General features: G+C 40.6%; 90 protein-coding genes and 3 tRNA genes (1 of these 93 running past the window's edge). 46 read left to right on the forward strand and 47 right to left on the reverse strand.

What is annotated here, in order from left to right; all coding sequences use genetic code 11:
* Positions 1 to 82 precede the first annotated feature (82 nt).
* Together ACWICE_RS12905 and ACWICE_RS12910 are read left to right on the forward strand one after the other, a co-directional pair.
* Positions 83 to 1,723, forward strand: a complete 1,641-nt coding sequence (locus ACWICE_RS12905; protein ID WP_454298515.1) for an SUMF1/EgtB/PvdO family nonheme iron enzyme — start codon at positions 83 to 85, stop codon at positions 1,721 to 1,723.
* A gap of 580 nt (positions 1,724 to 2,303) precedes the next feature.
* Positions 2,304 to 3,947, forward strand: coding sequence for an SUMF1/EgtB/PvdO family nonheme iron enzyme (locus ACWICE_RS12910; RefSeq protein ID WP_454298516.1), 1,644 nt, complete (start codon positions 2,304 to 2,306; stop codon positions 3,945 to 3,947).
* Between the two features lie 1,103 nt (positions 3,948 to 5,050).
* Here ACWICE_RS12910 and ACWICE_RS12915 read toward each other — a convergent pair.
* The 5 genes from ACWICE_RS12915 to ACWICE_RS12935 form a co-directional block, all read right to left on the reverse strand.
* Complete coding sequence (locus ACWICE_RS12915; protein WP_313261208.1) at positions 5,051 to 5,188, reverse strand: hypothetical protein; 138 nt, start codon at positions 5,186 to 5,188, stop codon at positions 5,051 to 5,053.
* 51 nt (positions 5,189 to 5,239) lie between these two features.
* Positions 5,240 to 6,559: an NAD(P)/FAD-dependent oxidoreductase gene (locus ACWICE_RS12920; protein WP_254528046.1), complete on the reverse strand. Its 1,320-nt coding sequence runs from the start codon at positions 6,557 to 6,559 to the stop codon at positions 5,240 to 5,242.
* 187 nt (positions 6,560 to 6,746) lie between these two features.
* Positions 6,747 to 7,076, reverse strand: a complete 330-nt coding sequence (locus ACWICE_RS12925) for a 2Fe-2S iron-sulfur cluster-binding protein (RefSeq protein WP_185214151.1) — start codon at positions 7,074 to 7,076, stop codon at positions 6,747 to 6,749.
* Between the two features lie 2 nt (positions 7,077 to 7,078).
* Complete coding sequence (locus ACWICE_RS12930) at positions 7,079 to 8,083, reverse strand: NAD(P)/FAD-dependent oxidoreductase (protein WP_454291244.1); 1,005 nt, start codon at positions 8,081 to 8,083, stop codon at positions 7,079 to 7,081.
* 6 nt (positions 8,084 to 8,089) lie between these two features.
* Positions 8,090 to 8,527: a MarR family winged helix-turn-helix transcriptional regulator gene (locus ACWICE_RS12935; protein ID WP_254528041.1), complete on the reverse strand. Its 438-nt coding sequence runs from the start codon at positions 8,525 to 8,527 to the stop codon at positions 8,090 to 8,092.
* Between the two features lie 398 nt (positions 8,528 to 8,925).
* On the opposite strand from ACWICE_RS12935, the gene ACWICE_RS12940 reads away from it, so the two are divergent.
* Positions 8,926 to 9,936, forward strand: coding sequence for a zinc-binding alcohol dehydrogenase family protein (locus ACWICE_RS12940; protein WP_454298517.1), 1,011 nt, complete (start codon positions 8,926 to 8,928; stop codon positions 9,934 to 9,936).
* A gap of 10 nt (positions 9,937 to 9,946) precedes the next feature.
* On the opposite strand, the gene ACWICE_RS12945 is transcribed toward ACWICE_RS12940, so the two are convergent.
* Positions 9,947 to 10,828, reverse strand: coding sequence for an AraC family transcriptional regulator (locus tag ACWICE_RS12945; RefSeq protein ID WP_454298518.1), 882 nt, complete (start codon positions 10,826 to 10,828; stop codon positions 9,947 to 9,949).
* 698 nt (positions 10,829 to 11,526) lie between these two features.
* Between ACWICE_RS12945 and ACWICE_RS12950 the strand changes: the two genes are divergently transcribed.
* Positions 11,527 to 11,862, forward strand: coding sequence for a hypothetical protein (locus ACWICE_RS12950; RefSeq protein WP_454298519.1), 336 nt, complete (start codon positions 11,527 to 11,529; stop codon positions 11,860 to 11,862).
* A gap of 134 nt (positions 11,863 to 11,996) precedes the next feature.
* Here ACWICE_RS12950 and ACWICE_RS12955 read toward each other — a convergent pair whose 3' ends face one another.
* Positions 11,997 to 12,989: an acyl-ACP desaturase gene (locus tag ACWICE_RS12955; protein ID WP_185214157.1), complete on the reverse strand. Its 993-nt coding sequence runs from the start codon at positions 12,987 to 12,989 to the stop codon at positions 11,997 to 11,999.
* Positions 12,990 to 13,143: 154 nt separating this feature from the next.
* Between ACWICE_RS12955 and ACWICE_RS12960 the strand changes: the two genes are divergently transcribed.
* Entirely contained in the window at positions 13,144 to 14,367 is a 1,224-nt protein-coding gene (locus tag ACWICE_RS12960; RefSeq protein ID WP_454298520.1) for an aminotransferase class V-fold PLP-dependent enzyme, read from the forward strand.
* A 6-nt stretch (positions 14,368 to 14,373) separates the two neighbouring features.
* Entirely contained in the window at positions 14,374 to 14,799 is a 426-nt protein-coding gene (locus ACWICE_RS12965) for a SufE family protein (RefSeq protein ID WP_185214159.1), read from the forward strand.
* Positions 14,800 to 14,834: 35 nt separating this feature from the next.
* On the opposite strand, the gene ACWICE_RS12970 is transcribed toward ACWICE_RS12965, so the two are convergent.
* Positions 14,835 to 15,575 (reverse strand): peptidase associated/transthyretin-like domain-containing protein, encoded by a 741-nt coding sequence (locus ACWICE_RS12970; protein WP_185217578.1) that lies wholly within the window; start codon positions 15,573 to 15,575, stop codon positions 14,835 to 14,837.
* Positions 15,576 to 15,655: 80 nt separating this feature from the next.
* Entirely contained in the window at positions 15,656 to 16,480 is an 825-nt protein-coding gene (murI, locus tag ACWICE_RS12975; protein WP_454298521.1) for a glutamate racemase, read from the reverse strand.
* A gap of 303 nt (positions 16,481 to 16,783) precedes the next feature.
* Here murI and ACWICE_RS12980 point away from each other — a divergent pair, with 303 nt between their 5' ends.
* Together ACWICE_RS12980 and ACWICE_RS12985 are read left to right on the forward strand one after the other, a co-directional pair.
* Positions 16,784 to 17,638, forward strand: coding sequence for a hypothetical protein (locus ACWICE_RS12980; protein WP_454298522.1), 855 nt, complete (start codon positions 16,784 to 16,786; stop codon positions 17,636 to 17,638).
* Positions 17,639 to 17,931: 293 nt separating this feature from the next.
* A complete protein-coding gene (locus ACWICE_RS12985; protein ID WP_454298523.1) occupies positions 17,932 to 18,789 on the forward strand; it encodes a hypothetical protein in 858 nt (285 codons plus the stop codon).
* Positions 18,790 to 18,848: 59 nt separating this feature from the next.
* Here ACWICE_RS12985 and ACWICE_RS12990 read toward each other — a convergent pair whose 3' ends face one another.
* A complete protein-coding gene (locus tag ACWICE_RS12990; RefSeq protein ID WP_454298524.1) occupies positions 18,849 to 20,270 on the reverse strand; it encodes a glycoside hydrolase family 125 protein in 1,422 nt (473 codons plus the stop codon).
* Between the two features lie 193 nt (positions 20,271 to 20,463).
* Between ACWICE_RS12990 and ACWICE_RS12995 the strand changes: the two genes are divergently transcribed.
* Positions 20,464 to 22,104, forward strand: coding sequence for a gliding motility protein RemB (locus ACWICE_RS12995; protein WP_454298525.1), 1,641 nt, complete (start codon positions 20,464 to 20,466; stop codon positions 22,102 to 22,104).
* A 33-nt stretch (positions 22,105 to 22,137) separates the two neighbouring features.
* Positions 22,138 to 22,560 carry a type II 3-dehydroquinate dehydratase gene (gene aroQ / locus ACWICE_RS13000; protein WP_254528025.1) on the forward strand — a complete coding sequence of 141 codons (423 nt, stop codon included), beginning with the start codon at positions 22,138 to 22,140 and terminating at the stop codon, positions 22,558 to 22,560.
* A gap of 70 nt (positions 22,561 to 22,630) precedes the next feature.
* Here aroQ and ACWICE_RS13005 read toward each other — a convergent pair whose 3' ends face one another.
* Together ACWICE_RS13005 and lgt are read right to left on the reverse strand one after the other, a co-directional pair.
* Positions 22,631 to 23,836 (reverse strand): multidrug effflux MFS transporter, encoded by a 1,206-nt coding sequence (locus ACWICE_RS13005; protein ID WP_185217572.1) that lies wholly within the window; start codon positions 23,834 to 23,836, stop codon positions 22,631 to 22,633.
* Between the two features lie 47 nt (positions 23,837 to 23,883).
* Positions 23,884 to 24,711 (reverse strand): prolipoprotein diacylglyceryl transferase, encoded by an 828-nt coding sequence (gene lgt, locus ACWICE_RS13010; protein ID WP_185214168.1) that lies wholly within the window; start codon positions 24,709 to 24,711, stop codon positions 23,884 to 23,886.
* A gap of 93 nt (positions 24,712 to 24,804) precedes the next feature.
* On the opposite strand from lgt, the gene ACWICE_RS13015 reads away from it, so the two are divergent.
* The 3 genes from ACWICE_RS13015 to ACWICE_RS13025 all read left to right on the forward strand — a co-directional run bounded on the left by ACWICE_RS13015 (position 24,805) and on the right by ACWICE_RS13025 (position 28,092).
* Entirely contained in the window at positions 24,805 to 25,920 is a 1,116-nt protein-coding gene (locus ACWICE_RS13015; protein WP_185214169.1) for a M42 family metallopeptidase, read from the forward strand.
* 24 nt (positions 25,921 to 25,944) lie between these two features.
* Positions 25,945 to 26,262 (forward strand): DUF3467 domain-containing protein, encoded by a 318-nt coding sequence (locus tag ACWICE_RS13020; RefSeq protein WP_185214170.1) that lies wholly within the window; start codon positions 25,945 to 25,947, stop codon positions 26,260 to 26,262.
* A gap of 318 nt (positions 26,263 to 26,580) precedes the next feature.
* Positions 26,581 to 28,092, forward strand: a complete 1,512-nt coding sequence (locus ACWICE_RS13025; protein ID WP_185214171.1) for a carbon-nitrogen hydrolase family protein — start codon at positions 26,581 to 26,583, stop codon at positions 28,090 to 28,092.
* A 69-nt stretch (positions 28,093 to 28,161) separates the two neighbouring features.
* Here ACWICE_RS13025 and ACWICE_RS13030 read toward each other — a convergent pair whose 3' ends face one another.
* Positions 28,162 to 28,893: a 3-keto-disaccharide hydrolase gene (locus ACWICE_RS13030; RefSeq protein ID WP_254528019.1), complete on the reverse strand. Its 732-nt coding sequence runs from the start codon at positions 28,891 to 28,893 to the stop codon at positions 28,162 to 28,164.
* A 77-nt stretch (positions 28,894 to 28,970) separates the two neighbouring features.
* On the opposite strand from ACWICE_RS13030, the gene folB reads away from it, so the two are divergent.
* From folB to ACWICE_RS13060, 6 genes are all read left to right on the forward strand, one after another.
* Positions 28,971 to 29,339 (forward strand): dihydroneopterin aldolase, encoded by a 369-nt coding sequence (folB, locus tag ACWICE_RS13035; protein WP_454298526.1) that lies wholly within the window; start codon positions 28,971 to 28,973, stop codon positions 29,337 to 29,339.
* A 171-nt stretch (positions 29,340 to 29,510) separates the two neighbouring features.
* Entirely contained in the window at positions 29,511 to 29,954 is a 444-nt protein-coding gene (locus tag ACWICE_RS13040; RefSeq protein ID WP_185214174.1) for an Hsp20/alpha crystallin family protein, read from the forward strand.
* A 143-nt stretch (positions 29,955 to 30,097) separates the two neighbouring features.
* A complete protein-coding gene (locus ACWICE_RS13045) occupies positions 30,098 to 30,727 on the forward strand; it encodes a TetR/AcrR family transcriptional regulator (protein ID WP_185214175.1) in 630 nt (209 codons plus the stop codon).
* A 33-nt stretch (positions 30,728 to 30,760) separates the two neighbouring features.
* Positions 30,761 to 32,122, forward strand: a complete 1,362-nt coding sequence (locus ACWICE_RS13050) for a TolC family protein (RefSeq protein ID WP_454298527.1) — start codon at positions 30,761 to 30,763, stop codon at positions 32,120 to 32,122.
* Positions 32,123 to 32,127: 5 nt separating this feature from the next.
* Complete coding sequence (locus ACWICE_RS13055; protein ID WP_454298528.1) at positions 32,128 to 33,183, forward strand: efflux RND transporter periplasmic adaptor subunit; 1,056 nt, start codon at positions 32,128 to 32,130, stop codon at positions 33,181 to 33,183.
* 18 nt (positions 33,184 to 33,201) lie between these two features.
* Positions 33,202 to 36,273 carry an efflux RND transporter permease subunit gene (locus ACWICE_RS13060; RefSeq protein ID WP_313261229.1) on the forward strand — a complete coding sequence of 1,024 codons (3,072 nt, stop codon included), beginning with the start codon at positions 33,202 to 33,204 and terminating at the stop codon, positions 36,271 to 36,273.
* A 59-nt stretch (positions 36,274 to 36,332) separates the two neighbouring features.
* On the opposite strand, the gene ACWICE_RS13065 is transcribed toward ACWICE_RS13060, so the two are convergent.
* Complete coding sequence (locus ACWICE_RS13065; protein WP_454298529.1) at positions 36,333 to 36,971, reverse strand: HdeD family acid-resistance protein; 639 nt, start codon at positions 36,969 to 36,971, stop codon at positions 36,333 to 36,335.
* 197 nt (positions 36,972 to 37,168) lie between these two features.
* Between ACWICE_RS13065 and ACWICE_RS13070 the strand changes: the two genes are divergently transcribed.
* Entirely contained in the window at positions 37,169 to 37,669 is a 501-nt protein-coding gene (locus tag ACWICE_RS13070) for a PepSY-like domain-containing protein (RefSeq protein ID WP_185214180.1), read from the forward strand.
* 67 nt (positions 37,670 to 37,736) lie between these two features.
* Here ACWICE_RS13070 and ACWICE_RS13075 read toward each other — a convergent pair whose 3' ends face one another.
* Positions 37,737 to 40,352, reverse strand: a complete 2,616-nt coding sequence (locus ACWICE_RS13075) for a valine--tRNA ligase (RefSeq protein WP_454298530.1) — start codon at positions 40,350 to 40,352, stop codon at positions 37,737 to 37,739.
* 166 nt (positions 40,353 to 40,518) lie between these two features.
* On the opposite strand from ACWICE_RS13075, the gene ACWICE_RS13080 reads away from it, so the two are divergent.
* Positions 40,519 to 42,399: an LTA synthase family protein gene (locus ACWICE_RS13080; RefSeq protein WP_454298531.1), complete on the forward strand. Its 1,881-nt coding sequence runs from the start codon at positions 40,519 to 40,521 to the stop codon at positions 42,397 to 42,399.
* Position 42,400: 1 nt separating this feature from the next.
* Complete coding sequence (locus tag ACWICE_RS13085; RefSeq protein ID WP_454298532.1) at positions 42,401 to 44,326, forward strand: LTA synthase family protein; 1,926 nt, start codon at positions 42,401 to 42,403, stop codon at positions 44,324 to 44,326.
* Here ACWICE_RS13085 and ACWICE_RS13090 read toward each other — a convergent pair.
* The 4 genes from ACWICE_RS13090 to ACWICE_RS13105 all read right to left on the reverse strand — a co-directional run bounded on the left by ACWICE_RS13090 (position 44,323) and on the right by ACWICE_RS13105 (position 50,929).
* Complete coding sequence (locus ACWICE_RS13090) at positions 44,323 to 45,342, reverse strand: hypothetical protein (RefSeq protein ID WP_454298533.1); 1,020 nt, start codon at positions 45,340 to 45,342, stop codon at positions 44,323 to 44,325. The genes ACWICE_RS13085 and ACWICE_RS13090 overlap by 4 nt on opposite strands.
* 97 nt (positions 45,343 to 45,439) lie before the next feature.
* Positions 45,440 to 46,687 carry a 2-oxoglutarate dehydrogenase complex dihydrolipoyllysine-residue succinyltransferase gene (gene odhB / locus ACWICE_RS13095; protein ID WP_454298534.1) on the reverse strand — a complete coding sequence of 416 codons (1,248 nt, stop codon included), beginning with the start codon at positions 46,685 to 46,687 and terminating at the stop codon, positions 45,440 to 45,442.
* A gap of 65 nt (positions 46,688 to 46,752) precedes the next feature.
* Positions 46,753 to 49,494 (reverse strand): 2-oxoglutarate dehydrogenase E1 component, encoded by a 2,742-nt coding sequence (locus ACWICE_RS13100; RefSeq protein WP_185214185.1) that lies wholly within the window; start codon positions 49,492 to 49,494, stop codon positions 46,753 to 46,755.
* 199 nt (positions 49,495 to 49,693) lie between these two features.
* Entirely contained in the window at positions 49,694 to 50,929 is a 1,236-nt protein-coding gene (locus ACWICE_RS13105) for a deoxyribodipyrimidine photo-lyase (RefSeq protein WP_313261242.1), read from the reverse strand.
* A gap of 204 nt (positions 50,930 to 51,133) precedes the next feature.
* On the opposite strand from ACWICE_RS13105, the gene ACWICE_RS13110 reads away from it, so the two are divergent.
* From ACWICE_RS13110 to asnB, 3 genes are all read left to right on the forward strand, one after another.
* On the forward strand, positions 51,134 to 52,006 hold the full coding sequence (locus tag ACWICE_RS13110) for a Rossmann-fold NAD(P)-binding domain-containing protein (RefSeq protein WP_185214187.1): 873 nt from the start codon (positions 51,134 to 51,136) through the stop codon (positions 52,004 to 52,006).
* Positions 52,007 to 52,069: 63 nt separating this feature from the next.
* Positions 52,070 to 53,908, forward strand: a complete 1,839-nt coding sequence (locus ACWICE_RS13115) for a UbiD family decarboxylase (protein WP_454298535.1) — start codon at positions 52,070 to 52,072, stop codon at positions 53,906 to 53,908.
* A 444-nt stretch (positions 53,909 to 54,352) separates the two neighbouring features.
* Positions 54,353 to 56,047 carry an asparagine synthase B gene (gene asnB, locus ACWICE_RS13120; RefSeq protein WP_185214189.1) on the forward strand — a complete coding sequence of 565 codons (1,695 nt, stop codon included), beginning with the start codon at positions 54,353 to 54,355 and terminating at the stop codon, positions 56,045 to 56,047.
* A 47-nt stretch (positions 56,048 to 56,094) separates the two neighbouring features.
* Here the strand turns inward: asnB and ACWICE_RS13125 are convergent, their stop codons facing one another.
* Positions 56,095 to 56,763: a lysoplasmalogenase gene (locus tag ACWICE_RS13125; protein ID WP_185214190.1), complete on the reverse strand. Its 669-nt coding sequence runs from the start codon at positions 56,761 to 56,763 to the stop codon at positions 56,095 to 56,097.
* Between the two features lie 10 nt (positions 56,764 to 56,773).
* The gene (locus tag ACWICE_RS13130; protein WP_185214191.1) at positions 56,774 to 58,213 is read right to left on the reverse strand and encodes an amino acid permease; all 1,440 of its coding nucleotides are present in this window, start codon (positions 58,211 to 58,213) and stop codon (positions 56,774 to 56,776) included.
* Positions 58,214 to 58,774: 561 nt separating this feature from the next.
* On the opposite strand from ACWICE_RS13130, the gene ACWICE_RS13135 reads away from it, so the two are divergent.
* From ACWICE_RS13135 to ACWICE_RS13145, 3 genes are read left to right on the forward strand one after another with little or no spacing between them, the layout of a single operon-like run.
* Complete coding sequence (locus tag ACWICE_RS13135) at positions 58,775 to 59,995, forward strand: DNA cytosine methyltransferase (protein WP_454298536.1); 1,221 nt, start codon at positions 58,775 to 58,777, stop codon at positions 59,993 to 59,995.
* Positions 59,995 to 62,535 carry an ATP-binding protein gene (locus tag ACWICE_RS13140; protein WP_454298537.1) on the forward strand — a complete coding sequence of 847 codons (2,541 nt, stop codon included), beginning with the start codon at positions 59,995 to 59,997 and terminating at the stop codon, positions 62,533 to 62,535. Before ACWICE_RS13135 ends, ACWICE_RS13140 begins: the two co-directional genes overlap by 1 nt.
* Positions 62,532 to 63,446, forward strand: coding sequence for a hypothetical protein (locus tag ACWICE_RS13145; protein ID WP_454298538.1), 915 nt, complete (start codon positions 62,532 to 62,534; stop codon positions 63,444 to 63,446). Before ACWICE_RS13140 ends, ACWICE_RS13145 begins: the two co-directional genes overlap by 4 nt.
* Before the next feature lie 719 nt (positions 63,447 to 64,165).
* Here ACWICE_RS13145 and ACWICE_RS13150 read toward each other — a convergent pair.
* From ACWICE_RS13150 to ACWICE_RS13160, 3 genes are read right to left on the reverse strand one after another with little or no spacing between them, the layout of a single operon-like run.
* Entirely contained in the window at positions 64,166 to 64,312 is a 147-nt protein-coding gene (locus ACWICE_RS13150) for a hypothetical protein (RefSeq protein ID WP_454298539.1), read from the reverse strand.
* A complete protein-coding gene (gene feoB / locus ACWICE_RS13155) occupies positions 64,312 to 66,414 on the reverse strand; it encodes a ferrous iron transport protein B (protein ID WP_454298540.1) in 2,103 nt (700 codons plus the stop codon). The genes ACWICE_RS13150 and feoB overlap by 1 nt, the downstream gene beginning before the upstream one ends.
* A complete protein-coding gene (locus ACWICE_RS13160) occupies positions 66,414 to 66,653 on the reverse strand; it encodes a FeoA family protein (protein ID WP_185214194.1) in 240 nt (79 codons plus the stop codon). The genes feoB and ACWICE_RS13160 overlap by 1 nt, the downstream gene beginning before the upstream one ends.
* Positions 66,654 to 66,759: 106 nt before the next feature.
* Here ACWICE_RS13160 and ACWICE_RS13165 point away from each other — a divergent pair, with 106 nt between their 5' ends.
* Positions 66,760 to 67,233, forward strand: coding sequence for a MarR family winged helix-turn-helix transcriptional regulator (locus tag ACWICE_RS13165; RefSeq protein ID WP_454298541.1), 474 nt, complete (start codon positions 66,760 to 66,762; stop codon positions 67,231 to 67,233).
* Here ACWICE_RS13165 and ACWICE_RS13170 read toward each other — a convergent pair whose 3' ends face one another.
* Together ACWICE_RS13170 and ACWICE_RS13175 are read right to left on the reverse strand one after the other, a co-directional pair.
* Positions 67,234 to 68,070: a ZIP family metal transporter gene (locus tag ACWICE_RS13170; protein ID WP_185214196.1), complete on the reverse strand. Its 837-nt coding sequence runs from the start codon at positions 68,068 to 68,070 to the stop codon at positions 67,234 to 67,236.
* The gene (locus ACWICE_RS13175; protein ID WP_185217560.1) at positions 68,067 to 68,666 is read right to left on the reverse strand and encodes a phosphatase PAP2 family protein; all 600 of its coding nucleotides are present in this window, start codon (positions 68,664 to 68,666) and stop codon (positions 68,067 to 68,069) included. Before ACWICE_RS13175 ends, ACWICE_RS13170 begins: the two co-directional genes overlap by 4 nt.
* Before the next feature lie 191 nt (positions 68,667 to 68,857).
* On the opposite strand from ACWICE_RS13175, the gene glmM reads away from it, so the two are divergent.
* From glmM to rpmA, 7 genes are all read left to right on the forward strand, one after another.
* On the forward strand, positions 68,858 to 70,240 hold the full coding sequence (gene glmM, locus ACWICE_RS13180; RefSeq protein WP_454298542.1) for a phosphoglucosamine mutase: 1,383 nt from the start codon (positions 68,858 to 68,860) through the stop codon (positions 70,238 to 70,240).
* A 74-nt stretch (positions 70,241 to 70,314) separates the two neighbouring features.
* Positions 70,315 to 70,884, forward strand: coding sequence for a hypothetical protein (locus ACWICE_RS13185; protein WP_313261251.1), 570 nt, complete (start codon positions 70,315 to 70,317; stop codon positions 70,882 to 70,884).
* Between the two features lie 137 nt (positions 70,885 to 71,021).
* Positions 71,022 to 71,912, forward strand: coding sequence for a hypothetical protein (locus tag ACWICE_RS13190; RefSeq protein WP_454298543.1), 891 nt, complete (start codon positions 71,022 to 71,024; stop codon positions 71,910 to 71,912).
* A gap of 84 nt (positions 71,913 to 71,996) precedes the next feature.
* Positions 71,997 to 72,500, forward strand: coding sequence for an RNA polymerase sigma factor (locus ACWICE_RS13195; protein ID WP_185214200.1), 504 nt, complete (start codon positions 71,997 to 71,999; stop codon positions 72,498 to 72,500).
* On the forward strand, positions 72,490 to 73,137 hold the full coding sequence (locus tag ACWICE_RS13200; RefSeq protein WP_185214201.1) for a hypothetical protein: 648 nt from the start codon (positions 72,490 to 72,492) through the stop codon (positions 73,135 to 73,137). Before ACWICE_RS13195 ends, ACWICE_RS13200 begins: the two co-directional genes overlap by 11 nt.
* A gap of 116 nt (positions 73,138 to 73,253) precedes the next feature.
* Positions 73,254 to 73,565: a 50S ribosomal protein L21 gene (gene rplU / locus ACWICE_RS13205; RefSeq protein ID WP_099367640.1), complete on the forward strand. Its 312-nt coding sequence runs from the start codon at positions 73,254 to 73,256 to the stop codon at positions 73,563 to 73,565.
* Between the two features lie 43 nt (positions 73,566 to 73,608).
* Positions 73,609 to 73,875 (forward strand): 50S ribosomal protein L27, encoded by a 267-nt coding sequence (rpmA, locus tag ACWICE_RS13210; protein ID WP_094256038.1) that lies wholly within the window; start codon positions 73,609 to 73,611, stop codon positions 73,873 to 73,875.
* Positions 73,876 to 74,134: 259 nt separating this feature from the next.
* Here the strand turns inward: rpmA and ACWICE_RS13215 are convergent.
* The 4 genes from ACWICE_RS13215 to ACWICE_RS13230 all read right to left on the reverse strand — a co-directional run bounded on the left by ACWICE_RS13215 (position 74,135) and on the right by ACWICE_RS13230 (position 79,984).
* Positions 74,135 to 74,208: transfer RNA gene (locus ACWICE_RS13215), tRNA-Ala, on the reverse strand.
* Positions 74,209 to 74,244: 36 nt separating this feature from the next.
* Positions 74,245 to 76,146, reverse strand: a complete 1,902-nt coding sequence (locus tag ACWICE_RS13220; protein ID WP_454298544.1) for a DUF3857 domain-containing protein — start codon at positions 76,144 to 76,146, stop codon at positions 74,245 to 74,247.
* Positions 76,143 to 78,113: a DUF3857 and transglutaminase domain-containing protein gene (locus ACWICE_RS13225; protein ID WP_454298545.1), complete on the reverse strand. Its 1,971-nt coding sequence runs from the start codon at positions 78,111 to 78,113 to the stop codon at positions 76,143 to 76,145. The genes ACWICE_RS13220 and ACWICE_RS13225 overlap by 4 nt, the downstream gene beginning before the upstream one ends.
* 98 nt (positions 78,114 to 78,211) lie before the next feature.
* The gene (locus ACWICE_RS13230) at positions 78,212 to 79,984 is read right to left on the reverse strand and encodes an ABC transporter ATP-binding protein (protein WP_185217555.1); all 1,773 of its coding nucleotides are present in this window, start codon (positions 79,982 to 79,984) and stop codon (positions 78,212 to 78,214) included.
* 147 nt (positions 79,985 to 80,131) lie between these two features.
* Here ACWICE_RS13230 and ACWICE_RS13235 point away from each other — a divergent pair, with 147 nt between their 5' ends.
* Genes ACWICE_RS13235 through yajC form a run of 4 tightly spaced genes read left to right on the forward strand, consistent with a single transcriptional unit; the run spans position 80,132 to position 82,995 of the window.
* Positions 80,132 to 81,202 carry a Glu/Leu/Phe/Val family dehydrogenase gene (locus ACWICE_RS13235; protein ID WP_185214205.1) on the forward strand — a complete coding sequence of 357 codons (1,071 nt, stop codon included), beginning with the start codon at positions 80,132 to 80,134 and terminating at the stop codon, positions 81,200 to 81,202.
* Between the two features lie 48 nt (positions 81,203 to 81,250).
* On the forward strand, positions 81,251 to 82,201 hold the full coding sequence (gene nusB / locus ACWICE_RS13240) for a transcription antitermination factor NusB (protein ID WP_185214206.1): 951 nt from the start codon (positions 81,251 to 81,253) through the stop codon (positions 82,199 to 82,201).
* Positions 82,202 to 82,212: 11 nt separating this feature from the next.
* Positions 82,213 to 82,656: a DUF1573 domain-containing protein gene (locus ACWICE_RS13245; RefSeq protein ID WP_454291923.1), complete on the forward strand. Its 444-nt coding sequence runs from the start codon at positions 82,213 to 82,215 to the stop codon at positions 82,654 to 82,656.
* Positions 82,657 to 82,683: 27 nt separating this feature from the next.
* Complete coding sequence (gene yajC / locus ACWICE_RS13250; protein ID WP_185214208.1) at positions 82,684 to 82,995, forward strand: preprotein translocase subunit YajC; 312 nt, start codon at positions 82,684 to 82,686, stop codon at positions 82,993 to 82,995.
* A gap of 373 nt (positions 82,996 to 83,368) precedes the next feature.
* On the opposite strand, the gene ACWICE_RS13255 is transcribed toward yajC, so the two are convergent.
* From ACWICE_RS13255 to rlmF, 12 genes are all read right to left on the reverse strand, one after another.
* Complete coding sequence (locus ACWICE_RS13255; RefSeq protein WP_185217553.1) at positions 83,369 to 84,403, reverse strand: PKD domain-containing protein; 1,035 nt, start codon at positions 84,401 to 84,403, stop codon at positions 83,369 to 83,371.
* A 20-nt stretch (positions 84,404 to 84,423) separates the two neighbouring features.
* Entirely contained in the window at positions 84,424 to 85,800 is a 1,377-nt protein-coding gene (locus tag ACWICE_RS13260; RefSeq protein ID WP_454298546.1) for a hypothetical protein, read from the reverse strand.
* 11 nt (positions 85,801 to 85,811) lie between these two features.
* Positions 85,812 to 87,530: a LamG-like jellyroll fold domain-containing protein gene (locus ACWICE_RS13265; RefSeq protein WP_254527981.1), complete on the reverse strand. Its 1,719-nt coding sequence runs from the start codon at positions 87,528 to 87,530 to the stop codon at positions 85,812 to 85,814.
* A gap of 10 nt (positions 87,531 to 87,540) precedes the next feature.
* Entirely contained in the window at positions 87,541 to 89,151 is a 1,611-nt protein-coding gene (locus ACWICE_RS13270; protein WP_454298547.1) for a DUF5008 domain-containing protein, read from the reverse strand.
* Positions 89,152 to 89,155: 4 nt separating this feature from the next.
* Positions 89,156 to 89,911, reverse strand: coding sequence for a hypothetical protein (locus tag ACWICE_RS13275; RefSeq protein ID WP_454298548.1), 756 nt, complete (start codon positions 89,909 to 89,911; stop codon positions 89,156 to 89,158).
* 1 nt (position 89,912) lies between these two features.
* On the reverse strand, positions 89,913 to 91,457 hold the full coding sequence (locus tag ACWICE_RS13280; protein ID WP_313261262.1) for a RagB/SusD family nutrient uptake outer membrane protein: 1,545 nt from the start codon (positions 91,455 to 91,457) through the stop codon (positions 89,913 to 89,915).
* A 5-nt stretch (positions 91,458 to 91,462) separates the two neighbouring features.
* Positions 91,463 to 94,624: a SusC/RagA family TonB-linked outer membrane protein gene (locus tag ACWICE_RS13285; RefSeq protein ID WP_185214215.1), complete on the reverse strand. Its 3,162-nt coding sequence runs from the start codon at positions 94,622 to 94,624 to the stop codon at positions 91,463 to 91,465.
* An 11-nt stretch (positions 94,625 to 94,635) separates the two neighbouring features.
* Positions 94,636 to 95,727: a DUF5007 domain-containing protein gene (locus ACWICE_RS13290; RefSeq protein ID WP_185217547.1), complete on the reverse strand. Its 1,092-nt coding sequence runs from the start codon at positions 95,725 to 95,727 to the stop codon at positions 94,636 to 94,638.
* A 24-nt stretch (positions 95,728 to 95,751) separates the two neighbouring features.
* Positions 95,752 to 96,852 (reverse strand): fasciclin domain-containing protein, encoded by a 1,101-nt coding sequence (locus ACWICE_RS13295; RefSeq protein WP_185214217.1) that lies wholly within the window; start codon positions 96,850 to 96,852, stop codon positions 95,752 to 95,754.
* Positions 96,853 to 96,863: 11 nt separating this feature from the next.
* Positions 96,864 to 98,369: a RagB/SusD family nutrient uptake outer membrane protein gene (locus ACWICE_RS13300; RefSeq protein WP_185217546.1), complete on the reverse strand. Its 1,506-nt coding sequence runs from the start codon at positions 98,367 to 98,369 to the stop codon at positions 96,864 to 96,866.
* A 6-nt stretch (positions 98,370 to 98,375) separates the two neighbouring features.
* Positions 98,376 to 101,339, reverse strand: coding sequence for a SusC/RagA family TonB-linked outer membrane protein (locus tag ACWICE_RS13305; protein ID WP_454298549.1), 2,964 nt, complete (start codon positions 101,337 to 101,339; stop codon positions 98,376 to 98,378).
* A gap of 465 nt (positions 101,340 to 101,804) precedes the next feature.
* Entirely contained in the window at positions 101,805 to 102,689 is an 885-nt protein-coding gene (rlmF, locus tag ACWICE_RS13310; RefSeq protein WP_454298550.1) for a 23S rRNA (adenine(1618)-N(6))-methyltransferase RlmF, read from the reverse strand.
* Positions 102,690 to 102,730: 41 nt separating this feature from the next.
* Here rlmF and ACWICE_RS13315 point away from each other — a divergent pair, with 41 nt between their 5' ends.
* Complete coding sequence (locus tag ACWICE_RS13315) at positions 102,731 to 104,329, forward strand: Na+/H+ antiporter (protein WP_454298551.1); 1,599 nt, start codon at positions 102,731 to 102,733, stop codon at positions 104,327 to 104,329.
* Positions 104,330 to 104,438: 109 nt separating this feature from the next.
* Entirely contained in the window at positions 104,439 to 105,056 is a 618-nt protein-coding gene (locus ACWICE_RS13320) for a hypothetical protein (RefSeq protein ID WP_454298552.1), read from the forward strand.
* A gap of 15 nt (positions 105,057 to 105,071) precedes the next feature.
* On the opposite strand, the gene ACWICE_RS13325 is transcribed toward ACWICE_RS13320, so the two are convergent.
* Both ACWICE_RS13325 and purL read right to left on the reverse strand, forming a co-directional pair.
* Positions 105,072 to 105,935 carry an aminoglycoside 6-adenylyltransferase gene (locus tag ACWICE_RS13325; protein ID WP_454298553.1) on the reverse strand — a complete coding sequence of 288 codons (864 nt, stop codon included), beginning with the start codon at positions 105,933 to 105,935 and terminating at the stop codon, positions 105,072 to 105,074.
* Between the two features lie 85 nt (positions 105,936 to 106,020).
* The gene (gene purL, locus ACWICE_RS13330; protein ID WP_454298554.1) at positions 106,021 to 109,695 is read right to left on the reverse strand and encodes a phosphoribosylformylglycinamidine synthase; all 3,675 of its coding nucleotides are present in this window, start codon (positions 109,693 to 109,695) and stop codon (positions 106,021 to 106,023) included.
* A gap of 170 nt (positions 109,696 to 109,865) precedes the next feature.
* Here purL and ACWICE_RS13335 point away from each other — a divergent pair, with 170 nt between their 5' ends.
* The 3 genes from ACWICE_RS13335 to ACWICE_RS13345 are packed head-to-tail and all read left to right on the forward strand — an operon-like array spanning position 109,866 to position 112,379.
* A complete protein-coding gene (locus ACWICE_RS13335) occupies positions 109,866 to 110,813 on the forward strand; it encodes a CdaR family protein (RefSeq protein ID WP_185217539.1) in 948 nt (315 codons plus the stop codon).
* A 1-nt stretch (position 110,814) separates the two neighbouring features.
* The gene (coaE, locus tag ACWICE_RS13340) at positions 110,815 to 111,411 is read left to right on the forward strand and encodes a dephospho-CoA kinase (RefSeq protein WP_454298555.1); all 597 of its coding nucleotides are present in this window, start codon (positions 110,815 to 110,817) and stop codon (positions 111,409 to 111,411) included.
* Positions 111,411 to 112,379, forward strand: coding sequence for an exonuclease (locus ACWICE_RS13345; RefSeq protein ID WP_454298556.1), 969 nt, complete (start codon positions 111,411 to 111,413; stop codon positions 112,377 to 112,379). Before coaE ends, ACWICE_RS13345 begins: the two co-directional genes overlap by 1 nt.
* Positions 112,380 to 113,114: 735 nt before the next feature.
* Here ACWICE_RS13345 and ACWICE_RS13350 read toward each other — a convergent pair.
* Both ACWICE_RS13350 and ACWICE_RS13355 read right to left on the reverse strand, forming a co-directional pair.
* Positions 113,115 to 113,187, reverse strand: a tRNA-Phe gene (locus tag ACWICE_RS13350).
* Positions 113,188 to 113,228: 41 nt separating this feature from the next.
* A tRNA-Phe gene (locus ACWICE_RS13355) sits at positions 113,229 to 113,304 on the reverse strand.
* 187 nt (positions 113,305 to 113,491) lie between these two features.
* On the opposite strand from ACWICE_RS13355, the gene mnmA reads away from it, so the two are divergent.
* Complete coding sequence (mnmA, locus tag ACWICE_RS13360; protein WP_454298557.1) at positions 113,492 to 114,592, forward strand: tRNA 2-thiouridine(34) synthase MnmA; 1,101 nt, start codon at positions 113,492 to 113,494, stop codon at positions 114,590 to 114,592.
* A 546-nt stretch (positions 114,593 to 115,138) separates the two neighbouring features.
* Here the strand turns inward: mnmA and ACWICE_RS13365 are convergent.
* On the reverse strand, positions 115,139 to 115,343 hold the 3' portion of the coding sequence (locus ACWICE_RS13365; protein ID WP_454298558.1) for a winged helix-turn-helix transcriptional regulator. Its footprint extends 128 nt past the window's final position; 205 of the gene's 333 nt are visible here — the last part of the coding sequence; the start codon falls outside the window, past its right edge; it ends in the stop codon at positions 115,139 to 115,141.

Consider the following 115,343-nt stretch of genomic DNA (forward strand, 5'->3'; position numbering starts at 1 on the left):
TTTATTAATAATTAATATATTAGCCTATCGATTCTTTTCGATTAACTTGAATTATCAATCCTTTGATAGCCAAACCAATATTATGTTTAAAAGAACCAAAATAATCTATCCATTACTTTGCATGCTCCTGCTGTTGTTTTCCTGTAGGCGCGACGATGGAATAGCGATTCCATCCGAGGACAAGGAACTTAAACTGGTCCTGGCAAAACCAAGCAGTATCACGGCGATGAACGCTGCTACCCCTGTCGAGGGACAGGAATTTGGGGTCTATGTCCTCCCGACCGGATCAAGGGACCTGAATAGTGCACTGGTGAACAACCGGAAGTATATATATGAATCAGGAGAGCTGCTTCCAGCTGATGGAGGTCATCCGATAACCTACCCCCAAGATGGTAGCGCTATAGATGTCTTCCTGTACAGTCCCTGTCAGCAGGTTTCTAATGGCGAACTTATGATGGACTTTACAAATCAGCTTGATCAGGCCAAACTGGACTTTGTCGAATTCGAAAGAATCAATTTCGACATGTACAATCCTATAGGTCCAATAAGTTTAAAGCATAAGAACAGTAAGCTGAAATTCACCCTAGTGCCCGGCCTAGGGTTGAGCGCTGAGGATTTAGGAAAGGTCGAAATAAGCCTTGTGGGATTCGCCGGTGCTTTGAAATACAATGTTTTCTATCGTACAACGGGTTTTCTTAACTCCTCCGACATTGGACTTGGGACACAGCGGGAAGCTATCATGAATTACCCGACGAATCATGGCCAAGAGCATTTTCAGTTCAAGGTCGGGGATAAGGTTTTGGAATATAACTTGCCTTTATCCGAATCTTTTGTTTCCGGTAAGCAATACGAATACCAGGTCACGATCAACCTAGGTTCGGTCGAGGTCAAAAGGGTCTCAGCGATGGATTGGCAGGTTGATGCGGGTGAAATCATAGCTCGGTCAAAAGGTTTGGAATTCGTCCATATCCCTGCCGGAACATTTACCATGGGTTCGGGAGCTACCGAACCTGGAACTGCAACAAGCACTTACCCTGCCCATCAGGTAACCCTGACCAGAGATTTCCTGATGAGCAAATATGAGATTACTGTTGCGCAATATCTTGAATTCCTCAAGGCTGTAAATGCCGGCATAAACAGTATGAACGCCTGGGATCCCAATAATCCAGGCGTTAAATGGATTGATAATGATGATTTTTTTATTGAGGACAATGGTGAATGGAAGGTTTTTCCAGGGAAAGAAAACATACCCGTCAATTGTGTGACTTGGGTTGGAGCTAGGGCATATGCCCAGTGGGCAGGTGGAGATCTCCCAACCGAAGCGCAATGGGAATATGCTGCGAGGGCAGGCAGCAAAGCTGATTATTTCTTTCTGGAAGATGATGAAACCTTAACTGGTCATGAAAGTGAACTTGCGGAATATGCATGGTATAGTGCAAATTCTGGTAATAAATTAATAGAGGTAGGCATGTTGAAACCAAATCCCTGGGGGCTGTACGATATTTATGGAAATGTATTTGAGTTTTGCTTAGACGAAACAAGGGTCTATGGTATAAACACTGTTGTAGATCCAGGTCAAATTGCTGTAACAAACGCTAGTATTAGAGGAGGTTCATTCCTAGATGAAGTCATACGTGTGAACAGTACATTCAGGAGTTTTTTTTACCAATCAATCTCTTCAAGGATCGCTGGCTTTCGAATCATAAAATATCCAAGTAATTAAGATGGCCTTGGGATTTTGGGAAGCAATGGGATTAGGGGGATTGGGGTTTTTGAACCAGGATGGATGGGATGAGAGGATAGACCAAGATCTGGATTTGAACCAGGATTCATGGGATGAGAGGATGGACCAAGATCATTTTGGTAATGTGGCGCTGGAAATTCCCCAGGACTGTAGGGGCTTATTGCATAAGCCCGCATCATGTTTTTGAATATATTGTAGGTTTTTATTGGCGTACAGGTCCATTATCGAAGATAATGGATGACAGGGTCTTAATATAATTGGCGTACCGCTTCTTCTCCCTAAGGTTTTGTCATTCTTAACCGAAGGTTAAGGAACTGTAAGCAATAAAACCCATGATATTTTTGGTCCCGATAGATTGCTTTTTACTGCCCTGTCAGACTGAACATCCTGCATCTAATCAGAGACATCCTTAATAATCCTAAATAACAATAAATATTCCCCATTCAATAACTAAATTTCTCAATAAACATTCTATTGTTTATTAATAATTAATATATTAGCCTATCGATTCTTTTCGATTAACTTGAATTATCAATCCTTTGATAGCCAAACCAATATTATGTTTAAAAGAACCAAAATAATCTATCCATTACTTTGCATGCTCCTGCTGTTGTTTTCCTGTAGGCGCGACGATGGAATAGCGATTCCATCCGAGGACAAGGAACTTAAACTGGTCCTGGCAAAACCGAACAGTATCACGGCGATGAACGCTGCTACCCCTGTCGAGGGACAGGAATTTGGGGTCTATGTCCTCCCGACCGGATCAAGGGACCTGAATAGTGCACTGGTGAACAACCGGAAGTACATATTTGAATCTGGAGAGCTGCTTCCGGCTGATGGAGGGACGCCGATAATCTACCCCCGCGATGGCAGTGCTATTGATTTCTTCCTGTACAGTCCCTATCAGCAGGTTTCAAATGGCGAACTTATGATGGACTTTAGCAATCAGCTCGATCAGGCAAAACTGGACCTTATCGATTTCAGAATGGTCAATGTCGACAAGAACAATCCTATTGGTCCAATAAGTTTGCAGCATAGGAACAGTAAGCTAAAATTCACGCTATTGCCTGGCCAAGGGATGAGCGCTGAGGATTTAGGAGATGTCGAAATAAGCCTTGTGGGATTCTCAAGTGGTTGGAGATACAAACTTTACTTAAATTCAATTTTATTGTTAAACAGCTCCGACATTAGACTTGGGACGCAGCGGGAAGCTATCATAAATGACCAGTATAATGATGGGCAACAGCAATTTCAGTTCAAGGTAGGGGAAAAGCTATTAAATTATGCCCTTCCAACAGGACTTATTTTTGAGTCCGGTAAGCAATATGAATACAGAGTCACGATCAACTTTGGTTCGGTCGAGGTTAAAAGGGTCTCAGCGATGGATTGGCAGGTCAATGCTGCTGAAATTGTGGCATATCAAGCCCCAGAAATAGAGTTCGTCCCTATCCCTGCCGGTACATTTACCATGGGTTCGGGAGCTACCGAACCTGGAACAGAAACAAGCACTTACCCTGCCCATCAGGTAACCCTGACCAGAGATTACCTGATGAGCAAATATGAGATTACTGTTGCACAATACCTTGAATACCTAAAGGCTGTAAATGCTAATATGGATAATATGTTCATATATAGTCCTAATAATCAAACTGTTATATGGATTAATAATAATGGTCTTTTCATTGAAAGCAATGGTGAATGGAAGGTTTTCCCAGGGAAAGAAAACCTACCCGTCAATAATGTGACTTGGGCCGGAGCTAGGGCATATGCCCAGTGGGCAGGTGGAGATCTACCTACCGAAGCGCAATGGGAATATGCTGCAAGGGCAGATTCCAAAGCTGATTATTTCTTTTTGGAAGATAATGAAACCTTAGCCGGTCATGAAACTGAACTTGCGGAATATGCCTGGTATGCTGGAAATTCTGGCTTACAAGTAAAAGAAGTAGGCTTGTTGAAACCAAATCCTTGGGGGCTGTACGATATCTATGGAAATGTAACAGAATATTGCCTAGACGAAATAAGAACCTATAGTATAAACGCTGCCGTTGATCCTGGTATAGTTGCAGTGTCAAATTCTGCTATTAGAGGAGGTTCATTTATTAATCCATACTATTTGGTGAACAGTACATTCAGGGATTTACTTTACTTGGATTTTTCTGCAGGTAACCTTGGCTTTCGAATAATAAAATATCCAAGTAATTAAGATGGATTTTTGAAGGTAAACCAGGATTCCCTTCGATGACGCTCAGGGTACGGGATGGGGTACGACAGGCTCACCCACCGGATGGACCAAGATTTGGGCTTAAGAGCGGCTTCTTGGACTATATTTGTCCGCAATTGCGTAGGGGCTTATTGCATAAGCCCGCATCCTGTTTTTGAATAAATAATAGTTGTATTGCTGTACTTTCATGCACCTTCGGTTACCGCTTTTTTGTCATGTTGAGGAACGAAACATCTCGGATTATTACAGACCAAATCGAGAAATTGGTTGAGGAATACGTTGATGTAATTTCCTGCACCTTCTTTCCTCCTTTGTTGGCGACCTGACGAAGGAAGGATTTCGGAGTTTTACAGACATAATTAATTACGGATTGCAATTGCACACAGGTCCTCAATCTTCGATTGAGAATGACAGGGTCATGAGGGGGAGAACCGTACAGATTCTTCACTGATCGTTCAGAATCGCAATTTCGTTAAAGATGGATTCAGAGTGAAGCGAAGAATCTATTGTTATTTTTTTATGGGAATGATGTCATACCGAATCGTAAGATGAGGGAACTATTTTTTTATTGTTATTATGCCAATAAAGGGAAATTACAGAAAAACATTTCACCCACGCTGTGGGTTGGCCATTTCAAACATCCAATTTCTACAAACATTTCACCCCTTCCAGGAGTTTTAAAATTCTTAAAGTATTCATCCATCCTTCCGAAGGAAGCCCTTTAGCCCCCCGGCTCATTTCCAGTGGCGGAAAGATGGAAAGAATGCCGATGCCTCGCGCGATGGGAATGGCCTTGGAATGCTTTCAAAAAATTCTCCATCAAAAAGGAGAATTTTGAAGGAAGATATTCCCGACATCAAGGCATTCTATCCATGTGCGAAGGACAGTGCGAAAAGTCACCTTAAATGAGCCGAAGCGTTTTGGTTACTTTTGCGCTTCAAAAGTAACGAAGAGAGCTGGTGTCCGTGAGCTCCTTTGTCGGTTTGGTTAATTTGGGCTTCAAAAGAAACGAAGAGAATTCGAGGAAACCATCAGTTTGGCACAAATTATTAAGGTTTGTATGTGGCGGGTGTATGCTATACGACCTACAGCAACGGAGACTTTCCAGCGACAAATTGATCAAAATCATGGCCTATCCTCTTATCCCTTTCCATCCTGGTTCTTCCCAGGTCTTGGCCCATCCTCTTATCTTTTCCATCCTGGTTCAAACGATACTCTTTCACAAAAAAAGGTTGACTTTTGGTCAACCTTTCTCTAAAATATTATAGTTTGTTTTATTGCTGAGCTACCTCTTCACCCTTTACGGTTGGTTCAGATTGAGGTCGGATATACTTATGGATAATCAGACGGATGCCTGAGTTTTTGGTCAGGAACTTAATAGACCAGTTGACGAATGTAACCAAGCGGTTCCTGAATCCAAAGATCGATACCAAGTGCACAAACATCCAGGTCATCCATGCGATAAAGCCTTTTAAGTGCAGGTTTCCCATGTCCACCACCGCTCTGTTTCTACCAACAGTGGCCATGGAACCTTTATCAAAGTACTTGAAGTTTTCTGTTTCTTGGTTGTTCAGTTTGTTTAGGATATGCTTTGCAACATATTTTCCTTGCTGTTGAGCAACTGGAGCAACACCAGGTAAACCTCTAGGGTTTTCTTCAGAGATCATGGCAGAAACGTCTCCAATGGCATATACCACATCTTCGCCATCCACGATACATTGTTCGTTGGTTTTGATTCGGTTACCACGTTGGATAATTTCTGGGTTGATACCTTCCGGCATTTGTCCCATCACGCCAGCTCCCCAGATAACCGTTTTGGTAGGGATCTGTTCTCCTGAAGAAAGGGTAACGGTGTTACCGTCATAATCCGTTACGACCGTGTTCAATATGGTTTTTACACCTAATTCATGCAAGTATCTCTCTGCATCGCGGGATGATTTTTCGGATAGAGCACCCAAGATCTTTCCAGTTCCTTCTACCAAGAAGACTTTCATCTCATAGGTCGATAGTTCTGGATAATCCTTTTTCAACATATGCTGTTGATATTCGGCAATGGCACCAGAAAGTTCAACTCCCGTCGGACCACCACCCACAACAACGAAATTTAGATATCGCTCTCTATCAGAGGCGTTCTTTCTCAAGACCGCTTCCTCAAGGTTCTGTAGGAGATAGCTACGGATATTTAATGCTTCGATGATGTTCTTCATCGGTAATGCATATTTCTCCACCTGTTTGTTGCCAAAGAAGTTGGAAGTAGCTCCCGTTGCGATCACAAGGTAATCATAATCATAGTCGGCAACCGATGTGTGGACCATTTTATTTTTGCTGTCAATGCTCAATACCTCCGCCAATCTGAAACGAAAGTTCTTTTGGTTCTTGAACATCTTACGCAATGGAAATGAAATAGAATCAGACGCTAAGGTACCGGTCGCTACCTGGTACATCAGGGGTTGAAAGGTGTGGTAGTTGTTACGGTCTATCAACAGAACTTCCACCTCTTTGTTTTTCAGCTGTCGAGCTAATTCCACACCTCCGAATCCAGCTCCAATTATGATAACTCGGGGAAAGTTTCTTTCAGAACGATTTAGTAACATAATACTTCCTTGTTATAAGAATTTTAAAATAAGGCACAAATATCTGACATTTTCCTGCATATTTTATCAATAATTTGCATTTTATTTAGATAAAACATGAAATTGATGTTTAAACTCGTGCTATTCTCTTTGTTTTCAATAAGTTAAATATAGCGAACTAAGTGTAGTAAGTACACTATATTGGAGCTTATTGTAAACTTCCCTTAATCTTTATGGTCAAACCATTATTCGAATCGGTCAACCTCAGCTGACAAGCTAACCTGCTCTTGTCATCCGAATCAGGCAAGGTGTCTAGCATATCTAGCTCTTGATCTTCCGCTTCTGGCAGATTTTCTGCCCCCTCAAGAACTTCTACATGACAGGTAGCACAGAGTGCCATACCGCCACAGGTTGCCAAGATATCGTATTCTGATGCTTTCAGGATTTCCATCAAGCTCAGGTTTACATCTGTAGGGACCATGACTTCCTGCCTGGTGCCATCTCGATCCTCTACATTAATAGTGATGATATTCTCCATAATTAGAACGCATTGATACCGTTTACTGTCGTGTATTTAAAACTTAGTTTTTGCTCCGGATAGACATACTTAAAGGCACTCTGAACCATTAATGCTGCTTCATGGTAACCACATAAGATCAGCTTTAATTTTCCCGGATAGGTGTTGATATCACCGACGGCATAAATCCGCTCCACATTGGTCGAATAATCAAATGTATCCACCTCAATGGCATTTTTATCAATGTTTAATCCCCAATCTGCAATCGGCCCTAACTTAGGGCTCAATCCATAAAGTGGGATGAAATGATCTGTTTGAACAACAATCTCTTCCTTGCTTTTGTTTGTCATAAGTATAGATTCTAAATGGCCATTGCCATTGAGGCTCTGTAAGTTATGGGATAGCAAAAGATTGATCTTACCGGTTTGTGCCAAATTGAAGACCTTCTCTGCTGAATCCGGTGCTCCTCTGAAATTGTCACTGCGGTGCACCAATGTCACCTCTTTTGCGACATCGCTCAGAAAGATGGTCCAGTCCAATGCAGAATCACCACCTCCAGCGATAACGATGCGTTGGTCCCTGAATTTTTCTGGATTTTTGACCATATAGTGCACATTCTTGCCCTCAAAATTGCTCAGGTTTTGCAGTTCTGGTTTTCGAGGTTCAAAACAACCTAGCCCACCTGCAATAACCACAACTTGGCAATGGATCTGTGTACCTTCCGAACCGACTACCATATAAGATCCGTCCTCTTGCTTCTGCAAGCCATCAACCCGCTCACCCAAGGTAAATGTGGGTTGGAATGGCTCATTCTGCTTCATCTGATTGTTGATCAATTCCTGTGCGGTAATACTGGGATAGCCCGGGATATCATAGATTGGTTTGTGTGGATAGATTTCCGATAGCTGGCCGCCAACCTGTGGCAATACATCGATCAAATGACAGCGCATTTTTAAAAGACCGGCTTCAAATACAGCGAATAGACCTACTGGTCCAGCTCCAATTATGCAAATATCTGTCGTAATCATATCTTTTTATTTTGTTTCTAGATTATTATAAATTGTGTTTAATATTCTCGTGAAATTTTCGAAATCTTCTTCTGTCAAATTCTCCCATGCCTTCATCCTAAAATCTTTTACCAGAGGAGTTAAGCTTTTCGCTTGCGCCTGTCCAGCCTCAGTCAATTGAATATGCAGGCTCCTACGATCATTAGGATGCACAATGCGATGTACATAACCTTTCTTCAACAATAGATCGACGATCCTGGTCATCGTTGGCTGGTCTTTCCCACATTTCTCTGACAGATCTTTATGGGTCAAGTCCTCCTGCTCATATAGCGTCTTTATTACCGACCATTGGTCTACAGTGAGGTCAATCCCATGTGCCGAAAAGGATGACTGGGCAAACTGCTTTACCCTTCTAGCCGTACGGTCTAGGATAAAGGAATATTGATTGAATTTTTCTTTTAGCATAACAACTATTAGTGCAACAAGTAAATTTACTCAATATTTAACATTTCAAAGAATTTGGACTGAAATATTACATGATTATTATGATTGATGAAATTCCAAAATTCGATTTTCATTGACTCCTCCAGATCAATAACCTTCGGACCTCAGTTTGACCTCATTCGAGACATATTCGGAAAATTCGGAATGTGTCTCGAATGAGGTCGGAACTTGGTAGTATACTTACATCAAATTTTAAATGAAATGGTTGAGCCAGAGTTTAATGAATATTTTATCGAACTCAATTTTTTGGTTTTTTCTGGAATGGCTTTTAAAGTTAATATCAATTTATTTAAAGATAATATCGATCAAAAATCCTTTTTCAAACATAATTAAATTTATGAAATCTAAATCCTAAATCTATGCAAATCTTAGCATGTAAAAAATCTGGTGAATTGGAGTATAAAGAAGAGGTCTGTAATCGGATCAAACCTGGACATTCCCTGTTAAAGGTCAAGGCAATCGGCATCTGTGGGACAGACTTGCATGCCTTTGAAGGAACGCAGCCTTATTTTACCTATCCTAGGGTGCTAGGTCATGAAATTGCAGCCGAAATCTTGGAAACAACGGACCCAAATTTCCAAAAGGGACAATCAGTGACGGTTTTGCCCTATATTAATTGTGGAGCATGTGTGGCTTGCCAAAAAGGTAAAGGGAATTGCTGTGTTTCTTTGCAGGTGTTCGGCGTACATATTGATGGTGGAATGAAAGAGTTGATCCAAGTTCCTGATAGTTCCTTGATTGCTGGAGAAGGCTTAAGAACTGAAGAATTAGCTCTGGTAGAACCCTTTTCTATTGCATTGCATGCTGTCAAAAGGGCAAAATTGGAGCCTAGAGAATTCGTGCTCATTGTTGGTTCGGGACCCATAGGGATTGCGACCGCAATTTTTGCTACAGAGAGAGGGGCTAAGGTCCTTTTGTTGGATGTACATGAGGATAGATTGGCTGCAGCTAAAAAAATGGTAGAAGAACTAGAAACCTACAATGTGAGGTCGGGTTCTGCAGTGGAGAAGTTGCAAGAGTTCAGTAAGGGAACTATGGCACATGTAGTATTCGATGCTAGTGGTAATTTGGAGGCCATTAATTCCAGTTTTCAGTACCTTGCCCATACGGGTAGGTATGTTTTGATAGGATTGCAAGCAGGGACTATTCAATTCAGTCATCCGGAATTTCATAAACGTGAAGCCACCTTAATGAGCAGTAGAAATGCTGATCGAAGTGATTTTGAAGAGGTCATTTCATTTTTGAAAAATAGAAAGATCAATCTAGCACATTTTATTACGCATAAAATTGGTTTTGAAGAACTTGGGCATAAATTTCAAGGCCTTTTGGATCCGAACTCAAAGGTTATAAAGGCACTTGTGGAGTTCTGATTACGGGAAATTAAGCTTCCAGCCTTCCCATTAACCGATCCTTATACTGTCGGGGCGTAACACCCTTGATCGATTTGAATATCTTGTTAAAGTTGGATAGGCTTGAAAAACCGCAATCATAGGCAATATTGCTGATCAGGCTGTCGGTTTTTAAAATCTCTTGACAAGCGATGCTGATTCGGGTTTCGTTGACGAATTGTATAAAGCTTTTTTGGGTCCTGGCTTTGAAAAAACGGCAAAAGGCCTGTTTGGTCATGCTCGCCATCTCCGCTGCCTCATCCAGTTTAATCTCCTTATTGTAGTTCTCTAGGACAAAACGGATAATATGATCTACCTGATTGCCCTTAAATTCCTGGGTTGAATAACGGTTTCTATAGGATGAGCTCGATATATATTGGAAATCCTCCGCCTTGATCAAGCGTTCCAACAGCTGCAGGAAATAGATGGTCCTCTGCAGATCTTCTGCTTCATTGATGGCAAAAAGTAGCTTGGTCAGTACTTTTTTTGTTTTACCCAGAAACATTACGCCCCGATCCATCTTATCAAAGAAATTCCGAAGGGAGTGGGTTTCTTGAAGAGGATCCAATAGCGATAAGCATTTGTCCACATCAATGAACAAGGTGATGGATATTGCCTTTTTATCATCTGGATGGCTGGATGGATTGGAGTACCATACATGTGGTAGATTGGACCCCAATAGCGTAAGTTCATCCTTTTCAAAATTGGAGATATTGTCTCCGACCACGCGTTGTCCAGAACCTTCTTGGATATAGTTAATTTGGATCTCTTTATGAAAATGGAAGTTCGTTGAAAACAATTGATCGCTAAAGTGCCGGAATTTGTACACTTCATTGTCAAGTTGACTTAATATGCGGTCAAATTTGGGTTTCATGTATTGATGTTATGTGATTCCAGGTAATGTAATGTGCCTTGAAATTACGGATTTGAGAAAGGGAATTCAAATAAACTCTGTAATAAATAAGATAGAAGGAAGGGTATTCGTTACTTTTTCGCGGAAAAGTAACCAAACCGACGGAGGAGCTCACGGATACCAATTCTCTTCGTTACTTTTGAGGCGCAAAAGTAACCAAAACGCTTCGGCTCATTTAAGATGGCTTTTCGCACCATCCACTTCACATGAAAAGAATGCCTTGATGTCGGGAATATCTTCCTCAATATCCTCCCTTTTGATGGGATGATCTTGAGGAAGCATTCCAAGGCCAATCCCATCGCACCGGGCAACGGCATTCTTTCCATTTTTCCGCCATTGGAAATGAGCCGGGGGGCTAAAGGGCTTCCTTTGGAAGGATGGATGCTTTTAGAATTTTACCCCCCCTGAGGGGGTGAAATCTTTGTAGAAGGGTGATTTGTTTTTGGGCCAACCCACAGCGTGGGTGAAATGTTTTTCAATAAATCTTTTGTGTCACCCTGAGGGCTTTCCCCGAAGGGTCTCGGACCTATCCATTCTTTATTTGAAATGGTTTCCTCAACTTACGATTTCGGAATGACAACCATCTCAAAAAAATAAAAACAATAGATTTTCGTTTCACTCTGAATCCCTCTTTAGCGCATTTTGTTTCTGAACGATCAGTGAGGCATCTGTACGGTTCTCCTCCCAAAACTGCCAGTAATGCTGCAACGAAGGTGCAGGACCTGTACGCCAATGTAATCCTCAAACAATTTTTCGATTTGGGCTGTAATTATCCGAGATGTTTCGTTCCTCAACATGACAAAAAAGGGATAACCAAAGGTGCAGGAAAGTACGCCGTTTTAATCATTGTTTGTATAGTTCCGAGATCCTTCCTTCGCCAGAATGACATCGTGGCGGAAACCAAATGTGCAGATTTGTACGCAAATAAAAACCTATTGTTTATTCAAAATATGAAGCGGGCGAATGCGATTCGCCCCGACGGAATTGAGGCCTAAAATAGGCTAGGAAGCCATATTCATACCATGATCTTGGTCCATCCTCCCATCCCTTTGATCCTGGTTCAAATAAATATCTCAAAACCCAAAAGAGACCGCAATCTGCGGTCTCTTTTGGGTTTTGAATCAAGGGATTAATAGATCCACTTGAAGTTATATTGTTTCTCTGGGACTTTCATGCGGTCGGCCAGGCGCAATAAGCGATCTGGTAGGCGCATGAGATAGTCGCGAGCTTTCTCACCTTGTTCATTCAATCCAGAAACTTGGTCGATTTTCCAATCATTGATCAATTCTTTTAGGATATCTACATAGTCAACGGCCGTATACACGCCTAATCGTTGAGCAGCATCCGAGAAATGGGCGAACGCTCCACCTTGAGGTTCTCCAGATTCTCTCAGGAAGTGCGCCGGCATGACGATCTTTTTCTTCATCATGTCTTCAAATGCAATCATGACCTCACTAGGGTCTACTGCCATGGCATGAGAGATAAAGGACATATATGCTTTTGCGTGTCTCGCTTCATCCGAAGCAATAACACCACACATTTTTGCCAGCAATTTATCACCGCTTTTCTTAGAAAGGGCAGCAACACGTCTATGGGAAACATTGGTCGCTAATTCCTGAAATGAAGTATAGATAAAGTTTCTATAAGGATCGGCACCTGTACCGATGTCGAAACCATCCTTTATCAGATATTGAACGGAGATCTCAAACTGTTTCATGTCAATCCTGCCCGACAGGTAAAGGTATTTGTTCAGCAAATCCCCGTGTCTGTTTTCTTCCGCAGTCCATGCACGAACCCATTTCATCCAGCCACCTTGTTCGTTTTTGTTTACATCGTCCACCATGGTCAACCAAGACTCATAAGTAGGTAGGGCTTCTTCGGTCACGGTGTCGCCAATCAGCACTGCTACTAAGTCGTAAGGTAATTCCTTCGCGCTTTCCTGTAAATCACGGACTTCCTCAAAAAAAGTGTCTCTTGCAGAATCAGGCAGAAAATCTGCTGGTTGCCACATATCCTCAACAGGTTTTAGGTACTCGGCCATTTCATTGAGCATGAAGGGTTCCAAGTAGGTCATTACCTCTTTTCTTGAGCCTTCTGGTATGTTTAAAGGTAGTTCTTGCATAATTATAACAAAGGTAGTCAATCTGCTCTTAATAATAATTTAATATTTTATTATTTCAAACCGCAATATGGATTATTACTTATAAATAACTTTATTGATGCCCGATATGTTTTATTATATCTTAACTTTGTGTGTTAATTAAAAAGAGTTAGAATTGAATACATTAGACATCAAAGCGATAAGAGAAGATTTCCCGATTTTGAAACGTGAGGTAAACGGGAAGCCTTTGGTCTATTTAGATAATGGTGCAACAACACAGAAGCCTAAAGCGGTGATTGATGCCATCCTAAACTATTATACCGATATGAACAGCAATGTTCATCGTGGGGTTCATTACCTAAGTCAGATTTCCACGGATGCCTTTGAGGTAACCCGTAGAAAGGTTCAGGAGTTCATTCATGCAAAGCATGACTATGAAATCATTATTACCAAAGGAACAACAGATAGCATTAATTTAGTGGCGACCTGTTTTGGACAGGAGTTTATTTCCGCAGGGGATGAGGTCCTAATTTCGGCCATGGAGCACCATTCTAATATTGTGCCTTGGCAGATGATCTGCGAAGCGAAGGGTGCTTCCTTGAAGGTAATCCCGATGACAGAAGCTGGTGAATTGGATATGGATGCTTATAAATCTTTATTAAGCCCCAAAACCAAGATTGTTTCTGTGAATTATGTCTCGAATGCATTGGGCACGATCAATCCAATCAAGGAAATCATTGATTTGGCGCATGCTCAAAATACACCGGTGCTGATTGATGCTGCGCAGGCTGTTCAACATATAAAAATTGATGTTCAGGAACTGGACGTTGATTTCTTGGTGTTCTCAGGACATAAGATGTACGGCCCAACAGGTGTTGGAGTATTGTACGGTAAGGAAGAATGGTTGAATAAGTTGCCTCCATATCAAGGGGGCGGTGATATGATCAAAGATGTGACCTTTGAGAAAACCACGTACAATGAACTTCCCTTTAAGTTTGAAGCCGGTACACCTAATATTGAAGCCGGAATTGCCTTAAATGCTGCCATTGATTATATCAACCATTTGGGATTGGATAATATCAAGAAGTATGAGGATGAATTGTTGGCCTACGCTACGGAAAGATTGAGTGAAGTAGAAGGAATCCGTTTTATCGGTACAGCAAAAGAGAAATCTTCCGTGATTTCCTTTGTTGTTGATGGTACCCACCCTTATGACATCGGCGTGCTGTTGGATAAATTGGGAATTGCGGTTCGTACGGGACATCACTGTGCTCAACCCGTGATGGAGCAGTTCCATATTCCGGGAACAGTAAGGGCAAGCTTAGCAGTTTATAACACAAAAGAAGAAATCGACGCATTGGTGGCAGGAGTGAAACGTGCCGTTGCCATGTTAGTATAAAAGATTATGACAATTAATGCAATACAGGATGAATTGATTGAGGATTTTTCCTTTTATCAAGATTGGATGGAGAAATATGAACTCATCATCCAATTAGGGAAGGAATTACCATTGATTGATGAATCGAATAGACAAGATCAATATATCATCAAAGGATGCCAATCTAAAGTTTGGTTGGTCCCTGAGTTGAAAGATGATGGAAAATTATATTTTACGGCTGATTCTGATGCGGTCATCACTAAAGGTTTGGTCAGTCTCATGGTAAAAGTACTATCTGGGCATAGTCCAAAGGAAATTGCGGATGCCGACCTTTATTTTATCGATCAGATAGGTTTAAAGGAGCATCTTTCGCCGACTCGGGCAAATGGATTGCTTTCCATGGTCAAACAGATGAAATTATATGGTTTGGCTCTACAGGCTAAAGCATCATAAAGATTAGAAGCTACCCTTGGGTAGCTTTTTCATTTTTAGTTTGATGGTTTATATTCTTCGAAGCGGTTTTTGATATAGGCACGGAGTTCGTAATCTGACATTTTAGAAAACTCTTCATAGCTTGGTCTATAGGTGTTTTGGAAGATAGTGGCCTGATCGCCTTTCAGACCGGTCATTTCTTCGATCAATTCCTTCGAGAATGTCATGTCGATATATTGTATGCTATACTCATCGGCTTCCAATTGTTCTTCTAAAGGGATTTTGACTTTGCTCTTAAATAGCATTCTCTTGACTGCTAGCAAATCTACGGTAAACAACCTTGCCGTACTTCCATTTGCCAAGAATCCTCTTGGATTGCCTGACATATCTGCTCTACCTAGGACAACCTGTCGATATTTTGGCGTTTTTGGGATGCCCAGGTCGATTTTGATTTGAGTGGAATCGTTTTTCTCTGTTTTTCCTTCAACCTTTACTTCTTCAATGGCAATATAACTCGGTTTTAAGGTAATGATGGATAAATCTTTTTGGGGTTGATCCAAATAAAGGTTTATCTTCAGTACCTGATAACCTTGCTGATAGAAAAACAGGCTATCCTGCTTCATAACCTTTATGGAGAACTTTCCTTGCAGATCGCTAAAAGTTTCTGCAATACTGCTTTTTACTTTGGCCTTGACCAATATTCTTCCGGTCTCCGAATCTCGAAGGATACCAGAAACGGTCTGAGCTTGGGAAAGTGTTCCAGAAATGATCAAGAGAAAAAGTAAAAGGATTCTCATCTAGGTATGTTTTATACCTAAAAATAAAAAGTAAAACGTTAGTTTTTAGATTATTAACTTAATTTAACTCAAACTGAATTTTATACCCTGATAAACTTTGAACTGATCTTTTTGCCAAAGAAAATTTCCGCCTTCTGATTGAAATCATTGGGGTCATCCGTGGTAAAGAACTGCAAGGATTGGAATTTTGAGCAAATCTCTTCTACTTCAGGATGTCTCTTTAAGTAATCAACCAAGCTTTCTGCGACCAATTTACCTTGCGAAATAATATTGATGCCTTTTGGTGTGTATTTTTCGATCAAGGGTAATAGCAATGGGTAGTGTGTACAGGCTAATAAGATGGTGTCCATCTCCGGTGACGTGGCAAGCAATTGTTGGATATCTTGTTGGACAAAGAAATTTGCGCCCTCACTTTCTAGCTCATTGTTTTCCACCAAAGGGACCCAAAAAGGACAGGCATGCTGGAATACCTCGATCTGCGGGTGGAATTTATTGATCTCAAGAACATATGACTTAGAATTTACCGTTCCTTGGGTCGCCAAAATACCAACCTTATTGCTTTTAGTAAATTGGTCGACAACCTCAGAAGTCGGTCGGATTACGCCCAATACTTTTTTGCCCTCGGGAAGGTCATGCTGTTGAATGGTCCTTAATGCCTTGGCAGATGCGGTATTGCAAGCCAGGATAACCAGGTTACAGCCCAGTTCGAATAATTTGAAAACACATTCTTTAGTATACTCATATACAGTCTCAAACGATCGAGTGCCATAGGGAACACGAGCATTGTCTCCTAAATAGATGTAATCGTAATCTGGAAGATGCTTATAGATCTCTTTGAAAACCGTAAGGCCACCATATCCAGAATCAAATATGCCAATAGGACCGGGACTGTTTTTTGCAGACATGAACAATGTGCTTTCTTAAAAATTGATACAAAGGTTGCAGATTCTGTTTTCAAATGCAAATGATTGCAAAAATTGTTTCGTATAAAGTTTTGTGTGGGTGCAGTGAATCTGAAAAAAAACACATCTCAGTTTTAGTTTTTTCGTTAATCCTACAGAACTTCCCTACTAATTTTAACTCAATATTAAATTTTCAGATTTATTTTAACCATCTGAAATAAAATTAGTCAATTTGTAGTAAGAAACTTGAGGAATTTTAAGATATTTGACGCCTTTAGTACACTTTAGCTATTCCATTCATTTGTAATGAAAAAAAACATATTAACCTTAATTGCTTTTATAGCATTGCTAGCTGCATGCTCAAAGATTGAGATTAAACCTGAACCAGAGCCAGAACCACCTGTAGAATACCCGAAAATTACCATTAATGCAAAAAAGACGGACCTTAGTCTTTTCGAAAAGGTAGATGCTTTTCTGGGATTGGAAGGCGAGAAAGAAGAGCTCCATGGTATTGGTTTTGGTTTGACGGGAATATTCGATTCTATCCATTGGGAAATCCCAAACATGTTTTTCGATTCCAGATCTTCATCCTCTTTGCTAGTTAAAGAAGGTTTTGCGTTTGCATCACCAGGAACCTACACCCTTTATTTATCAGCATTTATGAACAATGTTGTAGTAAGGAGAGATTCGGTAGAATTTCATGTGAAAAACACAAAAGACTTCTTAGGAATAAACTGGAAGGATGGCAAGGATGAAGAATTTAATAGTTCATTCAAAACTTACAGTTCAATCAATAATATTATTATTGATTTTTTAGTACTAAAAAGTTATAACACAGGGGATAAACCTTTTGCTAGACTAACACCATCTTTTATCAGAGTCCCGTTGAATAGATATTCAGAATTATCCTACAACGCATTAACAAATTGTATCAATACGACTTTTGGAGAAAGTCAATTTAATTATAGTGGGGATGTTAAAAAATCTAATCTCATAGAAAAATACAATGAGCTTTTTAAAAATCCCTTGACAGAAAATTATTATCCAGTGAAAATCTGGCAAACGACAAAGAATAACATTGTTTTATTGGCTTATCCAGTTGAGGATCCCCTAAATCCTGTAAAAACGTATTATCATGTAATGGCAGAACCCAGGATTTAATAGTTCTGCTGAATGGATTAAAAAAAGCCATCAAAACAAAGAAGTTTTGATGGCTTTTATTTTGTTAATCTTTTAAAAGCTCCGGTTAATCTTGATACGGTTAAATGCACATCTCAGTTTTAGTTTTTTCGTTAATCCTACAGAGGGTTCCTGCTAATGTTAACTCAATATTAAATTTTCAGATTTATTTAAACCAATCGAAATAAATTTGGTCATTTTGTTAGTGAGATACATTATTAATAATATCGGTATTTGACTGTATAAGTACTTTTTAACTATTCCATTTATTTGTTATGAAAAAAATCACATTGGCCTTAATTGCCGTAGTAGCTTTGTTAGCTGCATGTACAAAGAGTGAGATTACACCTGATCCGAAGCCAGAGCCTGAGCCAGAGCCAAAACCAGCGGTAGAATATCCGAAAATTACTATTAATGCAAATAAGTCGGATCTGAGTCTTTTCGAAAACGTGGATGCTTTTTTGGGATTAGAAGGAGAAAAAGCTGATCCTTTTGATATTGGTATTACATATATGGGAGTATTTGATTCTGTTCATTGGGAAATTCCAAAGATGTATTTTGAATCAAAAACTAAATCTTCAGTTACTGTAAAGGTTGGCTTTGCATTCTCCATACCAGGGACTTATACCCTTTATTTATCCGCCTTTAAGGACAACGCTGTTGTAAGAAGGGATTCGGTAGAATTTCATGTCAAAAACACAAAAGACTTCTTAGGAATAAACTGGAAGGATGGCAAGGATATAGAGTTTTACAGTTCAAACAATACTTTTAGTAAAGAGTATTTTAATCTAAAAAGTAACATTACTGGAGATAAACCATTTGCTAGGCTAGAATTTGGTTTGGGCAGAGGTACATTGGGAAATGAATATTCAGAAATATCATTCAATGCATTAACAAGATGTATCAATACGAATTTTGGTGAAAGTCAATTTAGTTACACCGGAGATGTTAAAAAAACTAATCTCTTTGGAAAATACAAAGAGCTTTTTAAAAATCCATTGGATGAAAAATATTATCCAATAAAAATCTGGCAGACGGCAAAAAATAACATCGTTTTATTGGCCCAACCAGCACAGGATCCAATTAATTCTTCAGAAACGTATTACCTTGTCATGGCCGAGCCTAGAAGTTAATAAACATGATAGAAATAAAAAAGCCCTCAAAACTTCATTGGTTTGAGGGCTTTATGTTGTTAAGCTTTTAATAGCTCTGGTTTTTCTTTATAAAGTTTCCACATCAATTCTCCGAATAAGGTATTGGTCCATGCGAACCAGTGACGGGTGAATTTTTTTGGATCATCCTTATGGAAAGATTCATGCATAAAGCCTGTTCCGCCATGTGTTTTCTTTAAGGTTTGTACACACTGTCTTATTTCCTCATCATTGGTAGAGGTATTTGCGCGCATAATGATTGACATCGGCCAAATCATATCGCGGCCGATATGTGGACCACCGATGCCTTCTGCAAATTTTCCCTTAAAGAAGAATGGGTTTTTATCCGAAAGGATAAAGTTTCTTGTTCTCTGGTAAACCTCGTCATTGACATCCACCGCACCTAGATATGGAAGGGCTAATAGGCTAGGTACATTGGCATCGTCCATCATCAGGTAACTTCCAAATCCATCCACCTCAAATGCATAAACTCGGCCATGTGTTGGATGGTCAATGATACCATATTGGTTGACAGCTGTTTCAACCTCATTGGCAAGTGCTTCCATTTCTGAAGCGAGTGCCGTATTGTTTTTAACTTTTCTAAGGATTTCTGCAGATTGACGAAGGCTGACAATGGCAAAAAGATTTGATGGGATCAAGAATCCGAAAATGCTACAGTCATCGGAAGGACGGAAACTGGAAACGATCAATCCCACTGGATTCACAGGGTATCCATATCCATCCACCTGTAGGGTGTCTGAACCTCTAGATGTTGTTCTTTCAAACTTATAAGGTCCTACACCATTTTTACGTTGTTGCTCTTTGAAGGTCCTCACGGTAGCTTCTTGCGATTTTACCCAAGTATCATCAAATGGCGTATTATCATTTGTTTCTTTCCAATAGCGGTAAGCCAGGCGGATAGGATAACAAAGGGAGTCAATTTCCCATTTACGCTCATGCATTCCCGGTTTCATGTCGGTGTGATCCGTAAACCATTCTCCTTTTTTGGTCGGATCATTGTAAAATGCATTGGCATAAGGATCAATATTGATACATTCAGATTGTTTGTTGATCAATCCAAGGATCATGTTTTTGAGGTCTTTGTCCTTGTTGACAAACTGAATGTACGGCCAAACCTGTGCACTACTGTCGCGAAGCCACATGGCATCGATGTCGCCCGTAATGACATAGGTTAATTTTCTATCGCCTTTGGATTCATCATATACCGTGGTATCCAAGGTATTTGGAAGGCAGTTGTTGAACATCCAACCAAGTTCTTTATCGGCTACATTTTTCTGGAATTCCTTGATCATGCCTTCCACCAACTTACTGCTGAAATGACGTTTGTCTACCGGCGTACGGACTACTGGGAAATCATTGATCCCCTCGGCAAAAGAGAACTTGCTAGCGAGCATTCCGGCGCCCAATAAGGCAGAATTTTGAAGAAAAGTTCTACGTTTCATATTTTTAATAGAATAGTTTTACAATTAATTAGGTAGCAATATACAAATTGTACTTGATTTTACCTTGGATAGACTAAACGTTTTAGCGTTTAATATGAGCAAAAATAAGTTTAGCTCAATTAATAAAAGTACCTTTGGGAGTTTTTAGGAATAAAATTTGATAGTATAGCCCAAACATCTCGACTAATAATTTATGAAACATACTTTATCTTATGCAATAGCCGGACTGCTCAGCCTAAGTGCCTTTGGCCAATTGCATGCGCAAGTCAAAAATCAGCCTTACTCTTACCAGCATTATCAAAAGTATGATGAGGAGTTGTATTCTCCGAATACGCGTTATCATACTTCTTCAAAACCCTATTTGTTTAAAGGGCGATTGTTAGAGAAGATGGATTCCATTCAATCATTGAATCCGGTGGATTCAGATAACTGGTTTATGCGCAAGATCTTCAATGAACACCTTGTTCAGGTTGAAAAAGAAGACCATTCCTTTTATTTGGATGTTTTACCAGACTTTGTCATCGGTACAGAAATGATTGATCCTGATAAAAGGACCACTTGGCTAAATACCCGTGGGGTTCAAGCGGGTGTTACTATAAAGGATAAATTTACTTTTTACGGTAACTTCTTCGAGAATCAAGGTGTATTCCCAAGATATATCGATGAGTATATCATGCAATCGAAGGTTGTTCCTGGACAGGCAATGGCCAAGAGACCTTTCAACAAGACCAAGGACTGGATGTATGCTACAGCGAACCTAACTTACGATTTCAGTGACTATTTCAAAGCGACCTTGGCCTATGATAAGAATTTTATAGGTGATGGGTATAGATCTGTTCTATTGTCAGATTTTTCAGCAAATATGGCGCATTTGAAACTGACCGGTAAGGTTGGTAATGTGCAATATACTTCCATTTGGGCATATATGACCGATCCAAATAATCCAAGGATTGATTCCCTGAATTCAGGTGGTCGTTTTGGTGATGGTATCAAATGGGGTGCATTCCAGTATTTAGATTGGAATGTGACCAATAGGTTGTCCTTAGGATTCTTCCAATCCGTTATTTGGGCCAACCGTAATCAAGCTGGACATAGAGGTTTTGACTTCAATTACCTAAATCCTGTACTGTTCCTAAGACCGGTGGAAAATAATAATATTTCTTCCCCAGATAAGATGTTCTTGGGATTGAATGCCAAGTATAAGATCCTTGATAACTTGACTGCTTACGGTCAGTTTCTCTTAGGTGAATTTACTGCGAAGGAATTCTTCTCTAATAACGGATATCAGCATAATAAATGGGGTATGCAATTGGGAGCAAAAGCCTTTAATATTTTTGGTGTAAGAAACTTAAATATTTTGGCAGAATATAATGCGGTTCGTCCATATACCTATCAGCACTTTGTTTCGATCTCTAACTATAGTAACCGTGGGGAACCTTTGGCGCATCCTAGAGGAGCGAACTTTAGGGAGTTGATCGGTATTGCAAACTATTCTTGGAATCGTTTTGATTTTTCTGTTCAAGGGATGTACAGTCGTTATGGGACCGATCCGATGGGACAATTGGGACAGTTTATCAACTATGGTGGAGATATCTTCCAATCGTACAATACTGCACCTAATACCTATGGAAACAAAATCGGCCAAGGTGTTCAAAACGATCTTTACTACGCGGATTTAAAAGCTGCCTATGTCTTGAACCCGAAATATAATTTGAGGTTTGAAGTGGGCTATACGCAGCGTTATAATAAGATCGAAAAAGCTCCGACCCAGAAATCTGGTGTAATTACAGTGGGATTACGTTCAAGTTTCCGTAATCTTTATGGAGATCTTTAGGATTATAGTATCTTTATCGAATAAACGCAAATAATGAAGAAGATATTAATCCTAAATGGGCCTAATTTGAATCTACTTGGTGTTCGAGAGAAGGGGATCTATGGAGACCAATCCTTTGAAACCTATTTTGAACAACTGAAAGATAAATATGCGGTTTTGGACCTGCATTATTTTCAGAGTAATTCTGAGGGAGCAATTATCGATAAACTCCATGAAGTTGGCTTTTCATTTGATGGGGTAATATTGAATGCCGGTGCTTATACCCATACTTCAGTAGCCATAGCAGATGCAATCGCTGCGATCAATACGCCTGTTGTGGAGGTTCATATCTCCAATGTTCACCAACGTGAGAAATTCAGACATCATTCTTACCTGTCCAAAAATTGCAAAGGTGTAATATTAGGCTTCGGATTGGATAGTTATCGATTGGGATTAGAAAGCTTTTTGAACGGATAAGTTCATGAACATAAAACAAATAGCGGGGAACCATAAGTTCCCCGCTATTTGTTTTATGTTATTTTTTTGATTAAGATTCTGTTGTTGGAACCCTTTTTTTGACGATAAGGTGTAGTATCAGGGACAAAATTCCTCCAGAGCACATCACCATTAGCATCGGCCATGCCGTTCCATTATGGAAGAAGCTGACCAAGGCTGAAGCAAAGGCTCCAATGGCCATCTGGATACAGCCCAATAGGGCAGATGCACTGCCGGCTAGGCTTTTGAAAGGTGTCAAAGCTACGGCTGAGGTATTCGGGAAAATAAAACCATGACCGAAAAGGAAGCAAAAAATTAGGATCAATAATACCGGAAAACTCAGGCTATTGGTCATTAATGCTATAATCATCAGTATTCCTATGAAGGCCTGCCAAGTATTCGCCATCCGGCTAATGTATTCGCTGCTGTGTTTTTTTAGGAAGTAACGGTTCAATTGGGTCGCAATGACCATCGCAGATGCTATAAAGGCAAAGGCTATGCCGTATTCTGCTTTTGTTAGCCCAAAGAATTGCTGCATCACAAAGGAGGAACCCGCTAAATAGGCATAAGTTCCGGCCGAAGCAATAGAGCCGATCAGACAATAGGAAATAAAGACCTTATTGGAAAGGACCTGCCAGAAGTTCCCCAAGATAGATTTTGGCGCTAAGGACAAACTTCGGTTTCCAGCAAAGCTTTCAGGCAACAAGAAAGCCGTAGCAACCAAAATAAATAAGGATAGCACAGCCAAGAATAAAAAGATATAATGCCAGTCAAAATGGGCCAGCATAAAGGCGCCGATGCTCGGGGCAAGGATAGGCGAGACCCCAATGACCAACATCAATAAACTGAAGACCTTGGCTGCCTCACGATTGCTGTAATAATCGGTTACCATAGCTCTTGCGCCAACCATGCCACCACAGCTTCCCAAAGCCTGTAGGAATCGAAGGATAATGAGATGATTGATGTCCTTGGTCAAGATACACAGAAGGGAAGCAAAGAAATATATAGCTAACCCGACCAATAGCGGCTTTTTGCGGCCATATTTGTCCAATAACGGTCCGTAGATCATCTGACCGAAGGCAATGCCGATAAAATAACTGGTAAGCGTCAGTTGAACTTTATCCACGGAAGTATTGAAGTCTTCAGCTATGACATCAAAAGCAGGTAAATAAAGATCAATGGAGAAAGGTCCGATTGCAGATAGTAAACCTAAAATTAGCAGCGTGACTTTTCTGTTGTTTTTTAGAGCAGATGACATTCAATAAGGATAAAAAAAGCCCTGTTCTAATGCAGGGCTATATGTTGTTAAGCTTTTTTAGTTTCTTTAGGTTTTCTGACCAACAGAAAGATTCCCAGTAAGATGAATGGAATACTTAAGATCTGTCCCATGTTCAATAGCATTCCAGCTTCGAAAGCTACTTGATCGATTTTTACATATTCAATTACGAAACGTGCTCCAAAAAGAAGGATCAAGAATATTCCAAATAATTTCCCTGGTTTTGGGTCTTTGTTTTTCTGGTACATTGCCCAAAGGATAAAAAAGATAATGACGTATGCAATGGCTTCATACATTTGTGCAGGGTGACGAGGGATCTGGTCAATGTGGGTAAATGCGACCGCCCATGGCAGGTCTGTAGGATTCCCGATCATTTCTGAATTGAAGAAGTTCCCTAGACGAATAAAAGCTCCTGCAATAGGCACTACAAGGACCAAACGGTCTGTAATCCACATGAAATTAGTTTTTGTATTTCTGGAAAACAACCATAAGGCTATCAATATACCAATGGCGCCACCATGGCTCGCCAATCCGGTAAAACCAGTTAATTCCCAACTTCCATTGATTTTCTGAAAGGGGATGAATATTTCCAGGAAATGTTCTTTGTAGTATGCCCAGTCGTAGAAGAAACAGTGACCAAGTCGAGCACCAACTAAGGTTCCAACAAAGATATAGATGGTTAATTTATCCAATAATTCTTGCGATTTTCCTTCTCTCTTAAAGATCTTGAGCATCAAGAAGTAAGATACTACAAAGGCTAACAACCAACATAGCGAATACCAGCGTACGCCAAATGATCCAATTTTAAAGATTTCTGGTTCAGGTCCCCAGGTAATAAAACTTAAAATATCTAACATATTGCAATAATGTGTCCGGTAAAGATAAGCTTTCGGATTTTATTTTTGCGAAAATTAAGGAAATACTTATTTTGCGAGAATTAATACTTCACTATGGCAAAAAAATCAGCAAAAGTAGAAGAAAGAGCATCGGTAGTGACGGATGCTTCCTTGTCTTTTTTTGAAAAATATATCAATAATCCTTCTCCAACAGGTTTTGAATGGGGAGGACAGCGAATGTGGTTGGACTATATCAAGCCCTATGTCGATGAGACCTATATTGATAACTACGGAACTGCGGTTGGGATCATAAATCCGAAAGCAGAATACAAGGTGGTAATTGAGGCTCATGCGGATGAGATCTCTTGGTTTGTGAACTATATCTCTAAAGACGGTTTGATCTATGTCATCCGTAATGGCGGTTCTGATCATCAGATCGCTCCGTCGAAACGTGTCAATATCCATACGGACAAGGGTATTGTGAAAGCGGTTTTTGGCTGGCCAGCCATCCATACCCGTTCTGGTGAAAAAGAAGAGAGCCCGAACCTGAAGAATATTTTCTTGGACTGTGGCTGTACTTCCAAAGAGGAGGTCGAAGAACTGGGCATCCACGTTGGATGTGTGATCACCTATGAGGATGAGTTCATGATCTTGAACAACCGCTATTATGTAGGTAGGGCACTGGATAACAGAGCTGGTGGGTTTATGATTGCCGAGGTTGCCAGATTGTTGAAGGAAAACAAGAAAAAACTTCCTTTTGGATTATATGTAGTCAATTCGGTTCAGGAAGAGATTGGTCTTCGTGGAGCGGAAATGATTGCGAACTATATCAAGCCGAATGTGGCGATCGTCACGGATGTTACCCATGATACCAATACACCGATGATCAATAAGATCACCCAAGGCGATCTGGCCTGTGGGAAAGGACCTGTGGTTTCTTATGCCCCTGCAGTTCAGATTAACTTGAACAGACAGTTGATCGAGGTGGCCCAAAAGAATAATATTCCAATTCAAAGACAGGCGTCATCACGATTTACGGGAACCGATACCGATGCATTTGCATATTCAAATGGAGGTGTTCCATCTGCGTTGATTTCCTTACCTTTGCGTTATATGCACACAACTGTTGAAATGGTTCACAGAGAAGATGTGGATAATGTGATCCGATTGATCTACGAAATGGTCCTCACCATCCAAAAAGATCAGGATTTCAGAACATTTAGTAAATAAAATAAATTAGAGAAGAGAACAGACATGGAAAACCCTAATCCAAATCCGGAAGGACAAGAATTAAGCATAGAACTAACCGAAGAGATTGCAGAAGGAGTGTATTCAAATCTTGCAATTATCACCCATTCTAATACAGAGTTTGTGGTGGATTTTGTTAGGATTATGCCTGGTGTGCCTAAGGCTAAAGTTAAGTCTAGGGTTATTTTGACACCTGAACATGCAAAACAATTAATGAAAGCTTTGCAGGAGAACATCAGCCGTTTTGAAGGGCAGAATGGAACAATCCAGCCAAAGGATATGCCATATCCCCTTAACTTCGGAACTCCAAAAGGCGAAGCTTAAATTTATTTCATAAAGCTTTAAAATAGCTGCCATTGGCAGCTATTTTTGTTTGATGTTTCCTGAGAAGGTATAAAATCATGAAATGATTCCGGCCTGTTAAAATCAGTTTCTTGAAAATATTGCTGAATGTTTTGTTTTTTAATGTATTTTACTGAAATAAAAACCTGTTTTTAATCCTACACGGTTTCGCGGAAATGGAGATTGCTCTTAAATAGCTAAGATGTTCATTACGAATGGATAGTGATTTTCAGTTAAAATTTGGAATGGGTTTTGTTTTATGGATAACTTTGCCGCTTCTGGCAATTCAATCATATTAAAATGGATATTAAAGTTAGAAACCTTAGTAAAAAAGATTATAAGGATTTAAAGAATTCTATGGAAGAAGCTTACCATGGTTTGGTAGGGGATCCATGGACCAAAGAGAATATTGTTGACCTTATCGATATTTTTCCTGAAGGACAGATCGCTGTTGAGGTGGATGGAAAAGTTGTGGCATGTGCATTATCCATTATCCTGAATTCACGCAAGACCAATATTTACGATAAATATTACAGCATCATTGATGATGGTAAGTTTGATAAACACGATACAGATGGGGATACCCTATACGGTATCGAGGTATTTGTGCATCCGGATTTCCGCTCCTTGCGATTAGGAAGAAGGTTGTATGATCAGCGAAAGGAGTTATGTGAGCAGAGGAACCTGCAAAGGATCATCGCCGGTGGACGTATTCCGAATTACCATAACTATTCGGACAGTATGACCCCAAGGACCTACATTGAAAAGGTGAAAAGAAAAGAGATCTATGATCCTACTCTGACCTTCCAGCTTTCCAATGATTTCCATGTTAAGAAGATCTTAAAGAATTACCTTCCTGAGGATGCGGAATCGATGGAGGTAGCGACCTTATTGGAGTGGAACAATATTTATTATGAACCGGACGCTCCTTCGAACTCGGCAACCAAGCAAACCATCCGTTTGGGCTTGGTGCAATGGCAGATGCGCCAGTTTAAGGATATTCAGGAATTTTATGATCAGATTGAATTCTTCGTGGATACGGTGAGTGACTACAATACCGACTTCATCATGTTCCCTGAGTTTTTCAATACACCATTGATGAGCCCTTATAATGAGCTTCCAGAGCGTCTGGCCATGGAGAAATTAGCGGAACATACCAAGGAGATCGTTGAACGCATCCAGCAGTTTGCCGTTTCTTATAACGTGAATATTATTTCCGGATCTATGCCAATCATGGAGCGTGGTAAGTTGTATAACATCAGTTACCTGTGTCATCGTAACGGTAGTTTGGACCATTATAAGAAAATACATATTACACCGAATGAAATGAAGTATTATGGTTTAGTGGGCGGTTCGGAAGTGAAGGTGTTTGATACCGATTGCGGTAAAGTGGGGCTTTTGATCTGTTATGATGTTGAATTCCCGGAATTGAGCAGGATCTTGGCGGATCAAGGAATGCAGATCTTGTTTGTGCCTTTTATGACTGATACACAGAATGGTTATATCCGTGTCCGTGCATGTGCACAAGCTAGGGCTATCGAAAATGAATGTTATGTAGCGATCGCAGGGTCGGTAGGTAACTTGCCTCGTGTAAACAACATGGATATTCAGTATTCACAATCTGCGGTATTCACTCCATCAGATTTTGCCTTTCCAAACAATGCAATCAAGGCAGAAGCCACGCCAAATACCGAAATGGTCCTGATCGCTGACGTTGATCTTTACGCTCTGCGTGATCTGCATGAGTATGGAACTGTCAAGATCTTGAAGGATAGAAGAAAAGACTTATATGAAGTGAAGCTTCTGAAATAGGCTACAACATTTAAATAGCAAAGGGGCAATTTTTTAATTGCCCCTTTGCTATTTAATATTCTTAATTTCTTATAGTTCCCTGATCCAAATATTTCGGAAAGAAACTAGATCACCATGATCTTGTAATGCAATCGGACCAGCGCCATGTGCCTGCATTTTTGGTAATCCAATGTATTCTGTCGTACCTTGGATTTCGGTGTTGTTCTGAACAACCACGCCATTATGTAGCACGGTAACCGTTCCTCTTTTGATCAAATGACCGTCCTTGTTGAATTTAGGAGCTGAATAGATCACATCATAGGTATGCCATCCACTTTCAGGTTTTCTCACTTCTGCAAGAGGAGGGCTTTGTTTGTATATACTTCCCGCTTGTCCGTTGGTGTACGTTTTGTTGTTGTCGTTATCCAATACCTGAAGTTCATATTTTCCTTGTAGGAATATGCCGGAGTTTCCACGTCCTTGACCTTCACCTTTGATGGTTTCAGGGCTTTTCCATTCGATATGTAATTGGAAATCTTCAAAGGTCTTTTTGGTATGGATACCACCAGTACCGGGCTTAACAGTTAGTACGCCATCTTTGATGGTCCATTGCGGAGCACTTTCATCTTTGTCGCTTACCCATTCCGATAGGTTCTTTCCATCGAACAAGACAATGGCATCCGAAGGGGCTGCATTAGCTTTGGTATTAACGACGCGAGGAACTGGTTCATAAAATTCAGTGTCTTCAGGTTTAAACTTTGTTTGTGCGCTTGCATAGGATACTCCAGCAAGCAATGCTATTAATAAAGAATGTTTTAACATCGGTTTAAGTATTTTGTTATGGTTAATATAAGAAAAAACATTATTTTTAATAAGCAAAATCAAAAACTTTATTCATAATGGCCCAGATTACCCAAAAAATTGCACTAGAAGATGTTCGTTTTTATTCACCGATTGGTTACTATGAAGAAGAGCAGGTTTTAGGGAATGAGTTTATGGTTAGTGTTTCAGTAAGTTTCCCCTTCAAAAATCCAGACGCTGAAGAAATTGAAAATACAGTAAATTACGAAGAGCTTTATGCTATCTTGGTAGAGGTGATGAGCCCTCGCAGAAAGTTACTGGAGTCTGCAGCAGAAGATATCCTAAACAGAATTGTTGAAGAATATTCGCATATCCAACAGATCGAGATATCCATTCGAAAGATTAATCCTCCATTTGGAGGTGATGTTGCTAATTCTTTAGTATCTCTTTATTACACAAAGGATTAACTGTCTAAAAATCATGTTGTATTTTTCTTAACCGGTCATTTTGGCTGTGTTTTTTGCTTGATACAGGACAAATTGTCTTGTAAATAAGTTTGTATGCCCTTGGTACGTTAGTTGATTATAGGATGTTATAAAACAGAAATTAAAGAACTAAAAAATAAGGAGGAATTAAACATGGCATTAATAAAATTACCAGGAAAATCTTACAACACAGATGCAGTGAATCCATTTGTAAACAATGTATTTGACAATTTATTCAATGATTCATTTTTAACAGACCGCTTGGTAACACGCGTACCTGCAGTCAACATTACGGAATCCGCAGAAGCTTTCCATATTGAAGTTGCTGCACCAGGTTTGCAGAAATCAGATTTCAAGATCAATGTGGATAAGAATGTAATCAATATCTCTGTTGAAAAACAAGAAGAAAAAGTAGAAGAGGGTAAAGTATATAGCAAAAAAGAATTTAGCTACACTTCGTTCTCCAGATCTTTCACACTACCTGAAGTAGTTGATTATTCTAATATCGATGCTGCCTATGAAAATGGAGTATTGAATATTAAGATCGGTAAAAAAGAAGAAGCAATAGTAGCAAAGAGACTAATTGAAGTGAAGTAAGTTTAATTGTGGTTAGTTGAATGAGGAGCTGTCCGTTTGGACAGCTCCTTTTTTATTGGATTGTCATACGAATGTCTTTTTAGAAAAATTAAACAAAACTACTTAACAGTGTTAAGTAGTTTTGTTTTTGAAAACAATATCAAGTGGAAAAGAAAATAAAACAAAAAGAAGACCTACGTACCGTGATTTTAGAAGCAGCAAAAAAGCTGTTTGTCCAAGAAGGGTATGAGGCGACTTCAATAAGAAAGATCGCAAAGGAAATTGGATTCAGTCCTACAACGATCTATCTATACTATAAGGATAAGAATGATATCGTTTATGCCTTACATCAAGTAGGGTTCGGGATGCTGAAGGATCAGTTCCTTCCATTGATGACCGTGGAAGATCCCTTCGAACGTTTGAAGGCAGTCGGAAGGATATACATTCATTTTGCTTTTACACACCCTGAATACTACCAGGTTATGTTTATGATGAAGGAGCCATTGTCTTTCTTGAATTCGCAGATAGAGGATAGTTCTTGGGTTGAGGGTGAATTGGTGATCGAATTATTAAAGAAGACCATTGTTGATTGTCAACAGGTGGGTTATTTCAAAGGTATGGATCCTGTATTTGTGACCATTCAAGCTTGGAGTTCTGTGCATGGATTGGTTTCATTACATATCACAAAGCATTTAGATTGTTTACATGAGTTGTTTGGAAAAACAGGTGATCTGGAAGACCATGTTTATTCTTCCTACCTCATCCTGGTTGGATTGATCCAAGCAACAAAATAGTTTTTTTTGAATATATAGTTAACACTGTTAATAATGAGCTTATACAAATCACTAACTAAGCTGATAATCCTTTTTACCGGAATAAGTGGAATCAGTTACGCGCAAGACCATCAATTAGAACAGTATGTACAACAGGGCCTGGATAGTAATTTGGTGTTGATCCAGAAAGACCTATCCATGAAAAAGGCAATGAATGGACTAGAGGTGGCAAGGAGCATGTACCTTCCTAACATCACTTTCGACTTGACCTATTCTCATGCAGATGGCGGCCGATCCATCGACCTTCCAATTGGCGATATGTTGAATCCAGTCTACACTACGTTGAATCAATTGACTCAAACCAGCAATTTCCCCCAGATTGAGAATGAACAGATAACCTTCCTTCCAAAGAACTATTACGATGCCAAGGTGAGGACATCCGTGCCAATCATCAATACTGATATCAAACACAATAAGGTCGTCCGTGAAAAAATGGTCGAGCTGAGCAAGACCGAAACAGAAACCTACAAAAGGGAATTAGTTAAGGATATTAAAATAGCCTATTTCAATTATTTAAGTGCGGTCCAAGCCAAAGAGATTTATTTGAACGCTTTGACTTTAGCCAAAGAGGGCAGGCGGGTGAACGAAAAATTACTGGAAGCAGGAAAAGGACTGCCAGCATACGTGATCAGGTCAGATGCCGAAATCGCGCAACAGGAATCAAAAATCGCAGAAGCAGAACAGCAGATCAAGAATGCCAAGTATTATTTCAATTCACTATTGAACCGAGATGCGAATGCAGAAATCTATTTTGATCCTGCACAAAGCAGGACCAATGATCTCCATGCAACCGAACTATCGGTAAATATCGATGGCCGTGAAGAATTGAAGTCGCTTGAAGGCAATATTTCCATCCAAGAGTCTTTGGTAGAGATGAGCAAGCAAGCCTTTGTTCCAAAGCTCAGTGCCTTTTTGGATTTAGGATCACAGGCTGAGGGTTTGCGCGTAAGCCGTCAATCGCAATATTTCATGGTGGGTGCTCAATTGAGTTTCCCCATATTTCAGGGAAACAGAAACCGACTGAAGATCCAGGAAAACCAGATTGCTGTCGCCGAAGCTCAAAACAAATTGGATCAAGCCAAACAGCAATTGGAACTTTCAGCTGAGGTAGCAAAAAATGAATTGATAGCTATGCAAAAGAACTACGAAAGTTCAAAAATCCAGATGGAAGCAGCTTCAACCTATCAGCGGTTGATATTAAGAGGCTTCAATGAAGGTGTCAACACCTATATCGAAACCATTGATGCCAGGTCACAGTACACCAATTCGCAAATGGCTAATAATATTGCAGCCTTCAAATTATTGTCTGCCATAGCAAAATTAGAACGAGAAAACGCATCATACCAACTAAAATAAGACCCATGAAATTAGCATATACAACCCTATTGTTTGCAGGAATATCAATCTCTATTTCTAGCTGTAAACAAGCCGAACGAAAATCTGAAATATCCGTACAGGATACCATTCCCGTTAAATTGATGCCTATCAATATTGGAGCAGGAGATTCTGGAATAGAGGCAACAGGCGTCTTTACCACAGATGATGAAACTGTATTAAGCTTTAAGAATGGCGGTGTAATTTCTAAGATCACGGTCAAAGAAGGCGATGCGGTCCGCAAGGGGCAGCTTTTAGCTTCTGTACTCAGTTCTGAGGTAGATGCAAAAGCTGGACAAGCTAAACTTGCTGTTGAAAAGGCCAGAAGGGATTTCGAGCGTGCAAGTAAGCTGTACCGAGACAGTGTGGCCACGCTGGAGCAAATGCAGAACGCAAAAACAGCGCTTGATGTTGCTCAGCAAGATCTGAAGTCTGTAAGTTTCAATCAACAATATTCCAATATATATTCTCCGGTTTCTGGATTTGTGCTCGCGAAAATGGCCAATGAAGGTCAAGTTGTCGGACCTGGAACACCGATCCTGCAAGTCAATGGTGCAAGCAATGCCGATTGGAAGCTCAAGGTTGGTGTTGGAGACCAGCAATGGAGCCAGATCAAGGTTGGTGACCCGGCCAAGATCAGCACAGATGCTATGCCTACCGATACTTTGGATGCAGTGGTTTCTAAGAAGTCGGAAGGATTGGATCCGCAGACCGGTACTTTTACCATTTTTTTGGAACTAAAGGAAAAACCTAGCTATAAACTGGCTACAGGGATTTTTGGAAAATCCATTATCATGAATTCTGGAATGAAAGCAGGCAACCAATGGCGCATCCCATTCTCCGCCTTGCTGGACGGAAATGGGCGTGAAGGCTATGTATTCATTACAGAAGATGGCAAAACGGCCAAAAAGCAAAAGATCAAGGTCGCCAAAATTGAAAATGATGATGTACTAGTTGCAGCTGGTCTCGAGCAAGCGCAATCCATCATTGTTTCCGGAAGCCCGTATTTGGTCGATGGATCAGCAATTGTTGTTAAAAAATAATACCTAACATCCGAAATCATGAGCTTAATTAAATACCCAATTAAGAACTACCAATTTACCATGATCATGGTATTGATGATTCTGGTGGTTGCTATTACATCCATGTTGACCATGCCAAGGGCAGAAGATCCTGATATGAAGGGGGTCACTTTCCCAGTTTTGGTGGTGCATCCTGGAACCAGCCCAAAGGATATGGAACAATTGGTGGTGAAACCATTGGAAGCCAGGTTCTATGCCTTGGACCATATCAAAACCATTAAAACCACCATCAATAACAGTGTAGCATTTTTCTTGGTGGAATTCGATTATGGAGAAGATTACGATGATAAATACCAAGAATTAGTACGTGAATTGAATGCTGCCAACTCGGAGCTACCCGATAATATTTACAGCATGGAGGTCCTCAAGATCGACCCAACCAATGTCAGTGTTATCCAAGCGGCTCTGATCTCTGAGAATGCTTCAGCAAGCAGCATGAAGAAATATAGTGACAAACTGAAGGAGGAGCTTGAAAAAGTGAAAGCTTTAAAATCAGTTGAAATTTCAGGTCTTCCTGACCAACAGGTCCGTATCGACCTGAACCAGGCCAAGCTTGCGGAATTAAATATCCCGATGAGCAGGATTATCCAAGCGGTACAAAGTGAAAATCAAAACATCCCTGCAGGAAGTATCAATGCCGGAAGCCAGTCTTTTAGCGTCAAGAGTTCAGGAAATTATCAGAGCATCAGCGATATACAGCATACCATCATTTCGAGTGCCCAAGGGCGAAATATTCTATTGAAGGATGTGGCGGATGTCTATCCTACATTTGGTATAAGTAACCATATGACCCGTTTGAATGGTTATAAATGCATCCTTATCAATGCTGCCCAGAAGGAAGGGATGAATATTTCCGATACGCAAGAAGAGTATAAAAAGATCTTGGAAGAATTTAAGGCAGGATTGCCAGACAATATAGACTTGGTGCTCAATTTTGATCAGGCAGAAAATGTAAACAATCGCCTAGGAGGGTTGGCCATTGATTTTGGAATAGCTATTTTCTTGGTACTCTTCACCTTATTGCCTTTGGGAACCCGGGCATCCCTGGTGGTTATGATCGCCATCCCCTTATCCCTTGGAATTGGTCTTATCGCAATGAATTCCTTTGGTTATTCATTGAATCAGTTAAGTATAGTTGGCTTTGTGGTGGCATTGGGCTTAGTGGTTGATGATAGTATCGTTGTTGTGGAAAATATCGAACGCTGGATGCGTGAAGGATACAGCAAGATGGAAGCCGCTATAAAAGGAACAGAACAGATAGCATTAGCGGTATTGGGCTGTACGGTCACCTTGGTGATTGCCTTTATGCCGCTGGTATTTATGCCTGAGATGGCGGGTGAATTCATCCGCAGTATGCCTATTGCGGTTATTTCTTCCGTGATAGGATCCATGTTTATTGCCATATTGGTTGTTCCTTTTCTTTCCAGTAAGATCCTGAAGCCGCATGAAGAAGAAGGTGGAAATGCCATCCTTCGAGGCATGCAGAAAATTATCCATAAATCATATGGCGTTTTCTTGGACAAAGCCTTGAAGCATCCTGGTCGCACCGCCATTATTGCCTTGGCTATTTTCTTGGGCTCATTGGCCCTGATACCTATCGTAGGTTTCAGTTTATTCCCAGCTTCGGAGAAACCGCAGTTCATGGTCCACATCAAGACCGCATTGCAATCGAATATACAGACAACAGATAGCATCACAAAAGCCATTGAGCATGATCTAAAACAGATTCCTGAAGTAAAGTATTATACCTCAAACATCGGAAAAGGAAACCCCAGGGTCTATTATAATATGCAGCAGGCTCGGGAAGACGTTTCTTATGCGGATATCTTTGTACAGCTTCACGGTGACGTGAATTCAAAGGAAAAGGTCGCCTTAATTGAAGAATTGAGAGCCAAATGGACGCCCTATCTTGGTGCAAAAGTAGAAGTGCGAGATTTCGAACAAGGCGTTCCGATCATTTCACCAGTAGAAGTCAGGGTATTTGGCGAGAACCTCGATACCCTTCAGGCCTTATCCTATAAAGTAGAGGAGCTGTTGAAAAATACAGAAGGTTCGGAGTATGTCAATAACCCTATAAAAAACAATAAAACGGACATTAAGGTCAACATCAATCGCGAGAAAGCCATGGCCCTTGGTGTGCCGACCTCATCTATTGACCAAACTATCCGAGTAGCCTTGTCAGGATATAGCGTAGGTACCTATTCAGACCCGAATTCGGATGATAATGACTATGATATCATGGTCAGTGTCCCGCGAGATGGCGAAGCAACCATAGAAACCTTAGAGGGTATCTTTATCGACAATGTTGCAGGGACTTCCATTCCATTGACCCAATTGGCTACACTCGAGTTTGAAGAGTCGCCTTCCAATATCTATCACCAGAATAAGATCAGGACCGTTGCGGTCAATTCCTTTGTGAAAAAGGGATATGGAAACGATGAGGTTATCAATTCGGTAATCGAGCAGATGGATAAATTCCCTTTCCCTACCGGTTATTTCTATGAGATGGGCGGCGAGGTGGAAAGCCGTGAGATGGCATTTGGAGGTTTTGGAACCATTATTCTGATTACCATTTTTATGTTTATCGCGGTGCTGATCTTGGAATTCAAGACCTTCAAGAGTACATTGATAGTATTGTCTGTAATTCCTTTAGGTGTTGTTGGAGCTGTGCTGGCCTTGCTCGCAACTGGAAATACTCTGTCCTTTGTGGCCACCATTGGTATTGTTGCCCTTGCTGGTATTGAAGTCAAGAATACCATCCTTTTGGTGGACTTCACCAACCAGTTGAGAAGGGAAGGGATGGCGTTGAATGAAGCCATTGAAAAAGCAGGCGAGATTCGGTTCCTGCCGATCATCCTAACAACATTAACTGCCATTGGTGGATTATTGCCGATCGCTTGGTCGTCCAATCCCCTGATTTCGCCATTGGCAACGGTGATGATCGGTGGATTGATCAGTTCGACCTTATTGTCAAGGATAGTAACTCCGGTAATCTATAAATTGATACCACCAAAGATAGAAGTAGAAGAACAAAAAGAACAACATTCATAAAAACCGAAAGGCTGGCCAATATCTAATATCGACCAGCCTTTACTTTTGCTAATTGTAATTTAGTTATTCGATTTATATCGATGGTATTCTTCTTTCAGTTCATCATATCTTCTTTTCCAATCCTCTGGAGTCCTTTCCGAAATGTTTTTCAGTTTTTTCAATTGAAAGGATAGGATACAGGAAGCCAGTCCGGCAGAGATTATAGCCATACCCGTCCAGATGACGATGGTCAGTCCTGCAAATACGGGATTCCACAACAGGATAAAGCTGAAAATCATACCTAGTACGGAAAAAAATAAGATCCATCCCCAATTCTTGATCCCATATTGTTTTAGATCCAAAGCAAATGAAAGGTATTGAACCGATTTAAACATCACAAAGAACCCAATTACAAAGGGTAATGTTGCCAATGATATGGCAGGATTGCTCAACAATAACAACCCGAATAAGGTGTTCAGAATCCCACCTGCTAAATACCAGCCCCAGCCTTCGATTTCATTCTTGTTGTTTAAGGCGAATATGATTTCCATCACCCCAGAAAATAAAAATGAAATACTAAAAACGAACGATAGGGCCAGATAAGAAGTCAAAGGGGTGGCTAGTACGTAAAAACCTAAAATAACAAGTAGGATACCCACGATCAACGGCAGATACCATTGTTTTACGGCTGTTCTAATGGTTTTAAGAAAGTTTTCCATGATTTATGAGTTATGTAGCATGATATCTAGATTATATGTTATAACCTAATACAACTCAAATTTCATTAAGTTTTCTATAATTATAAACATTAATGACGAATGTCATTTATTAGCTAAAGTTAACCTAAAAGAAGGTTAATGAATTTTCTTTACAAACAAATATTAGTTGTAGCTGTTTATGTTTAAAAGGAGTAAACATGAAAAAACTATTGATATTAGGATCGGCCTTATTAATGTTGGCCTGCAATAACCAGAATAAACAGAACAATAACAATGCGGACAGTGCGGTTTCGGATGGTTCCACCCAAGGTCCCATTCCGGCAAATAATCCAGCGGATGTTTTGCCGCATGCTGCAAAAAAGTTTATAGAAGACCATTTCCCGAATGCAACAATCCAACATGTTGAAAATAAACAAAGCCCAGTGACGGATGGGACTGTTTTCGATGTGGACCTTTCTGATAATACGGAAATTGATTTTGATAAAGATGGCGAATGGAGAGAAATCAGTACCAAAGGGGATGTAGTTGTACCGATGGCGGTATTACCTTCTTCGGTTCAGGAATATATCAATGCCAATTATGCCGGTCAGACCATTCAATCAATCGATAAGGATATCGATGTGATGGCTGTAGAACTGAAAAATGATACTGATCTAGTATTTGATCTCGATGGAAAATTCCTGAGAGTCGATAAATAGAAGTTTTAGTCTAATAATAAAGCCCCCGTACAAGTTGTGCGAGGGCTTCTTTTTTATTTTTCAGTTATTAACCTAAGCTCTGTAAGCTTTCTTCTAATATCTGGATCTTGGCTTCTGCATCCGCCTTTTTATTCTTCTCGTTTTCTACGATTTCAGGTTTTGCATTTTGCACAAATCTCTCATTTGATAACTTCTTGTCAACAGAGATCAAGAATCCTTTCAGGTATTCAATCTCTTTGCTGATTCTTTCCTTTTCCGCATCAACATCGATGTTGTTTTCCAGGGCAACATAACATTCGTCTTTTCCAGCAAGGAAACTTACCGCTCCACTTACTTTTTCTTTTACAAAGGATAAGTCTTCAATGTTCGCCAGCTTCTTGATGCTATCTTGGTATTGACTGTAATCAATATTCGTTGCATTGATAGCTAAAGGAAGAGCAATCTTTGGAGACAGACCTTTAGAATTTCTGATATTACGTACCTCAGAGATGATCTGTTGAACGATAGCAAATTCTTTGATGATGTTCTCGTCGAATGCCGCAACCTTAGGGAAATCAGCTACAATGATGCAGTCTTCGGTGCTGCGGGTTCCAAAAATCTCATCATGCCATAACTCTTCCGTAATGAAAGGCATAAATGGATGAGCTAACTTCAGTACCTTTTGGAATAGACCTTTAACAGTTTCGTAGGTTTCTTTTTCAATTGGCGCTTGGTATGCTGGTTTTACCAGTTCAAGGTACCATGAACAGAAATCATCCCAGATTAATTTATAGGTTGCCATTAAGGCATCTGAAAGCCTGTAATTGGCAAAATGTTCTTCAATTTCAACCAAGGCTTGGTTAAAACGGGATTCAAACCATTTTGCAGACATTTTTTGCGAAGCTGTAGCCTCTTGCTCTACTACTTCCCAACCTTTAACCAAACGGAATGCATTCCAGATCTTATTGGCGAAGTTTCTTCCCTGTTCACAGTATGAAACATCAAACATCAGGTCATTTCCAGCAGGAGAGGATAGAAGCATCCCTACGCGAACTCCATCTGTACCATATTGCTCCATCAATTCAATCGGATCAGGAGAGTTTCCTAATGATTTGGACATCTTGCGACCCAATTTATCCCTAACGATACCTGTCAGATATACATTGCGGAATGGAGGTTTCTGTGTATAGTCATGACCCATGATAATCATGCGGGCAACCCAGAAAAACAAGATTTCTGGTGCTGTCACTAGATCATTTGTAGGGTAATAATATTGGAAGTCTGGGTTCTCTGGATTCCTTACACCATCAAAAACCGACATTGGCCATAGACCCGATGAAAACCATGTATCCAATACATCATCTTCCTGACGGATACCTGTTGAGGATTTTCCGGTATTTTCAAATTCTGCAATGGCTTCGGCCTCAGTTTTCGCAATTACCCACTCATTCTTCTCGTTGTACCATGCTGGAATCCGTTGTCCCCACCATAATTGACGGGAAATACACCAATCCTTCACATTTTCCATCCAATGCTTATAGGAAGCAAAGAACTTTTCAGGAATCAGCTTAATGGTGCCATCTTCCACATATTCCAATGCTGGTTTCGCAAGTTTGTCCATCTTTAAGAACCATTGCATCGATAGCTTTGGCTCAATGGCAGCGTTAGTACGTTCCGAGAAACCTACTTGCGATTTATAGTCCTCGATCTTCTCGATCTGGCCTGCTTCTTCTAGTAATGTTGCTACCTTCTTACGGGCAATAAAACGATCCTCACCAACCAAGATCTGTGCTTTCTCATTTAAAGTACCGTTATCATTCAAGATATCGATAACCTCTAAATTATGCTTTTGACCCAATTCATAGTCATTCAGATCATGGGCAGGAGTTACCTTCAGACAACCTGTACCAAATTCCATCTCCACGTATTCATCTTGGATGATCGGGATTTCACGGTTGATCAATGGAACCAATACCGTTTTGCCTTGAAGATGTTTATAGCGTTCATCCAAAGGATTGATACAGATTGCTGTATCAGCCATGATAGTCTCCGGACGTGTCGTAGCAATGATCACATATTCATCCGAATCTTTGATCTTATAGCGTACGTAGTAGAACTTTTGATTGACTTCTTTGCGGATAACCTCTTCATCAGAAAGAGCGGTTTTACCTTCAGGATCCCAGTTTACCATGCGGATGCCGCGATAGATATAACCTTCTTTATAAAATTTGATGAATGTATCGATCACCGCTTCAGAAAGGTCAGGGTCCATGGTGAACTTGGTTCTTTCCCAGTCACATGAAGCTCCTAGTTTTTCCAATTGCTTCAAGATAATACCACCGTATTTTTCCTTCCATTCCCATGCGTATTTCAAGAATTCATCACGGCTAATGGAAGTTTTCTCGATGCCTTTTTCTTTTAACATAGCAACAACTTTCGCCTCGGTAGCAATGGATGCATGATCTGTTCCCGGAACCCAACATGCATTTTTGCCCTGCATACGTGCACGACGGATCAACACATCTTGAATGGTGTTGTTCAACATATGGCCCATATGTAAGACCCCAGTGACGTTTGGAGGTGGCATGACAATGGTATATGGTTCGCGCTCATCTGGTACCGAACGGAAAAATCCATTTGACATCCAGTAGGAATACCACTTCTCTTCAGCTTCTTTTGGATTGTACGTTTTTGCTATGCTCATTATATTCTTAATGTTCTAAAAGGTTACAAAAATACGCATTTAATGCCTTATTTCCCACTTGCTAACCGTAAATAAATCCGCTGTATTTACTAAATGAAAAATTAATGTTAATTAACTGTTACTATCTGTAATTAAATGTAAATTTGGCGATTGAATTTTTTATGACATGAAAAATGTTATTAAGGATTTAAGGGGTTTCTTCTTCTATTTTGGCTACTGGCTATTGATGAGCTTCTTAGATCGATTGATATTCCTAATTTCGTTTTACGATAAAGTCAATTTTTCCAACTTTAAGGATGTATTGAGGATTTACTACCACGGATTGCCACTTGACTTTTCCGTGGTCTCTTATATATGTGCCCTTCCTTTTCTGGGCTACCTCGTTCTGAACCATTATTCTAACGAGATCCTTAAGCGAAAACTGCTCAATGCCTATACTTTTCTGATACTTATCCTATTTCAGATTGTCACTTTTGCCAATGTCAATATTTATAGGGAATGGGGGGATAAAATTTCAAAACGCGCCATTGATGCCATCGCTGAAGATGCTGCTGGAGCAGCGGCCTCAGCTGAATCGACCCCAATCTTGATTCCTGTCCTGGGCATCGTATTGTTGACTGCTGGAGGATATTGGTTATTTCTAAGGCTATTTAGAGAAGTGAGGTTCCCTAAGAAATTAGCATGGTGGATATTGGGGATACAGTTCTTCATTGGTGGACTTTTTCTCTTCGGATTTATCCGTGGTGGATTTGGAAGGGCCCCTTTGAATCCTAGTAAAGCCTATTTTTCAGCCAATACCTTTTATAATCATGCAGCGGTCAATACCCATTACGCCCTGTTGCGCGAGTATTTTACGAGAAACCAGCGCATGCGCTCTCCATATAAATACTTTTCCGCCGACGAAGAGGCCAAAACAGTATTGAAACCTGCTTTCACAGAAATACCGGACTCCACCTTCAATATCCTGAATGCCAAAAAGCCTAATGTCGTGGTTATTGTCCTGGAAAGTTTCGTTGCTGATTTGATACATTCCATGGGCGGAGAGAAGGGAATAACACCACATTTTGAAGAGTTGATTGCACAAGGTCTGTTTTTTGACCAGATTTATGCAGCGTCTGATCGTTCTGATAAAGGCATTGTCGGTATTTTCAGCGGATTTCCTGCACAAGGTCCTGAAAGCATCATAAAATATATCGATAAACATGAAAATATGCCTGCAATAGGGCAGGAGTTCCATGATGCTGGGTATAAAACCTCATTCTATCATGGTGGGCAGAGTGAATTTTACAACTTTAAGTCTTATATGTTGTCCCATGGTATTGAAAAAGTAGTTGATATCATGAACTTCAACCCGCTGTTGCCGCGAACCTCTTGGGGAGTGTATGATCATGTCGTGTTTGAAAGAATGATCGAAGACTTGGATGAAGAAGATCAACCCTTCTTTTCCAGTATTTTTACCTTGGTCAATCATGAACCTTTTGAACTTTACGATGGCTATAAATTTGGTAAGGACAATAATGTAAACAAGTTCAAGAGTACGGCATTTTATACCGATCAGGCAGTCCATGAATTCTTGGAGCAGGCAAAAACCAAAGATTGGTATAAAAATACTTTGTTTGTGCTTGTGGCAGACCATGGTCACCGATTGCCTTCAGAGAAATGGGACATCACTATGCCCCAACGTTTTCATATTCCGCTTTTGTTCTTTGGTGAACCTATAAAAGCTGAATACAGAGGGAAAAAGATGAACATGATCGGAAATCAAACAGATCTTGCCAAATCCCTGTTAAATCAATTAAAACTACCTACTGATCGCTATCATTGGAGCCGTGATCTTTTCAACCATAGCTTCCCTCAGGTCGCCTTCTATAATTCTAAGGATGCATTTGGCATCATAACCGAAGAGGAAGTGGTTTCATATGATCGTGTAGGGAATCGAGTGAACTTTAATGCCAACGAGCAGTACCCCAAGGAAAAAGCAGATAGCCTTATGAATATGGCAAAAGCTTATTACCAAGAGGTATATGAAGATTTTATGAAATATTAATATGATTAAGTTAAAAGGATGGTTTGGACCTTATTTAGCAATGGCAATTCGCCTTGGATTGATGCTATTGCTCTATGGAATCCTTAGGCTCGGGTTCTATGGATTCAATATGGCCCAATTTCCGCAGGTAACTTTTTCTGAACTGATGCTCATGATGGCTGGTGGTGTGAAGTTTGATATCGTAGCTTTGCTGTACATCAATATCCTATATATCCTGCTTGTTTCCTTTCCAGTTCCTTTTAAATATAACCCTGTTTTTTCCAAAATAAGCAAATGGGTCTTTGTGGTTTCCAATAGTATAGGAATAGCCCTTAACCTTGTTGATTTCGCCTATTACCCATTTACCTTAAAGCGAACTACCGGAACCGTGTTTGGGCAGTTTGCCAATGAAGATAATCTTGGAAAGTTGTTCTTGGACTTTGGATTGGAATATTGGTACCTGCTTCTATTATTTATCCTGATCGTATGGGGCTTGATTAAGCTCTATGACCTGGTCCAAGTTGAAAAACCGGTGGCATTCAATTGGAAATTCTATTCCGTGCAGTTAGTGCTTTTATTGGCCGTGGCTTTTCTCTTTGTTGGGGGTGTACGTGGTGGCTGGGCCCATAGCACTCGACCGATCACATTGAGCAATGCCGGAGATTATGTGAAATCCCCGGAGGAAATGAACATCGTGCTCAATACGCCCTTTTCGATCTTGAAGACCTTAAAGGCTGTAAGCCTCAAAGAAGAACATTTCTTTTCAGACCAAGAACTAAATGTCATGTACCCGGTTGTCCATCAACCTAAGGACTCTGCACAGTTTAAGAAATTGAACGTTGTCGTTTTGATAATGGAGAGTTTTGGTAAAGAGCATATTGGATTCTTTAACAAAGATCTGGACAATGGAACTTACAAAGGATATACTCCCTTCCTAGACTCCTTGATCCAGCAATCCTATACTTTCACCAGATCGTATGCAAATGGCCGTAAATCCATCGATGCATTGCCTTCTGTGATTACAGGGATACCTTCGATTGGAGAACCCTTTGTACTTTCGATCTATTCAGGAAACAAAACAACAAGTTTAGCAAAGCTGCTTTCGGATGAAGGCTATGAAACTTCCTTTTTCCATGGAGCCCCGAATGGTAGCATGGGTTTTTCGGCCTATATGCAGTTAGCGGGAATCAAGCATTATTATGGTAAAAATGAATACAATAATGATGCTGATTTTGACGGTATCTGGGGAATCTGGGATGAGCCCTTTATGCAATACATGGCAAAAGAAATGGATCAAATGCAAGAACCTTTTTTCAGTAGCTTTTTTTCCTTGTCCTCACACCACCCTTTCAAGGTTCCAGAGAAATATGCCGGTAGGTTTCCGAAGGGAACCCTTCCTTTGCACGAGCCTTTAGGTTATGCTGACCATGCCCTAAAGGAATTTTTCGAAACGGCTTCAAAAAGTTCCTGGTACAATAATACCTTATTTGTGATCTGTGCCGACCATGCCAGTATGAGCCATTTTAAAGAGTACAATACCATGCCCAATTCCTTTGCCATCCCAATTGTGTTCTACTATCCTGGCGGGGATTTAAAAGGTGTTTCAGATAAGCTTGTTCAACAGATAGACATCATGCCTACGGTATTGAACTATTTGGAATATGATAAACCATATTTCTCTTTTGGATTTGATGCTTTAGCTCCCGACCGAAATAACTTCGTGGTTAGCAATATTGGGAATATCTACAACTTTTTTATGGGTGATTATTTCATGACCTATGGAGATAAGGAAGTGAAGTCTGTCTATAACCTCAAAACCGATAAGCTATTAGAGCATGACCTGAAAGGAAAGGGACCTCAGGTTCAGGACTCCCTGATGAGACATCTGCAATCTTTTATGCAACAATACAACAATCGGATGATCCACAATAAATTAGTGGCCGATTAATTTACAATGGTTTTTCCAAATTTATATCGAAGGCTGAACATCTGCTGATTGTCCACTTTTCCAGGGGAGAAATGGAATGATGCGGTAAACTTTCCTTCTATTTTGTCTGATTTGAAGGGCATCCAACCTAAGTCTAAACGATCATAGGTCCTACGGTGGTAAAACGAGTCGCCATTAGGTAGGTTCAATGGTTCACCTAGGTACAATGTATTAGCAAGAAAGAACCTTTTATAGCCCAGATGTATATTGGAGATAAATCCTTTTGCTTTTTGCATGTCATAGACCGATCTGACGCGATCGAATCCCATTGCTGCACCAGCATCAATGGTCAGTGAGTCAAAGACAGTCTTATGGCTTAGATCTACACCCAGCCTTAGCATTACTACCGCATTATCTTGTATATGTTCGTCGATGCTATCATTGCTAGTTAGCGCATTATGGTACATCATCCCATCATTGCGGATAAAGAAGTTTCCAATGCTATATTTTCCAGATATTCCAGCGACAAATTGTTCCCTATTCTGATAACCTTGTTTGCTCATCCAGTCAATGAAAACACATTGTTGGAAATTGCCGTTCTTGTAATTGAAGTACATCCCTTCAATATTTGGTCGGTCATACATCAAGGTGTCAGCCAAAACCATGCGAGGAATGTCTTTCAAACGTTCATACCTAGGCATAAACCCCAAAGCAAAATCAATTTTTTCCGTCTTGTAGTTATAGTATGCGATGGGGTTCCATCGACTTTTGTTTTCTGAATTGATTCCAAACTCCTGATTAAAATGCGCTCCGCCATAAAGCCTATGGTTCTTCTCTATCTCGAAGTATAGGTTAGGGGAGATGGTCGCTCCAAAGAAGGTTTTTGGGATGGTATATTGGGCTCCATACTCCCTGTTGTCTGCATATCCGAAAAAATCTATCCCAAGGCCTATCTTTTGTGCAAATGTGCTGAAGCTTATCAATAAAAGTAAAGCTGTTAGGACTGGTCTTGACATGGAAAATAGGTAATGCTGCATAAAATAATTTGGAGCTCAACTTATAAAGAATCTCTCAAAAATACAAAAGGTCGCTTAATTATTTTAAGCGACCTTTTGAGAATTATGTGTTTTGGAATTAAACTTCCAATAATAATCTAGCTGGATCTTCAAGTAATTGCTTAACGCGTACCAAGAAGCTCACTGATTCACGACCGTCGATAATACGGTGGTCATAAGAAAGAGCGATGTACATCATTGGACGGATAACCACTTGGCCATTTTCAGCGATTGGTCTTTGGATAATGTTGTGCATACCTAAGATTGCCGATTGAGGGGCATTGATAATAGGCGTAGACATCATTGAACCAAATACACCACCATTGGTAATGGTAAATGTACCACCAGTCATTTCGTCGATCGTCAATTTGTTGTCGCGAGCTTTTGTCGCCAATTCAGCAATTGCTTTTTCGATTTGGTATAGGGCCATAGACTCTGCATTTCTGATTACTGGAACTACTAATCCTTTTGGAGCAGAAACCGCAATTGAAATGTCAGCAAAGTCAGAATATACAAGTTCATTCTCTTCGATACGAGCATTAACTGCAGGCCATTCTTTCAAGGCAGTAGTCACTGCTTTGGTGAAGAATGACATAAAGCCTAGACCGATACCATGTTTCTCTTTGAAAGTATCTTTGTACTTAGCACGAAGATCCATGATAGGTTGCATGTTTACTTCATTGAATGTAGTTAACATGGCTGTATCATTTTTAACAGCAACCAAACGCTTAGCGATTGTTTTACGCAATGAGCTCATTTTCTCACGACGTTCTACACGCTCACCTGCACTCACTGGAGCAGATGGAGTTACCGCTGCAGCAGGAGCCGCTGGTTTAGATTCCGCTTTCGCTGGAGCTGCTTGAGCTTTCTCAGCATCCTCTTTGGTGATTCTTCCGTCTTTACCTGTTCCTTTGATCGTAGATGGGTCGATTCCTTTTTCTCTTAAGATTTTAGCGGCAGCAGGTGATGCTGTGCCAGCAGCATAAGTTTCAGGACTTTCGTCAGCTTCAGATTGAGCAGGTTTTGACTCCGCCTGTGCAGCTGGAGCTTCCTCTTTTTTCGCTGGAGCATCGCCAGATCCTGCAGGAGCGTCTCCGTCTTCAATGGTACATACTACCGCACCGATTTCCAGTGTATCACCTTCTTGTGCAATAATACGTAGGATACCAGCTTTTTCAGCAGGTAGTTCAAACGTTGCTTTATCAGATTCTAATTCGGCAATGTTCTCGTCCATTTCGACGTAATCACCATCTTGTTTTAGCCATTGGGCCAAGGTTACTTCGGTAATTGATTCACCAACCGAAGGGACTTTGATTTCTAAGCTCATATTTACTTCTTTTAAACCTCCATTAAATATACTATAATATTACAACGGACGGTTAAACATTTTGTTTATTCGAATGATTTATTAATTATTGCTTCTTGTTGTGCCACATGTTTTTTCATGTAACCTGTAGCAGGGCTTCCGCTCTCCGTACGTGCAATATAATCCGTGAAATCAAGATCAGTCTTGCGGAATATACGGCAGTAATATGGCCATGCACCCATGTTTTCGTTTTCTTCCTGAACCCAGATGAATTCAGTCGCTTTCTTGTACTTCGCACGGATCGCCTTGAATTGATCTACCGGTGCAGGATACAATTGCTCAACCCTAACAATGGCTACATCGGTACGTTTGTCTGCTTGTTGTTTCTCCAATAAATCGTAGTAGATTTTTCCTGAACAGAATAATACACGTTTTACGGTCGTTGCTTTTGCGTAGCTATCATCGATTACTTCTTGGAAGTTCTCTTTGGTAAAGTTATCCAGTTTAGAAACCACTTTTGGATGGCGCAATAAACTTTTTGGCGTAAAGACTACCAATGGTTTACGGAAATCTCTTACCAATTGACGGCGCAATAAGTGGAAGTAGTTCGCTGGAGTGGTACAGTTTGCAATGATCAGGTTGTCGTTCGCACATAATTCCAAGAAACGTTCGATACGTCCCGAAGAGTGCTCTGGACCTTGACCTTCCATACCGTGAGGTAACATCATGACCAAACCGTTCGATCTTTTCCATTTGGTTTCAGCACTTGACAAATATTGGTCAACGATAATCTGAGCACCATTGTAGAAGTCACCAAACTGTGCTTCCCAAACTGTCAATGCTTGAGGATTCGCCAATGCATATCCATATTCAAAACCTAGGACTGCATACTCAGAAAGTAAGGAGTTATAGATGTTGAAACGCTCACCACCATTAACATTTGCCAATGGAATGTATTTCTCCTCCGAGTCTTCCAAAGTCAAAACTGCATGTCTGTGAGAGAATGTACCTCGTTGAACATCCTGTCCTGAAATACGAACGCGTTTGCCATCATCCAATAGGGTAGCATAAGCCATCAATTCACCCATCGCCCAATCGTAGTTGTCATTTTTAACCATGGCAGCACGATCTTCGAACAATTTTGAGATCTTACGGAAGAACTTCTTGTCTTTTGGTAGGGTCGTGATTTCCGTAGCCAATTTCAAGAATTCCTTTGCAGGAACCTTCGTGTCTACCTCTTCATAGTTATCAGCCTTTTTAGCGGCATGTAAACCTTTCCACGCTCCACCGAACATTGGAACTTCTTCATCCAATTTATCCGTTTTCTTGGCGATGTCCAATTGCTCTTGAAGATAATCCTTAAATTCCTTCTCTGTGTTTTTCACATAGGTCTGGTCAATGGATTTCTCATCCACCAATTTCTTGGCATATACATCTTTTGGATTCGGATGTTTTTCAATAGCCTTGTACAATAATGGTTGAGTAAACTTAGGTTCATCAGCCTCGTTATGCCCGTAACGACGGTAACATAATAGGTCGATATAAACATCAGTTTTATATTTCTGACGGTATTCTACCGCTAAATTAATCGCATAAACTACTGCTTCAGCATCATCTCCATTGACATGGAAAACTGGTGAAGAAGAAATTTTGGCAACGTCCGTACAGTAAGTTCCTGAACGGGCATCTTTATAATTGGTCGTAAAACCAACTTGGTTGTTGATGACAATGTGAATGGTACCACCAGTGCGGTATCCTTCAAGTTTTGACATCTGAGTTACCTCATATACCACACCTTGACCTGCAATTGCCGCATCTCCATGAATCAAGATTGGCGCAATCTTCGATGAATCGCCATTGTATTTCATGTCGATTTTAGAGCGCGTGATACCTTCAACGATAGGATCTACAGTTTCTAGGTGCGAAGGGTTTGGAGCCAGAGATAGGTGGATAGATTTACCGTCTTCTGTAGTCACGTCCGATGAATACCCTAAGTGGTATTTTACGTCACCACCAAATTGTAATTCCGGATCCTCTTCGGCATACATTTTACCTTCGAATTCAGAGAAGATAGTTTTGTAAGGTTTACCCATGATGTTTGCCAATACGTTCAAACGACCACGGTGAGCCATACCGATCATAAATTCTTGGATTCCTAAACTAGCACCTTTTTCAATGATGGAATCCAATGCTGGAATTAAGCTTTCAGCACCCTCAAGGGAGAAACGTTTTTGTCCCAAGAATTTGGTCCCCAAGAAACTTTCGAAGATCACCGCACGGTTCAGTTTCCTGAAAATGCGCTTTTTCTGATCTACATCGTAGTGAGGTTGGTTTCTGTCCGCTTCCATATGGTCTTGCAACCATTTGATTTTCTCAGGATTACGGATGTATTTGAATTCAGCACCAATAGAACGACAGTAAGTGTCTTCAATCAGCTGACGGATATCTCTTAATTTGGCAGGGCCTAAACCAACTTCCACACCAGCATTGAAAACCGTGTCCATATCAGATTCTGATAGGCCAAATGTCTCTAACTCTTTGCCTGGGTAATATTTGCGACGCTCGCGAACAGGGTTGGTTTGGGTAAATAGGTGACCACGGTCTCTATAACCATGGATCATGTTTAGTACGTTGATTTCTTTTAGTGCGTGATCAGATACACCTTCAACTGATTCAACCGAACCACCTTCTGATGTTTGACCAAAGTCAAATCCTTCAAAAAACTTTTGCCAACCAAAATCTACTGAATTTGGGTCAGCTTTGTATGCTTGATATAAACCGTCGATGTAACTCGAATCAGCATTACTCAAAAATGTCAATTTGTCCATGTGGATTGGGGTGATAAAATTTTGCCAAATTTATAAATAATAAACATACTTTTCCGCATTTAATCGATATAAAATACAATGTTTTAGCATGTTTTTTCGTGTATTCTGTTTAAGAAATAAATAATAGTCAATTTTTGATAAACTTTGGGTTTATTATTGTTTTCTCCATAATATTTTAACGTTGAGAAAATGAATTTGTTTATTTCGAAACATATAATTTCTTGGCAAGATCTTGCCAGTCAGCACAGCTGTTTTCCTTAGGACTGGTCCCCACAGAAGCCATGTGCGACCAAAAGCCATAGGTGGTTGCTGGCGCATAATCTAATAGGTGCTCCTCAAAAAAGCTAGCACCGGCAAGCCAGTTGGAGTCTAGCTCTTGGGTAAAATATTTGGAAATCAACCTTCGCTCCGCATAGGTGATGTTTCCTGTGCTCAATAGAGTTTGGATGCTATCATCAACTGTTTCCTGACCAGTATTGGCCGTTTTCCAGTTCAGGACCAATTCCTCATTGATGCTTTCTATATTATTTTGCTCTGTTTCCATTCCATTTAGCTTAAAAAATACATTGGGATATTTTTTGAGCATAAAGCGGAAATAGTCTCTCCACAATAGCATGGTCATCAGGCGATCGTATCTTTTTTTATTTTGGACCAACGCTGAATCCTGCATCTCATGGTACACGTAAATCGGCGATAGGGCTCCAATAGCGATATATGGGGAGATCAATGAGAAATTGTTCAGCCCTTCGTAATTGGGGTCCAAAAGGTTTTTAAGTTTTTCTATACCAAAATCTTCGCCCCCTTCAAAGCTTTTCCCAGCGAGGGGTTCTATTTCCTCTTCGGTATAGCCTAACTCCTTTAAGCTAGGGATATTCGTTTCTTCCAAGTGTTGCGGGCTAGGAATATTCTGAGGCGCTGCAAGGGGAAGGCGAACCGAACTTTCTCGTTCGATCTTTTTTCTGAAAATATTGAATTTATCAGGAATATCCTTGATTGGAAAGGGTAGGTCCTCTTTGTGAAAAAGGGTATGGCCGATAAAATGCCTCAGGTTGATTTTGTTCTCCCAAAGCTCGGCTTCCACGATCTCGGAAATCTGGGTCTCCCTCGAGGCTACCTCCCGATGGTGGAATACTTCTCCAACCTCATATTTAGCACATAAAACAGGAAGGATTTCCTCAGGTTTTCCAACAAATGTCATCAAGTCACTGCCCATTTTTTGGAGTTTCGCCTTTAATTGCGCAACCGATTCCAAAAGAAATTGCGCCCTTTTGATGCCGGTATTGTTTTGTTGGAATTTGTTTTTGTGGAAATAACGAGGATCGAAACAGTAAACGGGAATGATTAAGTCTGATTTGTTTATAGCTTCAATTAATACTTCATTGTCATGCAGTCTTAAATCATTCCTAAACCAAACAAGAACTACTCTTTTACTCATATTATACCCCGAAATGCGTTACTTAACAAATATAGTCTATTCTAAGTGACTGGGGGCATCCCCAACCCGAATTTTTACATGTCAAAGACAATGTGATTAATTGTTAAAATTTATTTGATTTGTAAAATTTTTAGAAACTTTAAACTTTCGCAGTTTAATTCTGTTAGCATTAAATAAATATTATAACAAATAAGAGGAGGGAAGATGGAAGTGTTATTATCAGGTTTGAATTCTTATTTGGGAAAACGAGCCATGAGTAACCTGAGCAGGGAGGATTTTAATGTACATGGGATTGTTAGGGACTTGGATTTGTTTAAATCCAGAGTGTTTGAGACATTGACGGCAACTCTTGATAAGGTCGATTTATTGCGGAGAGGCAGAGAATTTGAAGCCTTTAAAATCGAGTCTGGAGTGGGCCTTTCCATTTATATTACCCATGTTCCTACATTAGGTGAACTCGTTAACCTTAATTTAGAACTTATAACATTGAAAAACTTCATTGAACTGACCAAGTTAAATGGAGGTAAACGAATCGTCTATATAGCAAGGCTAATGGATAAGCCTTTTATTAAGGATATTGAAGCGCTCTTGAAAGCTTCCAATATCACCTATACCATCGTGCTCAAAAACTTGGCTATAGGGAAGGGCAGTGTCCTGGATAAATATATGCATCTCCTGATCAATGGACGTTATCTGCCCTATGATAATGCCATTGCCAAAGTTAAGTTCAATCCTATCTCATCTCTGGACCTCTTACGCTGGGTCTATAATGTGGATTGGGACAAATGTTTCCTGAATGAAACCATTGAGATTGGAGGGCCAAGAACCATCACCGTTCAAGAAATTTATCGCTTGTACAAGAAAACTTTGTACCCTAATGCCGAAGTGAAAAGCATATTGGTCCCACATTTTATTATGAGTTTGGTTTTCAAAAAAGCCTACCATATCCATAAAGAGGACCTTATTGAATTCAAGCGCCTCATGGAGCGTGAATACCCTATTGACAATACATCTTGGAAAAACAAAATCTTATTCTCCTTTACCCCGCTAGATCAGGTCATCAAGCTCGACCAATAAATTCTTAAACCTTCTTATATTCCCGCTATTAGCTTACATTTGTAGCTAAGCGAGCTATTAAATATGGGATACAAAAGTTTACAAGAATGTGTTGCCGACCTAGAAAAACATGGTCATCTTATCCGAATCAAAGAAGAAGTCGATCCTTACCTGGAAATGGCCTCTATTCAGATGCGGGTTTATGATGCCCAGGGTCCGGCCTTATATTTTGAGAATGTCAAAGGATCAAAATTTCCGGCAGTATCAAACCTCTTTGGAACCCTTGAGCGATCGAAATTCATGTTCCGGGACACCTTGTATCACGTCAAGAAATTGGTTGACGTCAAAATGAACCCGATGTCCGTTTTGAAAAAACCATTTTCCTATGCGGGCTCTTCCATGGTGGCCTTGGGTGCTTTGCCTTGGAAAAAGAAATCTGCAGCTCCCATTTTGTATGGGCAAACCAAGATCTCCGAGCTTCCTCAGATCGTAAACTGGCCTATGGATGGTGGCCCTTTTGTGACCATGCCGCAGGTATATACAGAAGATATCAGCAAACCGGGCATCATGAATGCCAACCTTGGTATGTATCGGATACAGCTAGGGGGCAATGAATATGTCCAAGATCAAGAGATCGGTTTGCACTACCAGTTGCATCGTGGTATCGGTATACATCAGACCAAAGCAAATGCCTTAGGGAAACCGCTGAAGGTCAGTATTTTCGTCGGTGGTCCGCCTTCACATCCGCTTTCGGCTGTGATGCCTCTCCCAGAGGGACTCTCCGAAATGATCTTTGCTGGCGCCCTAGGGAACCGTCGCTTCCGTTATTTCTATGATGAGGAAGGCTTCTGTATCTCTGCAGATGCTGATTTTGTCATTACGGGTACCGTTTATCCAAATGACAACAAACCTGAAGGCCCATTCGGGGACCATATCGGTTATTATTCATTGGTACACCCTTTCCCATTGATGAAGGTACATAAGGTTTACCATAGAAAGGACCCCATCTGGTCCTTTACCGTCGTGGGTAGGCCTCCACAAGAAGATACCAGCTTTGGTGCATTGATCCATGAAATTACTGGTAATGCCATCCCTCAGCAGATCGGCGGTCTACATGCTGTACATGCCGTTGACCCAGCTGGAGTGCATCCCCTGTTGTTTGCCATAGGTAGCGAACGATATACGCCATATCAAAAGGTCGATAGACCTCAGGAAGTATTGACCATTGCAAACCAGATTTTAGGTACCAACCAACTCAGTCTTGCGAAATATCTATTTATTTCAGCCTTTGAGGATAACCCTCAATTGGATATCCATAGTATCAAGGATTTCTTTACCCATATCTTCGAAAGGATTGACCTTAGCAGAGATCTGCACTTCCAAACCAACACGACAATCGATACCCTGGATTATACAGGGGATGGATTGAATGCAGGATCAAAGGTCACTTTTGCAGCTGTAGGGGAAGTAAAAAGACAATTAATTATCGAATATCCTGTGGGATTAGATTTACCAAGACCTTTCAACCATGGAAAATTGGCCTTACCTGGGATCATCGTACTAGATGGTCAAGCCTTTACGAGCTATGAAGAGGAAGCCAAGCTGCTGGGAGAATGGTGCGCGGCAGCAAAGGATAGAAATTGGGAAGGCATACAGCTTATCGTATTAGCAGATGATGCAGCCTTCACCGCAGAAAATGAAAACAATTTTGTGTGGGTGACCTTTACAAAGTCCAATCCTGCCTTTGATATTTATGGTATCGATAGTTTCACGAGCCATAAACACTGGGGCTGCCATGGTCCTGTGATCATCGATGCGAGAAGTAAACCTCATCATGCTCCTGATCTGATCAAAGATCCGGCAGTGGAGAAGCGAGTTGATCAACTTGCCGCTAAAGGTGGATCCCTGCACGGTATATATTAAAACAAATTCCAAAAAATAATAGACGAGGTTGCCTTTTTTGGCAACCTCGTTTTGTATGCCATGCTCAGTCATTATTCTGGCCATCCCTAAAAATTTACAATCTTTTTTTTTCCTCCATTTAAACTTGGTCTCATTCGGGACACATTCCGAATTTTCCGAATGTGTCCCGAATGAGACTAAAGGAATTCTCGAAGCCGGTTGGTAGGGACGCTCGAATGAATTGTTAAAATAATTTGAGCCAATAATCCAGCATGGTTAAAATTTTTACCCTGATGTGTTTTTCAATAAAAACCAATAATAGGTATGAATAAATCAACAAAACTTTAAAATATTTATTAAATATTCAATAAAAATTAAAAAAGATTATGAAAATTGTTTTTTAATACTTTACTTTGTGTCATTAATTCATGAAAACAAGAAAATAATTAACAAAACAACAATCGTATGTGCGGAATTGTCGGAGCATTTGAATTGAAACAACCCCTAGAGTCCTTAAGGCCGCAGGTCTTGGAAATGTCGAAAAGAATTCGTCATAGAGGACCAGATTGGTCGGGGATCTATAGCTCAGCGAAAGCATTGTTAGCTCATGAGCGTTTGGCCATTGTTGACCCTAAATCCGGAAGTCAACCTTTATACAGTCCTGATGGACAGGTAGTCCTTGCTGTAAATGGTGAAATCTACAATCACAAGGAGTTGCGAAATTCTCTGCCAAATTATCAATTCTCGACTTTGTCCGATTCCGAGGTTGTTTTGGCTCTTTACTTGGAAAAAGGACCTGCTTTTGTTGAGGAACTTAACGGGATCTTTGGATTTGCCCTATATGATTCTCGCGAAGATTCATTCTTTATTGCTAGGGACCACATGGGTATTATCCCGCTATACTATGGGAAAGATCAGTACGGACAGTTGTTTGTCGCATCAGAACTAAAATCCTTGGAAGGTTTCTGTACGGAGATCGAACAGTTTCCTCCGGGGCATTATTTATATAGTAAAGAAGGTTTGGAGCCTAAGCGTTGGTATAAAAGGGATTGGGAGTCTTACGAGACTGTACAGGACAATGAAACGGATATCGCCAAATTGAGAAAAGGTTTGGAAGATGCGGTCCATCATCAATTGATGTCCGATGTTCCATATGGCGTATTGCTGTCTGGTGGATTAGATTCCTCGGTCATCGCTGCCATAACCAAAAAGTTTGCTTCCAGAAGGATTGAGAGCAATGATGAGGAAGAAGCTTGGTACCCACAGTTGCATTCATTTGCGGTAGGCCTTCAGGGTTCACCGGATCTAATTGCCGCTCAAAAGGCTGCAGATCATATTGGTACCATCCATCATGAGGTAAACTTTACCATACAGGAGGGTCTTGATGCAATCAGGGATGTGATCTACCATCTGGAGACCTATGATGTAACGACCATCCGTGCTTCAACACCTATGTATCTATTGGCTAGGGTAATCAAATCAATGGGAATAAAGATGGTGCTTTCAGGAGAAGGGTCGGATGAATTATTTGGTGGTTATCTGTATTTCCATAAAGCCCCTAATGCAAAAGAATTCCATGAGGAAACTGTGAGAAAGCTGAAAAAGCTCTATCTATATGATTGCTTGAGGGCGAATAAATCATTAGCTGCTTGGGGAGTCGAAGGAAGGGTGCCGTTTTTGGACAAGGAGTTTATGGATATTGCCATGAGCATCAACCCTGAAGATAAGATGATCAGGGATGGCAGAATGGAAAAGTGGGTGGTCAGGAAGGCCTTTGAAGATTATTTGCCGGAGTCGATTGCTTGGAGACAAAAGGAGCAATTCTCGGATGGGGTAGGATATTCTTGGATCGATACCTTAAAGGCGCAAGCGGAAGAAAAAGTTTCAGATACAGAATTCGAAGCAGCGGCGCATCGGTTTCCGATCAATACGCCAAAGAACAAGGAGGAGTATCTGTACAGAAGTATCTTTGAAACACATTTCCCTTCGGATGCTGCCGCGAAAACAGTTCCTTCAGTGAAGTCTGTTGCATGCAGTACGCCTGAAGCATTGGCTTGGGATGCTTCCTTCCAGAACCTAAACGATCCTTCGGGTAGGGCGGTTGCCAATGTGCATAATGAAAGTTATGGAAAAAAGGCACAAGAAGAATTACTGACATAGTTTAAATCATATCATATCAACTTGTATTAATGCCGGGCTGTAATTATTTACGGCCTGGTTTTTTTGTCTAATATGATTCCGAGGGTAATAAAATATTGGGCGAGGATATAGCTGGACATAATGTATAGACCAGAATTGGCCAGGTAGGCCACAAACTTATTAATTGCTAAAATAGAATCTGAAAAGATAAATAAAAGGGCGCCGACCAAAGAGATGATAAAACTTAAGGAATTGGTCTGATACCTCCTAGTATAGGCAAAAAAGGCCATAGCTGCAATGACGAGAATGTATAGGATCACTGGAACCTTTAATGGTCCTAAACTAGGCTGGAGAATGCCATAGAGATAATAGGAATAGCTGGCCAATATTCCGGCGATGAGAATATAGCTTTTATGTTTGCTCAGGGCCTTGGCATTCGTCTGTTTGCTAAAGGCTATGACATAGAGGATGTGTCCGATCAGGAAAGAGGCCAAACCAGCCACAAACATGTCATGCAACATCAAGAATATATCGCCCAGACAGCCAAAAAATAGACCTACCGCGGTCAACTTTTCAATGTTCTTTTTTAAGCCGGTTTCCTTATAGAGGATAAAGATTAGGGAGAGGCAGATCAGTGGTTTTGTAAAGAACCTCAGATTGGGAAGATTGGCATAAACGGCATATAAATGAAGCAGTGCAAGGAGCAAAAATGCGATATGTAATTTGTACTGCTTCATTTTATTGGATTTAGATATCCTTATTTTTTAGCTGTTTTTCTTTGTTCCGTTTTACCAAGATATAACTGATCCATAGGAGCAAGACCCAGATAGGGATAAGCTCCACAGAGATCTTTAATCCGGTAAACCACATCATCAACAATACGCCCAATAAGAACAATAAGCTGAAATAGTTGCTGATCGGGTACAGAATGGTTGGGAATTTAGTCTTGATCCCTTGTTTATCCTTCTGTTTCCTGAAAAACATGTGGGTCAGTGTAATCATGATCCAGTTGATGATCAAAGCGGATACCACTAGGGACATTAGAATTCCTAATGCCTCTTTTGGGATTACTTTATTGATCAAAACCGTAATGGCTACAATTCCAGCAGATACCAGGATCGCATTTACAGGTGAATGGTTTGAATTTAATTTCTTAAGGAACTTAGGTGCATTTCCCTGTTCCGCCAAGCCATAAAGCATTCTTGAATTACTATACACACAGCTGTTGTAAACAGATAGGGCAGCAGTAAGAACGATGATGTTCAGGGCATTTGCAATGATGCTCGTAAAGAAGAATGTCTTGCCGAACAGTTCAAATTGGAAGCCTTTTAAGGTTGCAAATACTTCAACGAAAGGACTTGTGTCGGCAGTAATGGTTCGCCAAGGCATTAGGGAAAATAGGATGAATAAGGCTCCCACATAGAATACCAAGATTCTCCATAAAACTTGATTGGTCGCTTTAGGGATATTTTTCTCTGGGTTTTCAGCTTCTGCAGCAGTGATCCCCACCAATTCCAGTCCTCCGAAGGAGAACATGATTATGACGAGCGCGGCGAGTAATCCCGAATATCCTATATCACCATTGCCGTTGAGCCAGCCATGGGGGAAGAATCCGCCATCATTATAGAGATTGGCTACGGTTGCTCTTTCGCCTCCATTCCCCGAAACTAAGAGATAGATCCCGAAGATGATCATCGCGATGATAGCCACGACCTTGATGATGGAAAACCAGAATTCGGTTTCTCCATATACCTTTACGGATGCGAGATTGATGACATTGATGACCAAAAAGAAGAATAGGGAAGAAGCCCAGAGCGGTATCTCAGGCCACCAGAACTGTACATATTTTCCGATTGCTGTCAATTCGGCCATACTGACCAAGATGTACAGTAGCCAATAGTTCCAGCCGGAAGCATAGCCTGCAAAGGGTCCCCAATATTTATTGGCAAAGGAGCTAAAGCTGCCCGAGATCGGTTCTTCAACGACCATTTCACCCAGTTGCCGCATGATGAAGAAGGCGACAAGCCCTGCGATGGCATATCCCAATATAACAGAAGGGCCGGCTAAAATTGCTGCCTGTCCAACCCCTAAAAATAAACCTGTACCGATGGCTCCACCTAAGGCAATTAACTGAATATGTCTATTGCTAAGGCCTCTTTTTAGTTCTTTTTCGTTGTTTTCTTGCACTCTGAAGAAGGTTAATTCCTGATTATGTTCCTAGTTAATATTCTCCATCGGCCTGAGGACCGATAAAAGGCACAAGATAAATTTTTCATTTTAATTTTTGTGCATCAAATAAAATAAAGAGTGTTTTATTAGCGTATACATGTAAAATAATTTTTTTTATGTTAAGTAGGAAATGGAAAGATGTGGGTTTTTGAGGGTAGGGGGAGAAGAGTATGGGAACAAATCCTTTTTTTCGGGTAGTATTTCGTGAATGCAATCTTACTGCAACTATTCGATATGCCTAACCCATCAATGGACTTGGATATGGCGAAGGTGTTGGATTGAAACGGTATTTCGAAGAAAGAACTATGTCAGATTTCCGTTACGACCTATATTTACAGGGTTTGGCATACATGGTTGGTAACCATAAAGACTCTAAATCAATAAATTGGACTAATTTAGACTTTGCAGCGTTGATATGTAAATTCAGGAATTCATTATGTGAAAAAATTCTATTTTTTTTACATTGCAAATATTATTATAAATCCTAAAAATGTTTACCTTAGTTAGTCATTTTTATAAATGCCAAAAAAACTGACATACATAGACCTATTCGCAGGGTGCGGGGGGTTATCTCTCGGCTTGCACAACGCAGGGTGGAAGGGGCTTTTTGCGATTGAAAAAAGTCCAGATGCCTTTAAGACGCTCAAGTATAACCTTATTGATGCAAAGCAACATTTTGATTGGCCTTCTTGGCTCCCATCGCAGAACTTAGAAATTGACCAGGTACTAAGAGCGTACAAAGAGGAACTTCTCAACCTTCGGGGGAAAGTAGATTTAGTAGCGGGGGGGCCACCTTGCCAGGGATTTTCTACAGCAGGTCAACGTAAGGAGGATGATGTGAGAAATGGACTAATCCGTTCTTATCTGACTTTTATCCTTTACACTCGACCCAAAGTGATCTTTTTTGAAAATGTAAAAGGCTTTACACTCGAATTTAAGAAGAAAAAAGCTACCAAAGCCCGTAGTAAAGCTTATTCCGAGTTTGTAGTAGGTATCTTGCGACGTATTGGGTATGATGTTGAAGGTTGTATGATTGACTTCTCCCAATATGGAGTGCCACAGAGGCGAAGCAGGTTTATATTGGTGGGAGTTCGGAAGGACGTTGCCGAGGTGAATGAAGTGAATGCGATAGATTTTTTCAAAAAAATTACGGTCAATAAAACCTCATTCTTAAAAAGAAAAAACCTTCCCCAAAACCCAAAGCTAAAAGATGCTATTTCTGACTTGCTGAAGGCAAATGGGTTAGTTCCTACACCAGATCGGGGAAAGAAATTCTCCAGTGGTCAGTATACAAAAGCGAAATCCGCTTACCAGGTTTATTTACGTGCAGGTAATAAAAATAATATTCCCGATAGCCACAGTTTTCCCAACCATAGACCTGATATCGTAGAAAAATTTGAAGCATTTCTGGAGCAGCCACAAGGAAAAAATTTGAGCACAGCCACAAAAAAAGCATTGAATATCAATAAACACGTTATCATCCCATTGGCTGCCAATAGTCCTACCCCAACCATTACGACCTTGCCAGATGATTATATCCACTATAGCGAACCGCGGATACTTACAGTAAGGGAATACGCGCGCATCCAGAGCTTCCCGGATTGGTACGAGTTTCAAGGAAAATATACTACTGGAGGGAAAAGACGTGTTATGGAAGTTCCGCGCTATACACAGATAGGAAACGCTATTCCACCGTTGTTTGGAGAGCAGGCTGGCATTGTACTAAACAATATGATTTAATGAGTAAGGAGCTTATTTCTTTTGATGTAAAAACAGGAATGAAGAATATCATCGGTAGAGACCTAATCACCGATGACTTTATTGCTATTTACGAGCTTGTTAAAAACTCTTATGATGCCCATGCTAAAAACGTTACTTTAATATTTAAAAAAGATGAAGTAATTATCGCAGATAATGGCAAGGGAATGTCGAAAAGCGATTTGAAGAATAAATGGTTCGCTGTAGCTTATTCGGCAAAGAAAGATGGCACAGAGGATTTGGAAGAAGATGAAGGGTCGAAAAGAAGTAGCCATTTAAACAATCTAAAATCGAGAAGATTTTATGCTGGCGCAAAAGGTGTTGGGCGATTTTCCTGCGACAGGTTAGGAAATCAACTTGAGCTTATCACCCGGAAAGATGGTGAGAAAATTGTGTACAAGGTTAATGTCAACTGGACACAATTTGAGGTTAATGATCGCCAAAGTTTTGGTGAAATAAAAATCCCTTTAGACACGCACACAGGTGAAATACTATTTCCTAAAAAGAAACCTCATGGGACGATTTTGAGAATCAGCAACCTGAATTCTCCTTGGACAGAAGCTAAATTAGTAGAACTTAAGAGGTCCTTAGAAAAGCTGATCAACCCCTTCTCTAAAGTCGATGACTTTAAAATTGAAATTGTCGCAGAGGAGTTTATGGAGCGTGATGAGGGGAAGTTAGACTCCCAAAAAATTAATGGTACCATCCATAATAGTATATTAAAAGTTCTTGACATAAAAACAACGCAAGTGAATGTTGAGATCAAAGAAGGTACGATTACTACCAAATTGATTGACAGGGGCAAATTAGTCTACCATATTGAAGAGCCAAATAAACATCAAAAACTTATTGATGATCTGGATATTAGCCTCTATTATCTGAATAGAAGTGCTAAAGTCCACTTTGGGAAAATTATGGACATAGAGCCTGTAAATTACGGGAATGTTTTCCTATTTAAAAATGGCTTTAGGGTTCAGCCATATGGTGATGCAGGAGATGACAGTTGGGGTTTAGATAAAAATAAACAACAAGGTTATGGTCGTTTCTTAGGGACAAGGGAACTTTTTGGAAAAGTAGAATTGATAACTGAGTCATTTAACGAATTTAAAGAAGTTTCAAGTAGGGATGGCGGCTTGGTAGAAACACTTGGAAAAAAAATATTATTTGAATTATTCGAGGAAAAAGCCTTAAAGCGACTGGAGCGATATGTGACAGGGGTACTGTGGGGAGAGGCTTTCCGAAGAAGAAACTATTTCCTAAGTGATTCTATAGCGGAAAAAGTGAGGAAAGAGCTTGATAAAGATAAAGACAAGGATACCTATGAAGATGTTACAACTAATATAGGAAGTAAGATAGATTTTGTAAACCTGGTAAAATCATTGTCGGACGATAAAGATATCAAGATCATTTCGTATGATAAACAACTGGTAGATTTTGTAAACGAACAACTTGATATTGTTCAGCCCAAATTTATACATGATTTGGAGAAAATTGCCGAAAAAACAAGTGATCCGGCCCTGTTAAGCCAAGTAAGGCTAACAGAAGATAATTTCAATAAAATACTTCAGGAGAAGGAGGAAGCAGAGAGACGTGAGGAAGAAGAACGGCGAAAAAGAGAAGCTGCAGAAGCAAAGGCAAAAGAGGAGGAAAAGAAAAGGTTAGAGGCAGAGCGCAAGCAACGGCAAGAAGAAGAAAAAAGACGTAAGGCGGAGCTGGAAGCGGAACGCAAAGAGAAAGAAAGGTACAAGGCAGAACTAGAAAAATTAAAAGCACAAGAACAAGCTAGGAAAGAGGAAGAAGCTAGGAAACAAGCAGAGAAAACGGCCGAAAACAGGAAACGACAATTAGATAGGATTCGTTCTGCAGAGTCAATAACATACAAAGATTTAAGAGATTCTAATCATATTATTGGTGTATATTCTGACGATATATCAAAAAAAATTAAGCTTTTTAAAACGAAACTGGACAGGAATCCATTGATACAAAAAGAAGATGCTCTTTCTTTCTTACAAGGTGTAAGTCTTGCAAATGAGAAAATAAATACGATAACCAAGTTTACAACGAAATCAAATTTCTTGCAGGCACAGTTATCAACAGAAGAAGATGTCGTAAAATATATAAAGAATTATATCGACAAGATATACTCCGTATTACACAAAGAACTAAAATTTGAGTATATAGATAACGGGGTAGAGTTTGTACGCGAATTCCAACCGATTGAATTGTCCGTCGTAATGGATAACATATTGAGTAACTCTAAGAAAAAGGGCTCATCTAAGGTCATCTTCGAGTTTTCTGAAAAAAGTAATAGTATTTTTCTATCAATAAAAGATATTGGCAAATGCCTGGACCGCGAAATAGATGAAGCGCTGATTTTTGAAGAAGGAGTAACATCTACAAAAGGTGCTGGTCTTGGGTTAAGCCACGTTAAAAGAGTTCTTGAAAATGATTTTAATGCCTCAATTGTATATAATCCTCTATACAAAAAGGGATTTGAATTAATTATTGAATTTAAGAGATGAAGTTAAACTATTACATACTTTGGGTTGAAGATGATAACTCGTGGTTTGAGACTACGTCTGAACTATTTGAAGACACGATTACAAGTTACGGGTTCCACCCCGTTGTAGAAAGGAAAAAGTCACTTGATGAAGTCATTAAAGAGTTGGTGGGGAACGGGCTTAAGAAATATGATATATTCTTGATTGATTTTAAACTTAGGAACTCCAAGGATGGAGATTCTATCATTGATTTTCTTCGTGATAAGAACATTTATACCGATATAATATTTTATTCAAGTGATAAACAGAGCATAGTTGATTCTATCAAAGAACATCTTTTTGAAGGAGTGTACCATTCAGATAGGAAAGATATCGAAGATAAATTTGAAAAAGTTTTCCTAACTACAATTAAGAAAATTGAAGAAATCAATTCTATGCGTGGATTAATTGTTGGTGAAACATCAGAATTAGATGCGATGATTGAAGAGAGCCTTTCAAAATGTTTTGAATTAGGGATAGAGAAGGCCTATGATGTTAATGATTTTGTTTCCAAGCAAATCTTTGAAAAAGCAGAATCTAAAAACACGTTTTTAATGGCAGAATATGAGAAAGGGGGTATTACTGCTATTTTTGCGCATATTGATTCTATAAGGAAATGGGAGCTGTTAAGGCATATACTAAAAAAGAATAAAGCGTTACACGAGGGAATTTCAGGCTTTTTAAGTGTAAACTCCCCATACCAAAAAGAGGTAATCGAAATCAGGAATAAATTCGCCCACGCTAGGGTAATTGTTGACGAAGATGGAAAAGAATATCTAAAAGCTCAAATTGGCGCAGAACATTATAAATTTGATGAAGAATCCTTCAAAACCATCAGGACAAATCTAAAGAAACATCGTGAATCATTGGTTGTTTTGGGAACATGTTTATAACATAATAATAATTTTTGGGTAATCATTGTCCGATTAAAAAACAACATTATGAAATTGGCCAAAAAGATTTAGAGTTGATTTTGGAATCCTTACAGTATACCAAAATCAAATTTGAAGATTATGAAAAATATCCTTCTTACGACTACAAACAAGAAAGAATTAACGAGATAAATGAAGTTATTGGCAAAGTTTAAGTTTTGAAACTGGAATTACCTAATGACACAATTTAATCAAAGGAAACGATAAAGTCCTAATATATTGATTCCTAATTTTGCTTCAAAACCCTCAAGCAACCTCTCGCATCAATGCAAAAGAACATATAGACAAACTCGTGAACGCCAGCATAGAAAAATGCGGATAAAAGCCTGTAAGGCACATTCCCATTTTTTGTATACCAGCGAACGCCATGAAATAAAAGTTTGCTTTCTCTTGTAAGTGGATAAAAAAATAAATGCAGTGGCTGTGCGGTGGCTTTGTTCAGCAAAATTTAATCTGTAGATTTTTTCAAAAAGACACATTCAAAATCTTGTAAGCAAATTGCTTTGTCCGTCCGGTTATTTATACATAACGACTAATTATTGGACAAAATACGGAGTCGAACCCAATCCTGGTTCAAATGCAGACCAATGCAATTCGCCCCATCCCCCCGTGATACCTATCTCGCCAAAGAAAAAAGGCACCTATCTCAGGTGCCTTTCTATTTTATTCAAGATTTTTTATTAGCTTTTTGGCTTTACTTCTACCGTACAACAACCTTTGCTACATCCTGAGTTTCCTTTTTTCTTGCTGAAAAAGGGTTTAAAGAACACGTACAATGCGTAGATGAAAAGGATAAAGATGATGATGTATTGTATAATTATGCTCATTACTTTAAGATTTGATAGGCAATCAGCGCCGCAACATAGGCTAAGCCAGTCATGAACAACGTTTGGATCATGGTCCATTTCCATGAACCTGTTTCTTTACGAACTACACCAATGGTTGCCATACATTGCATTGCAAATGCGTAAAATAATAATAACGAAATTCCTGATGCAAAATTGTATGCAGGTTTTCCGGTGTTGCTATTGATCTCCGAACGCATTCGGGTCAATAGGGAACCCTTTTGGGCTTCATCTTCGATGTCTACATCGGGTCCCATGCTGTACACTACGGCCATCGTTCCGACAAAGACCTCGCGTGCCGCGAAGGATGAAATCAGACCGATTCCCATCTTCCAGTCATAGCCTAACGGTCTTACGATCGGTTCGATTCCCATTCCGATGTAACCTAAGAAAGAGTGTTCCAATTTATATGAACCAATTTCTTGTTCCAGCTCAGCACCTGAAAGGTTAGGGTTGTTCTGTTGCATGATTTCTTCCGCATTGTAGAATTTTTGGTTCGGTCCGAAGTTTCCGAATACCCATAAGACGATGGAAATCATCAAGATGATCTTACCTGCTTCAATTAAGAAACCAGAGGCCTTATCCCATACATTGGTTAGGACATTTTTCCAATCTGGAAGTTTGTATGTCGGTAATTCAAAGATCAGGAAGGAAGAACGTACGCTCTTGATCACTTTGTTCAAGATCCATGCAGAACCTAATGCGCCAACAATCCCTAAGATATACATGAAGAATAGGGTGATTCCCTGCACGTTAAAGCCCAAATAGGTAGTCTCAGGAATGATCAGCCCGATGATAACGATATAGATCGGTAGACGTGCCGAACAGGTCATAAATGGAGTTACCAAGATGGTCAACAGCCTTTCTTTGGGGTTTTCGATATTACGGGCAGACATAACGGCCGGAATGGCACATGCCGCTCCAGACATTAATGGAATGACCGATTTACCGTTCAGCCCGAATGGTCTTAACCAACGGTCCATAATGAATACGACACGGCTCATATAGCCTGATTCTTCCATTAAGGAAAGGAAAAGGAATAGAATGACAATCTGTGGGAGAAAAATTACGATACCACCAATACCAGCTACGATCCCTTCAATAAACAGGGAAGATAATGGACCCTCTGGAAGGACGGTGGATAGGTAGGCCGTTAGATCTCCGAAGCTGCCGTCAATCCAGTCCATTAACGGTCCGGACCAACTGAATATGGCCTGGAAAATCAACAACAATAGACCAAAAAAGATAATATAGCCAAGTACAGGGTGCAATAAGATCCTGTCAATCTTGGATGTAGTATCCAAGGTTTGGTTTTTGGATTTGATCAAGATCTTATCGAGTTCCAGGCTGATTTGGTCCTGTCTGAAAAGCGACTCTGTCTTCTGCATCTCGTGCGGATCCAATTGGTGTTTAGCACGGATTGCTGCCAATTCTTCTTGTTGGTCTACCGGTAGGTAACTTACGTTTTCCTGAGCTAGATATTGCCAAGTAAGATATTCTGTTGCTAAAGGGAAAAGTTTCTTGGCTTCGTTGAGTGCCTTGCTGTATTTTTCCGGAATCTGGAAGGTGCCTTGGTAGAAGGATGGTTTTTCATCCAGGGAACTGATCAGTTTTTCCAATCCTTTACCGGTACGGGCATTCGTTTGATAGATTTTGGTTTTCAGATAGGCTTCCAATTTATGGAAGTCGATGGTTACACCCTTACTTTCCACTTCATCGATCATATTGATTACGAAGATGGCTGGAAGTCCCAGTTCACGCGCTTGTTGATACAGGATGATCCCTCTTTTTAGTGTTGAGGGTTCTGCCACCACCACGGTAAGGTCAGGACTGAGTTTATTTTCTCGCTGGCTTAGGATTTTGAAAACAATTTCTTCATCCAAAGAGTTAGGAAATAGGGTATAGGTACCAGGGAGGTCAATGATATGATAAGTCTTGCTATTTGCTTTTAAAGTTCCTTCTCGTTTTTCTACGGTAATCCCTGGATAGTTACCAACCTTTTGGTTAAGTTTAGTAAGTCTATTGAACAGAGAGGTTTTACCAACATTGGGGTTTCCCAGAAGGACAATATTCGGGTCTTTCATTAGATTAATTCTGCAGTGATAAGTTTGGCTTCGGATTTACGGATGGCGATAAGGGCATTGTTTTCAATGACGTTGACACAGATAGGTCCACTAAGCGGAGCTTTATGTTTTATTTCAACAATGGAACCAGGGTAAAAGCCTAATTCATAGAATTTTGCAGGAATTTCTGTGGACTGTATGGTATTAATCTTGGCAAGGTCTCCGATTTTTAATTTATCAAGGCTAATTTTTTGCGGCATTCGACGACAATTTTTTATGTTTTTTGAATAAAAATCAACAATAGCAAAGATAAATAATTAAAATCTTTTAAATTGCGAATTAAGTCACACTAATGTATTATTAAATATGCCGAAGATCGAAGAATTGGTTAAAGTAAAGCAATTCGCAAGTCCTTGGCATCGCGCTACGATCAATATTATTTACACAAACAACTGGTTGAACGTGATGCTGGAGAAGAGAGCGAATGCCAAACAAATCACCTTGCAACAGTTTAACGTGTTGCGCGTCTTACGCGGTCAGTATCCCAATCCTGTTACCAACAATTTGTTGAAGGAGAGGTTGCTAACCAAAACGCCTGATATCAGTAGGTTAGTTGATCGCATCGTAAGTAAGGGCCTAGTTTCTAGGGAAAAGAACAGCGTAGACAAGCGCGCAGTCGATCTATTGATCACCGACAAAGGCTTGGAGCTGCTAGAAGAAATCGAGACTGACATGATGCTGGATGATGTACTTCCAGAAAACATTTCAGCCGAAGATTGCTTTAAGCTCAGTGAATTATTGGATAAGTTCAGAGGCCTGATGAATGAGGTCGAGTACTAACTAATGTTCATGATCTGAATGGTCATGGTCATGATGATCATGATCGTGGGATTCTTCAGTTTGATCTGTAGTACCATGGTTATGATGAGAGTGGTCATGACCTTCAAATAAGAAGTTGGCCATGGAAACCAAAACACCTAATAACACTGCCAACATCTTTTTCTTGTTGAAGGTATGATGATCTGCCGATCCTGATTCGAAAAGGATAGTGGTCGAGATGTGCAAGAAAATACCGATCACAACTGCCATAATCTTGTCGAAATACTGTGCTATGTTTCCGATTTCACCAGCACTGATCCCTTTGCTCGTTACGAATCCCAGTGGGGTCATAGCTGCAAAGATGGCAATAAATACGATGATGGTGGCTTTCTTTAGCCTTGTTCCGATCAATAAGCTTCCCAATGCGAAGGCAGCTGGGATATGGTGGATAGCGATACCAAAGACCAGTTCATTTCGGTGTCCTGAAGCCAATGGGAATCCCTCTAGGAAGGCATGCAGACATAGACTGATCAGGATAGCAATGGGAAATGCCTGATGGTTATGCCCATCGTTGCTATGGTGGATATGACCGTGCTCAATACCCTGTGAAAAATGCTCCAGAACTAACTGAAATAGGAATCCCCCTAAGATATACAGTCCAATGATTTCCCCAGGAGTCTGATTGCTGTGGTACACTTCAGGTATCAAGTGCAATACGGTTATGGCAAATAAATATGCACCACTGAAGGAAAGGACCAGTTTCAATAACTGGGTATTGTCTCTTTTGACAAAAAATACAGCAATACCACTTAGTAATGCGGAGAAAAATAGGATGGATACGATCAAGAAACTACTCATGCAGCTGTTGTTGTTGGAATGGGTTTGGGTTCAAAAAACTGAGGATAAAACCTTTTGAATAAATAGCCAGTCCCTAAACCTATGAGTGTCCCCAGGATGGCCCCGCAGAGGATATCCAAGGGGTAGTGAACTCCGACATAGATCTGAGAAAAGGATATGGAAGCCGCCCAAAGGATACATAGCCATAAGGTATGTTTCCATTTGCGACGAAATAATACAATCCAGAAGAACGCCATCGCGAAGTGGTTTGTGGCATGGGAAGAGGTGAAGCTAAACCCAGAACCACAGCGAGCGCGCAAATTAACCTGGTTTTTGAATACTACATCATTACAGGGCCTAACTCGTTTAACCGATTTTTTGATCAAATGCGAAGAGGCACCATCTGAAATCCCAAAAGTTGCCAATGTACAGGCAACGATCAAAATTCCGGTCTTGCCGTAATGTTTGATGAAAAAGATGATTAAAAATAAATAAAGTGGGGACCAAGTGTAAGGATTACGTAAGATAGGCAGTAACCAGTCGAAAACAATGTTGCTCAAGCCCTGGTTGATTAATAGAAATAAATCTTGATCGAAATGGATTATTTTCTCTAACATATTTTTGTTGTAGAATGGTCAATTTTCATTAATTAAACCAAATCTAAAAAAATAAGATGTAATACCTTACTTATTATAGTAAACGAAACTAAGTTGCAACAAAGATATGCATAAGAAGGAAAAAAAGAATAAAAAACATTAATAATTATTTTATTCCGTTATTTTTACGAGCATTAATAACATTTATACTTATGGCTTTAATAAAATCTATTTCAGGAATTAGGGGAACAATAGGCGGAAGACCTGGAGATAACCTAACACCTGTTGATATTGTGAAATTTACTGCTGCTTACGGAAAGATCATTACAGAAAATGCAGAGAACAAGACTATTGTCGTAGGCCGAGATGCCCGTATCTCTGGAGAGATGGTTTCTAATCTAGTGATTGGGACCTTGCAGAGTATTGGGGTTAATGTAATCGACCTAGGCTTGTCAACTACACCAACCGTTGAGATTGCAGTGCCTAAGTTAAAGGCTGCTGGTGGGATTATCCTAACGGCTTCCCATAACCCTGGACAATGGAATGCACTGAAACTGTTGAACGAGAAGGGTGAATTTATTGATGATGCCAAAGGTAAAGAGGTTTTGGAGTTGGGAGAGAGCCTGAATTTTGATTTTGCTGAGGTAGACCAGTTGGGCTCTGTTACTAAAGACGATTCGTTTTTACAGAAACATATAGAAGATGTATTGGCGTTGGAATTCGTGGATGTGGAAGCGATCAAAAAAGCCAACTTTAAAGTTGCAGTTGATGCAGTGAACAGTACAGGAGGTACCTTTATCCCTGAGCTGTTGAAAGCTTTAGGTGTGGAGACGGTTTATAAGATTCACTGTGAGCCTAATGGGCAATTCCCACATGACCCTGAACCTTTGAAAGAGCATTTAACTGATCTTTCCCAAGCTGTGCTTGACAACAAGGCTGATCTGGGTATTGCTGTTGACCCTGATGTGGACCGCTTGGTTTTCATGATGGAAAACGGTGAGCTTTTCGGTGAAGAATATACCCTGGTGGCTGTATCAGATTTTATCTTGGGACAGAAAAAAGGAAATACAGTCTCTAACCTTTCATCTACCCGTGCATTGAGAGATGTTACGGAGAAACATGGAGGACAATATTTTGCAGCTGCAGTAGGTGAAGTGAATGTGGTGACCAAGATGAAGGAAGTAGATGCGGTAATCGGTGGCGAGGGTAATGGTGGTGTGATCTATCCGGCATCTCACTATGGTCGTGATTCATTGGTTGGGGTTGCATTGTTCTTGACGCATTTAGCAAAATTGGGTAAGAAGGTTACGGAATACCGTGCTGAGCTTCCGCAGTACTATATGTCAAAAAATAAGATTACGCTTACTCCTGATTTGGATATCGATAATCTGTTGGCGAAAATGCAAGCAAAATATGCCCACGAACAACATTCTACAATTGATGGACTGAAGATAGATTTCCCGAATGAGTGGGTTCACCTTCGTAAATCCAATACCGAGCCTATCATTCGTATCTATTCGGAAGGCCCAACGGCTGAAGCTGCCGAGGCAATCGCTCAAAAAATAATGAACGAGATCCAAGAGATCGTAGGATAAGGTCTGTAGGGACGGAATAAAAATCCCCCAAAACAGTTATTTATTGTTCTGGGGGATTTCTGTTTATTTGCACTATGAAAAACATCAAGCTGATCCTTCTTTGTCTATTTTCCTTGAGCTATTTGAGCTTACAGGCTCAAGAGTCTGTAAATATCAAGATCAAGCAGGATTATCAAACATTGACTGCCAAGGATGGGGTGTTCAATATCCAGAGAAAACCTTTCAAGTTGGTTTTTCATGTGAGGAATACAGATGGTTTTTGTATTGGGATTACCCAAGATGAAGATATTTACCGTTCTGCAATAGGAGAGGCCGATATGGAAGTCATGTGGTTTGAGAATACGGGCATGGCTGAAGGTCGATTCAATGAAGACCTGACGACCACGATTTCGGATGAAGCGCCAAGTTATTGGTACTTTACAGCTTTCGATGACCATCGTTTTGATAAGGACCCTTATGGAACCCCGCAGGAATGGCTGGCAGAACGCACTGTAAATGCTTTTTATCTGGCTGAGTTCAGTGAATCCTTCAAGATGGAAGATATGGTGAGACCAGTTTATGTCGTTGTCTATGAGCCAGTTTATGATGAGGACTATAATTTGATCGATAAAAAGGTGTTTTATCATGCCAAAATCAATATGTAGTATTTATTTTCGGTATTTTTTTTATTTTTATAGCTATTTGTCTACAACATATTATACTATTTAATAAATTTGGCGATATATTATAACAATTTTCGCCAGTGAAGACCCCGTTTCGCTTTTTAAGCACACTATTATTGATGTCTGTTTTGTGTCTTTCATCTTGCGAGAAAGCACCAGATTTCCAGAAGCCACTCGTAAAGGAGGAAAAGGCTAATATCCAGACCAATACCGGTTTTGTTGATAAAGAAGTTCCTATGGCCTCCGACAACTGGGAGGTGGTTCATGTCAGGAATATTAATCCAACTAAATATCTATTAGATTCCCGTTTGCAAATCATGCGATTAGGAGGGGTAGGTCGCGTGGAAAATTCACAAGGTTTCATTACTTTGGAGAAAAAAGGTAATGACCCTAGAAAGTTATTTATTTCCATGACCGAAAACTTCAGCGCAGAACCGAGAAGGTTGTTGATTGGAATTAAGGACCAAGAGTCTACCAAGGAAATTGAGATCATCCAAGAGAGAGGTGGCGACTATGAATTGGTTGATAAGATCATTACCGAAAAGACTGATGCACGAAAGGTAACTGTTCTTAAGCTGAACAGTACTATCATTGATAACAAAGCAAGCAATCCCATGACCATTAAAACTCCTATTAAGGAGTATTATAAGAGTGTGAATGTTGTTTCAGAATTCAGCGCGAATTTTTTCAGTGTTTTCGATTGGACTCCAGCACCTGATAGTTTGATCAGTATGATCGCATTGGAGCATCAAGGTGCGAAGGTCTGGGACGAAAAGGTCAAATATGTCAGAGGAGTACAATCTACCCCTTATATGGCAAATGCAACTCAACCTGTAGATATCATTGTACCTGCGAATTCCAAGAAAACGGTATATGCTGAAGTTACAGTGATAAACCGTGAATGCGAATTTACTTTTAAGATCAAGAACAAACAAACCGGATATCTGAGCACCTTGAAAGGCCGTTGGAAACAACAGGTGCCTATTAAAGGTGAAATCAAGGTCATCTAACCTAACCTTTCCCAATTTTTTTATTTTTTCTGTAACGTATTGCCATAATCTATACTAACTTATGGAATTGGTAAACTATTGGCTTTGAAAATTAAAGAAAAGGAATTTTTATTAGTTATTGAACAGCACAAAGGCATCCTATATAAACTCTCTAAGATTTATATGGACGATGAATTTGATAGGGAGGACCTCTATCAGGAAATGCTGTACCAGCTATGGAAATCCTATGAAAACTTTAAAGGACAGAGCAAATTTTCTACATGGATGTACCGTGTGGCCTTAAATACGGCATTGGTCTTTGTGAAGAAGGACAAAAAGTCCCCAAAGACGGAAAGTCTGATCGAGGATCTTGATGTTGTGGATCATTCTGATCATTCAGTGAAAGAAGAGCGCTTAACTTATTTCTATAGAGCGGTCAAAGAGCTCAATGAAGTGGAAAAGGCCTTGATCTTTCTTTTCTTGGAAGGGTTTTCCCATCGCGAAATTGGGGGTCAGTTGGGGATCTCAGAGGGAAATGCACGGGTGAAGCTGAATAGGACCAAAGATAAATTACAGGAAATCATTAAAAAACAAGGATATGAATTTTGACGATTTAAAGAAGGCATGGGAAGAGGAAGGAGAAGGGAAAGATTTGAAAGAAGTTCAACTGTCCGTCGAACATGCGAATAATGCCATTGATAAGGTGCGCGCAAATATGAGGCTGGATTTTTACGGGCTGCTCGTGTTAGGGGTATTGGCAATTGTCGGGCTCAGTTATGTAGGTCTGAAGGTTGATATTCAACCGGTCGTCTTTTTTACAATAGTCAGCTTTGCATTCCTGTTCTTCAGTCTGATGTTTTTCTTCTGTTTCAAATTTTTCAAGTTTTATAAACATTCCTATAACCTGAGCTATGATAGCCGGGATAACCTGATGTGGTTTTACTATGAACTGCGGTATTTCATTGAATTCTATCATACCTTTTTCTTTGTGGGATTTGTCATGAGTTTGGCTTTCGGTCTATCAATAGGGTTGATGACCGCGACCTTGGAAATGGATCAGGGCAGTAAAGATGCAATCGGTAGAGCGCTTACATTTGGGTTCACAGGCAAGCTGATTTATTTTGGGAGTATGGGCACCATAATTGTTGGAGGAACTTTTCTGTTCCGTTGGGTGATCCAAAAGATGTATGGACGTTATTTGAAGCAAATAAAGCAGACCTTGGATCTACTGAAACCAGAGGAATAGGTTGCTTGAGGTATGTTAACAAAACAGTATTAAAATAGATGAAATAGTTTTGTTGAAATGAAAAATATATTCTATCTTTGCGACTCATTAAATATTAACAATTTTAATAAATAACAATGTACGCAATAGTAAATATAGCAGGACAGCAATTTAAGGTTGCAAAAGACCAGTACCTTTTTGTACACCGTTTACAAGGAGACGAGGGCGCTAGTATTGAATTTGACAATGTATTGTTAGCAGAAGACGGTGGTAAGTTTACTGTAGGTACGCCAAGTATCTCAGGTGCTAAAGTTTCAGCTACTATTTTGTCACATTTGAAGGGTGAAAAAGTTATCGTTTTCAAGAAAAAACGTCGTAAAGGCTACAAAAAGAAAAACGGTCACCGTCAACACTTCACTAAAATCCAGATCACTGGTATCAGTTTATAATCGAATTTTTAATCTGACGCAAGTCATAAATTAGAATAAAGAAATGGCACACAAAAAAGGTGCGGGTAGTTCCAAGAACGGCCGTGAGTCACACAGTAAGAGATTAGGTATCAAAATTTTCGGTGGTCAACAAGCTATCGCTGGTAACATCATCGTACGTCAACGTGGTACTCAGCACAATCCTGATGCTAACGTTGGTATCGGTAAAGATCATACCTTATACGCTTTAATCGACGGTACAGTAGTTTTCCGTAAAAAAGCAAACAACAAATCTTACGTTTCAGTTCTTCCAGTAGAAGAAAACAACTAAGGTTAGTTTAAAAAAACAAGAAAAGGTCTGTTTGGAATTCCAAACAGACCTTTTCTTGTTTTAGACATCAGACATCAGACTGGGCATGGCCACTAAGAAAGTTCTATTGTTTTTTCTTTGTCTATTTTTTTATTAGATATAGCTTAATGAAATAGTGTTCTAAGATCGCGAATGGAAAGGTCTGATGTCTTGTGTCTATTGTCTTATGTTTAACGCAAGAGGCAGGATCATGCTTGATCCTGCCTCTTGCGTTATATTGTGGAGAATACCGGATTCGAACCGGTGGCCTCTTGCCTGCCAGGCAAGCGCTCTAGCCAGCTGAGCTAATCCCCCTTAGCGCAGCAAATATACTGGAATTTCCGATATTTCCTATTTCAATGCTAAATTATATTTTGTGCCGTCCGTGATGGATACATCCAACATGAACTTGCTGAAATCCGCATAGCTCGATACAGGGTATTCACCTTCACGGAGTTGCAGCTTTCTATAGCATATCATCTTGCCGTCCTTGATATCCACACGAAACTCATAAGTACCCATGGGGACTTCTAACTTTTTGTTGATCGGGATAATATTGTTGGAAAGATTCTCCGGTAATTCGATTTCTGTCTCGTCGATATCGGTATAGCCCCTTGAGATCCGAACGACGTTCATCCTGTTTCGAATGTCAGGGATCGAAGCGCTACGGTTCAGGAAGTTCGGAAATACCGTGACGTTGTCATTGTTCTTGATAGCAAAGTTCTCAGCTTCAATATTTAGGTCCTCAGTAAGCGAAAGCTTGCCGTTGTTGTTAATACTATACTTAATGTCCTTGAATTGGATACGGTTGATGTCATATTGCCTTGCTAGCGATTTGATCTGCTCATCCTTGATCTTCTTTACGTTAGGGAAGTGATTTTCAAACTGGAAGCCTGAAAATTCAGTTTTGATCATTCCGCTTATCTTTCCATCGGTATTCAGCTTAAAGATACTTTTTCTATGTTGTAGGCTCTCATCATAGGGATAGCTGTCAGTCCTTAAGATCTTACCACCATTTTCGGTCATGGCCAATACCAGCCTGTCATCGGTAAAATCGCCTAGGTAGCCAAATGGAAGATCTTGGTTCGTGCATTCCAGCCAGGTGGTATCATTTTGAAACGGTAAACAAAGGATTACATGGTTTCCATCGATGAGGTTTGCAAATTCAGGTTCGATATTCATCTTTCGATTGCCCGCTTCCACGATGCAATAGTAGGAGGGGATATTGACTACATCCAATAATGATTGCATATAGTTTACCAAAGCCTTACAGTCGCCATAGCCTAAGCGGTCTACATCAGATGCCGGAAAAGGTTCCTGTCCACCGATACCAACCTGAACGGAAATATACCTTGTCTTTTTCTGTAGATATTCGTAGAGAGCCTTGGCTTTTTCCTGATCGGTCTTTAGGTCCTTGCAGATCTCCTTAACCTTTGCTGCGGTTGATGCAGGCAAGTCTCTTTTGTCCTTTAGCAAGGCGCTGTTCAGCCAGTCTCCATAAGATTTCCAGTCATTGGCTTTTCCGGCATGTTTGTAGTATTCAAAAGATTCAGGAACTACAAAAACGCGCATGCCAGTCTCATGTCTATTTGGGCTATAGGGTTCGGAACGAACCGCATTGATATTCTCGATGTCCCAATAGTAAGATTTCTGTTTCCCTTTCATGGTTTCTTTGCCCTCTTTTTTGAGGTTCTTTTTCAAGATTCTCAAGGTATAGTTGGGATCCGCCAAGATCTCATAACTGCTCTTTTGAACGGAGATGTCAACAGCAAAGTCAGGGCGCCAAGAATTGATGGCCAGTGTTTGGTTATGACGAACCTCATACTCTGTTGCTACTGTATAGGGAAAAGAAGGCAGTGAAGGGGATAAGTGCTTTATTCTGGTGTTAGTGAACATGGTTCCCTCGTCAGAAGCGCTATAGTCCTTAAAATCCTTCATGGAATATTTCTTTACAGTCTTGCCATCCGAATCTAGGATCTCTACCTTGATGTTCTTGATCTGTTTGGACTTGTCATAAGACATCGTGATACTGTTGTAGTCTTCTCCAGCGCTGTTATGGATGGTAATCACGCGTCGTCCTGTTTCGATCATCTCGCTAGGACTCTTGATATCGTAAGTGGTATGTTCCTCACGGACTGTTGCCGACGCACGGCTCAGCAATTCCTTTGGTATGTTGGAAACCTCGTATTGGCCAAATGAATCATATTGGCTCAACAGGAGGAAAGTAAGTATAAATCCTATTTTTCTGATCATATCTTCTTGAATTGAAAATCAGTCATTTGTTGTTGGATGATCCTAGAGAAGAATTCTTTCAGGTGAAAATATTCCTCGGGAGTGAAAATGGCCTTGTTCAGCATGGTTGTTTGCTGCAACATCAAAATGTTGTTGTCATACAAGGACCTGAAGGTGTATTTAGCTGTGCTTTCCGGTAAGGACATGGCAGAATCCTTAGGTTTGTTTGAAATGGAATAACCAGTTGGAATGCTGATATTGATATTGTAAGTCTCGCTTCTTGGCGCGCCAAAATCCACGTGGTAATTTCTTTCCTCCAGTTTGAACGGGTTTTTGCTCATTCTCTCGTAGATTATCGGATTCAAGAGGATCGCATCAGGTCTAAAGTTTTCCCTTAGGTCCATTTCAAATTCCAACTGTTCAACAAGAGGTTTTTCCATGTCATCAATATTTTCCACCTTGGAGCTCAATAGCCTTAGGGAGGTAACTTTTTCCATCTGTTTTTCCTCATATTCTTCAAAGCTATTATAACTGTCTATCTCATTTCTCTTATAAAGAGCGTCCAATCCTGAGTACTGGATACGGATAGTTCCTGTAATCTTGCCCGTACTGTCCAATTTTCCAAGAATATTAAACTGTTTCCTCGAGGATATTTCATTCTTTAACGGAACCCAATCCGAATTGCTTCTCGAAAATATAACCCTACCGCGGTCATTGATGGAGCTCATGGGTAGTTCACCGAACGGAAGGAACTTTTCAGAGGCGTCCAAAAGGTAATCCTTTCCATCAATCTTAGCCATGCAGATAACTGCGTTGAAATCCGTCATCGCAGGGAACAGAAAGTTTGGGATACCATTGTTACGGGTAGAGATTATGACAGGGTAAGCCTCAATGTCAGCAGCATTCAATCCCGCTACCAAGCCGAGGTTAATATCAGCAATATTGCCTTTTTTAGTTTCTAAGGCTTTTTTTATTCCTTTTTCAGCAAATTTTCCCAAGACATTATTGAACGTAATGTTTTTCTGGATATAATAGTAAATGGCCTTAGCCTTGTCCAATTTGTTTTCTTTGCTTGCCAATATCCCAGGCATTATATCCTTAAAAGCCCCTTTATTTTTAATCTGTCCACCAAATTCTTTTTCCAACATCAGGTCTTGGTCGATATCGGACCAGTTTTTTGCATAATTGGTATGTGGTCCAGTTGGGTCGAGGTAAGTCCTGAGCTCATAGTTGATCGACGAAATATAGTTGATAGGAGCCAACATATAATCTTCTTCCTTGAAAGCTGGAACATCCTTCATGATATAGGTCATTTTCGAACAATCCTGTCTATCACCACCCAAAAGGAAATGCTTGTTCAAAACCGTAGATTTCTGGTCCGATAACGGCAAATAGCCTTTCAAGTTAGTGTTATAGACAAATGTCGCGGGAATAACTGCAACATATTCACTATGCAGCTTTGGCAGATCCGATTGGAAGTACCAAGTCCTGAAGGTTCTTACACCTGGAGATGATAGTCTGTAAGAATATTCAATAATGGAGTTGTCTTTAATATTGGGAAGGGTGAATTTTAATTCATGTCTATATTGGGAGGCTTTATCGGTGAAGATGGCTTCTTTCTTCAGGTCATCTGTTACGAGTTTGCCGTTTTCATAATTATGGGTTCTACCTTTGAGGTCCCGCACATATTCCATATCAGACCCATACTTATAGAGTGGGATATTGATATTGGCTGAACTAGCACCCTCTTTGTCCAAGATCTTGATCCGAACATGCACGTTGTGGACCACCATCAAGGCTCGGTCGCTTTCGCTGTACTCCAGTTCAGTTCTTCCATGTTCAAATAATACAATTGCATGTGCAGAAGTATCGTTCTGCTTGTGGTCAGTAGAGAATAATGCCAAGTCCAATTTTGGTAAAGGATTGTCTTGAGCTTTCCCCAATAGGCATACACATACCATGCAGAGGCCTAACAACATAGATTTCATAATGATTTGGTAATAATTATAGTCAAATGTAAATATTTTACATCTGATTTAACAGGAGGGGAAACGAATTATTTGAAAATATTTTCTGAGGATAATTTTTAAGCCTCCAACAATTGTTTTTCGTAGAGGGAGGCGTATTCACCATCCATATTCAGGAGCTGTTCGTGGGTACCTTCTTCGATGATTTTACCGTCTTCCAGTACGATAATATGGTCCGCGTTTTTAATGGTGGAGATACGGTGTGCGATGATGATGGAGGTTCTGCCATCCATGATTTTGCCGAGATTATGAAGGATTTCTTCTTCGGTCTTGGTATCCACGGCCGATAGGCAGTCGTCAAACATCAAGATCCTAGGGTCTTTCACCAGTGCCCTTGCAATGGAAACCCTTTGCTTCTGTCCTCCAGAAAGGGTGATTCCACGTTCACCTATATGGGTTTCAAAGCCTTCGTCAAAACCGATGATATTGTCATACACCACGGCATCCTTAGCTGCCTGCTCCACTTTTGGAGTATCAACTTGGTCCAGACCAAATGCAATGTTACGGGCAATGGTATCCGAGAAAAGGAAAACCTGTTGTGGTACAAAACCGATTTGCTCTCGCACCGATTTTAGTTCATATTCCTTGATGTTATGCCTGTCATAAAGGATTTCACCTTGGTCTGCATCAAACATGCGCATCAATAGGTTGGCCAAGGTGGATTTACCTGAACCTGTTCTTCCAATGATGGCCATGGTTTTACCAGCAGGGATATGGAAACTGACATTGTCTATGGCCTTGATGCCTGTCTCCGGATAGGTGAAAGAGACGTTCTTCAACTCAATATCACCGTGCAGTTCATGCGTCAGTTGGCCGGTAGCAATATCAGATTTGGTGTCCAGGAATTCATTGATCCGCTTCTGGGATGCTGCAGCACGTTGAATAAGCGAAGTCACCCAAGCCAAGGACATCGCCGGGAAGGTCAATTGATTGACATAGATAATAAACTCCGCGATATTTCCCGCAGTGATGTTACCAGCGTTCACTTCAAGGCCACCGATATATACCGTAATGATGGTACTGAAGCCGATCAAGAAAATAATCAAAGGGAAAAAGACAGCCTGGACCTTAACCAAGTTCAGGTTGATGTCCTTATAGCGGTCACTTTCCACCTTGAATTTGTCCATCTTGTCCTGTTCGCGGGTATAGGTCTTGATAACGCGGATACCAGAAAAAGTCTCTTGCACAAATGAAGAAAGTTGCGACAATTGACGCTGGATCCTTTCACTCCGTCTATTGATCACCTTGTTTACAAACAGGATTATCACCGAAATGATCGGGATAGGCAGTAGGGCATAGGTAGCCAATGTCGCATTGACATTGTACATGGCATAGATGATCATGATGGACAATACAACCGTATTGATCGCGTACATGATTGCTGGACCTAGGTAGTTACGGACCTGATTGACATCTTCCGTCGCTCGGTTCATCAGGTCACCCGTATTATTCCTACGGTAGAAGGCGAAATCTAGCTGCTGATAATGCTGGTAGATTTCATTTTTAATATCATATTCAATATGTCTTGAGGTCAGGATCAGGGTCTGGCGCATCATGAAGAGGAATATCCCGCGCAACAGGGCCAAGACCAGGACGACGATACCAAAAAACAGAAGGGATTTACTGAATACCTCATAGATGATGGATTGCCTATCAAAGCCATCGTACAATCGGTACAGGTCGATGTTCTCTTTGACCAAGTCAAAAGCTTCACGGATGACCTGTGCAGGCAGAATTCCGAAGTAATTGGATATAATTACGAATATCACACCTGGGATTACGCGCCAACGATATTTATAGAAAAATTTATTGAGGTATGATAGTTCCTTCATTTGAACAAAAATAATGGATAATTTTCAATAAACTATGCAGTAAAGTTGTGATAATGTCAATAGTTTGCCTTAAATCGAATATTTTAAGGCTTTTGGCTAAAGAACTAAATAATTTGCTAATTTTGTACCTGTTAATTTTGTTTGTTTATGCAAAAAGATTCTACCTCGCTATTTGATTTGATGCGTGTTTCAGACCATCAAAATATTTTCATTTGTAATGATAAGGAAGTTGGTTTGAAAGCTATTGTAGCTATTCATGACACCACTTTAGGACCTGCTATCGGTGGCGTTCGTATGTTGCCTTATGCAACCGAAGCTGAAGCTATCGAAGATGCCTTGCGTTTATCTAAAGCGATCACCTACAAAGCTTCCCTTGCCGGTCTTAACCTAGGTGGAGGTAGTGCCATTATCATTGGCAACAACAGAACCGAAAAATCAGAAGTCTTGATGCGTCGTTTTGGAAGGTTTATCAACGGATTGAATGGAAACTTTATCGCTTCCATCGATGTTGGTACCACCCAAAAAGACTTAGAATACATTCACGCAGAAACTAATTATGTTGCTGGCTTGCCAACTTCATTGAATGGTTCTGGTGATACAACCGTATTTGCCGCCAAAGGTGTTTATTACGGAATCAAAGCTGCTATCAAAGAGCTTTATGGCGATGATAACCTTGCCGGAAGAAAGATCGCAGTTCAAGGGGTAGGTAGTGTAGGAGAGCATCTGGTTTCTCTATTACGTGCTGAGAATGCTAGGGTATATGTTTCCGACATGACCGAAGAGCGTAAGATGAAGATCGCAGCCAAATACAAAGCTGAACCTATTACGTACTCTACAAGCTTTGAATTGGATGCGGATGTTTATGCTCCATGTGCTTTAGGAGGAACCGTTAATCCGGATACAGTCCCACGTATGCGCTGTAAAATCATTGCTGGTTCTGCAAACAACCAATTGTTGGAAGAGGAAAAAACCGTTGAATTACTGAAGGAAAACAATATCCTATACACACCAGATTTCTTAATCAATGCAGGTGCATTGATCAGCTGTTTCTCAGAATTAGAAGGTTATGGTGCTGACCGCACTGATCACCTGATCCGTTACATTTACACAGCAACAAGGCACGTTATCCAAAAATCAAAAGAAGAAAATATCTCAACTCATCAGGCCGCTAAAGAATTAGCTGAAAAGCGTATTCAGGACATGAGAAAATTAAAATAATATAGTATAATATCGTTCTTTATTAAATATTCGTTCTTTCAATAAATTATGCTAAATAGAAGACACCTTAGGGTAAAGGTCATGCAGACATTGTATGCCTACAGCTTGTCGGAAGACAAGAACATCGTCAATTTTGAGAAAAGTCTGCTCAAAAGTGTGGAGGAAGTCGATGAAATGTACATCTGGACACTGAATCTCTTAGATGAAGTGGCTGAGTATGTCCTAGTCGATGTGGAAGGAATCGCAAATAAGTGGATCCCAAGCGATAAAGATAAGACCTTTACTTCTACAAAATTAAATAGCAATACCTTCATTGATTCCTTGCGCCAAAACCGTGAGTACCTTGAAAAGGTAAAGCGCTATAAAGTTGATTGGAATTACGATCCAGAAATTGTTCGTTCTATCTTTTCCCAACTCAAGGACTCAGAGGCCTATCTGGAATACCTAAATCTTGAAGACCGTTCCATCTCAGCTGAAAAAGATATCATTAAGTACATCTTCAAAAAGATTATCCTTAAGTCTCCTGATATCGAGCAAGCCTTAGATGAACGTTTCATAAATTGGCAAGTGGACAAAGAGGTTCTTCAAGCTATGATTGCCAAGACCTTCAAGAATTTTAGTTCCGAAGTTCCTGCAAAAAATAAACTGGCTGATCTGACACCAAGTTGGTTAGAGGACAAAGATTTTATCATCGATCTATTGAAGTTGACCATCAAATATACGGATGAATACCAGGATATGGTCGCTGCGAAAACCAAGAACTGGGAGTCAGACCGTATCGCTTTGGTAGATAATCTATTGATGCGTATGGCGATCACTGAATTGATCAATTTCCCAACAATTCCTGTAAAAGTTACCATCAACGAATACATCGAACTTTCTAAATCATTCAGTACCTTGAAAAGTAGTACCTTTATCAATGGTATCTTAGATAAAATCCTTGCTGATTTGAACGCGCAAAGACGAATCAAAAAAGAAGGTAGGGGATTGATCGCTTAAATCATATTAACATGAAAAAACTTATTTTATCATTTGTTGCAGCAACAGTTCTGTTTGCTTCTTGTAACCAAGAAGGCAAGAAAGCAGATGCTGATGCGCAAAATACTACCGAAACAGTAGCAAGTGAAGGAAACGATGGAATCGGAAAGATGCAATTCGAGGAAACCGTTTATGATTTCGGAAAGATTAAAGAAGGCGAAGTGGTTAAGCATGTTTTCAAATTCGAAAACACCGGAACTAGCCCCGTAATCCTTTCCCAAGTTTCTGCGAGCTGTGGCTGTACCACACCTACCTTTACCACGACTCCGGTATTGCCAGGGAAAGTTGGTGAAATCGCTGTGGAATTCAATAGCAGTGGGCAGGTAGGACAACAACAAAAAATTATCACCATTGCTTCCAACGCTGAGGCAAACATCAGCACCGTTCAGCTGAAAGGTGAAGTAGAAGCAATCTAATAAGTAACTATAAACTATAATATACAAATGATTTCAACAATTTTATTACAAGTAGGAGGAAGTGGCTTTACACAGTTAATTCCTATGGTATTAATCATTGTGGTTTTCTATTTCTTTATGATTAGACCACAAATGAAAAAGCAAAAAGAACACAAAAAATATATCGAAGAAATTGGTGTAAACTCTAGAGTAGTGACTACTGCTGGAATCCATGGCCGTATCGTTGAAGTAAGTGACAAAACTTTCTTGGTAGACGTAGGTAATGGCGTGAAAATCCGCTTTGACAAAACTGCTATCTCGCTAGAGGCTTCTAAGGCTTTGAATACTGAAGCTAAATAGTAATTAGTAGAAAGTATTTAGTATTTAGACTTTACTACATAGTTTAATCGGTTAATTTAGGTCTTGATTTATTTCAATCGGTGTCTAAATACTAAATACTAATTACTAAATACTTCAAAAAAAATCTCGCTGCATTTCAAATGATGCAGCGAGATTTTTTTTGGTTTCATTCAAGACATTTTCAGGAATGCTTCGGGATTTCTTTTAGATTTTTCTAGCGCATTTTGCGAGTTTTAGCAATGTGTCTCCAATGAGGTCAAACTGAAAAAATAATTCCTAAAAGGGAAGGGTTAAAAAAAACCTGATTGCTTTTTCTGTAAACAGAATCAGCAACCAGGTTTTCACTAACGTATTAAATTCTAATGTGGAATTTCTAATGAGGGAATTCAAGGATACGGACTTCCGAGATCTGGAAGTTGCTTCCTCCATTCAATTCAGTCATGGAGAATTTGTAATAGTTATAGGCCGTGGTATTGGTGAATCTAAAGGTTCTAGACTGCCTTCTTTCCGTGAAGTATTCTGGACCTCTTTCATCAACCACTACCCAAGTCTTACCATCAATGGAGCCTTCCACTTTCCAACGTCTTGGGTCACGGTCTGGCGAGTCATTACCTGAGGTCATGCTATAGCCATTCACGACTTGCGGCGAGTCAAATAGGAACTGCCAGCTCATATTTGGTCCCACACCACCCACAAATATTTTGGTAGTGATATCACCGTCGATCATTTTCTTGGATCCTTCTCCACCATCCGGGCCACCATTGTTCTCATGGGATACCGAGAACATGTTCTCAAAGGTAGTCACATCTTTGATGAGTCCCAATTCGGACACAAAAAGATTCATGAGTGCTACCGATCCTTTAGCCGTCGTCAGCTTAAGCTGGATTTCCTTGAAGGTTCCCGGGTCAAAGGTCAGGTCAATAGTTTTGTCGGTACTCAGGATCGCTCCAGAGGATTTATATCCATCACGCCATTCCGTTTTGCTCACCGCCATACTGGTAGTGAAGGAAAGGTTCAGTTTGCCTGCTCCAAGGGTCTTGGTATTTACCTTGATCAGGTTGGCTGCAGAGATCCGGATAGTCTCCTCGCGTTGTGCCCAATATCCTTCTCCATTTAGGGCTACCATTTTCACGACATATGTCCCCGTATTCAAAAAGGTATGTGATGGTGCAGCCACAGAGGATGTACTGTCATCCCCGAAGGACCAACGTGTTTCCATGAAATTGGTACCCTTGTTGTCGAATTTATAGGTAAAGGGGTCATTGGCATTTGCCAAAGCATAGGTAAAAGCAGCAGTTGGCTTCGGCTCTTTCTCTATGATTTCAGGAACCCCCTGTTCATCCTTTGTACATGCGCTGCTGATCGAAGCCAAGATCAAGCAGAAAAATGCATATTTCATTATTTTCATCGTTCTGATCATTGTAATTGTTAAGGAATTCTAACCATTCTCCATTCCGCCATTTGGAATAAACTACTGCTTCTAGTTCTTTCAATATGTAGCTTGAACTGTTTGTATGCTTTAGGGAATTCAATGTTAAAGCGTTTGGTTTCTGTACGGTTATTGAAAACTTCCGTTCTGCGTGTATCCAAAGCTTCCCAAGTGGTTCCATCATTGGATCCATAAAGTACCCATTCTGCTGGATCTCTTTCTTGAGCATCATTTCCTGAAGTGAAGGTATAGGCCCCAATCTTCTGCGGCTCATTGTAAACAAGCTTTAATTCGAGGTCTACGAAATCAAACAATAGGAATTTGCTGTTGTAATTGTTGTCAATCAATTTGACAGCATTTTCATTTTGATTATCATTATTTCTGCTGTAAGAATATTCCGCATCATTGGTCACATCTACTTCCACCACATTTTCTGAATCGATCAGAATGATACTATAGTTTTTCTGAGGATTAAGCACATGTAGGGTAGGAGCGCTCAGTTCTACAAGAACCGCTAATTTTTTGTCCAGATTAGCATTGACCACCGACCAAGGAACGTTGATTTCAAGACCTGCAGATTTCGCATTGCTCGCTACCTGTACTTTAGAAGGTATGGTATATTGCTCAGGTGTAAGACCAACCGTATTTGCTGGTAGCTTACCGTCCTTGATCAATTGCGCAATGGTATCAGTCGAGGTTACCACATCCACGGTAAAGGCAGATCCAGGGAAACTGGCCAAGCTAATACCCAATGGCATGGTCAATCCCGAGGAGGAGCTGACATAATTTACTTGGTTTTTAGCTTCTAAGATCGCTCCTGCGCCATTTGTTAGGGAAATGAAATGTATGTCTGATTCCGTGATCAGATCATTGACTTTCAGGATAAGAACACCTGTTGCATTGTTTTTATCAATATTGTTTCCTTTCCCGGCATTGGTAATGCTGTATCCAATGACAATGTTCTTTCCGAAATATTTTTCCACCTCGGTACGGGTGACGGTCACATTGAACACGGCAGAATCAGCTCCGAAATTTACCTTGGTACTGTTTGGTAAAAAGATTGATTCTGGTTTTACAGCAATGTAATTGCTGCCCAGGTTCTTGCTTTTGATATGGTCAGCCGCTGCTTTTTGATTCACCGCTAGGTTGACATCAAAAGCCTTTGAAGCAGGACTGCTCAATTTGATACTTACCGGAACGGTGATCTGTTCATTGGTTTTGGTAATCCCTCCGGCGATGTCCCCCGAACCTACCGTCGTAGCGGAGCCCGGTTTGATGGAGAAATCCTCCAGAGCCGTATCCTTACATCCAAAAAGGACTGAAAAACAAAGGATGGGCAAGTATATATTTTTGAATAATTTCAATAAGGTTTTCATAATCTATAGGTTTATTTATCAATCCAAACACGACCATCAAGACCCCAGCTCAATTGTCTTGGTACTTTCAACCAACTGATAATTTGCGTAGAGATATCGATATTTCTAGGTACCATTGAACTCAATGTCGACGATGTCGGCGCACAAATGAAATCGTTCAATGTGGTAATCGGGTAAGTTCCGTTTGTTTTTAGGTTTGCACCTAAAGGACCTTCATCCACGATGGTTGTAGCATCCTTCGAGTTCATTGGCCAATAGGCAGCCAAGAAATTGATGTTCGGATGGTTTGATACAATACCTACATCACAACTGTATTGTCTGATCGTTTCCGGAGAAAGAGCTTCTTTCCAGAATTTTACATCGGCTATATAGGCATCAGAACGCCAGCCTTCACGTGTTTCTAGGAAACCGATACGGAATTTGGCATCCGATGTAATGGAACCCCAACCTGTAATGTCAGCTTCCTTGGTTTGCTCGCCATTGGTGAACAACCTTACGGTTCTCTTGCCATCTACCATCTGTCCGGTGATAGCGATCGAGTTCCAGGTACCACGGTTCATGTTTCGGTCAGCTTTTACCTCACCCGTTCCTTTATCACCACGGGCATTGAAAATCCAGGATTCGCCATCTAGGTGGATTACCCATCCGATGCCTGTTGGATCTTCACCCCAGCCTCCTTGCCAATGTTGTCTCTTGCCAATAATGGAAGGATACCAGAATGCATAGTTATTGTCACGGCCTTTGTTCTTTTTGATTTTTAACTCGATTGTGAAATCGTCGTTGTCCAGATTGAAAACACTGTTGTCACCAACATCCAATTGGGCATAGTTTTCAGCATTGAAGCGCATAAAATCACCGATGAATTTATTCCCAATAAATGGTTTACCGATAAATTTGGTTGCATATTTTGGTGAATAGATTATGGTAAATGTGTTCAATGCCGCATTACTAAAGATGGTATTGTCATTTTGCGCTGGAGGGATTTCATAATCGCCACCTTGGCTTGAAGTAATGATCACCATCCAATTTTCCTTGGCATAATTAGGTCTTGCTTCCAAGGCTTTGATGATCTGACCTACCTGTCCATCAAACTTCTCAATTGCAGCCTTGTATGCAGGTTTAGAAACATCATAGCCAGCTGTTTTACCAACGGCATCGATGGCTGTGAAATGACCTGTAATGAAAGATAGCTTCTCGTCCTTTAAGTCATTGATTACTTTCGTGGTTACATCATCATCATTTTGGGCAGCCTGCGCTTTGGTATTGGCCCCAAAATATTTGAGGAAGGTAGCATTCGGGCTGATGGTGCTCATCTTAATGGAATCACCAGACGATTCTTTGATCCTGGCAGCCAATAGTGGATATGCATCAAATTTATTGGCTTCCAGATCATTTTCCCTTACCCCATGTTTGCTGTAGTTTACACCAGTGAACAAATTTGCCCAGTTGGAATATATACCTGCTGCGTTTTCTTCACTCAGAGAAACCCAAGAGTAAATGGAGTGGGGCAGAAGGGCATTGATCGTTGTGACATTGGAGGTGCGTACGGATTCGCCGCGGGCACCATCTGCTATCAACAACAATACCTTTGGCGTACCGTAGATTACATCTACGGTATCCGTATTGTTTTCTGGAATAACCTTAGAGAATTCCTCCTGACAGGAAGTGATATTAAGGCCCAGAATGATCAGCATGAAGGCTGAAATGGAGTTTAAAATACGTTTCTTCATAATTAGGAGTTTATTCAATGGTTATTCTAGTTATACCTCTAGTGTCTATGTTGTCGAATTTGTAGAAATCACCCAACAACAAGAGCGCTCGCTTACCGTCATCAGAACGCGTTTCATACATTCTCGAGATCAAACCGCCAACCATACCGGTATTGTTCATGCCACTTACTAGATCGCCTTTCGCATCGATGATCATGAAGTTGGTCCTTGAAATACCATTGTAAGTAAGGAAGTGTCCTGAAACGGCAATCAATCCATCTTCTAGCTGTAAGGCAAATTTGCTGGTACCACCTTCATTAAATGCTTTTACTTTAAAGTTGGTATCAATCGATCCATTCGCATTTAGCATCACTAATTTTGGCGTACTTACGCCGTTAAAGGTGTTGAATTCCCCACTCACCATATATTTTCCGGTTTTTTCATTGTAGGTCACACTTTCCACTTTATAATTGGCGCCTTTTCCGACATTGAAGGTTTTGTCCACAGTTCCATCCGCATTCAGGCGAACGATATAACCATGAGGTTCAGAGTCGAAACTGGTAAAAGAACCAAAAACAACCATTTTGCCTTTTAAGCTTCCGGTTTTGTGGTAGAAGCCCTTGGTCTGTCCATTAGCACCTGCAAATGCTTTGTTTCCAGAGAAACGGAAAGTCTTGTCAAGCGTACCGTCCAGGTTCAATAAAGCAACAGAACGGATCTCGGTACTATCTAGGATTACAGAGTCTCTGGTCTCTAGATAGTTTGGTTTACCGTAAGTTCTATGGATATGATATCTAAAGTCACCAACTGCCAATATTTTGCCATTATGTTCATTGATATTGTTCACCATAGCATTGAAACCACCATTGAATTTAGCGTAGTATTTGATGGTATCAGGTAGGTGAGGTGGACGATAAGGTTTTACAGCCATGGTATCGATCTGTCCTACTAAGTTGATACGGGTCAAATTGGAGATATTGTCGGTCCGCTGATCATAACCAGAGAAATTTCCGGCGATGTAATAAGCATTTTGGATCTGTATGATACTGCTCAAGAATCCTTGTACTCCATTTCCAGGGCGGAAACTCGCATCAAACTGTCCATTTTTAAAGGTTCTGACAATTCTATTGATCGGTTTGATATTTCCTTTGTTTTCATAGTTGTTAAAGGAACCGATCAGGATATTTTTCTCTTCTACGGTTTGTAAGTAATCGTATACCCCACCGCCAGAGGCACCATATGTTGCTTGCCAAGAAGGGTCTATCTTAACCTTTCCTTGAACCGAGAAATTGGGACCATAAAATATGATATCATCAATAAGGATACTGGTAATACCCGTGCTGGCGAATTCCGGCACCTTAACGGTAATTTCAGAATCGGTGATGGATACAATCTCTGCCTTCTGACCGTTGAAGTTAAATACGGCTTTATCTTTATGGGCAGCCAGACCCGACACTTTGATTTTCACTTGGGTTCCAGGTCCACCTGTTTCAGGGGATGGTTTTTGCGTACGTTCCATCACGATGCCCAAAGCTTGTTTACCTTCCTGATAAGGTTCAGCATGGTAATCCACTTCTTTGGAGCATGAGAACAATCCGAAGACCGCAAATATGAATATATAATATTTAGCTAACTTGTTCATAATTTTATCGTTTACTTTGAGCAACATCTTCTATCATTTCTTGCGATCCAGGATACAATCCAAAAAAGCTTTTATTATAATCCAAGACGTGGATTATGCCATTGTTGGGCTGTATGTCAGAGGTCGCCACGGGATACGTCACATAAACATCAGGGTTTGATGGATCAGGGAAATAAGAGAGGTGCAGTTGTCTGTAGCCTTTATATTTCAATCTGGATACTTCCGTAGTTCCACTCATCTGAATAATATCATTGAATACCACTCCAATATTGGATACATTACCCGATTGCGAAATGTAGTTTTGACCTGGATAGGTGCCCATCAGCGAATAATCGATCTGTGGGTAGTCCGCCAGTTTGTTCTTTCCGTTGAACATATAGCGCAGCAAGTTTTTTCTCCAGATAGCAGAATCAATATCACTCAACTTTTGGATGGTATCCAGACCCATATTAAATAGGTAGGTATTGAGTGAACCACTGGTTCTAATAGTTCCGATCAATTGCTTGATATCCGGATCCGAGGGAGCAAAAAAGGTAAACTCTTTGGTCTTGAATTCATTTTCCAGTCCAGCAAGTTTGATTACTTGGACTAGGGAATCAAATAATACCGGTTTAGATTCCAGGTATTCCAATATGGTTCCATTAAATTCAGCCTTTGCCAATCCACCATCCTCGTAATAATCGTCTTTACTACAGGCGCTTATAAACAGGATTCCGAAAAGGAAAAGAGCGATGTGTAGGGGTTTAAATATCTTTTTCATCTTATCGTCCAATTGTAGTCCAGTATTCATTTAATTTCATGTACGGGTTGTTGTTCAAGGCCGATGGGTCGATAGGCCAAGTCCAACCACCGCGGTTGTATTGATCCAGTGTAAGCGGGGACATGGTCCACTCAGAGCTTAAGATCCTTCGGGTACGGATAAGGTCAAAATAACGAATGCCTTCACCGATCAATTCCCTTTCTCTTTCTAGGAATATGAAGTTTTTCAGGTCAGCACCACCGCCACCGCCGTAGCGGGCAGCTTGAGCACGATCGCGAACCATGTTCACTGCTGCTATTGCATCTGCATCTTTGCCTAATTCAGCAGAAGCCTCTGCATAAAGTAAGATCGCATCTGCATAACGGAAAATACTAAAGGTATTGTCTGGGTTTTTATCTTCGTTTCCAGAAGCATACACGTTGGTTCCGAATTTCCTTAACACAAATCTTCCATTGTCTGAAGTAATATCTTCAAACCACATTTCTCTTCTCTTATCGGCATCGCCTTCCGGGAAGATCTGGTTCATGTAAGAGGAAATAAAATAACAGTGACTCAACTGGTTGTCAAAGCGAGGGAATTTATATGGCCAACGCAAGAAGTGATCCCAAAATGGAGCTAATGCTTCCACATTGTCGCCATAGTTGATACTCTTGTAGAACTCAAAAAGAGATTCCTCACTTCTACCTTTAGTAACCACTGCCCAGTTCTGATCGGTGAATGGAGCAACCAATTTATGTTGTTTGCTGTCGATCAATTGCTTTCCTAAAGCAGCAGCCTCTGTTAGGTATTTTTGTTTGTTGCCTGGATCGAAGCTAGAATTCCACATGTTCATGTGCATCAATAATGCGATAATGGCACCTTTTGCTGGTCTGGCTCCCCTAAGTCCTGGATCATTCAATGACCAAGGCATTAGATCTTTTTGCGGTGTTAAGTCTGCGATACACTTATTCAATACAGATACCATATTTTCACGAGGCAGTGGTTCCGTATGGTAAGCATCGGTATAATATGGAACATCACCATATAACCTGACCATCCAGAAGTAGGTGAATGAACGGATGAACTTTGCTTCAGCAATGTATCTGCTCTGGTCTGATCCGGTAACTCCAGGGATACCTTCTTCTAATTTTTCAATTAAAATATTGGCACTTTGGATCACTTGATAATACTTTTTCCAATCGGTGATCACATATAATTTATACCAATCGAACTGCGTGGAATACATAGCTGTTGGTAACTGATTTTTGCCCAATGCCTCTACGACCTTACGCTGACTGAAGTTATTGGCACCGTCGGAAACAAATATTTCTCCAGACCTTGCTTCTCCAATGGCACCCATTACCCATGTTTCATTGATCTTTTCAAAGAACTTTGCGTACATAAAGGCCATATTAGCTTCCACATCCTGTTGAGATAGGTAATAATTGTTACCTGTCAATCGGTCTATGGGTTCTACGGTTAGATATTTATTACAGCTGGAATTACTGAACCCTAAGGCAATCCCAAGTCCAATTACAGCTAATTTATTTTTTATCAATTTTTTCATAGTCATTAGAATGAAAGGTTGAAGCCTAGGGTGTAAGTTCTTGGTACTGGATATCCGTTTGATGCATCGCGGCCTAAGCTCGTTACGTTTTCAGGGTTTGGCCCAGAATACGAAGAGAAGGTGTACACATTGTCCATAGAAGCATAGATACGGAAACGGTCTAGTTTAAATCTCCTCAACAGATCACGATCGAATACATAAGCGAAGATGATGTTGTTGATCTTGAAATAGCTACCGTTTTCTTCCCATAGAGTTTGATCATAACGGAAAGGTTGAACGCTGGCATTTCTAGAGAAGTCGTATGGGTAAGGATACTTGGCAATATCACCGTCCTTCAACCAGATATCTAGGTTTTCAATAGGGACGATGGAATTGGCTCCATTACTTTGACCACCCACCAAATTACCTCCGTAAGGATTATTGTATAGGCTTAGGCGTTGTGCTAAAGCATAGTTCAAAATGGTTCTCTTTGCTGTGTATGAAGCATAGACAGATAACTGGAAGTTTTTGTAATTCAAGGTGTTTTGCATACCACCAGTCCATAATGGTTGTGTATTGCCAGCACGTGCATAGTCACGGTTGTCTAAGATATAATCTCCGTTCCTATCTACATAGATTGGGTCTCCAGCTTGGAAGAATGTTCCATCAGCAGTACGATAGCGAAGGCCAGTAGCAGGATCAACTGGTACATCAGCATCTGTCGCATATACACCGATATTTTCTAACAAGTAATTTGATAGGGCTGAGGTACCTACGCGGTTTACCATGTGCAATTTATCTGATTGAGTATCCCATTTGATGGCTTGTCCTCTAAAGGTTGAAGGCAACTGCAACAAGATGTCTTGGTTGTAAGCACCATTGAAGGACAGGGTCCAGTTGAAAGGACTGTTTACAGAAAGAGGACGGAAGTTTAAGGCAATCTCATGTCCATAGTTTGCTAGTCCAGCATCATTGGAATTAAGCTTGTCAAATCCAGAGGTATTGTTCAAGAAAGATTCAAACAATAGGTTGTCCACTTTCTTGTAATAAGTATCGTAAATAATCTCAATTTTGTTGTTCAGGAAGGTAAGGTCTACCCCTAAGTTATACTGCATGGAGGTAACTGGTAACAAGTTTGGATTTGGAATAAATTCGTAATTGATACCGATACCATTGATCTGATTGTAAAGACCTGAAATATCATATTTACCATAGATACGTTCCAATGTACTGGTTGGCATTACGTTTACACCCCATGTAAAGCGAAGGGATGCAAGATTGATCCATGGAAGGGATTTGATCCATTCTTCATGGTGCGCATTCCAACGAACTCCGACTGCTGGATTCTTGGTATATAGGTTCTTGAAACCATTGGCAGAGGAACCATCCAAACGATAGGATAGATCTAGGATATATTTGCTTTTGTAACTATAGGTAGTCGCTAGGGCAAAGGATAGCGCTTTCTCATTTCTGAAGTTGGACAGAACACCACCGCCTCTAGAGAAATAACCATCGAAACCTAAAGGACCTTCGAATTGATCATTTGGAGTTCTAGCCTGTTTGGTGATGGTATTTTGACGTTGGTTATGTCTTACCTCATTGAACAAGTTGATAAAGATGTTGTGGTCCTCATTGATATCCTTGGTATAGTTCAGGATATTTCTGTTGTATAGGTTTGATTCGCGACCTGCGAATGAATACACTTCTGAGAACTGGCCTGCAGCTGCAGCTGGAGTGAATTTGTCTTCATTGTTAGAGGCGAATTCATAACTCATGGCCGATTGTAATCTCAGTCCAGGAAGGATCTCAAATTTACCTTCCACATAAGGACGGATCAATTTGGAACTGTTGTCATTTTTGGTTCTAATGGCCGCGATATAATCATTGTCTGCCGAGAAGAATCCTGGAGGAGGCAATAGGGTAGAGTTCATACCACCCGTTGATACCCCTGTTTGAAGGATACCTGTACCATCACCTTTATTCTGTTTACCTAACTGAGCAAATACCTGTCCTGTAAACTCAAAGCGTTTTGTAGGACGGTAATCCATTCTCAAGTTAGCTGAATAGCGGTTGAAGCCTGTATTCTTGATTACCCCGGTTTCACCATAATAACCCAAGTTGGATTTATAGGAAAGGATTTCATTACCACCATCCAAACTCAAGTTGTGGTTTTGGTTGAATGTATTCTGGTAATAAAGGGATTGCCAGTTAGTCGAGTTATTGAAGAATGCATTCAAACTATCTGCAAGCATTGGGGTTTGCATGATCCTGTCAATTTCGGCTTGTGTTCTCGCGTTATTGATAATTTGCCAGATTTTGATTTGGCGTTCTAGATTACCTCCTAAGGTCTCTCTCAATTTTGGTGGAGTCTTCAAGAAGGTACTGTGTGTATAGTTGATTCTAGGCACGGGAGAATTACCACGTTTTGTGGTGATAATGATTACCCCGTAGGCACCTTGAGAACCATAAAGTGACGTTGCTTGAGCATCTTTCAAGATTTCGATGCTTTGTACATCCTCAGGTGGGATCAAGGACAGCGGCGAGATACCCGGCCCTTGTTGTTGTAGACCGAATTCTGAAGCTCTATCGGCATCCATCGGAACCCCATCGATTACATATAGGGGAGATGTAGGCATCAAGATGGACTCGCTACCAGAACCTGTTGTGGAAAGAGTCGATAGACCACGGATTTGGGTAGAGCCCCTAAATCCTGGAGCACCTGTATTTACCTGTACGTTCAGTCCCGGAACCTTACCTTGCATCAATTGCTCAAGGTTGGCAGTAGGGACGTCACGGATGTCCTTTTCTCCAAGGGTGAAAGAAGATCCTGTGGTATTTTCCTTTTTACGGGCCACATATCCACGGACCACGACTTCTTCTACCTGGTCCTGTGTAGAGCTCATCTGAACGGTTAGAGTTGTTTGGTTGGCTCTTACTGTTACTCTTCTTTGATTAAAACCTACAGCTTTAAAAATTAAAGCCGTGTTCGGGGCTACACTCACGCCAAAGTTACCGTTGTCGTCTGTTGCCGTAATAGCCCTATTGGTCGCCGCATTCACTACTGTTACGCCGGCAATACCGTTATTAGACTCATCAACCACTCGACCACGCAGGTTTTGGTTTTGAGCATAAGCAAATTGTAGGCTAAAAATGCTTAAGATTAATATGATTAGTTTCTGTAATTTCATAAGGCTAAGGTTTATTCATCCTCGAATTTTGGGTTCTGATTACGGAAATGGAAAACAATTTCCCAATCTCCCTTTTTATAGATCGCGAAGTTCAGTCCAAATTGACCCACTGTGCGCCCGCCTCCAAATCCCAATCGAGAATAAGAGAATGACACATGTGCCCCGCCCGCATCTGAAAAGTCTGTGCGATAAGGCGTCAATGGAATCGGATAAGCCACATCATATTGCACATATTCGGGGGTCATCACTTTATTGAATCCATGAACTAAGAAGTCCCATCTGGTTTCATTGAATTTCACGGGATTGATAAACTTACCGTCAGCACCCATGAACTTGAAACGTAAGCTGTTGCCTTTGCCGCCAGAAAATGGACGGATGTAAACTACCACATCTTTTTGGATGTTATTGTTGACCAAAGGCAATTGGGTTCTTTCGCCAATTACATTGTTTAAGAAACTTGGGATGATATAATCCTGTCTGGTGGTATCCTTAGGCCGCAGTGGATCTGGAGCTTTTCCTCCTGTATAGGGATTGATGTCCGTCGATGGAAAATAAGGGATCTCACGCCAAGGGATAAATTGGAAATCCTTGATGATCTGTGTACCGCCTGAGTTCTGAACCTTCAGGTCAAAGAAACGGATATCTTGTGTTTTCAAGACCGTATCGACAGGTCTTGGTTTGATGATCGCATTTGTTGCCCCTGCCCATAAAATCATTCGGCCATTGCTGTCTACTTCGAATGCTGGTTTTTCAACCAATCTTCTCTTCGCCTCAATTTCAGCTAGGGATTTTTCCTTGCCATCATATTCCTGGATCCATTCATAGGTTTGGACTTTGGTAAATAGGTCTGTCACTGGACGACCGTCTCCATACCTAGCATTGACAATTTCAAACTTCATCGGTAGGGTAGAGTTGTCCTCAGATAGGGAGGTAAAGACATTGTTCCTGCCTAGGGTAGGCTCAATGATCTTGATGATATAATTGATGTTTTCGCTTATAAAATCCCTGTCTTCAGGAAGGTCGTACATTTTCGAACATGCAGTAAATAATCCATAACTCCCTATAAAGAGACAGAGCAATCGGATACTATTTTTGATTTTCATTTTTCTTCAATTAAGGTTAATAGATTATTTAGTTCCTTTATTTACGCTCCAGTCGGCCAATTGGAATAGATCTCCAGAACGAACGCGTTGTACATTTAACCTGTAAAACTTGTATGCTTTGGTGTTATTGATCCAGAAGACCCTTTGTTGGAACCTCGATGTAAATTCTTCGCCTGATTTAGAATCCAGTGTTACCCAGTTTTCTCCATCATCAGATGCTGTCAAGGTCCAGTCAATTGGATCCCTTTCAACCGCATCGTTGGCTGAGGTTAGGGTATAGGAGTTAGCTGCAGTTGCTGTGTTTAGTTCTACTTGCATCCAGTTACCACCGAAGCTACCTAACAGGTACTTGGTTTCTGGGTTGCCATCAAACACATATTTTGAAGCTTCTACTGCATTGACACCACCATCGTTTTCGCGTGATACCGAGAATTTACCTCCTACGGTTACAAATAAGTTTGGTGGAGGTGGGATGTAGGTCAATCGGGTCACAAAGTCGTTGAAACCGAAAACATGGTTTGGAGAAACAACGTGGATCATCCCGTTCTTTGCTTCGATATTGATGGAAGCAGTGGTTGCGGTAATCCAGTTTCTGGTGAACTGACTATTCTTGGTGTCCGAGTATTCAATGACCTTAGGGCCGCCGCTTTCAAATCCTGATGAGGTCGCTGTGGTTAATTTAGCGTTCATCGTTCTTTTGAATTTGTAGTCATGCAGTTGGATTCCATCTTTCATCATCATGGAATCACTAGGGTAGAAGCCTTTGATCAGGTATTGAGCCATCATGGTATCCAATTGTAGGAGGTCCACATTGGATAAATATTCCAAAGGTTTATCCGATTCTTTGCGGGTATTGTTGAGGTTTTCGATTGCTAATTGAAAGCTCTGGTTAGTTGGTGCAAAGAAGGTGTATTTATCATTAGAAGCGAGCACAGCTTGCATTTTTGTGCGATCCAATACTTTCAGTAGGGAGTCAAAAACGCCGGGCTTACTTTGAAGGTACTCCAAAATAGTACCATCATAAGTCACCTTATTTACCGTCTCGTTGTAATATCCATTGTCTTTGGTGCATCCGCTAACCAAAATCAAGGAGAGTAAACTATAAAATAGATTGTTGACTTTCATGGTTATACGGTTTATTTCCAATATTCATTTTGGGTTAATAATTTGTTCTGGGTCAAGACTTGGGCAGAGATCGGCCAATATTGTCCTTTGGAACGGATCAGATTGCTCAAATCTGAATTGTCATTCTTGATCTTGTACTGTCTGACCATATCGTACCAACGATGCCCTTCACCCATCAGCTCCCGGTTTCTTTCTTGGAAGATCGCATCGATCAAGTCTCCATTTTTCGCTGCTGAATAGTTCGTAAGCCCTCTTCTTTCGCGGATGGTATTCAATAGGTCGATTGCTCCTGCTTGCTCACCAATTACCGCCAATGATTCTGCACGCAATAGGTACATGTCTTCAAGACGGGTGATAATGGTGGCACTGGAATAGAACCTGAATGTTGGGTCTGTTACTCCACCCATGATACATTTCACTTTGCTGAAGATAGGATACTGTCCATTGAAGTTTTTGAAATAAACCTCGGTTACAGGATTTCCTAGGGTATCAGCAGAGAAGCGTTCATCAGTAGATTCATTGAAGATGGAAAGGATCTTGTCTTTGGACATGTACATATCCGGGATACTTTTGTTTACCACGGGCGATGCCAAGGTTAACTCTTCAATGTGCCCTGTAAAGGAACCTTCCACATGGTTGTAGATATGTCCGAAACCTAATAACTGATTCCGGTTTTTATCGTAGAAGAATCCATTTGGATCTGTTAGGTTATTGGTAGGGAGTAAAGTCAAGCTACCTTTCTGTTGATTGTCGATAACAAATTTAGCGTATGCTGCAGCATCAGGGTAATTACTCTGCCAGGCTGCAACATGGGCTAAAATGGCATAAGCTGTAGTTTTACGAGCTAAGGCGCCGTCCCATCTGCTGTTGGATTCGTTGTAGTAATTTCCTTGTTGCTGCGGGTCATTGGAGCTAAAAAGGAACGGAAGATCATCTGCTGCCTTTTGCAATTCCTGTTCTACAAAGGCCAATATCTTGCTCTGATCTTCGCGAGGTTGATCATCAAAAGTACCTTCTTTAGAAGAGACGATCAATGGAACGTCTCCCCAAATGCGTACCATATAGAAATAGGCAAAGGCACGTAGGAAACGGGCTTGTGCGATATCCACCACCATATTGTTGTTGGTATAGCGTTGGTCATTGTCCTTTACCTCCTGGATTCGTTCTAGGAAGATATTGGCAGCATTCACTACTGCGTACCAACGTCTCCAGCTCTTTAGGTCGTTCATTACACCGAAAGAAGCATTCAGGTCGTGTTTGGCGATAGCTTTCAAGTCTTGGCGGATAGGCACGGAGAACTCTCCGGAACGTACATCGCCATAGATCCAATGTGCATTGTTATCATTCAGGGCGGATTTGGTCAATCCGTAAACTCCCATTAGGGCCGCTCTGGAATCCTCCATGCTAAGCCACATATTTTCTTCTGAAACCAATCGAGTGGAATTGATGTCCAGCATTTTCTTGCAGGACACGAAAACTTGGCTCAATACGATTAAAATGATTAATATTCTTTTCATGATCGGTTACAGTTTAAGTTTGAATCCTAAGGCAAATGTTCTTGGAATCGGAAGGGAATAACCTTGGTCGTAACCCATGTAATTCACCAGTTCTGGATCCCTTCCAGAATATTTGCTGACAGTAAATAAATTGTTGGCAGATAAATAGACATATAAATCTCCCTTTTGGCCTAAACGGTTTCCAACGATATCCCTGAAATTATAGCCTAAGGTTACTGTTCTAAGTTTCAAGAAAGAACCATCCTCAAGGAATAGGGATTGATTGGTTTGGAATGGCGCAACGGATGACCATGGGTTGTAAAGTGGATATTGATCATAATCCCCTCTTTTCTCCCAGTAGGTGATCTCTTTGATGGAATTTATGCTGCTGGCATTCTCATTTTCAATAAAGTTGAAACGGTTTGACATCTCTTGGTTGACAATCTTTCTTCCAAGGTTGAAGTAGAAGTTCAGGTTCAAGTCAAAGTTTTTGTAAGCAACCATATTGTTCCATGAACCGCTAAGCTTAGGGATGATGTTGCCTTGTAGGACTTTATCCTCTTTGCTGATCTGGTTATCCCCATTGGTATCAGACCAGATTGGATCACCAGCTTTCAAGATGATACCATTGTAGGTCATTCGTTGACCGCCAGATTGCGGAACTTCTTGGTCTGTTTGGTACATTCCGTTGTTTTCATATAACCAGAAGGCATCGATTCTCTCACCAACTTTCAATAATCGGTCGTTTACTTCGATTTCATCCAGGTTATTTGGCAATGCCAATAGCTTATTTGTGTTTACGCCTAATACTAACCCGGTGTTCCAGATGATCTTGTCATTTTGTACTACATTTCCTGAAGCAGTAAGGTCGATACCCATATTGCGGACATCCATTCCAGCTTCATATTGATAGTCATAACCGAAGTCTTTCTTACCTGGCAACATGATCAACTGATCTTTGCTGTCGCGAAGGTAGGCATCAAGGGAAACTTGGATATCGCGGTTCTTGAAACCTAGGTCAAAACCTAAGTTCAGGTTATCCGAATAGCTCCAAGGAAGGTCATATCCCACCCAGCCTATATTATATGGACGAACCAATGCCGCAAAGCCATTGTATCCCGGAACGATTGCATTACCGGTATAGCCAATTTCTGAAGTATAGCTAGGTCCTTGTCCGTAATTATCATACAGATTATAGTGACCCATCCTTCCTACGCTGGCTCTGATATTAAATAGGCTAACGGATTCGTTGTCCTTCATGAAGTCATTCTTCGCATTCCATCCTAAGGCTAGGATAGGAGAGAAGAACCATCTTGTAGTCGGTTGTGCATTTGATGATGCATCGTAACGAAGTGTCAATGCAGCGGTATAGGATTCATTATAGGTATAAGATGCTTTACCGTATAGATTGACCATGTTGTGCTTGGTTCTGTCCAAGAACTTATAGACCAATTGTCTAGGGAAAGCAGTAGGATTTAGATAGTTCCCATTGTTTGGATCTGACTCCAATAGGTTAAGTTTGATGAAGTCATTGACACCTTTGTATGCATAGGCATAGTTGTATTTATAGGTATCCCACATCAAGGTGTTGCCAGCTTCGAAATAGAAATAGTTTGCATCGTTTTCTATATCGTAAGAAACTTGGTTGTCCACCAATAAGCGTTGATTGTAACCATAGTAGTTAGAAGCGAAATTACTTTTCTCTAAGATGGTGCTTGGGTAGAAAAGGTCGCGGTAGCCTTCGTTGTAATCAACGGCAAACTTGCTACGGATCTTTAAGGCTCCAACATTTACCTGTAAACGGAAGAATCCTTCCAGGATATTGCTGAAGTTATTGTCAAAGCTCTTGTCGAATTCCTTTAGATAGGAATCATAAACTTCCTTGTTAGGAGCAAGTGGAGCACCTAGGTCAGGAAGATAACCCATCATGGCAAATCTGTTGCGCAAGTTTCTGTTGCGGTCCCTGTTCAATCGCGAAGCATTGAAAAGGGTTTCAAAGTTTAGCCATTTGAAAGGTCTCAGGTTCAAGAAGAAACGAGCATTGTACTTGTCAAATTTAGTGTCATCCGCTACTCCTGAGGTTTTCACATTTCCCAGAGAGAACTGGAAGGTAGCACGAGGCTGACCACCAGAGATATTGGCATTGACACCATGGTTCAGTCCATTGGAATAATAGCTATCAGACCAGTTTGATGGTCCATAGTAATCGTTATTTAAGGAGTCACTTAAATAGATTGGATAGACATCGTCCTGGTTGTATTTACCATTGGTGGTGTAGAGGTCATAAAATTGCTTCCTAAAGGAATTTTCATAGGCACCGTTTATGGTAGTGACACGAGGGCGTTGAGACATTCCGATATAACTGTTTACCGTTATTCTTTTGTCGCCATCACCTTCAGTCTTCCTCGACGTGATCTCAATGACTCCGTTAGCCCCAAGCGGACCATAGGTTGCAACTGCCGAAAGGTCTTTTAATACCTTGATGCTTTGGATGTTGTCGAAATCAATGTTGCCCAGGAGGTTGTTTTCGGTTCCGATACGTTCGATGTCATAGTTTTGCACATCAAACGCAAAAGGATGTTCTCCGATTAAGGGAACACCATCTAGAACGACCAAGGGTTGGGTATTGTAAATATCCCTATTGCTCAGGATAGGTTTACTGATACCGCGCACGAACATCTGGATATTACTTCCAGGCTCACCGCTTGATTCAGAAACATAGACGCCTGGTAATTCACCTTTGATATACTGCTGCAAACTATTGGCAGTAATCAGCGAATTGGCTTTCATGTTCCGAAGGTTGTTGAACTTAGGTAGGTCCAGTTCATAAAGTGGCTTTAACTCCGCCAAGGTATCGACTGTAGGAATAGAATCCGTTTCGGTTGTGTCCTGCAGGGATAGGTTGGCAAAATCAACGTTATGACTATGCGCATGCCCCACGGACATAGACATAAAAATCAATAACGATTTAAACTTCCATAATACACTCATATTTGTAGTGCTGTTTATAGGTTAGTAAAATAGTAGATACTAGTAGGTTTCGGATAGCAAATCCAGAAGGGAGCTATTCGGTCAGTAAAAGGGAAATAGAAGGCTTTGCTTTAAATCCGTTAACTGCTCATAAAGTTTAAATGCAATTTTTTTTGGTTCATAATTTAAAGTTTTTGGGTAATAGGATTCCAGTACAGCAATGGTTAATTGTGTTTAGTTTGGGTAAAAATTAAACAAGATTTCCTTTAATTAGCCGGAAAATAAATTGCAGGTTGTTGTAGGTAAAAATAAGTTCATAAAGTGACTGTTAGTATTAGTTTTGTTAATGGTCAAGACTAATTTATAAATTAAAAACGTTTTAGCAAATTTTTTTTAAAAAAATAAAGATTCCTGTCCAAATCTGCTTTAACGTTAAAGTGGATTTAGATCTATTGTAACATAGAAAAGTTAAACTAAACTTTGGTCTTATTTATTCAACTGCCAAGAAAGAATTCTGTTTATCTTGTTGCCTTGATTCATTTGTGTCACTTTTACCCCCTCTGTTTTGTGGTATTCGAGGATAGCTTTTAACGGCTTCAGGTTGTCTTTATCTGAGACCAGAACCGAACATGTACCAATTTGATCTCTTAAGTCAAAGCTTTCATAGATCATGTTACTAATGAACTTCTTTTCACCACCTGGGAACCAAAGCTCGTTCGAAAGACCTTGGAAATTGGTTTTCGTGCTTTCAGCTTCCTGATGGAGCTTCTGGTTTTTCTTTAGGACCGTCTGCCTATAGTCTTCACGCGATTTGTAGAATGGGGGATTACAAAGTATGGCGTCGAAATATTCATTGGGTTGAATAATTCCTTTCAGGATATGGTCACTGTTCTCTTGCTGTCTTATCTTGATTCCTTTTTTCAGATAAGGATTGTCATTCAGGATCTTGTGGGCATGCTGTATGGAAGGGATGTGGGTATCGGATGCCACAAAGTTCCAATGGTATTCCAAGAAGCCTAGAATAGGGTAAATAAGACTAGAGCCAGTGCCAATATCCAGCACATTGACTTTCTTAGGGTTTTTAGGCTGGATGAGGTCAGCTAAATAATGGATATAATTCAATCTACCCGGAATGGAAGGGCAGAGGCTGCCGTTCAATAGGTCCCAGTTGTTGACCTTGTATTCTGATTCCAATAAAGCTTTGTTCAAAAGGAAAACAGATTCAGGATCTCTAAAGTCTAGGGATTGACGGCCATCAGGAAGTACAACGATGTGTTTCTTCAATTGGTGAACATGTTTGATCAGTTTCTTGAAGTCATAATCCTGATTGAACTTATTGCGCGGGTGTAGATTTTTTGAGTTTTTTTCCATTATTTTTACTGTGCACAAAGATATCTATTAATTAAGTAAATATGATCGAATCCAATATTTTATTGGTCATGATTCTCTTCTTTTTCATGTCCATGCTATTTGTAGTTTCTCAGCGATTCAAGATTTCTTATCCTATCTTGTTGGTAATCGGTGGATTAGCGATTTCCTTGATTCCAGGATTACCCGAGTTCAGTATAAACCCCGATGTGGTGTTTTTGGTTTTCCTGCCGCCCTTATTATTTGAAGCAGCATGGTATACCTCATGGAATAGTTTCTGGAGCAACCGCAGGTCTATCCTGACCATGGGCTTCGGACTTGTCTTTGTTACTTCCATAGCTGTTGCATATTTATCTGTCAATTTAATTCCGGGATTTACGCTTGCATTAGGATTCCTATTGGGCGGTATTATTTCTCCTCCCGATGCTGTTGCGGCAACTTCTGTCCTCAAGGGAGTGAGCATGCCAAAGCGTGGGGTCACTTTGTTGGAAGGAGAGAGCTTGGTCAATGATGCAGCTTCCCTAACGGTATTCAGGATGGCTTTGGCGGTCATTATGACCGGAGCTTTTACCATGCAGGAAGCAGTGGTTGGATTTTTTTTACTCGCCGTTATGGGAGTATTCGTGGGACTGGTCATCGCCAATATCCTATTCTATTTCTTGAAATACATTGCCAAAGCATCCAGCATAACTACTCCGATCACCCTGATCGCGCCCTACATTATGTACATCGTTGCGGAGCACTTCGAATGGTCAGGTGTATTGGCCGTGGTTTCCGGTGGATTGTTCCTTTCCTATCGATCCAAAGACTACATGGATTATAATACCCGGATCCAGACGCGTGAGGTCTGGGAAACCGTCGGATTCCTATTGAATGGTTTTGTGTTTATTTTGATTGGCTTGGAACTTCCCATTATCATTGATGGTATAGAAAGCGTATCCACCTCTTGGGCGATTGAAATAGCACTGATCATCACTTTGGTAATCATTGTAATCCGAATCGCATATATTTATATCGTCAATTATGTTCCCCGGATATTTCCTAAGGTCCGTAAGAAAGAACCATCACCAGGATGGAAAATGCCATTGATCTTAGGTTGGGCTGGAATGCGCGGTGTGGTATCCTTAGCCTCTGCCTTGGCGATTCCGATCTATGCTTCCAGTGGCCAGCATTTCCCGCACCGTAACCTGATCCTATTCATCACCTTCGTGGTCATTTTGATAACCTTGGTCGTGCAGGGCTTAAGTTTGCCTTGGCTGATCAAATTGGTCAATCTAGATGGAAAGTCCTCAGAGATTCCAGAGGAGGCACAGATAGAAGCTATCAGATATCGATTAGTGAAGGAAGAAATGGAATTGCTAAAAACTAAGTATGCTACAGAGCTCGAAGAAAGCAATACCGTAAAAGCTATTAATCTATCTTTAAAGCGCAGCTTAGAATCTACCGCCACCAACTTAAGTAGCGAGTCGAAGATCAAGATTGCGAATGAAAGGGGGCTGTATAAGCAGGTGATGCAGGATCTGATCAATGTGAGGAGGGATGTAATCTATACCTTGGTCAGCGAAAAGAATTATGACGAATCTATATTGAAGTCTTTGGAACATAATCTCGATCTAGAGGAATCCAGGTTGAATAGGAGATAAAAGAAGAAAAGGATTTTTACCCTGTTGGATAGAATTTCCTTTTTATCCATCGTTTACTTTATGCAATCCAGTTTACTTTTTCATCATATCAATACAAAAGGTAAGGATTATGAAAAGGTTCGGGATTTATACATTGCTAATCATATTGATGGTGGCATGTAGGCAGAAAAAGGAAACAAATAATATCTCAGGGAAAGAGTTCTTAGAAAGCGTATTTCCGACTTATTCCCCAATTGGAGCTGAATTCTCCAAGGTTGTGGATGCGGTGGTTGAATTTGATACAGCAAGGTATGTTCTTGATAAAAATTTAGATCTTAAATTCTACGATCCTAAGTTTGGGAGAGGATACTACAATTCCAGCTTAGGTAGCGAATTTGATATGGAGTCTCAGCTATCTGTTCTTGAGTTGGCATCCGAGAAACTATCCAGTGACATAAAAGATTTCAATGCCTATCAAACCCAATTATTGGATACTGAAGATTACCCCAACTATACCAAGTTGTCCAAAATCTTGAAACCAATACAGAACGGCAAACATAACAATTTGGCATACCTCATTGAATTCTATTCTTTCGAAAAGCCACTGTTCACTGCTGATAAGAAAAAAGCTTTGATCCACACCTATTACCACTGTGGAATAATGTGCGGGCATGGTTTTGTATACTTTCTCGAATTGATTGATGGAAAATGGAAAGTTATAGGCTATGACTACTCTTATGATACATAAGGGTAGTTATTTGCACTATTTTTTTGGATTATGGATGTTGAAAAACTCTTTTGTAGCATTAGCTTTATCCAGATCATAGAAGTATCCTTGGACCTTTGAAACAGCTTGAGCCATTCTATCAAAGATATCGATCAATTTGCCGCAGGCTATCCAGTTTTCTTCCATATCCGCCCCGGCAAAAGTTGCTCCCAATTCTTCCCATTCCGCTGTGTTTAGGTATTTCTTGAACAGTCGACCATACTTATTCGTTGTCACGTCCCATTGATTTCTACTACCGATATACCATTCGATCATAGGGATAAAATATTCAACCCGAATGATCTTTTCAACCATAAACTTGAGGTAGAACAGGTCCCCACGGACCAGACATTTCGGAAGATAGGTCACATCCCAAAAGAAATCCGCAACGATCTTTTGGAATTCTTCTTCAGTAGGTTCTTTGATAATACTGACCTCATAGGTCGGATGCTGTAAACCTTTGCAAAGACCTTCCTTATCGATCAAGATTTCATAACCGATATCCCAATCCTCAGGAAGTTCATCAGCCAATACTTCAGCTTTAAATTGCTCCACGCTATAGATCTTGAAATCAACTTTTACCCCATCCCAATATTGCACCATCTTCATGGCATGCTTCCCGTCAAAGGCTTCAATTCCTTCCTCGTAAACATTCAGGGGATCTCCAAAAAGATCAATCCAATCCTTAGATTCTAGATAGGGTGTAGGATCAAGGAAAACAAGCTCGATGTCCAAATCAGAGAAATCATCTACTGGAGCCAAGGGGTTGACCAAGGAGCTCGTCAGCAATGCTGCTCGAATGTCTTCATTGCTTCTGGTCCAAGCCTTAATTGCTGCTAATTTTTCATCTCTTGCTTTCATGGGCATTTCCTCAGATTTTAAGTTAACAAAAAAATCCCAATGCTGAAGGCATCGGGATTTTTCTTAACTATTACGTTATTCCAACTTATTTGCTTTGGTTGTCAATCCATTTACGGGCATTAACGAAAGCTTCTAACCAAGGAGAAACCTCGTCTTTGCGACCATCAGGATAATTTGCCCAGTTCCATTGGAAAACTGAACGCTCGATGTGTGGCATGGTTACCAAGTGGCGACCAGTTTTGTCACTCATCATTGCCGTATTGAAATCCGATCCGTTTGGATTGTGTGGATATTGATCGTAAGCATATTTCGCTACGATGTTATATTGATCCTCTTGGTTTGGCAAATTGAATTTTCCTTCACCATGAGAGATCCAAACACCTAATGTTGAACCCGCAAGGGTAGACAACATGACCGAGTTGTTTTCCTGTATCTTCACCGACACAAAGTTTGATTCGTGTTTTTGGGAAGTGTTATGCAGCATCTTACCGTGAACCTCATGCTCTGGGTTGATCAATTCCAACTCCATGAACAACTGACATCCATTACAGATACCCACAGAAAGGGTGTCAGGACGTGCAAAGAAGTTTTCAAGAGCAGTCTTAGCCTTTTCATTGTAAAGGAAAGCACCTGCCCAACCTTTTGCCGAACCCAAAACGTCAGAGTTCGAGAAACCTCCCACAGCACCGATGAACTGGATATCTTCCAATGTTTCGCGACCTGAGATCAAGTCCGTCATGTGAACATCCTTCACATCAAATCCTGCAAGGAACATCGCATTCGCCATCTCTCTTTCCGAGTTTGATCCTTTTTCACGGATGATCGCTGCCTTAGGACGAGCTTTGCTTCCGTCAATCACTGGTTTTTTACCATCAAATTGAGCAGGGAAGTTATATCTCAAAGGCTGATTTTTATAGTTCTTGAAACGCTCGTCAGCAGTTCCGTTTTTCGATTGCTTTTGATCCAATAAGTACGAAGTCTTGAACCAAGTATCTCTGGTTTCAGCCACATCAAAGCTGAATGAATCTGTATTGTTTTTGATGCTCACGGAAGTACCGTTGATCGCCTTACCGATTTTGAAAGCTTCAACACCCGCTTCAGCCAATGCTTTTTCAAATGCCGCATCTTCTTTCGCCTGTAGTACCAGACCGATGTTTTCATTGAACAAGGCTTTTACACTGTCTGCTTCGTTCAAGCTTGAAAGATCGTATTCAGCAGCTAAATCCACATCTGCAAAACATAGTTCCAATAAAGAAGTAATTAAACCACCAGAACCGATGTCATGACCTGCAGCAACCTGACCTTTGTTTATCAATTCCTGAACCGCATTAAATGCTTTCTTGAAGTAGTGTGCATCCTGAATGGTCGGAACATCCGAACCAATTTTGTTCAATACCTGAGCGAATGTAGAGCCTCCAAGTTTGAAGCTATCCTGAGAAAGGTTGATATAATAGATAGAACCAGCGTTTTTCTTCAATACAGGCTCCACTACTTTGTTGATGTCGGTACAGTTACCACCAGCAGAAATAATAACCGTTCCAGGAGCGATTACGTGCTCACCATTCGGATATTTCTGTTTCATGGAAAGTGAATCCTTTCCAGTAGGGATATTGATACCTAATTCGATTGCAAAGTCAGAACATCCCTGTACCGCTTGGTACAATCTTGCATCTTCACCTTCGTTGTTACAAGCCCACATCCAGTTTGCCGAAAGGGAAACACCATTCAGGCCATTATAGATAGGAGCGAAGACCAAGTTAGAAAGCGCTTCACCGATAGCATTTCTCGATCCAGCAACTGGATCAACCAAAGCTACCAAAGGTGCATGTCCAACTGTCGTAGCGATACCCTCTTTAGATTTATAATCCAAGGCCATTACCCCAACGTTGTTCAATGGCAATTGCAAAGGTCCGGCACATTGCTGTTTCGCAACACGGCCACCCACACAACGGTCCACCTTATTGGTCAACCAATCTTTAGCAGCAACTGCTTCCAATTGAAGGACTTGGTTTAGGTAATTAGGACCCTCGTTTACAGTATACTCTAGGTCAGCATAATTGCGCTGTACCTTTTTATCGTTCATGATTGTTTTAGGCGAAGAACCAAAGAAATCCTCTAGGGCATAATCCATAGGTTTCTCACCAGTTTTCTTTGATTCGAAAGTAAAGCGATGATCAGCAGTCACATCACCAACAGTGTACATTGGCGAGCGCTCGCGGTCAGCAACCGTCTTCAATTTCTCGATATCCTCATCTGCAATCACCAAGCCCATACGTTCTTGAGATTCATTACCGATGATTTCTTTAGCAGAAAGGGTAGGGTCTCCAACCGGAAGCTTATCCAAGTCGATCAGACCACCTGAATTTTCCACCAATTCAGAAAGACAGTTCAAGTGTCCACCGGCACCATGGTCATGGATGGAAACGATAGGGTTTACATCACTTTCCACAAAAGCTCGGATAGCATTGGCAGCACGCTTTTGCATCTCTGGATTAGAACGTTGGATGGCGTTCAATTCAATACCTGAACCGAATGCACCTGTATCCGCTGAGGATACCGCTGCACCACCCATACCGATGCGGTAGTTCTCACCACCTAGGATCACAATCTTATCTCCAGCTTGTGGCTCATGTTTCTTGGCCTGGTTCAACTTGCCATAACCGATACCACCAGCTTGCATGATTACTTTATCATACCCCAACTTACGACCATCCTCTTCATGTTCAAAAGTAAGGACAGAACCCGTGATCAATGGTTGGCCGAATTTATTTCCAAAATCAGAAGCACCATTGGATGCCTTGATCAAGATGTCCATTGGCGTTTGGTACAACCATTTTCTTTCTTCCATTGCTTTTTCCCATGGGCGGTCATTCAACAGACGTGAATAGGCTGTCATGTAGATTGCCGTTCCAGCAAGCGGAAGTGCACCTTGACCACCAGCTAGACGGTCACGGATCTCACCACCCGAACCTGTTGCGGCTCCTGCGAATGGCTCAACCGTAGTTGGGAAGTTATGGGTTTCAGCTTTCAATGAAATAACCGAATCGAAATCCTTCTCTTCATAGAAATCTGGTTTGTCTGCTGTTTTAGGAGCAAACTGCGTTACTTTAGGACCTTTGATAAAGGCCACATTATCTTTATAGGCAGAAACAATCTCATTCGGATTGGTCTCTGAAGTTTTCTTGATTAATTTAAATAGGGATGTAGGCTGTTCCTCACCATCGATCACGAAAGTACCGTTGAAGATCTTGTGACGACAGTGTTCAGAGTTTGCTTGTGAGAAAGCGAAAACCTCAGAATCCGTCAGCTTACGGCCAATCTTTTCAGCTAGCTTGTTTAGATATTCTACTTCTTCAGGGCTCAATGCCAAGCCTTCCGACTGGTTGTAAGCCTCGATGTCATCGATATCCAAAATTGGTTCAGGGCTGATGTTGATGGTAAACATATCCTGAGTCAAGGCACTGAACTTTTGGGAAATCATCGGATCGAAATCCTTGAAATCTTCCGTAACCTTTTGAAACTCTTCGATACGAATAATCCCGCTGATTCCCATGTTCTGGGTAATCTCTACGGCGTTGGTGCTCCAAGGAGTTACCATAGCGGCTCTCGGACCTACATAGTAGTCGTTAAGCGTTTGTTCGTCGAGTTTTTTAGAATTGCCGAAAAGCCAGTTTAGTTTGGAGATATCTTCAGTAGATAAATCATTTTGGGTTTGAACAGCATAAACTGTGTTCAATGGGTTCACGAAGAAATGAATCATTATTAAAGTGAATTTGAACGTCCTTCAATTATTCTGCAAAGTTACGTAATATTTTAAGAATAAACCGGCTGAAAAAGGCATCTTTTTGCTAAGGATTCCGCTTTTTGAGCCGGATAGCTCATGCTACTGTCAAAATGTGATTTTTGCTCACAAAATATTACATTTGTAGAATGGCTTTAAGGCGGATTAACAAAGTGCAACGTCGAAAATTATCCATTTTCCTGCGTTGTATCATCATTTCATTTTTAGCTTGGACCTTGTTTGCAATTTCCAGTGATTATACCTTCACCAAAAAGGCGAGCATGTCCTATGTTAATTTGCCTGAAAACAAAGCTTTCCATCCCCTTCAATCAGATACGGTAACCGTCAAGATCAAGATGTCCGGCTGGAAGGTGTTCATGGAACGCTTGCACCCCGATACCGCAAAAATTCAGGTCGACCTTTCAGGGCTTAAATCACGGAACTTTATCGTCTTTGGTAACCAGATCGGTTTCATCAATAGGCAGTTCCCTACGGATAAGCAGGTCGTTGCCGTTTCGCCTGACACCCTTTACTTCGATTTCTCGAAACAGACCCAGCGTAAGGTTCCGGTCAAAGCCGTAGAAAGCCTGACTTTCCAAAGACAATATGGCGTGATCGGCGAAACCCGCACCAACCCCGAATATGTTACCATTACGGGCCCATTAGAAGATGTGGCCAGTATTGAATACCTGGAGACCGATACCATCAAAGGCAAAGATGTCAATACCGATGTGCGTACCGTCGCTTATTTGAATAAGCAGCAAAGAACTAACATTACAATCTATCCGACCTTTGCAGAAGTGATCGTACCGGTCGGAGAGATTACGGAGAAGGTGATCGAACTGCCGATCAAAGTGGAGAACAGCAAGGGCTATACTTCGGTTCGCGTATTGCCGAGTAAGGTTCGCGCAACCATTTTGTTGGCTGTAAAAGATTATAATAAATATACTTCTAGGGATTTTGAGGCGGTGGTGGATCTGGATGCCTGGAAAGACCATAAGGTTTCCAGCTTACCGGTCATCATTACCAAAATGCCTGATTATGTCAAGGTATTGAGCGTAGAACCTCAGAATGTTGATTTTTTTGTAAGGAGATAATATGGGTTTAAAAATCGGGATTACAGGAGGCATAGGCGTCGGAAAGAGCGTAGTGACCAAGATATTCAAGGTCTTGGGCATACCTACCTATGATGCCGATAGGGAAGCCAAGGATATCATGGTCAAGAACGATGCGGTCCGTCAATCCCTGATGCAAACTTTTGGCAAAGAGGTCTATTTTGAGGACGGTAGCCTCAATAGGGAATGGCTCGGTAAAAGGGTCTTTGCCGATGCCGAAGAACTGAAGAAACTGAATGCCATCGTTCACCCTGCCGTGATCAAGGATGGCGAAGATTGGGCAGTAGCCCAGACTTCCATATATAGTGTCAAAGAAGCTGCACTCTTATTTGAAAGCGGATCCTATAAAGCTTTGGATTTCACCATCCTGGTGGTTTCACCATTGGAACTCCGGATCGAAAGGGTGATGCAGCGCGATAAAGTGGACAGAGAAGAGGTGCTGAGAAGGATAAATAAACAGATGCCCGAAGAGGAAAAGGAAAAGCTAAGCGATTGCATCGTCTATAACGATGATGAGCATAGCCTGATTGAGCAGGTGATGGAACTGCATCAGGAATTTATTCAAGGAAAAACAAGCTAATGCAGATTATTGAAGACTTTCTAGTAAAAAGAGATAAAGGATATTATTGTTCTTATGGCGATTTCTATATAGACCCCCTATATCCGGTCAAACATGCCGTCGTTTCGCATGCCCATGGTGACCATGCGTCCCCTGGCCATAGAAATATCTATTGTACTGCGGGAACTGCCGCCATTATGCAGTACCGCTATCCCAAGCAACCCTTGGATTCTTACCATATCAAGGGATTTTCTGAATTTTTTCAGATCAATGGCGTCGATATCTATCTATATCCCGCTGGCCATATCCTTGGCAGCGCACAGATCATGATGATCTATAAAGGCGTGAGGTACCTGTATACCGGCGACTATAAGTTGCAGGAAGACCGTACCTGCGAACCTATTCAGATCGTAGAGGCAGAAGTTTTGATTACCGAAACGACTTTCGCCAATCCAGAAACCAAACATCCAGATCCTGTTTCCGAGATCATGAAACTGGATGTCAGGAGCAATATCCTCTTGGGCTGTTATTCCTTGGGGAAAGCCCAGCGTATTACCGCCCTGCTCAATGAACATCTCCCGCAGAAAGAGGTGTTATTGCACTATCAGATCATGCCTATCCATCGCATCTATGATCAATTTATTGATGTACCCTTGAAATACGAGCAGTACAACAGAAAATCCATGAAAGAAGCCGGCGACAACAAGATCTATCTGGTGCCACCACTGACCTTCAACAGTTATCGTAGGGCAAAGAATGTGCTTAAGGCATTTGCTTCGGGATGGGAGCGCTTGCAGGCTCAGAACGATATCAGCCTATTTCTGTCCGACCATGTGGACTGGAATGATATCCTATATTTTGTGGGTAAGGTAAAGCCAAAAGCTATCTGGACTTTGCACGGAGATGGTAGGGCTTTGCATGCTCACTTTTCAGAAGATATTGCAATTCGAGATATACACAGTCAAACATTTATTCCAGATTATTGTTGATAGGATTGGTAAACAATTTAGATCAACTTATGAACAAATTTTTTAGAGCACTGATAGCAGGCTGGGGCGCCAAGAAGATGGGCCTCGGATGTTTTGGAACCATAGTGGTATTTATCATAATCTATTATTTGCTCGGCTATTTGTAGGAGCAAGGTAGAACTTTGAAAATCAATCAAAAAAATATGGCTAGATGCGGAATATCTAGCCATTTTTCTGTTTAACAATAATAGCCAGGACGGCTTATATAAGAAATTGTGTAGGGAACACATGATTTCCACTTTTAATAAAATTCTTGAATCTCTCTGTTTTTCTACTGCAATTAATAGTCGTCGGTATTAAGGTTTATAGTGAAATCCCAATTGTTAGAATTCCAAATCTCTGTTTTCCGAATATATTGTATAAAAGCCAATAAATGAATACCTAACGGTAGGTATTTTACGTAATTACGTTTTTTATTTGATAACTGATTGAGTATTAATATTATAAAATTAATAAAGAGTGTAGGGTATTGTTGAAATTATGGAAATTTCAAGGTTTTGTAACGGGAAATAAGGAGAAATACGAGTGAGGAAAGGAGTAAAAATATAGGATTTTTCGTTTATTATGGAGAGTTGATTTGTGGTAAATTTATGAAAATGAGGATGTTAAATCCTTAAATTTTCGCTTTCATGGAATTGAAAAAGCAAAACTTTTAGAAACAAAAAAATCCTCAATTTTCATTGAGGATTTTTTCTGTGGTGCCAGCTGGATTCGAACCAGCGACACAAGGATTTTCAGTCCTTTGCTCTACCAACTGAGCTATGGCACCTTCAAGTTTTTGTTTTTACAATCTGTTACTTGTCAGATTTTTGGTGGTGCCAGCTGGATTCGAACCAGCGACACAAGGATTTTCAGTCCTTTGCTCTACCAACTGAGCTATGGCACCTTTTTTTTGACATGTCCGTTACCGAACTTGCGATGCAAATATACCGTCCTTTTTCGAATTCTAAAACTTTTGCCTTAAATATTTTCGTTGAAATATTCAAAGTCTTGATTTTGATTGAGATAAAATTACATCAAATAAACATTGGGAATGGGCAAATAACGGTATCTTTGCACTTCAATAAAATATTATGAGTAAAAAAGGAAGAGTTTTGGTAGCAATGAGCGGTGGGGTGGATAGCTCCGTGGCTGCAGTAATGCTACACGAACAAGGATATGAGGTCATCGGGATCACGATGAAAACATGGGATTATGCTAGTTCCGGCGGCTCTTCAAAGGAAACAGGATGTTGTAGTCTGGACAGTATCAATGATGCTAGGACATTGGCTGTAAACTATGGCTTCCCGCATTACATCCTTGATATTCGTTCAGAATTTGGAGATTATGTGATTGACAATTTTGTTGATGAATATATTGCCGGAAGAACTCCGAATCCATGTGTGCTGTGCAATACCCATATCAAATGGGAAGCACTGATGAAGCGTGCCGATAAATTGGACTGTGAATTTATTGCAACCGGTCACTATGCGAATATCCGCATGCATGACAACGGTAGACATGTGATCTCCAAGGGTAAGGACGAAAACAAAGACCAGTCGTATGTACTTTGGGGCGTTTCCCAGGAGAACTTGGCAAGGACGCAGTTTCCTTTGGGAAGTTTTACCAAAAAGGAAATCCGCCAGATGGCCCTAGATATGGACCAAAAGGAATTGGCGAATAAATCGGAGAGCTATGAGATCTGTTTTGTCCCTGACAACGATTATCGCTCCTTCTTAAGACATAAACGCCCTAGCTTGGATCAAGAGATCGGACCGGGTAATTTTATCCTTTCTGACGGTACTGTAGTTGGTCAGCATATTGGGTATCCTTATTTCACGATCGGACAGCGCAGAGGCTTGGGAATTGCCCTAGGAAAGCCAATGTTTGTGATCCAGATCTTACCGGAGTCCAATTCGGTGGTATTGGGCGAGGAACATGAACTGGAAAGAAGCCAAGCATTTGTCAAGAACATCAATCTGGTGAAATACGCATCCCTTGACGAACCGATGGAAGCGATCACCAAGATCCGTTATAAGGATTCTGGTGCTATCTCGACCTTGACCCAACAAGGAGATATCATGAAGGTGGATTTCGTCCATAATGTAAAAGGGATTGCCCCAGGTCAGTCGGCCGTATTCTATGAAGGCGATGATTTGATCGGTGGTGGTTTCTTGATGAAAGAAGAGAGATAAAATAAGATCACTTTTGTAAAAAAGTGAATTAATAAAAATGCTAAAAGGCGATGTGTTTTCCACATCGCCTTTTGTTGTTTTTGGACCATTTTTGTTTGGATTAGGAGATGAGCTTAAGGTCGGGAATGCTTTTGGTCTCATTCGAGACATATTCGGAATTTTCGCAATATGCCTCGAATGAGAGTAAAAGGATAGTAAGCTGACGTGGTCAAATTTTGATGGATTTTTGGAATTTTTTTATTGAGAAGGGCTGGGGGATGAGGGGATGGTTTTTGTATTGGTTTTTGGAAGAGGAAAGGGGATGGTCGCGAGACAAGCGGATGGGGTTTATTGAAAAATTTAGGGAATTGGTTTTGAACCAGGATGGAAGGGATGAGAGGATGGGGCAAGATTATATGTGGATTGAATAATTAGCAAAACCCCTAGCAGGGGTGAAATCTTTATAGATTTTGAAAATATATAACGTATAACCCACAGGGTGGGTGAAATCTTTTTCGATCTTTAGATTTTGATTAGAGCTTATCTGTTTTTCTGACCTTAATTATTCTATTTCAAATTTTCCAATCCAAAAGTAGCCAGTTTATCCAAGATGGGTAATGTTTTTAAGCCCAAATCGGTAAGGCTGTATTCCACTTTTGGGGGTATTTCGGGATATGATTTTTTGGAAACTAATTTGTTTGCTACCAAGGAGTTTAGTTCTTGAATCAGCATTTTTTCGCTGATTTGGGGAATGCAGCGTTTGAGCTCGCCA

This window comes from Sphingobacterium sp. NPDC055346 (assembly GCF_053645235.1).

What these genes read in the sequence shown, in the direction of transcription:
- ACWICE_RS12905 (WP_454298515.1), top strand. Translation starts at nt 83, where the DNA reads ATGTTTAAAAGAACCAAAATAATCTATCCATTACTTTGCATGCTCCTG.
- ACWICE_RS12910 (WP_454298516.1), top strand. Translation starts at nt 2,304, where the DNA reads ATGTTTAAAAGAACCAAAATAATCTATCCATTACTTTGCATGCTCCTG.
- ACWICE_RS12920 (WP_254528046.1), bottom strand. Translation starts at nt 6,559, where the DNA reads ATGTTACTAAATCGTTCTGAAAGAAACTTTCCCCGAGTTATCATAATT.
- ACWICE_RS12925 (WP_185214151.1), bottom strand. Translation starts at nt 7,076, where the DNA reads ATGGAGAATATCATCACTATTAATGTAGAGGATCGAGATGGCACCAGG.
- ACWICE_RS12930 (WP_454291244.1), bottom strand. Translation starts at nt 8,083, where the DNA reads ATGATTACGACAGATATTTGCATAATTGGAGCTGGACCAGTAGGTCTA.
- ACWICE_RS12935 (WP_254528041.1), bottom strand. Translation starts at nt 8,527, where the DNA reads ATGCTAAAAGAAAAATTCAATCAATATTCCTTTATCCTAGACCGTACG.
- ACWICE_RS12940 (WP_454298517.1), top strand. Translation starts at nt 8,926, where the DNA reads ATGCAAATCTTAGCATGTAAAAAATCTGGTGAATTGGAGTATAAAGAA.
- ACWICE_RS12945 (WP_454298518.1), bottom strand. Translation starts at nt 10,828, where the DNA reads ATGAAACCCAAATTTGACCGCATATTAAGTCAACTTGACAATGAAGTG.
- ACWICE_RS12955 (WP_185214157.1), bottom strand. Translation starts at nt 12,989, where the DNA reads ATGCAAGAACTACCTTTAAACATACCAGAAGGCTCAAGAAAAGAGGTA.
- ACWICE_RS12965 (WP_185214159.1), top strand. Translation starts at nt 14,374, where the DNA reads ATGACAATTAATGCAATACAGGATGAATTGATTGAGGATTTTTCCTTT.
- ACWICE_RS12970 (WP_185217578.1), bottom strand. Translation starts at nt 15,575, where the DNA reads ATGAGAATCCTTTTACTTTTTCTCTTGATCATTTCTGGAACACTTTCC.
- murI (WP_454298521.1), bottom strand. Translation starts at nt 16,480, where the DNA reads ATGTCTGCAAAAAACAGTCCCGGTCCTATTGGCATATTTGATTCTGGA.
- ACWICE_RS12980 (WP_454298522.1), top strand. Translation starts at nt 16,784, where the DNA reads ATGAAAAAAAACATATTAACCTTAATTGCTTTTATAGCATTGCTAGCT.
- ACWICE_RS12985 (WP_454298523.1), top strand. Translation starts at nt 17,932, where the DNA reads ATGAAAAAAATCACATTGGCCTTAATTGCCGTAGTAGCTTTGTTAGCT.
- ACWICE_RS12990 (WP_454298524.1), bottom strand. Translation starts at nt 20,270, where the DNA reads ATGAAACGTAGAACTTTTCTTCAAAATTCTGCCTTATTGGGCGCCGGA.
- ACWICE_RS12995 (WP_454298525.1), top strand. Translation starts at nt 20,464, where the DNA reads ATGAAACATACTTTATCTTATGCAATAGCCGGACTGCTCAGCCTAAGT.
- aroQ (WP_254528025.1), top strand. Translation starts at nt 22,138, where the DNA reads ATGAAGAAGATATTAATCCTAAATGGGCCTAATTTGAATCTACTTGGT.
- ACWICE_RS13005 (WP_185217572.1), bottom strand. Translation starts at nt 23,836, where the DNA reads ATGTCATCTGCTCTAAAAAACAACAGAAAAGTCACGCTGCTAATTTTA.
- lgt (WP_185214168.1), bottom strand. Translation starts at nt 24,711, where the DNA reads ATGTTAGATATTTTAAGTTTTATTACCTGGGGACCTGAACCAGAAATC.
- ACWICE_RS13015 (WP_185214169.1), top strand. Translation starts at nt 24,805, where the DNA reads ATGGCAAAAAAATCAGCAAAAGTAGAAGAAAGAGCATCGGTAGTGACG.
- ACWICE_RS13020 (WP_185214170.1), top strand. Translation starts at nt 25,945, where the DNA reads ATGGAAAACCCTAATCCAAATCCGGAAGGACAAGAATTAAGCATAGAA.
- ACWICE_RS13025 (WP_185214171.1), top strand. Translation starts at nt 26,581, where the DNA reads ATGGATATTAAAGTTAGAAACCTTAGTAAAAAAGATTATAAGGATTTA.
- ACWICE_RS13030 (WP_254528019.1), bottom strand. Translation starts at nt 28,893, where the DNA reads ATGTTAAAACATTCTTTATTAATAGCATTGCTTGCTGGAGTATCCTAT.
- folB (WP_454298526.1), top strand. Translation starts at nt 28,971, where the DNA reads ATGGCCCAGATTACCCAAAAAATTGCACTAGAAGATGTTCGTTTTTAT.
- ACWICE_RS13040 (WP_185214174.1), top strand. Translation starts at nt 29,511, where the DNA reads ATGGCATTAATAAAATTACCAGGAAAATCTTACAACACAGATGCAGTG.
- ACWICE_RS13050 (WP_454298527.1), top strand. Translation starts at nt 30,761, where the DNA reads ATGAGCTTATACAAATCACTAACTAAGCTGATAATCCTTTTTACCGGA.
- ACWICE_RS13055 (WP_454298528.1), top strand. Translation starts at nt 32,128, where the DNA reads ATGAAATTAGCATATACAACCCTATTGTTTGCAGGAATATCAATCTCT.
- ACWICE_RS13060 (WP_313261229.1), top strand. Translation starts at nt 33,202, where the DNA reads ATGAGCTTAATTAAATACCCAATTAAGAACTACCAATTTACCATGATC.
- ACWICE_RS13065 (WP_454298529.1), bottom strand. Translation starts at nt 36,971, where the DNA reads ATGGAAAACTTTCTTAAAACCATTAGAACAGCCGTAAAACAATGGTAT.
- ACWICE_RS13070 (WP_185214180.1), top strand. Translation starts at nt 37,169, where the DNA reads ATGAAAAAACTATTGATATTAGGATCGGCCTTATTAATGTTGGCCTGC.
- ACWICE_RS13075 (WP_454298530.1), bottom strand. Translation starts at nt 40,352, where the DNA reads ATGAGCATAGCAAAAACGTACAATCCAAAAGAAGCTGAAGAGAAGTGG.
- ACWICE_RS13080 (WP_454298531.1), top strand. Translation starts at nt 40,519, where the DNA reads ATGAAAAATGTTATTAAGGATTTAAGGGGTTTCTTCTTCTATTTTGGC.
- ACWICE_RS13085 (WP_454298532.1), top strand. Translation starts at nt 42,401, where the DNA reads ATGATTAAGTTAAAAGGATGGTTTGGACCTTATTTAGCAATGGCAATT.
- ACWICE_RS13090 (WP_454298533.1), bottom strand. Translation starts at nt 45,342, where the DNA reads ATGCAGCATTACCTATTTTCCATGTCAAGACCAGTCCTAACAGCTTTA.
- odhB (WP_454298534.1), bottom strand. Translation starts at nt 46,687, where the DNA reads ATGAGCTTAGAAATCAAAGTCCCTTCGGTTGGTGAATCAATTACCGAA.
- ACWICE_RS13100 (WP_185214185.1), bottom strand. Translation starts at nt 49,494, where the DNA reads ATGGACAAATTGACATTTTTGAGTAATGCTGATTCGAGTTACATCGAC.
- ACWICE_RS13105 (WP_313261242.1), bottom strand. Translation starts at nt 50,929, where the DNA reads ATGAGTAAAAGAGTAGTTCTTGTTTGGTTTAGGAATGATTTAAGACTG.
- ACWICE_RS13110 (WP_185214187.1), top strand. Translation starts at nt 51,134, where the DNA reads ATGGAAGTGTTATTATCAGGTTTGAATTCTTATTTGGGAAAACGAGCC.
- ACWICE_RS13115 (WP_454298535.1), top strand. Translation starts at nt 52,070, where the DNA reads ATGGGATACAAAAGTTTACAAGAATGTGTTGCCGACCTAGAAAAACAT.
- asnB (WP_185214189.1), top strand. Translation starts at nt 54,353, where the DNA reads ATGTGCGGAATTGTCGGAGCATTTGAATTGAAACAACCCCTAGAGTCC.
- ACWICE_RS13125 (WP_185214190.1), bottom strand. Translation starts at nt 56,763, where the DNA reads ATGAAGCAGTACAAATTACATATCGCATTTTTGCTCCTTGCACTGCTT.
- ACWICE_RS13135 (WP_454298536.1), top strand. Translation starts at nt 58,775, where the DNA reads ATGCCAAAAAAACTGACATACATAGACCTATTCGCAGGGTGCGGGGGG.
- ACWICE_RS13140 (WP_454298537.1), top strand. Translation starts at nt 59,995, where the DNA reads ATGAGTAAGGAGCTTATTTCTTTTGATGTAAAAACAGGAATGAAGAAT.
- ACWICE_RS13145 (WP_454298538.1), top strand. Translation starts at nt 62,532, where the DNA reads ATGAAGTTAAACTATTACATACTTTGGGTTGAAGATGATAACTCGTGG.
- ACWICE_RS13150 (WP_454298539.1), bottom strand. Translation starts at nt 64,312, where the DNA reads ATGAGCATAATTATACAATACATCATCATCTTTATCCTTTTCATCTAC.
- feoB (WP_454298540.1), bottom strand. Translation starts at nt 66,414, where the DNA reads ATGAAAGACCCGAATATTGTCCTTCTGGGAAACCCCAATGTTGGTAAA.
- ACWICE_RS13160 (WP_185214194.1), bottom strand. Translation starts at nt 66,653, where the DNA reads ATGCCGCAAAAAATTAGCCTTGATAAATTAAAAATCGGAGACCTTGCC.
- ACWICE_RS13165 (WP_454298541.1), top strand. Translation starts at nt 66,760, where the DNA reads ATGCCGAAGATCGAAGAATTGGTTAAAGTAAAGCAATTCGCAAGTCCT.
- ACWICE_RS13170 (WP_185214196.1), bottom strand. Translation starts at nt 68,070, where the DNA reads ATGAGTAGTTTCTTGATCGTATCCATCCTATTTTTCTCCGCATTACTA.
- ACWICE_RS13175 (WP_185217560.1), bottom strand. Translation starts at nt 68,666, where the DNA reads ATGTTAGAGAAAATAATCCATTTCGATCAAGATTTATTTCTATTAATC.
- glmM (WP_454298542.1), top strand. Translation starts at nt 68,858, where the DNA reads ATGGCTTTAATAAAATCTATTTCAGGAATTAGGGGAACAATAGGCGGA.
- ACWICE_RS13185 (WP_313261251.1), top strand. Translation starts at nt 70,315, where the DNA reads ATGAAAAACATCAAGCTGATCCTTCTTTGTCTATTTTCCTTGAGCTAT.
- ACWICE_RS13190 (WP_454298543.1), top strand. Translation starts at nt 71,022, where the DNA reads ATGTCTGTTTTGTGTCTTTCATCTTGCGAGAAAGCACCAGATTTCCAG.
- ACWICE_RS13200 (WP_185214201.1), top strand. Translation starts at nt 72,490, where the DNA reads ATGAATTTTGACGATTTAAAGAAGGCATGGGAAGAGGAAGGAGAAGGG.
- rplU (WP_099367640.1), top strand. Translation starts at nt 73,254, where the DNA reads ATGTACGCAATAGTAAATATAGCAGGACAGCAATTTAAGGTTGCAAAA.
- rpmA (WP_094256038.1), top strand. Translation starts at nt 73,609, where the DNA reads ATGGCACACAAAAAAGGTGCGGGTAGTTCCAAGAACGGCCGTGAGTCA.
- ACWICE_RS13220 (WP_454298544.1), bottom strand. Translation starts at nt 76,146, where the DNA reads ATGATCAGAAAAATAGGATTTATACTTACTTTCCTCCTGTTGAGCCAA.
- ACWICE_RS13225 (WP_454298545.1), bottom strand. Translation starts at nt 78,113, where the DNA reads ATGAAATCTATGTTGTTAGGCCTCTGCATGGTATGTGTATGCCTATTG.
- ACWICE_RS13230 (WP_185217555.1), bottom strand. Translation starts at nt 79,984, where the DNA reads ATGAAGGAACTATCATACCTCAATAAATTTTTCTATAAATATCGTTGG.
- ACWICE_RS13235 (WP_185214205.1), top strand. Translation starts at nt 80,132, where the DNA reads ATGCAAAAAGATTCTACCTCGCTATTTGATTTGATGCGTGTTTCAGAC.
- nusB (WP_185214206.1), top strand. Translation starts at nt 81,251, where the DNA reads ATGCTAAATAGAAGACACCTTAGGGTAAAGGTCATGCAGACATTGTAT.
- ACWICE_RS13245 (WP_454291923.1), top strand. Translation starts at nt 82,213, where the DNA reads ATGAAAAAACTTATTTTATCATTTGTTGCAGCAACAGTTCTGTTTGCT.
- yajC (WP_185214208.1), top strand. Translation starts at nt 82,684, where the DNA reads ATGATTTCAACAATTTTATTACAAGTAGGAGGAAGTGGCTTTACACAG.
- ACWICE_RS13255 (WP_185217553.1), bottom strand. Translation starts at nt 84,403, where the DNA reads ATGAAAATAATGAAATATGCATTTTTCTGCTTGATCTTGGCTTCGATC.
- ACWICE_RS13260 (WP_454298546.1), bottom strand. Translation starts at nt 85,800, where the DNA reads ATGAAAACCTTATTGAAATTATTCAAAAATATATACTTGCCCATCCTT.
- ACWICE_RS13265 (WP_254527981.1), bottom strand. Translation starts at nt 87,530, where the DNA reads ATGAAGAAACGTATTTTAAACTCCATTTCAGCCTTCATGCTGATCATT.
- ACWICE_RS13270 (WP_454298547.1), bottom strand. Translation starts at nt 89,151, where the DNA reads ATGAACAAGTTAGCTAAATATTATATATTCATATTTGCGGTCTTCGGA.
- ACWICE_RS13275 (WP_454298548.1), bottom strand. Translation starts at nt 89,911, where the DNA reads ATGAAAAAGATATTTAAACCCCTACACATCGCTCTTTTCCTTTTCGGA.
- ACWICE_RS13280 (WP_313261262.1), bottom strand. Translation starts at nt 91,457, where the DNA reads ATGAAAAAATTGATAAAAAATAAATTAGCTGTAATTGGACTTGGGATT.
- ACWICE_RS13285 (WP_185214215.1), bottom strand. Translation starts at nt 94,624, where the DNA reads ATGAAATTACAGAAACTAATCATATTAATCTTAAGCATTTTTAGCCTA.
- ACWICE_RS13290 (WP_185217547.1), bottom strand. Translation starts at nt 95,727, where the DNA reads ATGAAAATCAAAAATAGTATCCGATTGCTCTGTCTCTTTATAGGGAGT.
- ACWICE_RS13295 (WP_185214217.1), bottom strand. Translation starts at nt 96,852, where the DNA reads ATGAAAGTCAACAATCTATTTTATAGTTTACTCTCCTTGATTTTGGTT.
- ACWICE_RS13300 (WP_185217546.1), bottom strand. Translation starts at nt 98,369, where the DNA reads ATGAAAAGAATATTAATCATTTTAATCGTATTGAGCCAAGTTTTCGTG.
- ACWICE_RS13305 (WP_454298549.1), bottom strand. Translation starts at nt 101,339, where the DNA reads ATGAGTGTATTATGGAAGTTTAAATCGTTATTGATTTTTATGTCTATG.
- rlmF (WP_454298550.1), bottom strand. Translation starts at nt 102,689, where the DNA reads ATGGAAAAAAACTCAAAAAATCTACACCCGCGCAATAAGTTCAATCAG.
- ACWICE_RS13315 (WP_454298551.1), top strand. Translation starts at nt 102,731, where the DNA reads ATGATCGAATCCAATATTTTATTGGTCATGATTCTCTTCTTTTTCATG.
- ACWICE_RS13320 (WP_454298552.1), top strand. Translation starts at nt 104,439, where the DNA reads ATGAAAAGGTTCGGGATTTATACATTGCTAATCATATTGATGGTGGCA.
- ACWICE_RS13325 (WP_454298553.1), bottom strand. Translation starts at nt 105,935, where the DNA reads ATGAAAGCAAGAGATGAAAAATTAGCAGCAATTAAGGCTTGGACCAGA.
- purL (WP_454298554.1), bottom strand. Translation starts at nt 109,695, where the DNA reads ATGATTCATTTCTTCGTGAACCCATTGAACACAGTTTATGCTGTTCAA.
- ACWICE_RS13335 (WP_185217539.1), top strand. Translation starts at nt 109,866, where the DNA reads ATGGCTTTAAGGCGGATTAACAAAGTGCAACGTCGAAAATTATCCATT.
- coaE (WP_454298555.1), top strand. Translation starts at nt 110,815, where the DNA reads ATGGGTTTAAAAATCGGGATTACAGGAGGCATAGGCGTCGGAAAGAGC.
- ACWICE_RS13345 (WP_454298556.1), top strand. Translation starts at nt 111,411, where the DNA reads ATGCAGATTATTGAAGACTTTCTAGTAAAAAGAGATAAAGGATATTAT.
- mnmA (WP_454298557.1), top strand. Translation starts at nt 113,492, where the DNA reads ATGAGTAAAAAAGGAAGAGTTTTGGTAGCAATGAGCGGTGGGGTGGAT.